This window comes from Actinocorallia aurea (assembly GCF_054783995.1).
On sequence record NZ_BAAGPQ010000015.1, the window covers coordinates 1 to 109,775 of the forward strand.

Genomic DNA, 109,775 nt, shown 5'->3' on the forward strand with positions numbered 1-109,775 from the left:
GAACCGGAAACCGCGGCCATGCTGTGATCAGCCCACCCGAACCAGGGATGAAAAAGGCTCAATGATGCCTTGTCGCGCTGCCTGACGACACAGACGGCCATCACCTACAGCTACCACCGATTACGAGACAGGGCCGCGCCCTCCACATGACTCCACGGGTTGCGCCACGGACCCCTCCGTCTAACAAATGATCTTACGAGCGGGTGGATCCCTGGTGCTAACGACTTTATGAAGGGACTGGTCAGGGCTACAATCCGAGGTCCCTGGAGATGATCATTTTCATGATTTCGTTACTGCCGGCCCAAATGGATCATGGCCTTTTTAGGCTACACGAGAATCCATGAAACAGCAGGTCGAAAGCATGGGAATTGTTGCCCAGTGGAGTCCATACCACTGCTATGGTCTCGCGTGCTCTAACAAATGATCTTACGAGAAGACTACTGCGCGACAGCGACGGCTGCGCAGCTATTGTCGCCCACCTCTCGCGACCAACCACCGTAACGGTCACACAGTGTAAGCAATAAAGACGCCTGAGAGAACGTCCCACAACCTCGGCCAGGTCTCCATTGTGGCCAGCAGAGAAGCCGAACTCGACCTGGGCCATCCACCAGCGATGCCGCCACAGCATCCACTACGACCTCGTCATGCAGGAAGATCCCACCGAGCCCCTCGACCAGCGACCGCTGCTTGACGAACCCCATTGAGACGCCCCTCGTAGCTGGGTATCCCCCTTAATTGCGGCCAGCCGTCAGCACAGGTGCGCCGGGACACCGACAGCGAAGCGCTGTTTAGAATTGTGTCGCAGTGTTCACTACCGCAGACCTTCGCAATCCGTCAGCAGAAATCCCGATTACTCCAGTGAGAATTGCTCCGCATAGATTCGCGGAATAAACGTTAGCGCCGGCCAGGTTCGCTTCAACTAGGTTCGCCTCGACCAGACAGGCGACGCCTAGGTTGGCATCGACCAGTACAGCACGGGCGAGAATGGCACGGCTTAGGTTAGCGTCGCCCGGGTCTGTTTAGCGAATGGTGGGACAGGTTGTTGTTGCTGTTCAGTGATGGTTGCGGGTGAGGCGGCCGTCGAAGGCGAGGTCGAAGGCGCCCAGGGCGGCTTTCCAGCGCCGTCCCCAGCGGGCCTGGCCCGTGCCGGTCGGGTCCAGGCTCATCAGGGCGAGATAGACGCATTTGAGTGCGGCTTGCTCGTTGGGGAAGTGCCCTCGCGCCCGGACGGCCCTGCGGATTCGGGCGTTGACCGATTCGATGGCGTTCGTCGAGCAGATGACCTTCCGGATTTCGACGTCGAAGGCGAGGAACGGCACGAATTCGGACCAGGCGTTGTCCCACAAACGCACGATTGCCGGGTAGCGACCGCCCCAGGTTTCGGCGACTTCGCACCAGCGCTCGAGTGCGGCGGCTTCGGTCGGGGCGGTGTAGACGGGCCGCAGGGCTTCGGCGAGCTTGGGCCAGTGCTGGCGGGGCACGTACCGGAACGTGTTGCGCAGCAGGTGAACGATGCAGACCTGCACGACGGTCTGCGGCCAGGTGCCGTTGATCGCCTCGGGCAGGCCTTTCAGCCCGTCGCAGACGGCCATGAGCACGTCACCGACGCCGCGGTTCTTCAACTCGGTCAGGACGTGCGCCCGGAATTTGGCGCCTTCGCCTCCGTCGCCGGCCCAGATTCCGAGAATGTCCCGGAATCCGTCGGCGGTGACCCCGATGACGAGGTAGATGGGCCGGTTCGCGACTTTGCCGTCCCGGATCTTCACGTGGATCGCGTCGATGAACAGAACGGCGTAAACCGGGTCGAGGGGCCGGTTCTGCCATTCGGTCATGCCTTCAAGAACACGGTCGGTGATCGTCGTGATGGTCGCTTTCGACACTTCCGTCCCATAGATCTCGGCGAGATGAGCGGAGATTTCTCCGTGGGTGAGGCCTTTGGCCGAAAGGGACAGGACCATGTCGTCGACCCCGCCCAGACGCCGCTGCCGCTTGCGGACGATCTTCGGCTCGAACGAGGCGTCGCGGTCCCGCGGCACCTGGATTTCTACCGGTCCGACGTCGGTGACGACCGTTTTGGGCCGGGCTCCGTTGCGGTGGTTGACCGTTTCGCCCGGGTCGGTGATCTCGCCGTGGCCGCGGCCGAGATGGGCGTCCATCTCGCCCTGCAACGCGGTCTCCAGCACGAGCTTCACCAGCCCGGCCAGCATCCCGCCGGGCCCGACGAGCTCCCGGCCTTCGGCTTGCGCCGCCTCGACCAGCCGGCCCACCAGCGCCCGCTGCTCATCCTGCTTCTTCTGCTTGTCCTGCCGTGAACCGGACAGACCGGCCTCCACGATCTCGGGGGAATCCTCGCTCACAGTGTCTCCTCAGATTCTCTGAGTCACACCCTTCGCGGAACAGTCCCTTGTTGCGCGCGGGCCTGCGCGGTCTGGCCGGCACCAGTAGCGTTCTGGCGTGACCATGGAGGCTGAGCCCGCCAACGGCGGCGCGGTGCGTTTATCGGTGGAACTGCGCGTCGCGCTGCGCGCGCTAGGTCCCGCTAGTGAGCGCGTGGCGAACATGCTGGACTCCGCCGCAATCCTGCTCACGTTACCGGAGCTGCTCCCAGGAAGCAGCGAGATTGTCCAGGCCTGTGCACGCAGTGCAGTCGACAGCATTCTGAAGCTGGCTAGTGGCGCGTCACGCAACCTTGCTGGGGTAACTGGTCCAGGAGCGGATCGGGGAGCTGGCGGCGAAGCTGGTCTTGGGCCGGGCGTGCTGGTTGTGCCAGCGGATGTAGGCGGCGATGGCGGTGTTCTGCTCTTCCTGGGTGCGGTGGTCGGTGCCGTTGAGGGCGAAGTAGCGCAGGGGCGGCGAATTCGGATTCGATCCAGTTGAGCCACGATCCGTAGGTCGGCAGGAACACCAGGTCGACGTCATGTGCCCATGCCCTGACCTCGGGGTGCTTGTGCGGCGAGTAGTTGTCGCAGATCACGTGCAGGTGCTCGCCCGGCCATCGTGCGCGCAGGCTCTTGAGGAAGGACAGGAACTCCCGCCACCGCTTCCGGTGCCGGATCCGGTAGTAGATCTTGCCGGTGGCCAGGTCGAGTGCACCGAGCATGTGCCGGACTCCGTCGTTGCGGTTGAACGTGGCCCGCAGCCTGGCAGGGTGCCCGCTCGGCCGCCAGGTCTTGCCCTTGCGCGGCTGGAGGTTGAGGGGGCCGAACTCGTCGACGCAGATCACCCGCCCGCCCTCGGGAAGGGTGTCGTAGAGGGCGAGAACTGCGTGCATCTTGGCGATGAAGTCCGGATCATTCGAGCTCTTCCACGTGGTCGTGGTCTGCCACGACACCCCGCCGGTCTTCAGGATCTGCGCCAGATGCGTGCGGCTGAGCGAGGTGACCAGGCCGACGTTCTCCAGGTGGGCGGCGAGCTTGGCCAGGCTCCAGGTCGAGAACGCGGTGATGCCCCACTCGGCGGGGGTCGTCCGGGCGATCAGGCAGATGCGCTCACGCACCCACTCACCGATCCTCCGCGGACGGCCCCCGCTCCATTTTGGGTCCAAAGCGTCGAACCCCCGCCCATTGAACGCATGGATGACGGTCCGCACGTAGTCGTCGCTGACCTGCATCAACGACCGGATCGCCGACGCCGACTGGCGCTGGGCGGACATCAGCACCACGATCGCCCGCCGCAGCTTCACCGGATCCTTCGCCCGCCGGGTGATGCCCTGGAGCTTCCGGCCTTCCTCCATCGACAACGCCCGCACGAACACCTCGGGTTTGCGTGCCACGACCACCTCCCAGAACGAGCCTGGGACAAGGCTGCCGGGCCTACCCGCCTAGATCAAATAGCCCAGGAACGTTCAGGGACGAGCCACTAGGTTGCCATGGCGAAACTGGAGACATTCAAGACCTGCGAGCGGCACCGCTGACCCAGTGCGCTATTCGTCGGCGGCGAACGGCATGGACCGGCCGAACGCGCAGTCCAGAGCGAATTGGGAGTAGGACCACGCGTTGCAGAGCGCGAGGCTCGCGTCCATGTTCTGGTAACTCCAGGTTCCGGGCCTGGTCTGGTCCTTAATGATCTGGTTGTTCTGCCAGTGGGCGCCTTCATGTACCAAGACCTCGGCCTGCTTAAACGGTCCGAGGCCTGCGTATATCGGCTTGAAAAATATTCCGTCGGGCCACAATGGTCCAGGCTTTGGTTCCTGCTTGGAGCGCTCGCCCCGCAGGGTGAAGGCAATCGTGTCCGAATCAAACCAATCTACCTGCGGGTCGCGGAAAATCGCGTTCGCGTTCGCGTCCGCGAGTGTGTTTTCGGCGCCCCGGTATATGGAGTCGATCGATTCCAGAAAGCTCCGGAGAGTAGTGATCTCCGGGAACAGATCGAACGTGCTGCCGATGGGCATAACCGGTTGTTTGAAGTGGAACCAGACCTTATCGAAGTTACGCAGCACCTTGGGGGGAATCGGCAGGCTTTTGACCCGGAATTCGATCAGCTCGCGGAGCACGGCGCGGGTCTGCGTAACGATAGACCTGGCGCGCGGCAACCCGTCGATGGCTGCATCTCGTGACGACATGAGGACCTCCGTGGAGCCGGGTGGACTCAGGTGTTGGCTTCGTTCTTGCTCCCGCAGTAGTCCCACGGGGCGGTCTCCGCGATCGTCGACTGTTTCTGCGCTAGTTCGGCGTCGAGCGCTGCCACTGTCCGTTTCCCTACGATGTTGTCGGGGCTGGCCTGCCCAGGCCCGAGGATGGTTCGGGCCGTCTTGAAGGCGAGTACTGCGGCTGCGGTCGAAGCTCCATAGTTCTGGGCGTCGATCTCAGCGGGGTCGATCGCGAGTCCATCGGTCATCAGCAACGCGAGCTGGATCTTGGCGACATGGGAGCCGGACGACCCTGTCGTCACATGGTCGCTGTCCTGGACGAGGCACGCGTTAAGGCGCGCGTCGTCCATGAAGAGCGGGGACTGCAGTGGCACGGCGCCTCCTAGGAGTAGTTGTCGAAAGACTTAATACTTTGGCCCAGGCTACGTGACTCAATGTCCCGCCGCCGAATGTATGATTTTCCCTCTCTGGCATGGAAACGGGACCCTCGAGCGACCTGTTACTATTTAAAGCTATCGCGAAGATGGCGTTGCACAAGGGTGTTCCTCCTCTGGCTCCAATCCATACCAATGTGAAAGTAAAAAATTATTATCCGACTTGATCCGCTTGGGTCATGCTTTAATTGAATACATTGTGGGTATTCGATGATACCCCCCTCACCCTCCGGCACCTCCCCTATATCCGGGTCGCCCATGAATTGTATAATATTTTGGCTAGGTCTATTTTTGTCAGCAAGTTGCTTGGGTATTCGTCGATCTAAGTGGTCGGTCGATGGGATGAATGGTGATTGCGCCTGGCGATCGCTGGGATCCATCGGGAAGGACGATGGGGAGTTCGGATGGCCATGAACGTGCTGGATTTTCTGGGAAAGCTGCTGCCCGGTTTCGGCAGGATTGTCTTTCCTGAGGAGATCAGGCAGTTGCTCGGTCATCTGTCGCCGGATGTCGATCTTCCCTCGAAGCCGGTGACCGTGCCGGTGTCGGGGCGGGTGCAGGTGATGGGGGATGACTCTGCGGGCGGGTTCGCGCAGTTGCAGATCGATCCGCTCGGGCCGGAGATCCCGTTCACGCTCCGGCTGACCGGGCCGGAGGCCGCGCCGACCGGGTTTCAGTTCGACATCGAACCGGCGTCGGGGCTGCTGAAGCTTCCTTCGGCGTGTGTGCCTGCGGCGGTCAAGACGGACTCGCAAGGCAAGCGGGCCCTCACCGCTATCCCCGGCGGCGGGCGCGTCGTCCTCACCCTTAATGGTGCGGATCCGCTGGCGATCCGGGTCGAGGGGTCCATCGACAGCCCGGCGCGGCAGGGCATCGTCGCGCTCGACGCCGCAGACCAAGGCGTGCTGACCGTCGGCACGGCTCCTGACGCGTTCCTGCTGGGCGGGCAGGGCTTCGGCATCCGCCTTTCCGGCGGGCTGACCGTCGATTCCTCGGAGACGCACGCGCCTGTTCCGGCCCCTGCGCACACCACGGCGCCCGCCCATGTCACGGCGCCGGGCTGGAAGGGGGTCGCGATCCGTGATGCGGAACTCTTCTTGCCGGAGACAACTCCGCTGATCGGCGCGGGCCCGATCCCCGTCGACTTCTATCTCGGGACTCCGAACGGCCTCTATGGCAGGACCGAGGTCAGCGTTCCCGCGTCGCAATCCCGCCCTGCCTTCGACGCCACGGTCATCTGGGACGATCCGGGCGCCGTCTCGCTCGGCTCGGCACTCCCAACATCGATCGAAGTGCGGACCACCTGGAACCCGACGACGGTGGACGGCCCCAAGAAGGTCGGTGCCATCGAGGTTCTCGGCGGCCGTCCGCTCCGTGTGACCGGGCGGTTCGCCCGCAAGCCCGGGACCGGGGACTTCGACTTCGGTCTCGTCGTCGAGGCCGGTGGGGACGAGGGTCTGCTTGCGGTGAAAGGCGAGGGTCTCGCGGGCAAGGTCGTGGTCACCGCCGCGGCGCTCGCGACCGCGTTCATCGCTGACGCCGACCCGCCCACGCCGGACCAGACTGAGTACGACGGTTTCGGAGCGACCCTGCACATGCTTCTCGTCGCGGCGTCCGGGATCAGCGCGTTCCTAGAGGACGGGCAGGCCGTCGTGCACGCGGTGGAGCTGGACGCGGGCCTCGGCTCAGCAGGCACCAAGCTGACTTTGAGGGTCGACTACAGCGTCGACGTTCAGATCACGAAGATCGATTTCGGCTTCGGGCACATCGGGATGGCGGACGGCGTTCCAATGCGCCTGCGGTATCGCAATGTGCGGCTGCTCGTCGACTTCAGCCAGTCCGGCATGGACCGTTTCCATCTCTCCTTCGGCGAGGCCGACGTCGAGGTCGAGGACCCCGGAGGCTGGCAGGTCCACTCTCCCACGTCGGTGCCGGACCTGTTCGACGTGCTGGGCAGCCGCTCGGGCCACGGCTCCCAGTGGTTCGAGATCGATCTGCGGTTCGCGCTTGACCTCGGCCCGGTGAAGGTCAGCGGCGCGACGATCCGCGTCACGCTCGATGTGGACGGCGGCGCCCTCAATCCGGAACTGCGGGGGCTTGACGCCTCCATCGATATGCCCGGGCTGGTCGAGGGCAGGGGCAAGGCGTCCCTTGGCGAATCCGGGCTCGACCTCGCGCTGGCCGCTGAGATCGTGCCACTGAACGTCGGCGCGCGAGCCTCCCTCAGCTACAAGGATTGCCCCGACGGTCCGCGCAAGCTCGTCTTCTCACTGGCGGCCGACCTGCCCGGGGCGATCCCCCTCGCGAACAGCGGCCTCGGCCTCTACGGGCTCGGAGGCATCTTCGGAGTCAACGCGGCGCTACCCTTCCCGGAGCCAGGCAAGGACCCGGTCAAGGCCCAGCTCGACCTAGATCCGTTCGACACCGCGAGGTACGAATGCGCGGACGGGAGCGTCTTCGGCCTCGGGATCGCCATCGGTACTCTGCCGGACCTGGGGTTCACCTTCAGCGCCAAGGGAGTCGCGGTCATCGCCCTGCCCGACATCGCTGTCAGGGCGAGCCTGCAAGGACGCGTGCTGGCCGACCGGGTCAAGATGACCGAAAAGCTGGAGTCGTCTGAGGCAGGTGGCAGCTTTCTCGGCGCGCTCACCGTCAGTGACAGTGGTGTGATGATCGCGGCGCGGGCGGGCTATACGGTGCCGGTCCTGTTCACGTTCGAGGCGCCCTTCGCTGCTTCGTTTCCCAGCGTCGGCGAGGACTGGTATGTCCGGTTGGGCTCTGATGGTCAGCCTGGTCGAGGGCCTGGTCCCATTAGGGCGACGGTTCTCCCGGACCTGCTGGGTATCGAGGCCTGGGCGTTCATGATGGCTGAAGGCAACGGCATCACCGCGCTCGGCGGAAAGCCGGAACTCTCCACAGGACGGGGTTTCGCGCTCGGTTTCGGCGCGGGCTTCAGTAACCAGTTCGGTGTGCCGCCCATCTACGCCAAGGTGAGTGCCAGAGCCTTGATGCCGCTCGGTACCAACCCGCTCACGCTTGGCGGAAACGGCGATCTTTGCGGCAGGCTGCATCTCGGCCCGGTCTCCATTGGCGTGGGCGCCGTCATCGATTTCCTCGTCGCCGAGTCCCTGGGCGAAAAGTGGGCGCGTTTTGAGGTCAGTGGCGAGGTCGACCTCTTCTTCTTCAGTCTCAAGGGCTCGGTCACCATCGAGATCGGCGAGAAGCCCGAGAAGGAGACGATCCCCGACCCTACGGAGTGGCCGCTCAAATCGGTGGCCCTCTCCGACCACAGCTACACCAAGCTCGGCGACGCCGTCCTCGCCCCGTCGCGTCCGCCGCTGGCGGACCTGTCGGCCGTGTGGCCCGACGCCATCGCGCTCCTTCAGTTCGCCTCCGGCCCGGCGAACGGTCTCGCCTCCGGGCCGTTTGCCGCACGGCTGGCCTGGGCAGAGGCGGTCATCGGTGACGGAGTCGTCGGCAACGACCGTCTCAGCTACACCTACACGCTGGATTCGCTCGACCTCATCGAGGTGGATCCGAAGACCGGCGCCGAAACCCCCTTGGGGGGCCCCTTCGACGCCTCCTGGCAGGTGCCCAGGGAGGGCCGTCACAGTGTGCACGGGGCACAGGAACTCGCGCTCCTGAACTGGCATCCGGCAATGTGGACCCGCAGGCTCACCGACGGCGCAGCCGGCTCCCCGCACGACCCCGTTCCCGAGCTCACGAACCGGTGCAACGCTCAGTACACCGCAGAGGCCGGCTGGGCGCTGGGCGGTGCCGGCCGCCGCGCACCGGGCGGCCCGTGGGTGCTCCCCCCGGAGCCCGCATCCAGCGCCTTCACATCGTCCTTCACGGTGGAGGTCGCAGCGGAATGGTGGGGGATGCCATTCGACGAGAGGACGGCGGGATTCCTCCCCTACATGTTCCCCGTCCGGTTCGGCGCGCCCGTGGCGTTCAGCGAGCCGCTCAGCGGATTCGGGCGTGCCTTCGCCGGGGCTTTCGCCCTGCCGCATATGACGGGCCTGGCACGTGACACCGACTGGAAACGCTTCAAGCTGCAGGCGGCGGGCCATGCGATGACGGACGAGCCCTCCTCCGAGCCCATTTGGGTGTTGCTCACCTTCTCCGAGCCGCTGTTCGAACCAAGCCTCGCCCTGCGCTTGCCGTCCGTCATGGAGGGACTCGCGCAGCAGGTCCTGGCCGCCTACGTGGTCGGAGAGGAATCCACGGTCCCCTTCCCCTTCACGGGCGAAAGGCCCGCTGCGGGGGACTCCGTCATCTGGCAGTACGAGATGAGCGGAGGAGGCCCCTTCACCGCCGTCATCGTCGGGTACGTGGCCGCGGTCGCCGTCGACGTGCTCGGTGTCCGCGGCGTCACCGCGACGGCGCTGGCGGCCGCAGAGAACGCCACCAAGGCCGCCGCGCAGCAAGGCGAGCAATTCACCGAGAAGACGACGTACACAGCCCGGCCGATGCTGACCCCGGGCAGGGTGTACCGCATCGACGTCGGCATGTCCGCCCTGGGGCAGCGTGAGGGGAAGAAGAGCGATAAGCCCGCCACGCGGAAGGACTCGTACTGGTTCCGCACCGTGGACATGCCCCGCCCTGCTCCCAGCGGCGGCAAACAGTACCTGCAGAACACCGACCACGACACCGCTCTCACGCAGTACTCGCTGTACACCGCCGCTCCCTCCGTTTTCCAGGTGAAGGACACCTTCGACCCGGTCTACCTGGAGCGCTACGTCTTGTCCTGGTGCCCTGCCGACCAGTCCGGCCACTGGTTCCTCGACGACGCGGTCGGCGTCCATCTCCTGGTCGACCACGTGGTCGACCTCGCCCACGTCTATCGCCACGGCACGGTCGTCCGGGTGCGCCGCATCGACCCGACCAAGGGGAATCCCGACCCGTTCGAGGTACAGGAGTTCCCGGCCATCACGTGCAAGGCCATCGTCTCGAACCTTCAGCCCCGCGCCGACCTGCGGATCTCCGCAGAGGCGAGTATGCCGGGGGCGTGTCCGTTCCCTCGACCGGGAGGAAACCTCGGTGGCCGCCCGCGCTTGCGGCCACGCTGCGATTACGAATTGTCCCTGGACTTCCCCATGTTCGACGGCAAGGGCGGCCTCCTTGAGGATGGCCCGAGGATCCGCGGTGGTGTCTTCGGCACCTCCCGGTACGCGAACCCGGGGGCGCTGCTGGGCGATCTCGGCTTCGTCCCTACGGGTTCCCCCGGTGGCGGAACGGCTGGTGGCCTGCCGGTCGACCGGATCCCGGTGACGGCCGGGGACTCGGTGTCCGACGGAGCCGTCGAAGCCGCGCTCTCCCGGCTCGGCCTCGGCCGCCTGGGCACGGCCCGCAACGCGCGGACGGTCGCGCTGTGGACGGACGCGGGCGGGCCGTGGGCGCTGCACGGGGTGCTGCTGGAGGCGCCTGAGCCGGTGCACCGTCCTGACACCCTCGGCATCGAGAATTTCGCTGGCCGGATGCGCCTGACCGGGCTGTCGTGCGGCGGCGTGACCTTCGAAACGGTGCTCCGCTCCACGTCGGGGGACCGGCTGCTTTTCCTGACAGGGGCCCCTTTCGTTCCCGCGGCTCCGCTCACGCTCGCGGTCACCCTTCAGGACATCCCCCTGGAGACCGTGACGGTTCCGGTCGACGGGGTCCTGCGGTGCCCGGTCGGACCTGTCCCCGCCTTTGCCGAGGAGATGCCATGACATTCACGATCGCCTCCCCCGCGCTGTTCCGCGCGAGCGCTCTCGCCGCCGCCGCCGACGGCCCGTGGGCTACGCCGGGCTTCCATCTGCGCGTCCAGGTCAGCCCGCTGATCGGGTTCCCGCTGCATCCTTTCGCCGCGTGGCGGATCGACGCGGGCTGGGAGATCGTGGACCTGCAACTCCGGTGGCGGGACGCCGAGAACAATGCGCTCAGCATCCCGTTCGACTTGGAGAAGGTCGGCGGGTACGCCGAGGGGTTCCTGTTCGGAGTGCCTGCGAGCGATCCCTGTGTCTGGCTCGAAGCGGACGTGACCGACCGCGGGCTGCTCCTGGAACTTCTGGGCGGTGGCCAGACCGGGGACGGACCTCAGGTCGTGGCCGCCCGCAGCGCCCATCCGTACCGGTTCGGCCACACCGGAGTGCTCGGGCTGCGGGCGTCTGGAGCCGGGACGATCAGCACGGTGCGCGGCATCTTCCGACCCTCGGTCGTCCCCGATGAGGTGTTCGAGCGAGAGCCAGACCTCACCTTCGGCCTCCCACTTGGCCCCGGTCCGTGGTGGGATGACCCCTGGCAGGGAGACCCGATGGGCGCGGCCAAGGAACGGGTCCGGCTCGGCGCGCCGGTGCGGCTGGCACCGCCGGACAACCCAGGTGGAGCGCTCCCGAACGACACCGACCCCGACATGGAGACGAGGCGGATCATCGAGTCGATCGCTCCCGAGTACATCGCACCGTGGCTCGAGCGCGGCTGGGGGAACCGGAGCATCGCCCCCGTCCACGCCTCCTTCGTCCACGAGGAGGGCACAACTCCTGCCGGCAAACCGGTGAAGGCGGTCGCCCCGGTGACCGGGTCGCTGCTGACCATGGCCGTCGACCCGCAGATCGCGCGTTATCTCGGCCTCGCCACCGTCATCCCTTATCAGGACACCGGTCCCGTCGCACCGGCCAATATCTGGATCATCGCCGGGGGCTGGGTGGTCCAACCGGACCTCATCGTCGGCCGACCGGTCATCCCGCACCGGCCACCGCTGACGCTCGGCCAGCTGCTGGGCAATGACATGGACACGCTCGACCGGTTCAGCCCCAACATGCAGGGGTCAATGAAGAACGTGCCCACCCGCTACCTCTTCGCCGTCGCCGTCGCCGCCGGTGAAGCGCCACCAGACCCGCCCAGCCCCTTGGACCTCGCGGCGTTCCAGCCCGGAGGCTGGAACCCCGACGGCACCTGGCGGCAGGTGATCTCCCTCGGCGCACGGCCCGCACGGGGCATGATCGGTTTCGCCCGGACGGCGCCGGATGGGCCGGTCTGCCTGCATCGCCTCGCGCCCGAACCAGGCAAAGGCCTACCCAGCCGTGCCCTGCCGCTGGTGCCCGGCGTGGTGAGCGGCAACGCCAAGATCCTGGAGGACGACGCAGTCCCCGCCGTTCCGGCCGGTGCCTCCTGGCGGGTCTGGAACGCCGACGAGTTCGGCCAGTGGTCCGGCCCCGCCACCCTCACCCTGCCGCTGCCCACCCGGCCCGCACCGCCGCCCCCGGTCCTGGAGGTGACCTTCCGTGCCCTGCCCGACGACGGCTCGAGCGGCAGCCGGGTACCCGGCGGCGTGGAGCTGCGCTGCATCGTCCCCGGCCCTAGTGGCATCGTTCCCGGAGGCCTTCCCATCGCCGAACTCCAGGTGAGCGTCGACGGGCTGCCGGTACCTCCCCGCAAGGTCGTTCCGGGAGAGACCGTCGTGCTCGCGGCCGCGCCGCGGGCCTTCGCCGTGGGCGAGCAGCGTCCGGTGCCGGTCATCGCGTTCTACAAGGACATGGCGGGGACCCCGTCGGACACGTCCCATACCGACTGCCACGTCTTCGACGCCCGGCCGCCCAGAGCGCTCCACACCGCTCAGGCGCTCGTGTGGACCGGACCCTCGGACTCGACAGGCAAGGCAGAACTCGCGCTCCGCTGGCCACCAGCGCCCGGCGCCGCGCGATACCGGATCTACCTCGGCGACGCCCGGCGCCTCGCCGGAGCCCTGCAACTCCAGAAGACCGATATAAACACCCACGTCCGAGCCAAGCAGGCACAACCGATCTACGAGGCGCGGGAGTGGCTCACCGGCAAGGGACACTTCACCTTCCTCGGAGAGACGGACGGGACCGTCAACGACGGCTTCGTCACCTTCACCACGCGAATCCCCGGCGGGCTGCGCAACGTCCAGTTCGTGCGCATCGTCCCAGCGACCCAAGGCGGCGCCGAAGCCGCCTTCCACACCTGCGGGCTCGTCCCCGTCGCCGTACCCTCCACCGAACGACCGCCACCGCCGCTGCTCGACGCGACGACCGACCCGGTCACAGGGCTCACCCTGACCATCCGCGCACACGGCCTCCGCGCGGAGGTCCTCGCAGCCTCGCCCGGCAGCCCGCCGCAATACCGGGTACGCCGCTGCCGCCCCGGCACCGATCCGCAGTACGCCGGAATCCACGCCGAAGGACAGCTGGCCCCCGGACCGGACGGATCATGGATCGCGTCGGTCCCCGTGCCCGCTGCGGACCTGCATCCCTTCGCCCGCTCCTGCTGGTACGCCGAAATCCGTTACCCGGACGAGCCCGCCCTGCCCGACGGCGTCTCAGCGCTCCCGCCGGACGGCGGAGTCGAACCAGTGTGGGGCGAGCCGGGAACACCCTGCAAACGCCTCTGGAGCGCCCCGTCACTCGCTGCCGAATCCCTGCTCATCCCACCGGAGCCCCCAGCAGCACCCACCACCCCAACCCGGACCGAGAACACCGACGGCTCGGTCACACTCACCTTCACCACCATGCCGACCACCCATCAGGCGGCAGACCCCTACCTCCTGGAAATCTACCGGGCCACACCGGACGAAACCGGACGCCGGGCGGTGCTAACCGTTCTCACCCCCGAGCTCGCCTGGACCGACCCAGCTCCAGCCCCACCGGCGGCCCGCTACGACGTGATGCTCGTCGACCCGCTCGGTCGTCGTGGTCAAGCGGCCCACGTGTAACGGGATCAGGGCGGAGGGACGAAACCATGACAGCCTTTTCCACGCTGGTTGGAGGCGGCCTGTGGGTGCCCTCGGATCGCTGTGAACAGCTCCTGTGCGACAACGGCGCCCCGCGCCGGTACGTCTCGCACCAGCGCCCGGCGTGGACGCCGACAGTCTCGCTCTCTGGCGTTCTACCGTTTGTCCATGGGCAACCACGACCCGTTGTGGGCACGGTGGGCCGCCGACGAAGCCGTGGTCCCCATTCGGGATTGACTGGTTGACAATTCGCGATCCCGAGGCTGGCTTCTGCTACGAGCTAAGAGTCGCGGTAGATATGGCCCACAATAAGAGCGTGTCTTACGTGGATATTGGGGTGATCTGCCGGGATGATCGCTTGCTGTGTTGATGTCGACTTTGGGTTTGCGTCTGGTGCCCGATGGGCTGTGGCAGATGGTGGAGCCGTTGGTGCCGCAGTATCCGGCCAGGCGTCAGGGTGGTGGGACGGCTCCTGCTGATGACCGGGCGGTGTTCACCGCGATCGTGTACGTGTTGACCAGTGGTTGTGCCTGGCGGAATCTGCCGACGGAGTTCGGCGTCTCGCCCGCTACGGTGCATCGCCGGTTCGTGTTCTGGACCCGGCAGGACTTGTGGCAGGCCTTCCACCGGGCGGTACTGGACGAGCTGGGGTCTCGGGCGGAGGTCGACTGGAGCAGCGCGATCGTGGACGCCGCCGCGGTGCGGGCGAAAAAGGGGGCACGCTGACCGGCCCCAATCCGGTCGATCGGGGCAAGAAGGGCAGCAAACTCCACATCGTCTGCGACGGCCAAGGCCTGCCGCTTGCCGTGCTCGTCACCGGCGCCAACGTCCACGACATTCACGGATTCAAGCCGCTCATCGAGGCCATCGGGCCCGTCCGCTCCCGCCGCGGGCCCCGCCGGCGCCGACCCGAGAAGGTCCGGGCCGACAAAGCCTACGAAGCCGCCGAACTGCGCACCTGGCTACGCCGACGGGGCATCGTGCCGCGCATCGCCCGCAAGGGCATCGAAACCAACCAGCGGCTCGGCCGGCACCGCTGGAAGGTCGAGCGGACCTTCGCCTGGATCCTCGGCTACCGCCGCCTGGCCGTCCGCCACGAACGCCACGGCCACCTATTCACCGCCTTCCTCACCCTCGCCGCAGCCCTCATCTGCTACAAGAAACCCACCCGTATCACCACATAAGACACGCTCTAAGATGGGACTACAAGGCCAAGGTCTACTCAGACAGAAGGTGCGGTAAGGATCTTCTTGAAGGATGTGATCACGCCGGACAAAAATTGGCTTCATAATTAACTCAATACGACTATTTTGGGGAGTTGGTTTTGTTTTATTTAACTCTCTTGGAATTTTAATCGGTAAAACTGGCGCATTCCCACTCCACTTCAGGGCGAGAAGATCCAGCCAGTCGTCACAACATAAGGGTGTTGGGATCGTTATTCGGTAGAACATCTGCCGCGGAGTGGGTGCCGGCCCTGCGGGGTTGAAGTTACTGAGAGATGTAGAATCGTCCGTGGATAAGCACCGTCCGCAGCGGGAATGGTTGACGCTGGGACATGAACTCACCGAACGCACGTACCTGGACGAGGTCCCGTTGCCCCTGGTCTGAGGAGGAACGCTATGGATATCACGGAAGAGCTGATTGCTGCTCTTCAAGGTCCAGCCCTCGATCTGACCGCCGTGGAAGGTATCAACGGCGTGGGGCTGGGTATGCGAGAGGAGAACGAGGAGTTCCACGACGAGCTGGCCGTGCGGATTTACGTCGATGATGCCACGGATGTGCCTGAGCTGCCCACAAAGATCGCCGATCTGCCCGTGTGTATCGTCGAGTTCCCTATCGAACCATTGTTCGATCCAGACGATGGGCGACATGACACCCTCGTGGGCGGGGTGCAGATTGAACAAGCCCCGCGGAACGCCGGCACACTCGGGGCGGTGGTCATGCGCAACGACGACAACACCCTCGTGGGCCTGACCTGCCATCACGTCTCCGGAGGTATCGGACTTCGGGTCTTCCAGCCCACCGCGCCGCCAATGCCCATCGGTTCCACCCCCAATCTGGACGACAGCCTGGGTAAGGTGATCGACTTCGACTCCCCAGTGAAACAGACGATCCCGACCCCAGCCAACGGAAAGCTGTTGCTGGGAAGGCAGGTCGACGCCGCCATTTTCGATCTAGACGAAGCCGCTGCCCAGCCAGATCGTGACTTCTCTAACGAGATCGCCGACGGGTTCGGCGCGGTCACTCAAACGCTGGCGCCAAAGGTGGGGATGTTCGTCCGTAAACGCGGCTCCCAGACCGGCCCCACCGGCGGCCAGATTGTCGGTATGGGGCTGTTCATGAAATGGGATTGGGGCGACCCACCGGACGGGCATCTGTACTACATGGTCAACCAATTCGAGATCTCCTATATCCCGGGTGAATGCCCGGACGGGATCTTCGCCCGGGGCGGCGACTCGGGTTCGGTCGTCCTGCAAACCGGTACGAACAACGCCGTTGGCCTGCTGTGGGCCGGCAGACAGGAGGGCGGCGTACGAGCCTTTATGAGCGATATAACCATCGTGGAGCAACGGCTCAACGTGAGCCTCGCCTGGGACCCCACCTGACCGCCGGGCGGTCTATAACGATCAAGTTTGATTACTCAACATTCACGTCCTCGACCACATTGAGTCAGGCCACCGAGGGAATGCGGTCAACAATGCAAGAGACTCGGGTGGCCTCGTAATTCTGTAGACAGAGCTCTTCGTTGGAGGGTGCCATGCAAACCCCAAATGGCAGTGTCGGATTTTTCCCGTGGCTCATGACGATAGGCGATGAGACTGTCGAGTTCGAGTTCTCGGCCTACGATGAGTGGTCCTCACTTAAAGCCCAGTATGTATTCAGGAGCTTCGACCGTGTTTCAACTTCTGAACTTAAACAACGCCTTTCGTCCGTAATCCATGAAGAGGAAACGGTTGACATAGACCACATTTCTGAATCGGCCCTCGACGCCACGCTGTGGACTTTCTCCGAGGCTGAACCGACTTCGGCACTTGCGACTCAGGAAGTGCATCTGGATGTTCTCGGAAGCACCATAGGAGTCTGGGACGTGAAGTTCAGTACCCCCATCCATGAGTTCAAGCTTAACGGGGCATGGATTAAACATTGAGGAGCCGATCCTCAAGGAGCCAACCCCCTTACGGGCCCGTCCCTTCTCTCGACAGCAGTCCCTGCCGCGGCCGTGACGTCGGCGTCCGCCGACGCTGGCCTCCGTCGATTGGCGCTGCGTGTGACGATCAGCCACTTTTGGTACCCGGACCATACCCCGGCCACCACCGCCGATCCGCTCCACTACCTGGTGCTCGAGGTCGAGCCGGTGCCTGAAGCGCTCCGCCATGTCACTGTGCGGCGGACGCTGAACGACAAGGAGACGTTCGCCGAGGGACTGTCGATCCCGCTGAGGCACGGCGACTGCACCGTCTACCTGCCGTCCGAGGATGCCTACCAACTCATCAACGAGGGCTTGCACGCACGCAACACTCCAGCCGCGATCACCGTTCCTCCTACCGGTGGCCTGGCTCAGGAAGCCGCCCAGTGCCTGGACGAGCTGGAGCGCCTGCAGGACTGGGAGGACACGCCACTACTGCTGTGGCAGAGCATCCCGCCACGCTCCGCGCAGATCCTTCCCGGCCTGCACAGCAACGACGGAGTCCGAGGGGCGCTTCGCGACCAGGACGTTCTGCGGGCCGACGGCTTCGACTTCCAGGACACCTATGGCAGGCTCCGCGTCCACGAGGGAGGCTCTATCTGGGGATGAGTCGGCGTGCGGTGTGGGTGCGGCCCGACGGGCTCACCACTGCCGGGGCCATCGCGACCGCCTGCTGTGCTGGGCCATGGACGCCCGCGGCCGTCCCCAGCGCATCACACCTACACGCTGACGGAGATGACTCTGGAGTACTTCCGGCTTCTGCTCGCTGGCTCCCACGACATCCTGCACAGCGACGGAATCTTGCCGGAGGACGTGGCCTCTACGCGTGAGCGAAGGGGAACGTGCGCAACCGGGTATAGCCAGGCTGCGGTGTGTTGCCGCGCATCAGGTCGAGCCCGGCAGGCGTCCACGGGCTGCCCTCGAAGGCAGCGAGCCCGGCGGCCGGGGCCCGCAGGTCTCGGGGCTCATGGTTGCGGACCACGGTCAAGTGCGGCGTGAACACGCGGGACGGCACCGCGAGGCCCACCCTCCGTCCGGCCTCAGCGCACCGGCCGACCAACTCCGCGAGGACGGCAAGGTCACCGTCGACCCCCGCCCACAAGACCTCAGCGCGCTCGGGAACTCCCTCGGGGAACGTACCGGACCGGGCCAGGCCCAGCCGCGGCGCCGGTCTGCTTCGGACGGTTTCGGCGAGCAGGTCCGCCAGCGCGTCGGCTGTCTCGGCGTCGGCGTCCCCGTAGAACGCGAGCGTCAGGTGCCATTGGTCGCGGTCGGTCCAGGGCAGCCCTGGGTGGGCGCTGCGCGGCCCGGCGACGGCCAGTGCCAATGCGTCCAAGGCGGTCGTGGGCGGGTGGATCGCAGCGAACAGGCGCAAGAGAGGGGTCCTCTGCTCGGGGTCAGGACTGGATGTGTCGCGCCACGCGGGCGAGAAGGTCGAGTAGCGCCGCCTCCACTGCGTGAGGCCGGTGGAGATGCAGATAGTGCTCGCCGTAGTCGACGGTGACGTGGACAGCGTCCTCGGCCTGGCTGGCGAGGTCGGTCTGAAGAGCCAGCCATACCGGCCAGACTCTCTTCCGCCGGGCACTGCCTTCCGGTCCCACAGTCAGCACACACAGCGGCAGATCACCCAGAGGGCGGCGGCGGGCGTGGGCGGCGGCGAACCCGCGCAGCATGCCGAGGCGCTCGGCGATCCGGGCGCGTCGCTGCGTAAGCGTCACGTCGAACGCGAAACCCGTCTCCCTCCATTCGGGGGCGAACAGCTGCTCCGCGGTAGTCCGATCCATGCGCCGCCACCCGAGATCGTCCAGGGCCCGCCGCGCCCCGTACCAGGTGAGGCGGCGGCGGGCGGCGATCGCCCACTGCTCCCGCCGCCAGTTCACCTGCCCGAGGTGCGCGCGCATCAGCTCGTGGCTCGAATCGACCAGCAGCAGCCCGGCGACCCGGTCCCGGTAGCGGACGGCGACGTCCCTGGCGATGATCCCGCCCATCGAATGGCCGATGAGCACGACCGGCTCGGCGACAGCGGCGGCGTCCAGGAGCGCTACGAGCTCATCACCCAGAACCTCAACCGAGCGGACCGCACCCCGGGCGGGCCCGCTCCACCCCAGACCGGCCCGGTCGTACAACCACAGCCTCGCCCGGCCGCTCATCCGCTCCTGGAACGGCCGCCATTCCAGGCACGCCGTGCCGAGCGTTCTCTCACCCCGCACAGGGGCCCGTGCGCAGTGTCGTCCCGCCACAGGTGCACCTGGCGGCCGTCGACCTCCAGCATGGTGCCCGGCGGCGGATAGCGGCGCCGATCGTACTGCTCGCGGATGAGTTGATAGGCGGTCTGGCCACACCGGCGGCCGCGACCGCCCCGGCAATGGCCCATGCTGCTGAAGGTTTCGACAATGCCTTGCTCCGAGACGCGATGAGGGAGGTGATTCGCTTATCGGATGTGGTCGCTCGCATCCGAGGGCCGCACGGACAGCATGGTTGTAATCGCTGCGGCGATGAGGCCGAAGGCGAGGTGGCTAGTGGCTCGTCCCTGAACGTTCCTGGGCTATTTGATCTAGGCGGGTAGGCCCGGCAGCCTTGTCCCAGGCTCGTTCTGGGAGGTGGTCGTGGCACGCAAACCCGAGGTGTTCGTGCGGGCGTTGTCGATGGAGGAAGGCCGGAAGCTCCAGGGCATCACCCGGCGGGCGAAGGATCCGGTGAAGCTGCGGCGGGCGATCGTGGTGCTGATGTCCGCCCAGGGCCAGTCGGCGTCGGCGATCCGGTCGTTGATGCAGGTCAGCGACGACTACGTGCGGAGCGTCATCCATGCGTTCAATGAGCGGGGGTTCGACGCGCTGGACCCAAAATGTGCCCCTATGGGTTTCGTCAAGTGATGACGGCGGTCGGGGCTTGGTAGAGGGTGCCGTCGCGGAGCATGGCGAAGAGGACGTCGATGCGGCGTCGGGCGAGGGCGATGATGGCCGCGACGTGGTGCTTGCCTTCACGGCGCTTGCGGTCGTAGTAGGCGCGTGACTCCGGTTGGGCCAGCGAGGCGAACGCTGCCAGGTAGAACGCGCGTTTCAGCTGTTTGTTGCCTCGTTTGGATGGATGTTCCCCTCGGATGGAGGAGCCGGACTTCCGTGTGACCGGTGCGAGGCCGGCGTAGGCGGCCAGGTGCCGGGCGGTGGGGAAGGCCTCGCCGTCTCCGACATCGATCAGGATGCGGGCGGCGGTTCTGATTCCGATACCGGGCATGGAGGTCAGGATCTGGGAGAGGGAATGGGCTTTCAGCAGTTCCTCGATACGTTGGGCAAGGACTTGCCGCTGTTTCAGGAGCGACCCCAGCATGTCGGCGAGGTTGGGGACGATAAGGGCAGCGGCGTCGGTGCCCGGCACGATGACGGTCTGCTCCTCCAGCGCGGTAAAGACCTCGTCGATGAGGCGTTCAGCCATCCGGGGCGCCTTGGGACGGGTCAGGGTGACCAGCCGGCGTCTCCCCGCTTTCCTGATCTGAGCTGGGGAACCGAACCGTCCGAGTAGAGCGAGGACTGCCGGGTGCTCGAGCCGCGGCCCCAGCACCCTCTCCAGGCCGGGGTGGTGAATCGCCCCGGTTTTGTTAGAGACTTCCGGTGGTGGTTGTGAGCTGGGGTTTTGTGGTGGTCAGGTAGTAGTTGGTCTCGTATTCGGCGGGTGGGATGTGGCCGATCTCTCCGTGGAGTCGGCGGTGGTTGTACCAGTCGACCCATTCGGCGGTGGCGAGTTCGACGTGGGAGAGGGTCTTCCAGGGTCCGCGGCGTTTGATGATCTCGGTCTTGAACAGGCCGATGGTGGATTCCATGAGTGCGTTGTCGTAGGCGTCTCCGACCGAGCCGATCGATGCGGCGATCCCGGCGTTCTCCAGGTGTTCGGCCAGCTTGAAGCTGGTGTATTGCTTGAGTTCAACCTGTCGTTGCAACACCGGCCTGGATTGATCGTAGCTGTTCTTCGAATACCTCGGCGGGGGTGCGCCAGCCGAGGGTCTTGCGGGGCCGGTTGTTGAGTGCCAGGGCGACGGCTTCGAGGTCGTCGGCGGTCCATCTCGCCAGGTCGGTGCCTTTGGGGAAGTACTGGCGCAGGAGTCCGTTCGTGTTCTCGTTCGTGGGCCGCTGCCATGGGGAGTGCGGGTCGGCGAAGAACACCTTCGTGCCGGTGGCGAGCGTGAACTGCGCGTGGGCCGACAGTTCCTTGCCCCGGTCCCAGGTGAGGGTCTTGCGCAGATGTTCGGGCAGGTGGGTCATCGATGCGGTCAGGGCGGTGTTCATCGCGGTCGCGCCGTAGCCGCCGAGCGCGGGGCCGTTCTTCACCGGCGGTGCCTCGCCCCACCCGTCCAGCCTGGGCAGGTGCACCAGCAGCGTGGAGCGGCTGGTCCGTTCCACGAGCGTGCCGATCGCCGACCGGCCGGTGCCGATGATCAGGTCGCCTTCCCAGTGCCCGGGAACGGCGCGGTCGTCGGCTTCGGCAGGCCGCTGGGAGATGACGACGTCCGGGGTGATGTGGCCTTGCGGCTTGTTGCGGGACCTGGCGCGCGGCTGGCGCAGCGCGCGTCCGGTGCGCAGGCAGGCGACCAGTTCGCGCTTGAGCGCGCCGCGGCCCTGGATGAACAGGGCCTGGTAGATCGCCTCCTGGCTGATGCGCATCGACTTATCATCGGGGAAGTCGATCCGCAGCCGGTGGGAGATCTGCTCCGGGCTCCAGGCCGTCGCCCATCGCCGGTCCTGCCGATGCGCCTTGTTCAGCCCCTTCCACGCAGGCGGCTCGGGCCCTTCGACAACGGTGCCGTCGGGCCTGCGGACGTTCCCGCTCAGACGTTCCTGCACGTACTCGCGCAGCCGCGGATTCGACGCCAGCTTGGCGGTCTTGGGGCGCTTGGCCGCCTGCTGCGCCTTCCACTGCGCCACCGTGGCCCGATACTCCTGCTTACCGCTCCGCGTCGCGGCGTTGCGGCGCAGCTCACGCGAGATCGTCCCCGCATCGCGTCCGATACTGCGGCCGATCTCCCGCACGCCCTTGCCCTGCGCTCGCAGCAGGGCGATCTCCTCACGCTCGGCGAACGACAGATACCGGCCCGAGGGTTCGTCCAGGTTGATCGGCGGCATCCCGCCAGCGTGGCGAAACCACCGCACCCCGACCGGCGCCGACACGCCGACCTCCAACGCGGCCTCAACGGTGGTGATCCCCGCCGCGATCAGCCGCCAGAACTCCCGCTGCACCGCCCGCGACGGCTCAGGCCGACCCGGCGAACGCATCGCTGGCCGCAGCGCCCGATCCGCCGCCCATTGCCTCCGCGCGCCCTCCGGCACCAGCTCCGACCTCGTGCTTCTGCCCATCGCACACCTCCGCGATCAAGGTGTTGCGACGACCGGTTGAATCCGCCTTGACTGCCGGCGTCCGAGTGATGCACCAGCTCACCCGGCTTGTGGGGGTGGCCGTCGCGGTCGCGCTGCCACAGGCCCATCTCCAGCGCGTCCAGGACGAGCCGCGTCTGCTTGCTCCTCGAGGCCGCCCAGCCGACGATCCGTCGGGAGAAGGTGTCCACCACGAACGCGACATAGACCACCCCGGCCCAGGCCGCGACGTGCGTGAAGTCCGCGACCCAGCAGCGGTTCGGCGCCGAAGCGACGAAGTCGCGGTCCAGGAGGTCCGGAGCACGTGCCGCGGACGGATCCGGGATCGTCGTGACGACCTTCTTGCCGCGGACGACGCCGCTGATCCCGATCTCGCGCATCAGCCGCTCGACCGTGCAGCGCGCCACCTGGTGGCCCTGGCGGTGGAGTTCGCGCCAGATCTTCCTAGCTCCGTAGACCTGGTAGTTGTCGTCGTAGATCTCCTTGATCAGCGCCTTGAGCTCGCCGTCGCGCAGGGTCCGCGCGCAGGGTGCGGCCTGCCGCTGGTGGAAGGCGTAGTAGGTGGAAGGGGCGATCTTGCAGTCGTGCATGGTCAGCACGCGGCAGATCGGCTCGACACCGCCGAAGCGGTCCCGGAACTCGTCGATGAACGCTACGAGCGCTGATGTGGCCGGTCGAGCTCGGCCGCGAAGAAACTTGCCGCGGCCTTGAGGATCTCGTTCGCCCGCCGCAGCTCGGCGATCTCCTTCTTCAGTGCCTTGACCTGCGCTGCCTCTTCGGTCGTGGTGCCCGGCCTCCGACCGGTATCGACCTCGGCCTGACGCACCCAGTTCCGCAGGGTCTCCCGCGACCCGATCCCCAGCTTCTGCGCTACGGCCGCCATCGCCGCGGACTCGGTCGGGTAATCAGAGCGGACCTCGGCGACCATGCGGACCGCTCGCTGCCGCAACTCGGGAGGGTACTGGGACGGACGCGCCATGACTCAATCCTTACAAGTGATCAAGTCTCCAGGCAAACCGGGGCGATTCAGTGGCCAGCAGGGAGCGGGAGATGGCCGGGGCGATGTCGCGTGGCGGGCCGTCGGCTGCGAGGACGTGCTGGAAGCGGGACGTGTCCTTGCTCAGGCGTGGGTCGGCCAGCGCCTCCCGGGCTTCGGCGTAGCCGGTGATCAGCCAGAACGGGAACCTGCCGCCGTCCACTCGCTGAACCGGGCACTTCTCGCGCATCCGGGCGTAGAGGGGGTACGGGTCGCGGAAGAACGCGTCATCGAACATGGGTCGCCTTCTGGAGGGTGAGGGCTGTCGGTAGCGCGGCGGCGATGTCGGCGAGCCAGACGGCCTCGCCCGTCAGATCGGCCGGGTCGCCGTCCGGAGGCACGAGTTCGTCTCGTCGCTCCGCGGGGTTGTTCTTGCGGTGCTCCGCCAACGACAGGGCGATCAAGGTCGCCTCGATGACGGCGGCACGCCGTGTCGCCCCGACCTGAGCGGTGTCCGCCTCCGCGTCCGCCGCTTCCCGCGCGCCGGATTCCCGGTAGGGGGACAGCGCGGTCAGACCGTCGCGGATCTCGATGACCCTTCGCTGGAGCCTCCAGCGGGCACCGAGGTGCGCGGTCCCCGGCATGACGATCTGGGGGAACGCCTCGTACAGCAACCGCCATAGCGGCTCTAGGCGGGTGTGGAGTCGGCGGTCGGTCCACCAGCGCAAGGGGGCCGCCAGCGCCGGACCCCAGGCCGGGACCGTCATACCCACCACGATGAGCAGTACCGCGACCGCCGGGAACGCCACGGAGAACAGGCAGCCGACAGGCTGCACCGCCGACGGGCACGGTGCCTCGTGCCCGGCCAAGGGCAGCTCGATATCGAGGAGCTTCGACTGGACGAAAACGAACTTCTCCGCGAGGTATGCCAACGCGGCCACGGCTCCCCCTGCCACGCTCCGATCACCGAAGTCTCCGACTCGCGCAGGCACCGGGCTGCTCAGGAAACTCACCGCCATGACCGCGATGGCGATCGCATATCCGACCGACAGCCGGCGGATCGCGGCCCTCGCCCGCGACGCGGGGTAGCTGACGCTCAGCAGATGGGCGACGATGCCCAAGGCCGCCAGAAGCGTGCAGATGTTCGAGAGCAGCCTGCCCAGATTCGGGAAGATGCGGCTCTCGACGGCTTGGGCGGTGTCCGACAGCACCACGAACGCCGACCCCAGCGTCACCAGCAGCAGACACAGCGCGCGCTGGCCTGCGCGCTCAGGGCCTCGTCTGAGGTCACGTCCCTTGACCATGGCCGCCGCGAAAGCCGCCGCAGCGACCGAGAAGAACACCGCATCGATCACGACAACTCACGCTCCCGCCATGGCGACCGGCCCCAGGTGCTCTCCAGTCGCGTCAGCACTTCCGCCGCGACTCGATCCCGGATGGGCGCGGCCATCCGGCGCTCACGAACCCGCGCGAGCACCAGACTCGCGAAATACTCAGCCTGCTCTTCCTGATGATCGCTATAGGCACTGCGGCCCAAGACCTTCCGCACAAGCGCCGGGTCCAGCGACGGCAGCAGGAGTGACGCCAACTCTTCGACGCCCATCCCGGAATCTTTGTGCTCGAAGAGCAGGTGGCCTATCTCATGCAACGCAATATGCTCACGGTGGTACCGGGTACTCCCCTCCACCGTGAAGACATGGTCGGCGCCATCAGTCGAGATATACAGGCCATAAGGCGAGCCGACCCCGGTCGGCAAAGTCGCCAGAACCCGAAGAGGACGACCTCGTCTCTTCTGCAGGAGCGAACAGAAGACCTCGAAGTCCCACGGATCCGGGACCTCCAACTCTCGGACCAACTCCCGGCATTCTTTCCGACGGGCGCGGCCTAGCAAACGAACCTGCCCCGCAGATTCCGCGTTTCAGACCGCACACCGGGCCCCGGCGCGCTTCCTCCCACGAACTCCTTTTCGCTGACCGGTATGCGAAACACCGCCGGCCATCACCTCTTCCCCTCGGAATCCACAGACCTCAACAGAGCGATCTCGCAGCGCTGGGACCGCGGATCACTCTCCACAGAGGCATTGTTCCGCACGCGTGATCACGACCGCCGAGAATTCAATGAGAATGAGATACGCGCGGAATGATCACAATCGGGAGAGATATCTGCATTGCCTGAGGCTAAGAAGAAGACAAACACCCCGGAAACCGGGCACCGAGCTTTACCATGTAGATTTTTTTTGGAGCGGGCAGGCGACTACGGGTCATGGGGCCTCTAGATTAGGGACCGCCGAAATCCCCGGCGTGGTCGAACAGCCAGCGTGCAAACACGAAAAGTATGGACCCGACCCACATAGGGGGCCGGGCCCACATTCACTGCGCACCACCGGCATGACAAACCCCGCCGACTCCAACCCGGGACAATTCGGAGAAAAGGGGCATCTCTGACACTTCTTCGCCGCAGTTTTCAGGGTGGCCAGCGCGAGCGCCCGCCGGTGCGCCGAGCGTTCGGGGGGCGGCCAGCCGGACAGGGCGAGAGGAGCTGCCACAGGGTGCGCGTGGTGGCCATGGGGTGACAGCTACGTCACTCTGCTAACTTTTTCGCTAACTTTCTGCTAGCGTCCGACTTCAACGGGTTCATGAAGCTGGGCGGAGCCGCAGGTCAGGCTATAGGCCGAGGTCGCGGCTGATGATCATCTTCATGATCTCGTTGGACCCGGCCCAGATCTTGGTGACGCGGGCGTCGGTCCAGGCTTGGGCGGTGCGGTATTCGGTCATGTAGCCGTAGCCGCCGTGGAGTTGGACGCAGGCGTCGATGATCTGGTTCTGGATTTCGGCGGACCACCATTTGGCCTTGGCGGCGTCGACGGGGGTCATTTCGCCGGTGAGGTGGTTGGTGAGGCAGGCGTCGATGAAGGCTTGGGTGACGTCGGCCTTGGTGGCCAGTTCGGCGAGGAGGAAGGCGTTGTGCTGGAATTTGCCGATGGGCTGGCCGAAGGCTTCGCGGGTCTTCACGTAGTCCAGGGTTTCGGCCAGGACCTGGGTGGCGTGGGCGAGGTTCGTCACGGCGGAGCCGATGCGTTCCTGGGAGAGGAATTTCATCATGGAGATGAAGCCCATGCCTTCTTCGCCGATCAGGTTCTCGGCGGGGACGCGGACGTCGGTGAAGAAGAGCTCGGCGGTGTCGGATTCGGGCTGGCCGACCTTGTGGAGTTTGCGGCCGCGTTCGAAGCCGGGGGTGCCGGCTTCGACGGCGAAGAGGCTGATGCCCTTGGCGCCCTTGGCGGGGTCGGTACGGGCGGCGACGATGACGAGGTCGGCGCTGTAGCCGTTGGTGATGAAGGTCTTGCCGCCGTTGATGATCCAGTCGGAGCCGTCCTTGACGGCGACGGTCTTCAGGGCGGCGAGGTCGGAGCCGCCGGAGGGCTCGGTCATGCCGATGGCCGTCCAGAGCTCGCCCGTGCAGAAGCGCGGGAGCCAGCGCTGCCGCTGCTCCTCGGTCGTCAGCTTGACGAGGTAGGGGGCGACGATGTCGGCGTGGATGCCGAGGCAGGAGGCGTAGCCCATGCTGACCTTGGCGAATTCCTCGTTGGCGACGACGTTGAAGCGGAAGTCCTCGGCACCGGAGCCGCCGTACTGCTCGGGGACCTCCAGGCCGAGGATGCCGAGGTCGCCGGCCTCGCGCCAGACGTCGCGGTCGATGGAGCGCTGCTCGACGAACTTGGGGTAGTTCGGCTTGAGGACGCGGTCGGCGAAGCCGCGGACGGTCTCCCTGAAGGCGTCGTGGTCCTCGTTGAACAGTGTGCGGCGCATCGGCTGCCTCCCGGTTCGTCCTGATTAAGCGCTTGCTTAATGTAGCCCACGCCGTCAGCGGCCCGGCCTGGCGGGGGCGGCGGCACAGCGGCCGGCTGCGCCCGCACAGGGAGACCTGGGTCACCTTTTCTTTCCTGACACCCTTGCTCAAGAGCTATGGCCCCCGACATCCTGGGAGGAATCCCACCCCGGATCATGAGGAGCTGCGCTGCCGTTGGACGGATTGACCCTCGGCTCCTTGGGCGCGGCCCTGCTCGGGACCGGCGTTTACTACGTCGCCTTCGTGCTCTTCCGGCACGCCGCCCTGCGGATGCCGCCCTTGCGCGGAGGCAGGCCCTTCCAGACGGCCTGGTCCATGCTCTCGGACGGCGTCTGGTTCATGGGCGGGCTCATGCTGTTCGTCGGGCTCGTGTACCAGGTGATCGCCTTCTCCTGGTTGCCTCTGGGAGTCGCCCAGCCGGCCTTCGCGGCGAGCCTCCTTGTGCTGATCGCCTATAGCTCGGCGTATCTCGGGGAGAGGCTGAGCGGCCGGGAGTGGGTCAGTGTTGGGCTGTTCGGGGTGGCGATCGTCTTCCTGGGGTTGTCCGGGGGGCTCAAGGCCGACGAGCTGGACGCGTCGGCGCCTTCGCTCCCCCTTCTCGCTCTCGTCGTGGTGCCGCCGCTCATGATCGCGGGCCTCGTGTGGCTCGTGGGCGACCGGCGTACGGGCGGACGGCATGCGAAGCCCCTTGCGGGGGTCGCCTACGGGATCGGGGCCGGAGTCTGCGCGGGCGTCGCAGAGACGGGCATCCGCGGGATCGCCGCCGTGTGGGCCGCGCAGGACAGCGTCTGGGCCGTGCTGATGTCGCCGTACCCCTACCTGACGCTCGGGATGGCCGGGCTCTCCCTCCTCCAGCTCCAGGTCGCGCTGCAGAGGTGCCGCCTCGTCATCGTCGCGGTGATCCTCACCGTGACCGGGCGGGCGATGCTCGTCCTGTGCAGCACCGTCCTGTTCGGTGAGCCGTGGCCGTCCGACGCCGCGTCTCTGGTGCTGCGCTACGGCGGCTTCGCCGTGCTCCTCGTCGGGATCGTCCTCTTTCCGCACCATGAGGCGCCGCGCTCGACGGTGCCCGCGCTGCGGCCGCTGCGCAGGATCGCCGAGAACAGGTCCTGATGGCATCGCCTTCTACCGCCGCCCCTGGCCACCACCGCTGCCTGAGTCACACGCCGCCCTCCACGGCGGAGAATCTCTGCTTGACCGCGGTTTCGCCCAGGCGCGAAGATCGTCCGTGTTGAGGCGGTGCGGGTGATCGGGGAGAGATGCGAGCGAGGTATGCGGTCGTCGCGGCGGCGGTCGCCGTCGCGAGTGTGGTCGGCGGGTCGGCGGCCGTCGGGCGGCAGGAGAACGGCGGGCCTGAGGCGTTGCGGATGGCGACGGTCGCGCGACCCGTCGCCGCGGCGGCGCGGTTCGGGCTTGAGCGGATCGCCCTCGCGGACAAGAAGGTGTACGGCGGGTATCGGACCCGGGGAACGGTGTACTTCACGAAGGCCGCGGGCTCAGAGCTGCGGGTGGCGATCGCGGCGCCGGGCCTGAAGGCGCCCCGGACGGTGAAGGTGCCGAAGGGGGCCCGGTCCGCGTCGTTCTGGGTCGGCACGCGGCCCACCGGGAAGAAGGCCACCCGAACCGTCAAGGCCTCCTTCGCGAAGAAGACGCTGAAGGCCTCGCTCACGGTGCTGCCGTTGCCGTCGCTGAGCGGTCTCGCGCTCTCGGTGCCGAAGGTGACGGCCGGCGGTTCGCTGACCGGGACTGTGCGGCTCTCCGGCCCGGCACAGCCCGGCGGCAGCCGGATCGCGCTGTCGAGCGACGTGCCGTCGGTGCGGGTGCCAGGCTCGGTCAAGGTCAGGGAGGGCGCGCGGACCGCGACGTTCAGGGTGTCCTCGGCGACGAAAGGTCCCGCGGGGAAGGCGACGATCACCGCTCGGCGCGGCTCGGTCGAGCGCACGGCGTCGGTGCGGGTTCTCGCCGCTCCGGTCGCCTCGCCCCCGACCGCGCCGGGGCCCGCGCACCCTTCGCCGTCGCCCGCTCCGACGCAGACGCCCACGCAGCAGCCCACCCAGCAGCCCGAACCGGCCGGGCCGAAGGTCAGCGGCCTCCTGGTCGACCCCGGGGTCATCGCCACCGGCGAGACCGGCACGGGCACCGTCACGCTTGACGGCCCCGCCCCCGCGCACGGCACGAAGGTGACTCTGGCGGTCACTCACGGGGAGGCATATGTGCGGATCCCTGAGACGGTGACCGTGCCTGCGGGCCAAGGCTCCGCCGACTTCGCCGTCACCGGGGTCGAGCCCGCGGACGCCGTCCACACTGATGTCCGGATCTCGGCCTCCGCCGGAGGGAGCACGGAGTTCAGGCTGTTCAACGTCGCCCCGCCTCTCCGGCTGCGCTCCTTCACCGCCGACAAGGTCGTCTACGACCAGATGACCGGGTACGCGGTTCTCGAGCTCAACGGCCCCGCCACGCCTGGGCTGTCCGTCGAGGTCACCGGTGATGCGCCGCTGCGCGTCGAATCGTCCCCCGTCTCCTTCGGCTTCGGAACCCGGGAGCAGACGGTCGCCTTCCAGGTGGGTCAGGCCTTCACGCCCGGCACGATCACCCGGGCCGTGCCCGTGACGCTGAAGGCCGCGGGGCTCGGCACGACGCTCACCTGGGGTCTGACGGCCGCGCCCGGCCTGGTCTCGATGACCGCGGACCTCCCCGGCGGCTGGGACATCCCCGACGAGTTCACCACCCGTGTCACCCTCGGTGGCCCGGCGAACGAGGCGATGCGCATCACCACCCGTCCCGCGCCCAACGACGACACCCTGGGCCTCGTGGACTCCCCCGTGATCCCCGCGGGCGCGACCACCTACGAGTTCCGGATGAGACTCACCGGTGAGTACAGACGCGTCGCCGACGTCATCCTGTTCGTCGCCGGGCGCAAGGTGAAGTTCGGCATCAACTTCGGCAACGTGTACCTCATCTGACGACGCCGCCCGTGCCATCGGTGCCCAGGAGGGTCTTCCGGGCTCGGGATCAGGGCGGAGGGGCTGCGGGCCGAGGAGAAGCCCGTCGCCCTGACGCCGTTGGTGTGGCCCGCGCCGATCAGGGTGGACGTGCCGGGGAGGTGGGCCGTGGCGCGCTCGGCGGGTCCGCCGCCGGGCCCGGGCTCGGCCTTCCGGGGGTGGGGCAGGAGGCCGAGCAGGGGCGTCACTTGACCTGGAAGATGGCGGTGGAGGCCTGGCCCTCGCCGAACTCCCAGGCGGCGACGGTCTCGTGGCCGGGGCGGGCGCCGATCCGGTCGAGGTCATAGGGGCAGCGGGTGCCGGCGTAGTAGGCGCCATCGCTGCGGGCCCACTGGGCGGTCAGGCAGAGCATGCGCAGGTGGTCGCGCAGGGCGGGGTGGGAGACGGCGCGCAGGGCCTCTTCCCACGCGGGTTCGACCTCGGCGCCGCCGAAGAAGGGGACGAGGCCGCCGGGTCCGGCCGCGGTCCAGGTGGCGGTGCGCAGGGCGTCGAGGAGGGTGCCGTCGGTGCGGACGCGCTGGAGCCACTGGACGCGGCCCATCAGGTCGGCGCCGTCGGCCTCACCGAGGTCGGCGCGGTGCTCTTCGAGGACGCGCAGGAGGTCGGCGCCGGAGACCGTCCGCTGGAAGCCGGCTCCGGTCGCGACCCGCTCCAGGGCCGGGCCTATCCGCTCGCCGAGGCCGCCGTCCGGCGCGAGGAGGTCCTCTTCGATCAGCCACAGTGAACCGGGGTGGTCGGACGGCCAGCCGGCCCAGCTGAACGGCGGGGCGTCGTAGTCGTCCTCGTCATCGGGCGCACCCGCCTCGCCGCGGGCGAACGCGGCGAGGTCGAGGTCGCCGCTGAGGAGGTCTTCGAGCATCAGGAACGACAGCTCGTCGTTCCAGGTGTAGAGCTCGTACCGCGCGTCGGCGGGGAACGCGTCGAGCGGCCGGCCCAGCAGCACCGCGAAAGCGTGCGCGAGGTCGCGGTGCCACCCATCGGGGGCGGAGGTCATAGGGGCTCCTTCACGCATGTTCCGGACGCCCCTGTTCTAGCGGTCGGGGAGCCGCCGCCGCCGGGAAAACGGCGATCACGCGTCGTCGGCCGGTGTCGTCGCTCAGGAGCGGGCGGCGCCCTTCCAGAGGGGGCCGGCGAAGGTCGCGAGGGCGTGGACGACCTGGGTCTGCGGAGCGCCGAACGCGGTGAGGGGGCAGACGATGATCCAGCCGGTCGCGTCGTCGACGTAAGGGCGCAGGCCGCGGGGGTGGCGGTGGCGGGGAAGGGGGGCGCTGAAGGTGGGATGGAGGCGCAGGAGGGGCGGCCCCTGCGGTGGGGTGTGCACGCCCGCGTCCGTCGTGTCCGCCCAGGCGAAGGTGTAGGCGGTGGCGCCGACCTTGAGCTCCAGGCCCGCGTCGTCCACGCGGAGGCTGTGGTGCTCACGTCGGCGGCGGTAGGGGATCGCGGTCGCGCCGACCGCCGCCGCCAGGGTCGTGAAGCAGGCGCCGACCGCGGTGAACGCCTTCACCTCGTGGTAGTCCGCGTCGCAGGCGAAGATCTCGTTCCCCGTCCGCAGCGAGTCCCGGCAGGAGCGGACGTCCTCGCTCAGGCCCAGGGCCACGGAGAAGGCTCCCGCGGCGACGGCGAGGACCGCGCAGACCCAGAAGACGGCCTTCCAGGTCGGTCCGGTGCTGCGGTGCGCGAAGGTCACGCCCGCGCGGGCCGGTGCGGGGGCGGCGGAGTCCTGCGGCGAGGAGGGCTCCGGGACGGCCGGGGGCTCCTCTCCCAGGGAGAGGGCACGGAGCGAGGCGCCGACGGCGCCGGCGTCGGCCGGGCGGTCGGCAGGGTCCTTGGCGAGCATGCGGCGAACGAGCCGATCGAGGTCGGGCGGGGTGTCCGGGCGCAGATCGCGCGGCGGCGCCGGCTCCTCGGTGAGGTGCCGGTGCCCGAGCGCCATCCCGTTGCCCTGGAAGGGCGGAGCGCCGGTGAGCAGGGCGTGGACGGTGCAGCCGAGCGCGTAGACGTCGGTGCGCGCGTCGACGGGCTCGGCCCGCCACTGCTCGGGCGCCATGTACGCGGGGGTCCCGAGGATCCTTCCCTCGACGGTGAGCGCGGTGGCCTCGGCGAGCCGGGAGATCCCGAAGTCGCAGAGCTTCACCGAACCGTCGGCGAGCAGGAGGACGTTCGAGGGTTTCACGTCGCGGTGCACCACGCCGCGGCTGTGGGCGTGCGCCAGGGCGTCCGCGAGCCGCACCGCGATGTCGACCACTCGGTCCATCGCCATGCGCCGCCCGTTCTGCAAGACGCCGTTCAGGTCGGTGGCGTCGAGCAGCTCCATGACGAAGAAGGGGCTGCCTCCGTGCCGTCCCACGTCGTGCACGACGGTGATGCCGGGATGCTGGAGCGACGCGGCGTTCCGCGCCTCGCGCAGGAGGCGGGCGGCGACCTGCGCGTTCTCCCGGAGCCCCGCGTCGACGATCTTCACCGCCACGTCGCGGTCGAGGTCGAGGTCCCGGGCCGCCCAGACCTCCCCCATGCCGCCCCGGCCGATCCTGCGGTCGAGGCGGTACCGCCCGGCCAGGACGGATGCGGGCTCCATCGCCACCTCCACCGCTCACCGCGAGAGCCCGTCCGGCCCGCCCGGGCGGCGCCTGCCGGACAGGATCCGGACCCACGGGATCGCCGACGGATCCCTCAACCGGCAGCGTAGGCGCGCGGGATCAAGATCGGGCCGGAACGCCCGTGCGGGGCTCCTGCGGACCGGTTCCGGTCCGCAGGCGGAGCGGTGGCACCGGTCTCGGACGCGCGCGGCCCGCGGACCGCCTCACTCGGCGACGCCGGAGTGCCCGGTGATCCGTTCGATGCGCAGCCGACACAGGAGGGCGGTGGGGCCCGCGTTGCGGCGGCCGAAGTCGGCGACGACGAACCAGACGGGCGCGACGTGCGAGGCGCCGTCCGGCGAGGCCGTCGCCAGCCTGCCGGTGCGGGTGCCGACGGCGAGGAACTCGATCGCCTGCGGCCTGGTCATGGTCTCCATGCCGCCGACCTTCCCCGTTACGGCGCACCGCCCGCGCCTCGGGACGGGCGTGTCGTCGACTGGGCCCGGCATGCCCCGGCCATCCGGGCGGAGATCCATCGCGGCATCGACGACGCGGACTACGTGATCGCCCTCAAGGTGCTCCGGCAGCTGATCCGCAACACCGGCGGCGAGGTCTGAGGACGCCGCCGACGAGGTCACAAGTCGCGGAGAAGGCGGGCGGTCAGGGAGTCGAGGCGCAGGGCGAGGTCGGGGTCGAAGTCCTTGCCTTCGAGGGGGACGGGCTTGGCCCGCATGAACGCCGACAGCGGGGCCTTGGGCGGGTTGTCGAGATGGGCCGCGATGGGACCGATCGCCTTGTCGACGGACTGGGCCGCGACCAGGCCCAGCGCCTTCGTGAGGAGCTTGAAGGGCAGGGGCAGGGGGTCGGCCATGCCGGTGCGGACGAAGCCCGGGTTGTAAAGGACGTACCGGGTGCGGGCGTCGGGGTGGCGCAGGGGGAAGGCGGTGCCCAGAAGGTCGACGAGCCGGGAGGCCTGCATGGCGGCGGCCTTGCCCGAGTAGCCGGAGGTGAGCTGGAGGTCGTCCCAGGAGATGACGCCGGGAAGGCCGCCCGGTCCGGCGAGGTTCATGACGACGGGCCCGTCCGCCTTCTCCAGGGCGGGCAGCAGCCCATGGCCGATGAAGTACCTGCTCAGGTAGAAGAGCGCGAAGGTGAACTCCAGGCCGTCCTGGGTCTCGGTCCTCTTCGCGGCGAACCTCTGCGCGCCGAAGACGACGCCGTCCACGACGTCGGCCTGGGCGGTCACCTCGTCCACCGCCTCGCGCATCCCCGTGACCGTCGAGAGGTCCGCGCGCACGAACACCGCGCGCTCGGCCGCCCCCAACCGCGCCGCCTCCGCGAGCAGAGCGCGCCCCTTGGCTTCCCCGCTCGCCAGCGCGAGCACCCTGTCCCCGCGTGCGAGGAGCCTCAAGGCGAGCCCCTTGCCCATCCCGTCGGTCCCGCCGGTGATCACGTAGGTCCGCACAGCCGATCTCCTTTGAAGTCATCGCTCGATGACTTGAAGGCTAGGAAGATCGCGGAAGTCAAGTCAACAATTGGTGACTTGTGTTGACGCGGGGCGCGCCCGGCCGCCGCGGAGTCAACGGCCGGTGACTTAAGCTGGCGCGATGAGCGAGGGCACCAGTACCGCAGAGGGCGCGCGACCGCCCGCAGGCCGTCGGCGGGACAGGGCCGCGACGCGGGCCGCGCTGCTGGACGCGGCACGGCGGCGGTTCGCGCGGCATGGGTTCGAGGGGACGGGTCTGCGGGAGGTCGCCGCCGATGTCGGCGTCGATCCTGCGCTCATTCCCCGCTATTTCGGGAGCAAGCAGGCGCTATACGCCGAGGCTGTGCAGATCGAGGTTCCGGCGGGGCTGGCCGCGGACGTCAACGCGCCTCTGCCGCATGTCGCGGACGCGCTGCTACGCGATGTGGTGTTCGGGGACTGGCCCGACGGGGAGCATCCGCTCGTGTCGATGCTGCGGTCGGCGGGCCACGCCGGAGTCCGCGACCTGCTGCGCGAGCGCCTGTGCGACGGCTATCTGGCGGCGCTCTCCGACCGGTTGGAAGGGCCCGACGCCGCCCTGCGCGCCGAGCTCGTCGGCGCGCTGCTCGTGGGCATGGGCGTCATGCGCTCGGTGATCGGCTCCCCCGCGCTCGGCACCGCCGCCCACGAGCAGGTGCGCCCGCACGTGGCCCGCATGACGGCGGCGCTCACCGCGGTGCCGCGCAGGGATCAGCCGAGTTCCAGCGGCAGCGACGGGTCGGCGGACCACTCGGCGAGGGAGCCGTCGTAGAGGCGGACGTCGGTGCGGCCCAGGAGGGCGAGGGCGAAGACCGGGACGGTGGCGGAGATGCCGCCGCCGCAGTAGACGACGACGGAAGGCTCCGTGAGAAGGCCAGCAAGGCGGTCGGTCAGTTCCGGAGCCGGGAGGAAGGCGCCGTCGGCGTCGAGAAGGCTCTTCGCCGGAGTGCTGACGCTTCCGGGGATGCGGCCGGGCCTGCTGTAGGAGGTGGTGCCTTCACCGCGGAAGACCTCCGGCGCCAGCGCGTTGGCGAGGCACGTCGTTCCCTCGGCGACGATCCTCTCCACGTCGGCTCGGCAGGCGAGGAGCTCCGGCCGGGGGCGGGCCGTGAAAGAAGCCTCCGGGTAGGCGGACTCGCCCGTCTCCAGGGGGAGGCCCGCCGCGCGCCACGCGGGCAGCCCGCCGTCCAGGACGCTGACGGAGTCGAATCCGAAGTGGCGCAGCAGCCACCACATCCGGGTGGCCCACATGGGCGTCTCCTGGGCGTAGACGACCACGTGGGTGTCCGGGCCTATACCGAGGCGTCCCGCGGCCTCGGCGAAGCGCTCGGGAGTCGGGAGGGCGAACGGGAGCGGGCCGGGCTCGGCGAGGGCGCCGACGAGGTCGGCGAAGCCCGCGCCGGGCACGTGCCCCCGCCGGTAGACGTCGTGCCCGGACTCGGGCGTGTACGGGCCGCCGCCGGGCGGGCGCGGCAGACGCACCGTGGTGTCGAAGACGCGCAGGCCGGGGTCGCCGAGCCGGGCGGCCAGCTCGGCGGGGGTGATCAGCGCGCTCACACCGTCCACCTGTGGGCGTGGGCCGGGTGGTCTTCGCGGACGCGGGCGGAGCCGGTGAAGCGCTCGCGCAGCGTCTCGCCCTCGTACCGCTCCCAGACGCGGCCGCGGCGGCGCAGCTCGGGCACCACGAGGTCGACGAAGTCCCGGTGGCCGGCGGGCGCGACGGGGTCGGCGATGTTGAAGCCGTCCACGTCGGCGTCGTCCATCCAGCGCTCCAGCTCGTCGGCGACGGTCGCGGGCGAGCCCACGAGGACGGGGCCTCCCCCGCCGACGCCGACGAACTCCCCGATGGCCCGCGGGGTCCACGTCCGGGTGGGGTCCAAGGTGGTGAACAGCTCGACCATGCCGCGGATGCCGTCGGTCTCGACGTACTCCAGGGGCTTGTCGGGGTCGAGGGCCGACAGGTCGATCTGCATGAGGGCGCTCCAGCGGGCGAGGCTGCCCTCCCAGCTCGCGTAGGAGGCGTAGTCGGCGTACTTGGCGCGCGCCTCCGCGTCGGTGTCGGCGACGACCACGGTGGCGATGGGGAAGAACTTCAGCGACTCGGGGTCACGCCCCGCCGCTCGGGCCGCGTCCTTCACCTGCGTGACGAGGCGGCGTGCCCCGGCCGTCTCATACGTGGACAGGAAGACGCCCTCCGCGTGGCGTCCGGCGAACGCGCTGCCTGCGCGCGACGTACCGGCCTGGAAGAGGACCGGCGTGCGCTGCGCCGAAGGCTCCGAGAGCGCTATGTCGCGCACCTTGTAGTACTCGCCCTCGTGCCGTACGGGACGCACCCTTGACGGGTCCACGAACACCCCGTCCTCAACGGACCGCACGACGGCGTCGTCCCGCCAGCTCCCCTCCCAGAGCTTGTAGACGACCTCCATGAACTCCTCGGCCTGCGCGTACCGCTGGTCGTGCGGGATCTGCCGGTCGAGGCCGAGGTTGCGCGCGGCGCTCTCCAGCGCCGACGTCACGATGTTCCAGCCGATCCGGCCCTTGGTGAGGTGGTCGAGGGTCGTCATCTTGCGCGCGAAGCTGTAGGGCTGCTCGTAGGTCGTGGAGACGGTGACGGCGAAGCCCAGGTGCTCGGTGACGGCGGCCATCGCGCTGATCGGCAGCAGCGGGTCGTCGGTCGGGGTCTGGACTCCGTCGCGCAGCGCGACGTCCACCTTGCCCTGGTAGGTGTCGAGCGGGCCGAGCGCGTCGGCGACGAAGAGCGTGTCGAACGTGCCGCGCTCCAGGATCCGGGCGACCTCGGTCCAGTGGGACAGCTCGCGGTATTCGTGGGCCCGGCTGTCCGGGTGCCGCCACAGGCCGATCGCGGTGTGCCCGACGGTCGACTGGCGGAGCCCGTTCAGGCGGATGCGCTTGCTCATTTCTCCTCTTCCAGCAGGGTCTTCAACAGGTCGCCCTCGATCCGGCTGAAGGCCGGATCGGCGTAGGCCAGGGCGGTGCGGGGCCGCGGCAGGTCTACCTCGACGCAGGAGACGACGGTCGCGGGCCGCGGCGAGAACACGTACACGCGGTCGGACAGGAAGACCGCCTCCCGGACGTCGTGGGTGATGAGGAGGACCGTCCAGCCGTACTCCTGGCGCACCTTCTCCAGCCACTGCTGCATGCGGGCCCTGGTGAGCGCGTCGAGGGCGCCGAAGGGCTCGTCCAAGAGAAGTACTTCCCTGTCCTGGACGACCGTGCGCAGCAGGGCCGCGCGCTGCCTCATGCCGCCGGACAGCTGCGCCGGATGCGAATGCTCGTATCCGGCGAGCCCGAACGTCTCCAGCAGCGGCTCCACCTTGCGGCGGGCCTCCTTGCGGCGCATACCGGCGACTTCAAGGCCGAGGGTGAGGTTGTCGAGCACCTTGCGCCACGGCAGGAGGGCGTCCTTCTGCGGCATGTAGGCGAACCGCCCGGGGCGCTCGGAGAGCTGAGCCCCGTCCACGCGCACCTCCCCTGACGTCGGGGCCAGCGCGCCCGTCAGGACGAAGAAGGTGGTGGACTTGCCGCTGCCGCTGGGGCCGAGGATGGAGACGAACTCGCCTTCGGCCACGTCCAGGGAGAGGTCCTTCAGCACGGGCACGCCGTCGAAGGAGCGGTTCAGCCCGCGGATCTCCAGTTTGCTCGTCATGTCCTGTCCCCCTTGCGGGCCCACGGCGTGACCGCCCTCTCGACCGCGAAGGTCAGGGCGAAGAGCGCGAGCGTCAGTACGGCGCTCACCCCTACCGCGGCGAGCACGAGATCGGTGCGGAAGGAGTTCTTCGCGGTCTGCATGTAGATGCCGAGCCCTTCGGTCGCGCCCGCGTACTCGGCGAAGATCGCGCCGACGACGGCATAGGTGATGGCGATGCGCAGGCCCGCGAAGAAGAACGGCAGGGCGGTCGGCACGCGCAGTGTCCGGAAGATCCGCCACCGGCCCGCGCCCATGCTGCGCAGGAGCGCGGTGGCGTCCTTGTCGGTCGCGCCGTAGCCCTCGACGAGCCCGACGGTGATCGGGAAGAACGTCACGAACGCCACGAGCAGGACCTTCGGCAGCAGGTCGAAGCCGAACCACAGCACGACCAGCGGCGCGATCGCGATGAGCGGCAGCGTCTGGCTGACGACGAGCAGCGGCATCAGCGCGCGCCTCAGCACGCCCGAGAGGTCGATGAGGACCGAGAGGGCGAACCCGACCGTGAGCGACAGCGCGAAGCCCGCGAGCGTGGCGCGCAGCGTCGGCAGCGCGTTGTCCAGGAGGTCCTGGCGGTGCTCCCAGCCCTGGTCGAGCACGCGCGTCGGGCTGGGCAGCACGTCGGAGCCGAGCCCGCCGGAGGTCGAGTAGAGCTGCCAGGCGGCCACGAGCAGCGCCACCAGCGCGAGGGAAGGCAGCCACTTGCCTGGGGACAGCCTGGAGCCGGGCTTCTTGACGTCGCTCATGGCCGCACCACCACGTCGGCGCGTTCGGGAGTGTGCTCGCGGGCGAGCATGGCGTCCTCCTGGGCGGCCCACACATCCCAGTAGGGCGCGTAGGTCTCTCCGTCACGCTCCAGGGCCCGCGCCTTGCGGACTTCGTCGGGGACCTCTATCCAGACGAGCACGCCGACGTACCGGGCGGCCCGTTCCGCGCCCGCCCCGACGCCTTCGACGATGAGGTGCTCGGGCGGATCGAGGACGACCGGCGCCTTCCAGGCGTCCTCGTACCAGTCGTACTGCGGGACGAGGGCGCGGCGCCCGGCGGCGAGCGGGGCGAGCACGTGGGCGACGAGCCTGTCCACGCCGGCTTCCAGCCCGTCCCAGCCGCCGTACAGGTCCTCAAGGCTCACCACGGGAGCGCCGAGTTCGGCGGCGACCCGCGCCGCGAGCGTGGACTTGCCCGAGCCGGACCGCCCGTCGACGGCCAGGACGCGGGTGCGTCCTGCGGTCGGAGGGGCGGCACGCAGCAGGACCGCGAGATCGCTCATCGGGCACCTCCGTAGACGGAGACCTTCTCGGGGGTGATGCGCAGGACGACCCGGGACGCCTCCTGCGCCGGATCGGCGACGACGTGCGGGGCGCCCGTGTACGCGAGCGCCAGCCGGTCCATAAGGGCGGCCGCGCCCTCGGTCTCCACCCTTGCGAGGCCCTCGATCCGTGCGTAGTGCTGCGGCCTGGCCCGCGCGTACAGCACGACGCTGACGCGCGGGTCGGCCGCGACGTCGCGGGCCTGGCGGCGGAAGTCCTTGGTGACCATGAACAGCTCGTCGCCGTCGCGGCCCACCCACATGACGCACTGGTGCCGCTCCCCCGTCGCGAGGACGGCGAACTCGGGGGCGTCGACCAGGGCCCGCACGGCGGCGGGGAGCGCCGCCTCGGGGAGCGCGGTCACGCCGGCTCCAGGAAGGCGTTCGTGGTGGCCTCGCGCCAGACCTCACCGTCGGGCAGGACGCCGTTGGCGGCGAGCCAGGCGGCGTAGGGCGCGTGCAGCTCCTCGCGCTGGACGCCCCAGACCCCGTCGTGGGTCCACGTGCCTGAGATCAGCGTGAGGGACCGTTCCAGCAGCTCCTTCGGGAAGTACGGGATGTACCGCTCGAAGGCCGCCAGGGCCAGCTCGGGCTTGTCCACGGCAGCGAGGTAGCCGCGCCGGGCCGCGGCGAGGAACGCCCGGACCAGGGCCGGGTCGCGCTCCAGGGTCGCGTCCGCCGCGCCCAGCACGTAGCTGTGGAAGCTCGGCGCGCCGATCGTGTCGACCGGCCAGTAGACGCCGGGCTCGCCGAACAGCACGTCCCACGCCCAGTAGTTGCCGAAGCTCGCGTCGGCCACCCCTGCCGCGAGGTCCGCGACGCTCAGCTCGCGCAGGCCGCTGTCCACGACGCGGACGGCGTCGGGGTCTCCCCCGTCGGCGGCCACGAGGTGCCGGACCATGGCGGTGCCGCGCGGCGTCGGGTTGTAGGCGATGCTGCGGCCTTCGAGGTCGCGGGGGCGCTCGATCCCCGAGCCCGTGTACGTGCGGATCGTCTCCATCGCCCGGTGGTTGATCGCGGCGAGGCCCGTGAGGCGCTCGCCCTGGGAACGCCGGACGAACAGGCGGTTCACGGGGAACACCGCGAAGGTCGCCTCTCCCCGGGAGAGGTAGGCCAGGGAGTCGCCGCGTGACGCGTCCGCCGAGGTGAGCTCGACGTCCAGGCCCGCGTCGGCGAACCAGCCTTGGGCGGCCGCCACGAACAGCCCTCCCGAGTTCGTCCAAGGGTGCAGGTATTCGAGGGCCACTCTGACGTGCGTGCTCACTGGGCGGCCTTCGGGAGGTAGTCGTTGGTGTAGTAGGTGGACCAGTCGGGCTTGGCGCTGAGGGGCTTGCCGTCGGCGTCGCTCAGAAGGCCGTTCTCGTAGAGGAAGTCGCCGTACGCCTCCCAGAAGTCGGCGCTCTGGTAACCGACGTTGCCTTCGGCGTCGCGCAGGTAGTTCCCGTCGGCGAGGGCCTGCTGGCTCTTCTCGACGAGCGACGGGTCGGGGAAGGCCGACTTCTCGGCCTCGACGAGGATGTCCGCGGCCTCCTTCGGGTGGTCGGCCGCGTAGGCGTAGCCCTTCTGGACCGCGGCGAGGAACCCGCGCGCCTCGTCGCCGTTGGCCTCCAGATACTTGCGGCTGCTGGCCAGCAGGTTGGAGTACTGGTCGGGGAAGCCGTAGTCGGTCAGCTCGAAGGTCTTGACGGGCTTGCCGGCGAGCTCGGCCTGGACGACCTCCCAGGTCTTCACCGAGATGGTGAAGTCTGCGCGGCCGTTGTAGACGGCCTCGTAGGCGGAGGTGCTGAGGCTGACGTTCTTGAACTCGCCCTTGCCGCCGTCGTTCTTGATGATGTGCTTGAGCTCGGGGCCCTCGTCGGGGGTGCCGAAGCCCGCGTAGGTCTTGCCGTCGAGGTCCTTGGGCGAAGCGATGTCGGCGCGGTCGGCGCGGACGGCGATCGCGTAGGTGCCCTTCTGGTTGGGCGCGAAGGTGGCGACGACGTCGTGGCCCGCGGCCCGCGCGTAGGCGACGCCGGCCTGGTAGGAGTAGCCGAAGTCGGCGGTGCCCTGCTCGACGAGGGTCTCGGGGGCCGTCGAGGCATAGGGGATGATCTTGAGGCTGACGCCCTCATCGGCGAGGTAGCCGAGCTTGTCGGCGACGTAGAGGCCGGTGTAGTCGGTGTTGGGCGACCAGCTGAGCGCGACGGTCACCTCGCTCGTGCCCTTGGCCTCGGCGCCGCCTTCGGCCTCGCCGTCCGAGCCGCCGCAGGCGGACACCGCCAGCAGGACCGTCGCCGCCAGCGCGGCCGCTCGCGCGGTTCGTCTCATCTCGAACATCCTTCCACCAGGGCATACGTGACTTCGTAGGCCGGATGGGGCGGAATACTATGCAGACTTAGTAGGAAAAGTCGAATTCATCGGTATCCGCGTGTATACGCTAGTGTTCACGGGTGATCTACGAACGGTTGCGGGAGGACGTCCTGGCCGGACGCTTCCCTTCGGGCGCACCCCTTCTGGAGACCGTCCTGGCCGCGCAGTACGGCGTCTCCAGGACCCCCGTGCGCGAAGCCCTGACGCGCCTCGCCCAAGACGGCCTCCTCAGGCGCGCGTCACGCGGCTACGAAGTCCGCGCGGGCACCCCGGAAGACGTCCTGGAGATCTACGAGGCCCGCATCGCCCTCGAAGGCCAGGCCGCGGCTTCGGCCGCCGAACGCCGCACCGACCTCGACCTCGTCCGGCTGCGCCACCTCCACGAGGAGGCCTCCGACCCCGCCACTGCCCGCGAAGCCAACTCCCGCTGGCACCGCGCCCTCTGGCAGGCCGCCCACAACACCACCATCGAGGCCCTCCTCACGCGCCTCACCGCCCAGCTCCGCATCTACGACCGCACCCCCCACGAAACCCCCGAAGACCTCACCCTCACCCGCGAAGAACACACAGCCCTCCTGGACGCCATCGCCGCCCGCGACCCCTCCGCCGCCCGCACCGCCGCCACCCACCACCTCACCCGCTCCCGAGACCTCCGCCTCCAAACCTTCGCCCGCACCCCCGACTGACCCCCGGCCCCCACCCCGTCAAGGGCAGACGCGGGGGGTACCTGTGCTAGAGACTTCTCCGGTGGTTCATGGCGGGAGCGTAGGAAAGACGTTCTTCTCGGATCGCCGCAATCCGGTTCTGGGTCAGGCGAGGGGGAGGTGGATGTCGATTCGGGTGCCGGTGGGGGTGTCGGCTACGGAGGCGGTGCCGGCGTGGGCGTGGGCTATCTCGCGGACGATGGCGAGGCCCAGGCCGCTGCCGCCGGTGTCCTTGGTGCGGGAGGCGTCCAGGCGGGTGAAGCGTTCGAAGACGGCTTCGCGCATCTCGGGGGGGATGGCGTCGCCGTCGTTCTCGACCTCGAGGACCGCCCCGGAGGTCGAAGGGTAGACGCGGACGGTGACGCGTTCGACGGCATGGCGAAGGGCGTTGTCGAGGAGGTTGGTGAACAGGCGGGCCAGGTTGAGGCGGTTGCCCTGGACGAAGGTGGGGCGGGTGTCGAGGAGGACGCGGCCGTCGAGCCGGCGGCGGTCCAGTTCGTCGCGGACGAGGAGGGCGAGGTCCAGGCGTTCCCTTTCGCCGGAGGCGCCGGAGTCGAGGCGGCTGAGGACCAGGAGGTCCTCGATGATCTCCTGGAGGCGGTCGACGCTCGCCGTCAGGCGCTCGGCGGTGGCGGGCCAGTCGGTGTCGTCGGGGTCCAGGAGGGCGCCGTCGAGTTCGGCGCGCATGGCCGTGACGGGGGTCCGCAGGTCGTGGGAGGTGTTGGAGGTGAACTCGCGCTCCCGGCGGAACGAGGACTCCAGCCGGTCGAGCATCTCGTTCGCGGTGACCGCCAGCGCGCGCAGCTCGTCGTGGTGGGCGGGCAGGGCTATCCGGCTGCCTAGCGCGCGGCCGCCCGCGACGGACGCGCCGATGTCCCGCGCGGCCCGGCGGATGTGCTCGACGGGCCGCAGCGCCCGCCCGACGACGAGGGCCGTGCCGAGCGCGGTGAGACAGAGCAGGAGCAGGCTCCCGATGGCGAGCTGGCCGAGGAACCCCTCGCTGATGTACCAGGGGACGGGCTCGTCGAACGAGTAGACGTACCAGTCACCGTCGGGCTCGTACACCCGGAACACCACGACGATCTTGCAGCCGGGTATGCCGGGCATCTGGCAGTCGACGCCGGTGCCGGTGGTGTCGTCGGCCGGGGGGACGAGGTCGGAGAGGCGCTCGCGCGCGGTAAGGGTGCCGGTGCCCGCGGCGACCTTTCCGTTGGCGTCGATGACCTGGAGGGTGCCGCCCTCGGAGGCGCCCGGCGGGATCACCCTCGGCAGTTCGGCCCGTTTGATCAGGTGGACCGCCTTGAGCGCGACGCCCTGCGCCCGCTCAATGCGATGGGTGACGGCCTGGCCGTGGTTGGCCAGCATGAGCAGCACCGACGCGACGACGCAGAGGAGCGCCATGACGGCGGTGGCGATGACGGTGAGCCGCATCCGGATCGACCACGTGTTCACGGCGTCCTCCGGCCGGGCGCGTGCCGCCGCCCGCGCTGGCGGAGCCGTCGGCGGACCGCGGTATCCGGCACCTTCCCCCTCCACGACGTGAGCGATGCGCTCCCCGTCGCGGCATCTGCCCTGCTGAGGGGGTATTGCCACAGATGGCTCCACACGAAGACCACGACGGGTCAAATTCCGGGCAACTCTCCTTGTGGACCTCGCTTCGGGTGCCGCCTTACACTTCCCGGCGACGAGGCCGGAGGTGGTGGTGGACGACCCCGAGGGTTGGCGGGCCGAGCGGATGGCGGCCGGGGGCGAGGACCGCGAGCCGCCCCCGTGGCTGCGCCGCGCGAGGGCGCTCGCCGGGTCGCGCGGCCTTCGGGCGGCCGGTGCGGCGATGGCGCTCGCGGTCGTCGCCGGGCTGGCCTTCAAGGCGTTCGACGCCCCGAAGACCGCGGACGGCGAGCGTGCGGAGCCGATCGCGCGGCTCGGCGTCGGTGTCGGGAAGCTGTGGCTCGGCGACGAGTGGTTCGCGTCCGATCTCGTCGTCCCCGATCTCGACGCGATCCCGATGCGGTCCAATCCCCTGTCGGACGCCCTGCTGGTCCTGAGCGACGCCGCCGTGGGCCCGCGGACGGCGAGCGTGTTCTCGGTGCACTCGCTGGAGGTGCCCATCCGGGTGGAGGGCGTCGCCGTCGACCGCCTGGAGTGCCGGGCGCCCTCCGCAGGGACGTTCGTCTCCGCGGGCGCCTGGGGCGGCTCCGCGGGGACCGGCGAGTCCGTCGTCAGCCTCGCCGTCGACGTGGACGCGCCCGAGCCCGCGGCGACCGTGCTGGGCGGCGCGGGCGGCCCGTTTCCCGGTTTCGCCATGAAGCCCCGCGATCTGCAGCGCTTCGAGGTCGTGTTCACCTCGGCCCGGCACTGCACGTTCACCGCCCGGCTCGTCGTGTCCGCCGGGGCCGTCCGGTCGTCGTTCGAGCTGTCGAGCGCGACGCACCCCGAGGCGGCGGGCCCGATCGGCTTCGAGGTCACCGGGCCCGCGGCGCGCTACGCCCAGGCCTACGCGGCGACCTGGGACGGGGGCTCCGGAGGGATCGAACGCCTCGACCCGCGCGAGTTCACCGTCGTGGACGGCCGCCTGACGTACCCGCCGGGCTAGCCTGCCTGGGCCGCGGCGAGGGCCCGGACCGCCTCGACGACGGCGGCGCGGCGGCGCGCGAGGGCGGCGGCCTCGTCGTCCTCGTCGAGGATGAGCCGGCAGAGCTGGGGCGCGGCGAAACTCCAGGCGATGAGGCCGAGGAAGGTGAACATCCAGTCCTGGGCGGCGCGGGTGCGGGCCTCGCCTTCCGGGACTGACGCGGCGACGCCGCCTTCGACGAGGCCGCAGACGATGTCGCGGTAGCCCTCGCGTCGCTCGGCCTCGCCCGCGACGGGTCCGGGACCGTTCTCCAGCGCCTCCCAGAGCACGAGGCGGACGAGTTCGGGGTGCTCGCGGTACCAGTCGAACAGGGCGCCGACGCTCTCCTCGGCGTCCGCGGGATCGGGCAGCCCGGCGTGGCAGACCTCGTCGACCTTGGCGCGGACGACGCTGCCGAACAGCGCCTCCTTGTTGCCGAAGTACAGGTAGATCGCCTGCTTGTTGGCCTTCGCGGTCTTCGCGATGCGTTCGACGCGCGCGCCGGCGAGGCCGAACTCCGCGAACTCCGCCGAGGCGGCCTCGAAGATGCGGCGGCGGGTCTCCTCGGCGTCGTAGCTCATGCGCCAAGAATAAACCAGACGGTTGACTTTTGGGCCTTCCGGGTCCAGGGTTAAACCAACCAGATGGTTTATTTGAGGAGAGACCCGCCATGACGATCACCACCGCCCCCGCCCCCGTTCGTCTTCCCCTACCCGAGGGGCTGGCCGGCTCGACCGTCGTCGTCCTCGGCGGCTCCTCCGGCATCGGCCTCGCCGCCGGACGCCTCCTGCACGGGGTCGGCGCCCGCGTCGTCCTCGTCGGCCGCGACAAGGACCGGGTGAACACCGCGGTCGCCACGCTCGCCGACGGCGGAGCGGAAGTGCTCGGCGCGACCGCCGACGCCGCGGACGAGGACGCCGTCCGCGCCGTCTTCGACCTCGCCGGAGACGTCGACCACGTCCTGGTCACCGCGGGCGGCCTCGCCGGAGGCGGCCCGCTCGAAGCGCTCACGGCCGAGGACGTCCGCGCCGCGTTCGACGGCCGGGTCTGGGCGGCGCTGGCCATCGCCCGGATCGCGGCCGAGCGGCTGCCCGCGGGCGGCTCGCTCACGCTGACCTCGGGCAGCTTCACCGTCCGGCCGATCCCCGGCGTCAGCGGCGCCGTCGCCGTGATCGGCGGCGTGGAGTCGATGACGCCGGCGCTCGCGGTGGAGCTGGCGCCGCGCCGCCTGCGCGTCAACGCCGTCCGCTACGGCGCGATCGACACCCCGCTGATGCGGACCCTGGGCGGCCTGCCGGACGACGACGCGATCGCCGCCGCCGGATCCGGGATGCCGCTCGGCCGCTTCGGCACCGCCGAGGAGGCCGGGGCGGCGGCGGTCTTCCTGATGGCCAACACCTACATCACCGGCCAGGTCCTCACCGTCGACGGCGCCCAGACCCTCGCCTGACCGCCTCGGGCCGAGCCGCCCCCACGGCTCGGCCTACTCGACGGTGACGCTCTTGGCCAGGTTGCGCGGCTTGTCGATGTCGTGGCCGAGGGCCAGAGCCGCGTGGTAGGCGAGGAGCTGGAGCGGGATGGTGAGCAGGATCGGGTCGAGTTCCGGCTCGTTCTTGGGCACGAGCACGACGTCCTCGGTGAGCCCCGCGCCAGGCGGCGTGTGGGCGACGGCGAAGATGCGGCCGTGGCGGGCGCGGATCTCGCCCAGGGTCGTGAGGTTTTTGGCCAGCAGCTCGTCGTCGGGGACGATCGCGACGGTCGGGCGCTCGGGGCAGATCAGGGCGAGCGGGCCGTGCTTGAGCTCGCTGCCCGGGTAGGCCTCGGCGTGGATGTAGGAGATCTCCTTGAGCTTCTGGGCGCCTTCGCGGGCGGCCGGGTAGCCGCGCACACGGCCGACGAAGAAGGCGCTCGGGTACTCGGCGAGCGCCTCGGCGACCCGCTTGATCTCCTCCTCCTGCGCGAGGATCTGCTCGATCTGCTCGGGCAGGGCCTTCAGTCCGGCGGCGATGCGGCGGCCTGCGTCGGGCGAGAGGTCGCGGATGCGGCCGAGGTAAAGGGCGAGCAGCGCGAACGCCACGGTCATCGAGGTGTAGGCCTTGGTGGAGGCGACCGACTGCTCGGGGCCCGCGTGCAGGTAGATGCCGCCGTCGCACTGGCGGGCGATGGCGCTGCCGACCACGTTGACCAGGCCGAGCACCCGGCCGCCCTTGCGCTGGAGCTCCTGGACCGCGGCGAGCGTGTCGTAGGTCTCGCCCGACTGGCTGACCGCGACGTACAGGGTGTCGGCGGAGACGACCGCGTTGCGGTAGCGGAACTCCGAGGCGGGCTCGGCGTCGGCCGGGATCCGGGCCAGCTCCTCGATGAGCTGCGCGCCGATCTGCCCGGCGTAGTAGGCGGAACCGCAGCCGATGATCTTCACCCGGCTGAAGGCGCGGGCCTCGCGCGGGTCGAGGTTCAGCCCGCCCAGGTGCGCGGTGTGGAAGCGCGGGTCGAGCCTGCCGCTGAGCGCGCGGGCGACCGCCGCGGGCTGCTCCCGGATCTCCTTGATCATGAAGTGCCGGTGGTCGCCGCGGTCGTAGGACACCTCGTCGAGTTCGACGTCGCTGGGCAGCTTGGCCGTCGCCAGCTTCTCCAGCGTGAACGTGCGGAACCCCCCGGCCTCCAGGACGGCGAGCTCCCCGTCGTCGAGGTGGACGACCTGACGGGCGTGGCCGACGAGCGCGGCCACGTCGGAGGCGGCGAACATCTCCTTCTCGCCGATCCCCAGCACCACGGGGCTGCCGTTGCGGGCGAGCACGATCCGGTCGGGCCTGGCCGCGTCGATCACCGCGATCCCGTAGGTGCCGACGACCTCGTGCAGCGCCTGGCGGACCGCCTCCTCCAGCTCGGGCGCCTGGGAGCGGGCGATGAGGTGCGCCAGGACCTCGCTGTCGGTCTCCGAGGCGAACACCGCGCCGTCGGCCTCCAGCTTGGCGCGCAGCTCGTCGGCGTTCTCGATGATCCCGTTGTGCACGACCGCGACGGTGCCCGCCACGTGCGGGTGGGCGTTGGCGTCGCTCGGCTCGCCGTGGGTGGCCCAGCGGGTGTGCCCGATGCCGGGCGCGCCCTTGAACCGGGCGGGCAGGCCCGCGAAGACCTCGCCGACCCTGCCCTTGGCCTTGCGGACCTTCAGCTCACCGCCCTTGCCCGCCACGGCGACGCCCGCCGAGTCGTAGCCCCGGTACTCCAGCCGCTGGAGCCCTTCGACCAGCACCGGCACCGCGTCCCTGCGCCCGATGTACGCGACGATCCCGCACATGTCCCCGCCTCTCTCTTCACCCGTAGACGATCCGCCGGAGCTGCCGCACCGACAGCTCCGGCGGCAGCACGCGCCGCTCGGGAAGCTCCCGTGCGATCCGCTCGAAGATCTGCTCGTTGCGCACCCCCTGATCGCGCAGCTCCGCGTGCCGTCTGCGGACGTACTCCTCCACCGGCTCGCCGAAGTGGAACAGCACCTCGCCGACGATCCGGGCCGCCTCCCCCGGCTCCAGCCCGCCCGTCCGGCACAGATGCGCGATCAGTTCCTCATGCGCCACACCCGCAATACTGCCCGACGATCCACAAAAATCGAAATCCCTGCCCGAAATCGGGCAGGGATCGGCGAATTCTCGCCTCGGCAGGGCACGAGAAGATCGGCGGGGGTCAGGCGGGCTCTTTCGCGGGGGTCGACGGGTCGGGGAAGCGGTCGCGGAAGGTGAAGGCCTCGGGGGAAGGGCCTTGCGCGCGCAGGACCTCAAGGCGGGAGACGGCCTCCTCGGGGGTGGGGCGGTGCCCGTCGGGGACCCACCACAGGACCACGGCGGGGGCGCCTAGGTGCTCGAACCACTCCCTGCGGCGGCGGAGGTACTCCAGGTGGACGGTCCGGTAGGTGAAGTCGAAAAGGGACTCCACGGACTCCCACGTGGCGAGGTTGATCATCAGGCGGTCGTCGTCGTAGGGGCGGATGGCGGTCGCGTCGGAGCCGCTCTCGTCGACGAGGCGCCAGACGAAGCCGGGGGCCGCGTCGGCGAGTGCGTTGATCGGTTCCAGGCCCGCCATGAAGGCGGCGAGGACGGGGGAATCGGTCGGGGCGAGGGCACGGGCGACGTTGACGACGGCGATCTGCATGCGCCCCAGTATGTCAAAGTTCGTTGTTTTTAGAAAACGTGACGCAGCAGCGGCCCGCTCCCGGGGCCATCCGGGGCGTCCAGGGGGCCCCATCGGCGAGGCCTTCGAGCAGGGCGAGGTTCATCGCGCAGACCAGGGGCGGGAACTCCTCGGCGAGGGCGTGGAAGGGGCAGTTCAGGAGCTTGAGCTCGCCGTCCTTCTCCAGCGGGACATAGCCGCGGGCCCGCAGCGCCTCCGGCAAAGGCTCCCGCTCCCCCGCCCGGCCCGCCTCCCGCGCCGCCTCGACGGCCTGCTCGTCCAGCCCCGCCTCGGCGACCGTCTCGGCGAGCAGGGACGCCACGCCCCGGTAGTCCCGGGGCGGCACGCTGGCGGCGAACTCGCCTTCGGCCCGCCGGTAGTACTTCGCCGGGCGGCCCGCCCCGGGGCCCGTCCTGCCCTCCGGCCTGCGGAAGACGGCGTCGAGGAGCCCGCCCTCGACCAGTTTGTCGAGATGGAAGGCGGCGAGGGTGCGGGAGATCCCCGCCGTCGTCGAGGCCTCGTTCCGGCCCACGTCGGCCCCCGCGCCGGCGACGAGTTCGTAGAGACGGCGGCGCACGGGGTCCTGGAGAAGGGCGATCGCTTCGATGTCCACGGAGGGAATTCTAAAACCAATCGATCCTGACCCAGCGTTGTGGCGACCCTACAAACGCCCATGGGTCAGCTTCGTCGATGATCTGTAAGGCCACCCGGCCTCTTCCCTGGCAGACTCGGTTCCCAGGATGGAACACCGTTCGCCAGCGAGTGGCCGGTGTTTGTGCGATCTATACGGGAGCCAGCATGCGTGAAGCGGTCGTCACCGGCCTGGGCGCGACCACCCCCTTGGGCGGTGACCTGCCCTCGACGTGGGCCGGCCTGCTCGCGGGCAAGTCGGGCGTGACCCTCATCGAGGACGAGTGGGCCGCCGAGCTGCCCTCCAAGATCGCCGGGCGGCTCCTCGTCGAGCCCACCGAGTCGATCCCCCGGCACGAGGCCCGCCGCCTCGACCGGGTCGAGCAGATGGCCCTGGTCGCCTCCCGCGAGGCCTGGAAGGACGCGGGCGAGCCCGAGGTCGACCCCGTGCGCCTCGCCGTCGTGATCGGCACCGGCATCGGCGGCGCGATCACCATGCTGCAGCAGTACGAGATGATCCTCGACGGCAACGCCCGCCGCGTCTCGCCCAACACGATCCCGATGCTCATGCCGAACGGGCCCTCCGCCTACGTCAGCATGGAGCTCGGCGCCAAGGGCGGCGCCCGCACCCCGGTCAGCGCCTGCGCGGCGGGGGCCGAGGCGATCGCGTTCGCCACCGACCTCATCCGGCTGAACAAGGCCGACGTCGTCGTCGCCGGCGGTGCCGAGGCGTGCGTCCACCACCTGACGATGACGGCGTTCGCCCAGATGCGCGCCCTGTCGACCCGCAACGACTCCCCCGCGACGGCCTCCCGCCCCTTCGACGTGACCCGCGACGGGTTCGTCATGGGCGAGGGCGCGGCGATCATGGTGCTGGAGAGCGAGGAGTTCGCCAAGGCGCGCGGCGCCCGCATCCACGGCCGGGTCGCCGGATCGGGCATCACCTCCAGCGCGGCGCACATCACCGCGTCCGACCCCGAGGGCCAGACCCGCGCGATCGGCATCGCCCTCGCCGACGCCGGCCTCACCCCGCTGGACGTCGACCACGTCCACGCGCACGCCACGTCCACCCCGCAGGGCGACGTCGCCGAGGCCGACGCGATCGCCACGGCGCTCGGCACCCACCCGGTCGTCACCGCCACCAAGTCGATGACGGGCCACCTCATCGGCGCGTCCGGCGCGCTCGGCGCGATGAGCGCCATGCTGTCGGTCCGCGACGGCATCATCCCGGCCGTCGCCAACCTCACCGACATCGACCCGGAGATCAAGGTCGAGATCGCCGTCGGCGCGCCCCGCGAGATGGCGGTCCGCGCGGCCGTCGCCAACAGCTTCGGCTTCGGCGGCCACAACGTCTCCCTCGTCTTCACGCCCTGACCCCGGCCTCCCGGGCCACCGCACGGCCCGGGAATCCACGTCCCAGGCCCGCCGCCTCCGTCGCGGCGGGCCTTCGCCGTTTCCCCGCCCCCGTGGTCCGGGGGTCAGAACGCCTGGATGCGGCCGGAGCTGCTCGCGCGGCGCTCCGCCGCCTCCACGGACAGCTTCTTGAGGAACTGGAAGGTGGGGCTGGCCTGGGCGTTCTGGAGGGCCAGGTAGACCAGGAGCTCGAACAGGACGGTGTCGTAGTGGACGTTGGGGAGGGCGAGGGCGTAGGTGAAGCGGGCGTTCAGGTGGGCGCGGGTGGCGTCGGTGATGAGCCTGCCGCGGTCGGCTTCGAGGGCCTTGCCGGCTTTGCCGATGTTCGCGTTGACCGTCAGCCGCTGGCCCTTGAGCTCGTCGATGATCGCCTGGTCGGTGACGGGACCGGCGAGCACGACATGGAAGTTGCAGAAGTCGAGGTCCTGGATGTCCGGCGTGACGTAGGAGCGGTCGCAGGAGGCGTGCAGGATCTCGTGCAGCAGCGCCGAGGTGCGGAAGGCCCTTGCCTCCCCGGTGGCGGACGCGTACTCCGGGTCGTAGGTGGAGCTGTATCCGGGGCGTTCTGCGGTGATCTGGGCGGGCTGGCCGTTCGTCGCCTCGGCGAACTCGATCCCGGACAGGACGGTGGCGGCCTCGTCGAGGAGGCCGCGGAGGTGCTCGTCCAGGAGGTCGTCGTCGGGCAGCGGTGCGCCCTTGCAGGCGGCGATCCGACGGTCGAGGGCCGTCCGCCGCAGCGGCACGTCGTTGTTCGCTATCACGGGTGTCTCCCTGGTGGGGTGCGGGTCCCGCGGGCTGCCGGGACGCCCGCGAGACCCACTACACCGCCCGAAGGGGTGGCCACACAAGGTGACAATCACGTCACTTAGTGCATGACAGACATGACCGTCATACCGGTAACGCTGGCTACTTGCGGGCCCTCGGGCGGTCCCAGCCCTCGGGCAGCCCGCCCGGCAGCGTCCAGGACGGGTCCGGGCGGAAGTCGCACCAGGTGCCGTCGAAGGGGAAGGCGCCCTTCTCGATCAGTTCGGCCACGCGCAGGCCCTCGGCGCGGACGGCGTCGGCGTCCTTGACCCAGTAGTGGTCGGGGAAGTCGAGGCGCTCGGCGAGTTCGTGCTCGTCCTTCCAGGACCAGGAGCGGTCCCGGTTGACCCACATGTCCAGGTCCTGGTCGGTGATGTCGATGCCGGCGGCGTGCTCGTCCTGCCAGAGGACGCCCGGTTCCTCCAGGTTCACGTACCAGCCGAAGAACTGGTCGCGCGGGTACCAGAAGAACATCACCGAATGGCCGGAGTCGGGCGGGGTGAACATGAAGATGTCGGGTCCGGTCCACCGCATCGGCGTCAGCTCGCGCTCCACGTGGACCCACTCGGCGAAGGGCATGTCCCGCAGACCGCGCCCATCGGCCGTCATCGTCGCCGACATCGGCGTGTTCCGCGGGATCCACAGCCTGAGGCCCAAGTCGTCGTGCTCGACTACCCGCACCGACCGCAGGTAGACGAGCCGGTCCCCCGTGAACTGCCGATGCAAGATCTCCTGTCCCGGGGTAAACCGCACCGTCGCCGGGTCCTGCTGCATCGTCATGAACGGATTGAACCAGATCCGCGCCCGAACATTCCCGCCCCGACCCCGCCCGGCCGCCCGACCCCTCCCGGATCATCCCCTGTGACCGCTGATTTCCGTGGAATGAGCAGCCTTCCCGGTCGCCTACCCTCTGCGGGTGATCCCCGGCCACTCCCCCAGCAGCCCATGACGCCGCTCCCGATCCTGTCCGGGATCACCTCGGTCGCGGTGGTGGCGCTGGGGTTCACGTCCATGGCCCGCGCGCTCGCCGTCGCGATCCGGCACCGCCGCCTGGGCCTCGCCGCCCACACGAGCGCCTACTCCCACGCCTGGGAGATCCTCCTCCCCCACGTAGCGGTCGCCGTGATCGCCGCGGGCACGGTCCTGTCGCTCCGCTCCGCCTTCTCCTTCGTCGGCGCCGTGAGCATGACGACGCCGCCGCTGGTGATCCTCTCCCTGCTGGTCTATCCGCGTGCGCTGCGGCGTCCTCGCCGTCCTCCGCCGCGCCGCGCCCTCGCCGCCTTCCTCTACCTCGGCACCGCAGCGTCCCTTCTCATGGAGCTGGTCGAGCCTGCGTTCTGAGCGCGTACGGGCTGGCCGTGGCCTTTCTGACGTCTCTGACGTCCGGATCGGCGTCCCGCAGCAACCGCGTCCGGCGAGGGGATCGGCGTCCATGCCCGGCATCCTGCCGGACGCCACCGACAGAACCCCGGCGCAGGAAACCGCGTCCGAGACAGCGGGGCGTGCCGCCTTCCGGCGGCTGGTGACAGAGGGGATGCGCTGTGGACGACTTCGCCGAGCGGTTCCGGCAGAAGCTGCGGGCGGCGCAGACGCGGCCTGGGAGCGAACGGCTCTACGGGGTGGAGGAGCACGGGTTCCAGGTGAACGCGCCGCTCGCCGAAGAGACGGTCGCCGCCTTCGAGCGCGCGCATGGCGTGCGGCTGCCGGAGGCGTACCGGGCGTTCGTGACGCGGTTCGGAGACGGCGGGGCGGGGCCGGATCACGGCGTGCGCGCGCTGACGGAGGCGGGAACCGGGTGCGCCCTCGCGGAGCCGAGCCCGTTCGAGGCCGGCCACCGGTACGGCGACGAATGGTGGGAGGCGTACGAGGAGCGGCGGGGCGAGACGCACTGCCGAGGCGCGCTCCCGCTGATCCGCTCCTACGGCGAGGTGTGCACCCTGCTGGTCGTCACCGGGCCCGCGCGCGGGCGGCTGGTCCGCGTCGACCGCGACGGGCGGCGGCCTCCCTTCGTGGCGCCCGACGCGGACTTCCTCGCCTACTACGAGCGGTGGCTGGACGAGCTGCTCTCCGGCTACGACCTGCGTTACTTCCACGACAGGCTCATCGGCGGAGAGACGGAGTTCCTCGCCGGAGCGCGCGACGCCGACCCGGAGGTGCGCCGCCGGGCCGTCCGCTCCTTCAACGCGCTGCCACGGAGCTCCGGCGCGGTGGCCGAAGCCGTCTCCGCCGCGGTGGCCGACCCGTCGCCCGAGGTGCGCGCCGAGGCGATCGCCGCCGCACGCGAGCTGCGCGTCGCTGGACCCGCGCTCCGCGCGGTCATGGCCGACCTCGATCCGAGCATGCGCTCGGCCGCCTTCCAGGCGCTCCGCGCGCAGGAACCGCCCGACCTCGTCGACCTCGCCCGCCCCGCCCTGCGCGACCCCTCCCCCGAGGTCGCCTCCCAGGCCGTCGCCGTGCTGCACCGAGCGGGCGCCCTACGCCTCGCCGACCTGGAGCACCTCGCGGCCTCCCCCGACCCCGGCCTCCGCCACCTCGCCCTCTGGTGGCTCGGCGACTGGCCCGCCCCCGAGGAACGCCCCGCCTTCCCCGACGTCACCGGCATCGTCACCCGGGCCCTCACCGACCCCAGCCCCCGTGTACGCGCCGCCGCCCTCCACGCCGCCGTAGCCCGCGCCCTCACCTCCCTGCGCCCCCTCCTCACCCGCCTGCAAACCACCGAACCCGACGAGCGCGTCCGCCTGAACCTGACCTGGGCCCTCACCGAACTAGGCAAGCCCACCCGGAACCACCCGGACTGATCAGCACCGCGAGAGGCGGCCGAAGGCCGGCCTCTCGGACGTATTCGGTCGTTAAACGGACGAATGTGGTGGGAGGACGGACGGGCGGTGGGGAGTGGTGTTCAAATGGGCGCGGTCGGATGAGGAGGTCGGGGTGCGGGTGCTGGCGGGGCGGTACGGGCTGGAGGAGGAGCTGGGGCGCGGGGGGATGGGGGTGGTGCACAAGGGGGTCGATCTGGAGTTGGGGCGGGCGGTCGCAGTGAAGGTGCTGCCGGAGCAGTTCACGCGGCAGCCGGGGTTCCTCGCGCGGTTCCAGCGGGAGGCGCGGGTGGCGGCGGGGGTGTCGCACCCGCACGTGGCGATGGTGCACGACATCGGGACCGAGGGCGAGACGCCGTACCTCGTCATGGAGTACATCCAGGGTCCGACGCTCGCCGACGTCGCCGCCGCGGGGCCGCTCGACCCGGCCCGGATCGCGGCGCTCGCGGCCCAGGTGCTGGAGGCCCTGGAGCACTGCCACGCGCTCGGGATCGTGCACCGCGACATCAAGCCGTCGAACATCATGATCGACGAGTCCGGCAGCCGGACCCGCGCCAAGGTGATGGACTTCGGCATCGCGCGGCTCATGTCGGACACCGCCACGCGGCTCACCGCCACCGGAGCCGTCATCGGCACCCTCGCCTACCTCTCCCCTGAGCAGGCCGACGGCCGCGAGGCCGCCCCCGCCTCCGACCTCTACTCCCTCGGCTGCGTCCTTTACGAGCTGCTCACCGGACGTCCGCCGTTCACGGGAGACTCCCCGGCGGTCGTCCTGGTCGGGCACCTGCAGCGCACGCCGGACGTCGTCCTGCGGGCCCTCGCCAAGCCGCTCGACGAGCGGTACCCGTCGGCCACGGCCATGCTCGCCGACGTCCAGGAACTCGCCGACGCCCGCACCACGGCGCCGCGGGCCGGCACCGTTGCGCCCGGCGGGCCGTCCGGTCCCACGACGCTCGATCCCGCCCCTGCGCGGCACGGGGCCGGGCAGTACACCGCCCCCACGTTCGGCCTCGGCGTGCCCTTGCGGCATCCGGCCGGGTTCGCCGCCCCCGTCCCCGCCGGGCCTGCCGCCATCACGCCCGCGCTGATCGCGGCGGGCGCGCTCACGGCGTTCGCGGTGACCGCGTGCCTCGCGTTCGTGTTCAGCGCGCGCAGTTCGGCCGAGCCGTTCGTCTACCTGGGCTTCCTCCTCCTCGCCGTCCTCGCCGCGGCGACGCTCCTGCCCCAGGCCCGCGTGCCCGCCGCCGCGGCCCTGGGCGGGACGCTCCCGGCCTGGCCGATCTGGATCGCGCTCAATCCCGACAGCGATTTCGGCCTGCTCTTCTCCTTCCTCTGCGCCCTGGTCATGGCGCTGACGGCGGGCGGCATCGCCGTCTCCGGCGGCCTCGACCGCAGCGTGGGCCGCCTCGCCCTGACGGTCTCCGCAGGCTGCGTCGCACTCGCCCTCTACTGGGCGACGGTCGACTTCGAGGTCCTCGCCCGCTTCCTCGACTGGACCGTGGCGAGCATCTGGGTGATCCAGCTGGGCTTCCTCGTCACCAACGTGCCGGTCCTCGCCCTGGCCGGCTTCCTCCGCGACGGCCGCGCCGCGGCCCTGGCCTACCTCGGCTGGGCCATCGCCGTCCCCCTCTACTCCTACCTGCTCTTCTGACCCGCGACGGGCACGGTACCCGCGAAAACCCGTGGTGCGCGCGGACCTCGGTCTGCACGATGGGGCCATGGACGAGGTGTTCGCGCGGTTGCGGGAGAAGATGGGGACCGCCGGGGCGAAGCCCGGGAGCGGAGAGCTGTTCGGGGCGCGCACGCACGGGTTCCGGATGAACGCGCCGCTCCCCGAGGCGGACGTCATGGGGTTCGAGCGAGCGCACGACGTGCGGCTGCCCAAGGCTTACCGGGAGTTCGTGACGCGGTTCGGCGACGGCGGCGCCGGGCCGGACTACGGGGTGCTGCCGCTGGCCGAAGCGGCGGCCGCCATCGTGGACGATCCGGGCGCGGCGCTGAGTATGGACAGCCCGTTCGAGGACGCGGTCTACGGGCCCGAGTGGTGGGACGGCTTCTTCGACAGCGAGGAGGACCACGACGCCGAGCACTGCCGGGGCGCCCTGGCGGTGGTGCACGGCGGATGCACGACCTACACGCTGCTCGTCGTGACGGGGCCGCTGCGGGGGCGGCTGGTCAGGGTGGATCTCAACGGGGTGCCCGCACCGGTGGTGCTGCCGGACGCGGACTTCCTCGCCTGGTACGAGCGGTGGCTGGACGACGTGATCGAGGGCCGGGACCTCACGTTCTTCCACGACAGGCTGCTCGGCGGGGAGGCGGAGTTCCGCGCGGCCGCGCGGGACGCCGACCCGGACGTTCGGCTGCGGGCGGTGCGGTCGTTCAACGCGCTGCCCGGGCTCTCGGCCGCGGCGCGGACGGCCGTCGTCGCGGCCGTGGCCGATCCGTCGTGGCCGGTGCGCTCGGCCGCGGTGTGGACGGCGGGGCGCCTTCGGATCGCCGAGGCCGCCGACGCAGTGCGGGTCGCGCTGGCCGACCCCGCGAAGACGGTCCGCCTCCACGCGGTCGACGCCCTGCGGGCGCTGGAGGCGCCCGGCCTGGTCGAACTGGCCCGCGCCGCGCTGGCCGATCCGTCGCCCGAGGTCCGGTCCCGGGCCGTCTTCGCCCTCCAGGACCGGAACGCGCTCACGCTCGCCGACCTGGCGCCGCTCGCGGCCTCCCCCGACGCGCGGACGCGCAGACTCGCCGCGTACGGTCTGCGCGAGGCGGCGGGAGACCCCACCGCCCTCGTGCGCACCGCCCTCGCCGACCCGGTGCCCGACGTCCGCTGGACCGCCGTCCAGGCCGCCGGGCACCGCCGCCTGACGGTCCTGCTGCCGGTCCTGGCCCGCATGCTCGCCGAGGAGACCTATCCGACGGTCCTGGTCAACCTGCGCAGGGTCGTTCCCGCCTTCCGCGAAGACGCTTCGGCGGACTGAGCGGATGACCCGGGCCGAAAGCGGGCAAAAGCCCGTCATGGGGGATGAGGACGACGTCGTCGAGTTCGCGACGAAGGTGTTCGGGCTGGCGCGGGCCGGGGAGACGGAGCTGCTGAGGGCCTATGTGGAGGCCGGGGTGCCGGTGGATCTGGCGAACCAGGCCGGGGACACGCTGCTGATGCTGGCGGCCTACCACGGACATGCGGGAACGGTGCGGATGCTGGTGGCGCGGGGGGCCGATCCGGGGCGGGAGAACGACCGGGGGCAGAGTCCGCTGGCGGGGGCGGTGTTCAAGAAGGAGCCGGAGGTCGTGCGGGCGCTGCTGGAGGCGGGGGCGTCGCCGGACGCGGGCGCGCCCACTGCGCGGGAGGCGGCCGAGATGTTCGGCAACACCGAGTTCCTCGCCTGGTTCGACGCCCGCTGAGGCGTCAGTCGAGGAGGCGGGCGCGCAGGCGGTCGGGATCGGCGCCGAGGACGTCGGTGAGGTAGGCCTCGACGGAGCCGTGCTCCTGCTCGGCCTGGTCGAAGGCGGCCTCCAGGTAGGGGGCGCGGACGTCGAGGAGGGGGGCGAGGAGCGCCGGGTCGATCGGGCTGCCGGAGCCCTTGAAGAGGTCGGCGAGGCTGCGCTGGCGCTCGTTGGTGAGCAGGTAGTCGGCGACGATCGTCTCGCGCGGGACGTCGAGGGCCGTCAGGAGCAGGGCGGCGAGCCAGCCGGTGCGGTCCTTGCCCGCGGTGCAGTGGAACAGGACGGGTTTCTCGGCCCGCTCGATGAGGTGCAGGGCGCGGGCGAACGGCTCGCGGGCCTCGGCGTCGCGGACGAACCAGCGGTAGAGGTCCACCATGATCGCCTCGGCCCGGCCGTCGCCGAGCACCCGGTGCTGGACGGCGGGGTCGGGGTCGGTGACGAGCGGGCCGATGAGCGTGTAGATGTCGTGGTCTTCGGCGACGACGGGCAGGTGGTGGTAGGTGACGCCGTCGGGCAGGAGGTCCTCGCCGCTCATGGCGATCTCCGGGGCGCCCCGGAAGTCCACCACGTCGCGGACGCCGAGGACCCGCAGCCGGGCGAGGTCGGCGTCGGTGAGCTGGTGCAGGGCCTCGGTCCGCAGGACGAGGCCGGGCCGGACGGAGCGCCCGTCGGCGGCCTTGTAGCCGCCGAGGTCGCGCCCGTTCGGCGCGCTCTCCAGGCCCAGGCTCAGGCCCCCGTTGTCCGCCATGCCCGACTCCTCTCCTCGTGATCGTCGCAGGCAGACTAAACCACTGCGAAACGGACCCATCACCCGCCCAAGCCGAGCAGCTCCGGCACGTCGGCGACGCCCGCCAGGAGGTGGGTGTGCCGTTCACGCCCCAGTCGCGCGGCGTTCATCGAACCGGTGAGCACCCCGACGACCCAGGCCGCGCCCGCGTTCGTGCCGGCACGCAGGTCGTTCACGGTGTCACCGGCGGTGAGCACCGACGACACCGACCGGACGCGTGTGAGTTCCATCGCACGGAAGACCATGTACGGGGCGGGGCGGCCCGCCGCGACGTCGTCGGCGCACACGACGGCGTCGACGACGGAGGAGTCCCAGCCGAGCAGGCCGAGGAGGAGGTCGGTGATGGACCTGTCGAAGCCCGTGGTGAGCGCGACCTTCACCCCCGAATCCCGCAGCACGGTGAAGGTCTTCTCCACCCCGGGGAGCGGCTCGGGCCGACGGGCCCCATAGGCGGCCGTCAACCTTGCGTGGAAGTCGGCGAAGACCTCCTCGATGGTCTCCGGCGAAGGACCCTTGAGGAGCGCGTGGATGGCCTCCCTCTTGTCCCTGCCCATGGCCGCGTCCATGTCGGCCGCGCTCGGCGCGGCCCCCGCGGCTTCGACGGCCTCCTGGAGCGCGACGTACACGGCCCCGTACTCCTGCACGGTCGTGCCCGCGACGTCGAAGGCGGCGAGTTCGATCATGGGGTTCTTCCTTCGCTAGGACTGCTGCCAGCTCCGCAGCAGCGCGGGTTGCGCGGCCTGGGAGTTCTCGATGGTGAAGCCGACCCTGTCGGGGCGGTAGCGGTCGTCGGAGTACTCGACGGGGTGGCCGTCGGCGCTGCGCGCGATGCGGCTCTCGCGCAGCAGCGGGAAGCCCTCGGCCACGCCGAGGAGACGGCTGTCGGTGGCGTCGGCGGCGACCGCGTCGATGTGGTGGCGGGCCAGCGACATGTCGACGCCTTCGTCGGCGAGGTGGGCGTACAGGGAACCGGAGTCGCAGTCGAAGTCGAGCAGGAGGCGGCCGACCGGTTCGATGTAGGTGGTCCGCTCCAGCATCGTCGGGGCGTCGTCGATGAGGCGCAGGCGCAGGAGCTGGACGACCTGGGTGCCTTCCTCGATGTCGAGCGCGTCGGCGACGTCGGCGGTGGCCGGGCGCAGCGCGATCTCCTGCGTGCGCTGCCCGGGGACGCGGCCGAGCCCGTGCACCCAGCGCGAGAACGACATGAACGTCGCGAACGGCTGGCCGAGGGACTGCCGCAGTACGACGGGCGGCTTGCCGCGCCCGCCGCCGATCATGCCCTCGCTGCGCAGCGCGGCCAGCGCCTGGCGGACGGGACCGCGCGAGGCGCCCCACTGCGCGCACAGCTGCGCCTCGGACGGGACGGGTTCGCCGACGCCCAGCTCGCCGGTGGCGATGAGGCGCCGGAGCTCGACCGCGATCCGCTCGTGCATGGGAAGCTCCATGTACTTGACTATACAGGTTGACCGGTCTTCGCACGGGGAGCTTCTCGCGCCCTGAGGTCAGCTTTATTAAGACGAAGTGAACGTCAGCCGTATTCGGCCGCCGACTGTTGACGACAGCGCGGCGGGCTCGCCACGCTTCTTGTCATGACAAGTTTGCGCACTCCTCTGGACCAGGTCGACCTCGTGGTCGTCGGGGCCGGTGTCGTCGGCCTCGCCCACGCCCTGGCGGCCGTCGAGCGCGGCCTCAAGGTCGCCGTCGTCGAACGGGACGCCCGCCCGCTCGGCGCGTCCGTGCGCAACTTCGGCCACGGCTGCGCCACCGCTCAGGACGGCGCCGCGCTCCACTACGCGATGCGGGCCAGGGACATCTGGCTCGGCCTCGCCGCCGAGGGCGTCTGGGCGCGGCAGGCCGGCACCGTCGTCGTCGCGCGGGCCGAAGACGAACTCGCCGTCCTGCGCGAGTTCGCGGAGCTGCGCGGCCCCGAGCAGGTCGTCCTGCTCGACGCCGACGAGACCCGCGCCCGCGTCGCCCTCGGCGAAGGCGTCCTCGGCGGCGCGTTCCTGCCGCTGGACGTCCGGGTGAACCCGCGCCAGGCCGCGCCCGCCCTCGCCGCCGCCCTCGCCGCCCGCGGCGTCCGGTTCCACTGGTCGACCTCGGTCCACACGATCGGGCCCGGCGAGGTCGGCACGTCGCGCGGAACGGTCCGGGCCGAGCACGTCGTCGTCGCCGTCGGCCACGACGTGGACCGCCACTTCCCGGCGCTGGCCGCCGAGGCGGGCGTGCGGCGCTGCTCCCTGCACATGCTGCGGGTCGCCGCCCCCGACGGCCGGACCATCGACCCCGCCGTCCTCACCGGCCTGTCCCTGCTGCGCTACGACGGCTTCGCGGCCTGCCCGTCCCTCGCCGACGTCGCCGCCCGGTTCGACCGCGAGAGCCCCCGCCTCCTGGAGGCCGGCGTGAACCTCATGCTCACCCAGCTCCCCGACGGCGACCTCACCATCGGCGACACGCACGCCTACGCCACCGACGTCGACCCCTACCGCGCCGAGGAGCTCGACGAGATCGTCCTCGCCGAGACCGCCCGGCTGCTCGGCGCGCCGTCCCTGCCGGTCCGGGAGCGCTGGCGCGGCGTGTACGCGTCGGCGCCCTCCCCCTTCCTGATCGCCGCACCCGCCGACGGCGTCCGCGTCGTCTCGGTGACGTCCGGCATCGGCATGACCACCGCTCTCGGGCTCGCGCCCGAAGTGCTGGACGACCTCATCCCCTGACCCGCATCCCTCGCAGCCCCCGCGAAATCCGCTCGACATCCCCACGGAGAACCCTGAGATGAAATCCCTCATCCGCCTCACCGCCGTGACGGCCCTGGCCGTCCTGCCCCTCCTCGCCGCGTGCGGCGGCGGGGACGACACCGCCGGCAAGGCCGCCGCGAGCGCCTGCCCGGACGGCGGGATCCGCTTCGGCGTCGAGCCCTACGAGGACCCGGCCAAGCTGGAGCCCGCCTACAAGGTGCTCGCCGGGGCCCTGGAGAAGAAGCTCGGCTGCACCGTCGAGCTCCAGGTCGTCGAGGACTACTCGGCCGAGGTGCTCGCGATGCGCAACGGGCAGCTGGAGCTGGCCCAGTTCGGCCCGCTCGGCTTCGTGTTCGCCAGCGAGAAGGCGGGCGCCGAGCCGCTGGCCTCCTTCGCCGACGGCACCGGCGCGCTCACCACCTACACCGCGGGCATCTGGGTGCCCAAGGACTCGCCGGTCCAGGGCATCGCCGACCTGAAGGGCAAGTCGCTGGCCCTGTCCAGCGCGGGCTCCACCTCCGGCGACGCGCTCCCCCGCTACGCGCTCGCGCAGGAGGGCATCGCCGAGGCCGACGTCAAGATCAACTACGCGGGCGGCCACCCCGAGGCCCTCCTCGCCCTGACCAACGGCAAGGTCGACGCCGCCGAGATCAACAGCCAGCAGCTCGCGAGCGCCAAGGCCGAGGGCCAGTTCGACGAGGCGAAGTTCCGCCAGGTCTGGACCTCCGACCCGATCCCGAACGACCCGATCACCGTCGCCTCCTCGGTCGACCCCGCCCTCAAGAAGAAGATCACCGACGCGCTCCTCGGCCTGGAGCCCGCCGACGTCGCGCAGGTCGGCGCGTTCCTGGACGTCGACCCTCCCGGCCCGCTCGTCGCCGTCACCAAGGACACCTACCGGCCCCTGTTCGACCTCGCCGCCGAGCTCGGCCTGACCGAGAAGGACGTCTAGGAGATGACGCTCCGCGTCCGGGGGCTGCGCAAGGAGTTCGGCGCCCGCACCGTCCTGGCCGGCATCGACCTCGATGTCGCGGCCGGGGAGTTCCTCGCGGTGCTCGGCGCCAACGGCTCGGGCAAGTCGACCGCGCTGCGCTGCATCGTCGGCCTGGAGACGCCCACCGCGGGCGAGATCCGGGTCGGCGGCGACGGCCGGGCCGCGATGGTCTTCCAGAAGATCCATCTGGTGGCCCGCCGCAACGCGCTCGACAACGTCTGCGCCGGGGCGCTCGGCAGGCTCCCCCTGCGCCGCTCGCTCGCTCCCGCGCTGTTCCCCCGGACGCTGCGCGAGGAGGCGATGGCCTGCCTCGACCGGGTGGGCCTCGCCGACCGTGCCGCCGAACCCGCCGCCCGCCTGTCGGGCGGCCAGCAGCAGCGCGTCGCGATCGCGCGGGCGCTGTGCCAGCGCTCGGCCCTCCTGCTGGCCGACGAACCCGTGTCGGCCCTCGACCCCAAGGCCGCCGAGCAGGTCGTCGCGCTGCTCGCCGAACTGGCCCGCGACGGCCTCGCCGTCGCCGCCGTGCTGCACCAGCCCGCGCTGGCCCGCGCGCACGCCGACCGGATCGTCGGGCTGCTGGACGGCCGGATCGACCTCGACGCAGCCTCCCGCGAGGTCTCCGACCACGACATCGACCGGCTCTACGCCCCCGACCGTGCCGAGGAGACCAAATGACCGCGCCCCTCACCAAGACGCCCACCGCCCTGGCCCCGCCGCGGCGCCGCCTCCCCTCCCCCACCGTGTGGGCGGTCGCGGCGGTCCTGGTCGTCCTGCACGTCCTGGCCTGGCGGGGCACCGGGTTCTCGCTGACGGCGCTCGTCGAGGGCTGGCGCGGGATGGCGTCCTTCGTCTCCGACGCGCTCCCGCCCGACTTCGACTGGGCGACCGTCCTGAAGAAGAGCCTGGACGGCGCGGCCGTCACCCTCTGGATCGGGCTGCTCGGCACGACCCTGTCGATCCCGTTCACGCTGGTCCTCGCGCTGCTCGCCTCGCGCGTCACGTCCTACGGGACGGCGTCCTACCAGGCGGCCCGGTCGGTGCTGTCGTTCCTGCGCTCGGTGCCCGACGTGGTGTTCGCGCTGATCTTCGTCACCGCCGTCGGGCTCGGCCCGTTCGCGGGCGTGCTCGCGCTGATCGCGCACAACACCGGCGTCATGGGCAAGCTGTGGGCCGAGGCGATGGAGGAGAGCGACGCGGGGCCGCGCGAGGCCATGCGCGTCCTCGGCGCCACCCGCCTCCAGACCGCACTGCACGCCGTCCTGCCGACCGTCCTGCCGCAGCTCGTCGGGCTGCTGCTGTACCGGTTCGACGTGAACGTGCGCGCCTCCCTCGTGCTCGGCCTCGTCGGGGCGGGCGGCATCGGCTTCCTCATCAACCAGTCGATCAAGCTCTTCCGCTTCGACGAGATGGCCACCCACATCCTCGTCGTCCTCGTCCTCGTCATCGCCGTGGACCAGCTGTCCGCCCTGGTCAGGAAGCGCATCGCCGCCTGACCTCCGCAGATCCCCCGGCCCAGCCAGGGCCGGGCCTCCGGGAACGCCTCCGGATCCCCCCATCCGCAAGCCCTACCGAAGGAACCCCATGAAGCACCGCCTGCTCGCCGCCACCTCGGCCCTCGCCCTGGGCGCGGCGACGCTCGCCTCGCTCTCCGCCCCCGCCCACGCCGCCGTCCCCGCGGGCCGCCACGTCGTCGTCTTCGGCATCGACGGGGCGCGCTGGGACAAGGTCCAGTCGCTGAACCTGCCGACCCTCGACGGCCTCGTCGCGACAGGCTACTCCTCGCCCACCTGGCTGTACTCCAGCCCCCTCGCCCAGACGCTGTCCGGCCCCGGCTGGTCGACGAACCTCACCGGCACCTGGCCCGACAAGCACAAGGTCACCGACAACTCGTTCCTGCTGAACTCGCTCGGCTCCACGCCGAGCTTCCTGAACATCGTCGAGTCCCACAACAGCGCCTTCACCACCTACGCGGGCGTCGACTGGAAGCCGGTCGGCGACAACATCATCGGCCCCGGCCTCGACCGCGAGTACGTCCTCAACGGCGACAGCAACGGCTACCCGGCGGAGGACACCAAGATCCAGGCGGACGCGGCGTCGTACCTGAAGAACAGCGGGCCCGAGGCGTCGTTCGTCTACTTCGGCGAGGTCGACATCGCCGGGCACGACTCGGGCGGGGCCAGCACCGCGTACGCGCAGGCGATGCAGTCGACCGACGCGCGCATCGGGGCCGTCATCGACGCGGTGAAGAGCCGCCCGACCTACGCCCAGGAGGAGTGGCTGTTCGTCGTCACCACCGACCACGGCCACACCGACGCGGGCGGCCACGGCGGCAACTCCAAGGTGGAGCGCGGCTCCTTCGTCATCGCCAACGGTCCCGGCATCCCGGTGTCGTCGCCGTCGGTGAAGGCCAAGAACGTCGACGTCGCCGCGACCGCCCTCGACTGGCTGGGCGTCCCCCGCCCCGCCAACCTCGACGGGCGGCCGATCACCCAGGCCTCCACCGACCCGTTCGACGCCCAGTGGCCGCTCCTCGCCGCCCGCCAGGACGAGACCGGCATCCCGGCCACGACCCTCGGCTGGACCAAGACGTCCCCGAGCGGCTGGAGCGTCGACAACAGCGCCATGGGCACCGGCGGCATGGCCGAGTGGCGCGGCTGGACCCTCACGAACGACGAGTTCTGGACGGCCACCCAGACCGGCCAGGACCGCGAGAACAACGTCAGGGCGCGCGGCGTCTTCGCCGTCGCCGAGTCCGACGAGTGGGCCGACAAGACCTTCTCCGGCACCTACACCACCACCCTGGTCTCGCCGAACGTGAACGTCGCCGGCAAGACCACCCTCCCCATCTCCTTCGTCTCCCACTACCTGCAGGAGGGCGACCAGCGCGCGACCGTCCTCGTGTCCTTCGACGGCGGCGCCGACCAGCAGCTCCTCCAGTACAGCGCCAACGCCAAGTCCCGCCTGGTGAACCTCACCGCGACCGTCCCCGCCGGCGCCCAGAACGCCAAGATCAAGTTCCGCCTCTCCAACGCCGACAACAACTGGTACTGGGTCGTCGACGCCCCCTCCTTCGGCTGACCCACCCCCGGCCCCGGCCCCGCCCGTCAGGGAGCGCCGCCGGGCCTGCCCCGGCCCGCCCGCCTCTGCCGCGCGCGGGCCGGGGCGCATCACCCGGAACGCCCTGGGGAGGAGCGCTCGGAGGAGGGCTCCGCGCAGCCCCATCAGGGCACTCGCCCGACCGTTCCGCCCGGCTTCGAGATCCCGCTGCGGAAGGACCGGCTTCCGGCTCGGATGAGCTCAGCGGATGCGGAATCCGTCGTCATGGCGATGAGCCCGTCGCCGATGTACCGGAGAACGATCGCCTCCGCTGAGCGGTCACCGCTCGGCACACTCTCTTGCATGCTCAGCTGAGTGGAATCGGCGGCGGCCGGGACCAGGTCTAGGACGCATGCGGCGGCGGGTTGGGGCGGGATAGGGGTCAGGCGGTTGGGTGGGCGCGGGGGGCCGGGGTGACCAGGCCTGATTCGTAGGCGTAGACGACGAGCTGGGCTCGGTCGCGAGCGTGGAGTTTGGTCATGGCGCGGTTGAGGTGGGTCTTGGCGGTGGTCGGGCTGATCACCATGCGGCGGGCTATCTCGTCGTTCGAGAGGCCGCGGGCGGCCAGGGCGACGGCCTCGCGCTCGCGGTTGGTGAGGTGCTCCAGGCCCAGCACCGGGACGGGCTCGTGCGCGATGAACCGGTCGATGAGGGCGCGGGTGATGGAAGGGGCGAGCAGCGCCTCGCCGCGGGCGGCGACCCGGACGGCATGCAGGAAGTCCTCGGCCGCGATGTCCTTCACCAGGAATCCCGCCGCGCCCGCGCGCAGCGCGTTGAACACGTGCTCGTCGAGGCCGTAGTTGGTGAGGATCACGACGTGCACCTCGTCGAGCGCGGGGTCGGCCGCGATGCGCCGGGTCGCCTCGATCCCGTCCATCACCGGCATCCGGATGTCGAACAGCGCGACGTCCGGGAGCTTGTCCCGTACGAGGGCGAGTCCTTCCGATCCGTCGCCGGCCTCGCCGACCACCTCTATGTCGTCCTCGAGGTCCAGGAGGGCGCGGAACCCGCTGCGCAGGAGCGGCTGGTCGTCCACGAGCACGACCCGGATCATGAGGCCGGGTCCAGGGGGAACTCGGCGTGCACGGTGAATCCGCCCTCCTCGCGTGGCCCGGCGTGCAGGCGCCCGCCGAGCGCGCCGACCCGCTCCCGCATGCCGAGCAGCCCGATCCCCGGTGGGGAGGCCGACTTGGCCGGGGCCCGCCCATCGTCGTCGACGCGCACCGACAGGGCTGCCGGACCGCCCGCGATCCGCACCGTCGCGGTGGACGCGCGGGCGTGGCGCGCGGTGTTGGTGAGCGACTCCTGGACGATGCGGTACACCGTCCGGCCGAGGGCGGCGGGCACGTCTGGGCGCACGCCTTCGACCGTGAGGGTCGCGTCGAGGCCGATCGAGCGCGCGCCCTCCACCAGTTCCGGCACATGGTCGAGGCCCTTGGGCGGAACCGTCCCGTCGTCGCGCAGCGCGGAGAGGGTCGCCCGCAGCTCGCGGGCCGCCTCGCCGCCCGCCTGCCGAATCGCCAGCAGCGCCTCGGGCACCGGCTCGCCGCGCTTGTGCGCCGCCCGGACGGCAGCCTCGGCCTGCACCTTGACCACCGAGATCTGATGGGTGAGCGAGTCGTGCAACTCCCGTGCGATGCGCAGCCGCTCCTCGTCGGCACGGCGCCGCGCCGTCTCCTCCCGGGTGCGCTCGGCCTCATCGGCCCGGCGTTCGGCCTGCCGCAGCGCCTCCCCCGCCGCCGCGGCGGCGACCAGCCAGGCCAGCTCCAGCACCGCACGCGACTGCTCGAACACCGACCCGCCGTCCGCGACCGCCAGGGAGGCCAGTGGCAGCGCGGCCAGGAGCCCCAGTGACACCACGGCGGTGGCGACGCGGTGCCCCGCCCGCATGGCCGCGTACACCGCGAACAGATAGGCGATGGCCGGCACCTGGAACCCCGCGGCCTGGCACCCCGCCGCGCACACCGCCGTGAAGACCAGCACCTGGACCGGCGCGCGTCTGCGCAGGGCCAAGGACAGGCCCCCGGCCGCCAGCAGGAAGCAGCCGACGTACGCGGCGGGCTTCGCGGATCCGGCCTCGGACACCCCCGCGAACAGCAGCACACCCGCCACGCAGACGGCCGTCACCCCGTCCACGACTCGCGCCCGCACCGGTCTCATGGCCGCACCCTAACCCGGCCGGGATCACCGGCGAATCCCGCCGCAGGGTGATCATTCGACTACCGCAGATGCGGTAGCGGACACGGAGTACTGCCGCGCACGCGGTAGCGGGCTGCGGCGTCTGCCTCAGCCGAAGAGTCCGCAGCCGCCAGACGACGAGGCAAGGGCCTGCGGGGGACGCTGGCGGCACTTCAGCATCGAAGGTGAGGAGCATCCCATGTCGGTTCACGCCCTGCGGTTCGTCTCGGCGGTCCTCGACGCCGTCCCCGTCGACTCCACCACGCTGACCGCCGACCGGGTCACCGCGACCGCGGCCGCCGTGGTCGCGCTCATCGGCGCCGCCGCCGGTGCCGCCGCGCTCGTTCGCTCGAGCCGCGGCAAAGCGATGCTGGCCTTGATCGCGGGCGCGGTCGGCGGCATCGTCGGCACCGTCGTCGTCGCCACCGCGGACGGCGGCCTCGGCACCGGCAACGGCATCGCCGGCGGCTACGTCGCCGCCGCCCTCGGCCTCGCGGCCATCACCGCCGCCGCCTTCGCCCTGACGCGCTCCCGCTCCGCCACCCGCTCCCCGCAACCCTGACCCACCACCTGAACCGCACCCCTGCACCCGCCCCTGGGAGGGCCCGAGCCGACGTGCGGCCTTCCCTGCCCGAACCGGCCCCCGCCGCCCCCTTGATCGGGGTGCCCGGCGCGCCGACTAAACGAGCGGGCAGATCGTCTCCTTGATGACGGAGGCAAGCCGGCGCGCCTCGGCGAGGGAGGCTTCGCCGAGGCTGTCGATGAACACGAACCCGGCCGAAGCCGCCGCGGCGGTCGCCCTCTGCGCGCCCGGGTGCGGCCGGGGACGATCGAAAGCCCGGACAAGGACGCCTCGGTGTGGTCCTGGCCCTACTCGGGGACACGGTCGGTGGAATCGTCGGCGCTGCCGTCATCGCCGCCGACGGCGGGCTGGGCGCGGGCAAGGGGATCGCGGGGAGGCTACATCGCCGTGGTCCTCGGCCTGGTCGCCGTCGGGTCCGGAAGCCTTTCCTGGCCGGATTCCGCTCGGCCGCCCGGACGTCGCGCCCCCTGAAACAGCCGGCGGAGCGCCGTTCGGGCCACGCCCGGAGGCGGCACGCTCGCGGGCGTGGCAAGCTGGGGGCATGGCTGATTCAGAGCAGGACGAGCAGATCACCGCTGAGACCGCCGCGGCGGGCGGCGAGGAGGCGGTCGAGGAGACTCCCGAAGAGGCCGCCAAGCGCCAGTTCCGCGAGGCGCTGGAGCGCAAGCGCGGAGCCCAGCACGGCGCCGCGGGCGGTGGGCGCGGCGGGTCGAAGATCCACGGCACCCAGGCCCAGGCGGGCGGCAAGCGCACCTTCCGCCGCAAGGCGGGCGGCTGACCCACCCGCTCGGACCCCGGCCCTGCCGGGGTCCGGCGAACCCCCGCACGGCCCGCCCCTCCCGAACCCCCGCACGCGCCCCTCTCTTGAGCCCTTGCGCACGCCACCCTCCTGAACCGCCGCACGGCCCGCCTTCCCGAGCCGCAGCGCGCTCCCCCTCCCGAACCGCCGCGCCCCGAACCGCAGCGCGCGCCGCCGCTCTCGAACCGCCACTCGGCCCGCGCATCCCAAGCCGCCGCGCCCGCGAACCGCAGCCCGCGCCGCTCCTGAACCGCCGCGCGGCCCGCCTCTCCCGAGCCACCGCGCGCCGAACCGCAGCGCGCGCCGCCCCTTCGGTCTGCCCCTGGGCGGCTCTGCCCGTCTGGCCCGCAGGGCGCGCGGGACCCGGCCGGCCTGTGCGGCTCGCGCCGCCCCGGAACGACTCGTGAGAACCATCCGGGCCACCCGGACCGGCTCGCTTTGATGGATCCGCCCGGAGCGACCTCGGCTGTGGTCGGCGCGGGTGTCGGGCGGGAGCGGGGGGCGGGGGCGTCGGGCGGGGTCAGTTCGTGAGGACTGAGTGGACGGTTTTCGTGATCACGTCGATGACTTCCTCGGTGGCGAGGGTTCCGGCGCGGACCTGGTCGGCGGCGCCGTGCAGAATGTAGTGGACGACGTTGACCAGCCAGGCGGTGGGCAGGTCGGTGCGGAAGACGCCCTGGTCCTGGCCTCGGCGGATGAGTTCGGCGACGCGCTCGGCGGGGTCGCCGTGCAGTTCCCGCACCCGGCCCGCGGGCAGGACGTCCTCGGCCGCGGTGAGCAGCGCGGCGGACTCGGCGACCAGGCGCCAGCTCGGCGCCAGCAGGCGGCTCATCGCCTCCCGGGCGTCCCCGCCCAGGTCGACCGAGCCCAGGATCTCCTCGCCGTCGCGCAGCGCGGCGCCGAGCGCGGCCTCGACGAGATCGGCCCGCGTGCGGAAGTGCCCGTACAGGGTCATCCTTCCCACGCCCGCGGCCTTGGCGATCTCGTCGGTCGTGGCGCCCGGGTCTGCGCCGAGCAGTTCCCGAGCCGCGGCCACGATGCGGGCGATGCTGCGTTCGGCGTCGGCGCGGCGGCGGGGCCGGGCGGTCGATGCGTCCATGCCCGCACCCTATCTCGTATGCCCGAGTACGGGTTATAGTCGGCCCATGAACTCGTACATGAGCGTACGAGTTAACTGCCTTCGAGAGGCTCCGATGACCCGGCACCCAGCACAGGCACCTCCGCCGCATCCGACCCCGCACCCGGCTCGGTGGCGCATCCTCGGCTTCCTGGGCGTCGCCCAGCTCATGCTGATCCTCGACGTCACGGTGGTGGCGATCGCGCTTCCGCACATCGGGACCGACCTCGGCCTCGGCCGCCAGGCGCTGACGTGGACGGTCAGCGCCTACACCCTCGCCTTCGGCGGGCTGATGCTGCTGGGCGGGCGGATCACCGACCTGCTGGGCGCCAGGAGCGTGGTGCTCGCCGGGCTCGTGCTCTTCGCCGCGGCGTCGCTGGCGACGGGCCTCGCCGGGTCGGCGGCCCTGCTGATCGGCGGGCGCGTCGCCCAGGGGGTCGCGGCGGCGCTGCTGTCGCCCGCGGCGCTCTCCCTGGTCGTCGCCCTGTTCGACGGGGACGAGCGCACCAGGGCGCTCGGTGTGTGGTCCGCGCTGGGCGGGGGCGGCGCCGCCCTCGGCGTCCTACTCGGCGGGCTGCTCACCGCCGGACCCGGCTGGTCCTGGGTCTTCCACGTCAACGTGCCCATCGGCCTGGCGGTCGCGGCGATCCTCGCCGCCCTCCTGCCGGCGCGGGAGGCCCACGCCGGGCGGATCCGGCTCGACCTCCCGGGCGCCCTGCTGGTGACGGCCTCCTCGGCTGCGCTGATCTACGCCCTCATCGCCGCCGGGGAGAGCGGCTGGATCACCGCGCGCACCGGGGTGCTCGTCCTCGCTTCCGCGGCCGGATACGCGCTGTTCGCGTGGTGGCAGCGCCGGGCCGCCTCCCCGCTGATGGACGTGCGCCTGCTCGTCCGGCGGCCCGTGGCGACCGGCGCGTTCCTCATCGCGATGGCGACCGCGCTGATGATCGCCGTGTTCTTCCTCGGCACCTTCTACTTCCAGCAGGCCCGCGGCTACGGCGCGCTGCGCACGGGCCTGCTGTTCCTGCCGGTGGCGGTGGCGACGATGGCCGGCGCGAACCTGACCGGGCGGTTGATCGGCAGGTGGGGCGGGCGGATCCCCGCCGTCGCGGGCCTGGCCCTCGCGGCGACCGGCCTGGCGGTGCCCGCCCTCTCCGCGCATCCGGCGGCCGTCACCGCCGGGGTGGCCGTCGCCGCAGCCGGCACCGGCGCCCTCTTCGTCGTCGCCTCGGCGACCGCCCTCGGCCAGGTGGCCCCGCACGAGGCCGGGATCGCCTCGGGCATCGTCAGCACCTTCCACGAGTTCGGCGCCTCCCTGGGCGCCGCCGTCGTCTCCAGCGTCGCCGCCGCGAGCCTCGCCGGCACCACGCTCGACGGGTTCGCCGACGGGTTCGCCGTCGCCGCGGCGGCCGCGGCGACGGCCGCCCTCGCCGCGGCCCTGATCACCCCGGGACGGCCCGGCGGCGCGCCCTCGCACCAGGACGGGACGGTCGCCTGACACGGATGAGCCCCCTCGTGGACCCGGCGGGCGCATACCGCCGGGTCCTGCCTCATTTGCGGGGTCTGCGTTCGTCGTCGGGGGCGCCGGCGATGAGGTTCTGGAGCCATCTGGCCACATCGTCGATGCGCATGTAGCGCTGCTCGCGGCGAGCCGAGCGGATCATCTTGCGCGAGCCGTTGGGGTAGAAGCGGTGGGCCCACGGGGAGTGGGGGCGGGCCAGGCGCAGCGCGCCGAAGAAGGCGAAGACGCCGATGAAGAGGCCGATGAGGCCCAGCCAGGTCTTGCCCTTCATCACCGAGACGATGGAGAAGCCGAGGTTCGCCAGGAGGTATCCGGCGAAGAGCCACATGCTCTCCTCCTCGCCCTTGTTGTCGGCGATGCCCAGCGGTGTGAAGCCCATGAGCGCCAGGCCGCACAGGGAGATCGCGATGAACACGACCTCGACCGAGAGCCTGCCCTCCTCGCTCCAGTAGACGTCCTGGAGATGGAAGACCAGAGCGAACTCGTCGAGGACCAGCGCGGTGCCGACGCCGAAGACCGCGGCGCACACCGCGGCCCCCACCGACTCCGCGTCGGAGATCGCCAGGCCGGTGACCCCGCCGACGCACATGAACGCCAGCCCGAACACCACGTGGTGGATGTGCTGCCCGCCGGGCGTGACGTTGCCGAACCACCACTTGACGTCGGCGCGGATCAGCCGGACGCTCACCCGGATGAACAGGAAGCCGCAGATGAAGGCGACGAAGAAGCAGAAGAGGCGCAGTTTGCCCGAGTCGAGGATGTCCTGCGAGAACCAGTGCGCCATGACGCCCTGATCCTAGGATCACCCGGCGTGACGGGGCGTCACGACACGCGTGCGGCACTCCTGCGCAGCCAGAGCAGGCCGAGGATCGGCAGCAGCACCGGGACGTAGCCGTAGCCGGAGCCGAAGTGCGACCAGACGGTGGGCTCGGGGAACAGGTCGGGGTCCAGGAAGCTGAACAGGCCGACGCCGAGGACGCCGACGAGTTCGACCGCGATCGCGCCGAGCGCGACCGACCGCTTGGAGCTCCACAGCGCGACCGTGGCCAGCAGGTAGATCACCGCGGCCAGCGCCGACAGCAGGTAGGCGACGGGGGCGTCGTCGAAGCGCAGGGCGAGCTGGACGCCCGAGCGGGCGCCCGCGGCGAGGGTGAAGACCGCGTAGACGGCGACGAGCGCGCGGCCCGGCCCGGAGGCCAGCTCCCGCTCGCCCGCTCCGGCGGGGGCCGCGACTGATTCAGACACCGGTGACGCTCCACAGGTCCTGCATGCGCAGGATGACGACGGGGACGGTGAGGCAGGCGACCGCCGCGGCGACCGAGCCCCACTTGCTGCGCTCCCCTACGGCGAGGAAGGCGCCGACGGGCAGCACCACCAGCGAGCCGATCAGGTAGCCGATGAAGGTGGCCTGCTCGGCGGGCTCGTGCCCGCCCGCGAGCCGCACCGCGGCGACGACGAGCTGGGCCAGCAGCCCGATCTCCACGACGCCCATCGCCACCAGGTGGACCGCCTGGATCATCCTGTCCGCCCGGGACAGCAGCAGGAACCACACCGCGACGGCCAGGGACACCGCGATGAGTGTCCCCGCGAGCCAGCCGACCATGCTCCCTGCTCCCTCCTGGTGACCTCGCCGGAGGGCGAGGCGGCGGACTCACCGTACCGCCGCTCTCCGAAAGGTCGCGCCCGGGTCAGACGTAGGCGGGCAGCGGGCCGTCCGGGATGGGGCCCGACGCTTCGGCGCCCTCATAGGCTGCGGCCAGTCTTTCGACGGCTTCGCGGATCTGGTCGGGCGGCAGCACGAACGGAATCCTGAGGTAGTCCTCCAGGAGGCCTTCGGCGCCGAAGCGCGGTCCGGGGACGACCCGGACGCCGTGCCGCATCGCGGTCCCGCTCACCCAGGAGGCGACGGGGACGGGCAGCCGCGCCCACAGGCACATCCCGCCTTCCGGGACGGTGAAGCACCATTCCGGCAGGCGGGCGCGCAGGGCCGCGACGAGGGCGTCGCGGGACTCGCGCAGCATGGTCCGCCGCTCGGCCCGCACCTCCTCGATCCGGCCGAACAGCTCGGCGGCGATCAGCTGCTCCAGGACGGGCGGGGCGATGTCCATCGGCTCGCGGATCAGGGACAGCCGCTGGGCCAGCGGGATCGTGGTGCGGATCCAGCCGATGCGCAGACCTCCCCAGAAGACCTTCGAGGCCGAGCCGAGGGAGATCACCCGGCCTCCCGTGTCGAAGGAGGCCGTGGGCGACATCTCCTCGGGCGCGTCGATCGACAGTTCGGCGAAGGTCTCGTCGACGACGACCTGGGCCTTGGCCACCCGGGCCGCCTCGGCCAGGGCGGCGCGGTCGGCGGCGCCCATGAGGTGGCCGGTGGGGTTCTGGAAGTCGGGGATCAGGTAGGCGAGGCGGACACCGGCCTGGCGCATGCCGTCGGCGAGCAGTTCGGTGTCCCAGCCCTCGCCGACGCCCACCGTGGACAGGACCGCCCCGCGGTTGCGCAGCGCGGTGAGCGCGTGAGGGTAGGTGGGCCGCTCGACCATCACCGGGTCGCCCGGCCCGACCAGGGCGTGCACGAGGAGGTTCCACGCCTGCTGTCCGCCGTTGGTGACGACGATCTCCTCGGGCCGGGTGGGCAGGCCGCGGAGGGTGTAGCGGTCGGCGATCGCCTCGCGCAGCCGCAGCAGGCCCGACGGCTCGTAGCCGGGGCCGCGGGTGTAGCGCGGCAGGTGCAGGAGGGCGGCCTCGGCCGCCTGGCCGAAGACCGACGGCGCGGGCAGGGAGGCGCAGCCGAGGTCGAGTGTTCCGGGGGCGTCCTGGTTGGTGGCCGTGAAGATCGCGCCCGCGTACAGGTTGGCCGGGGGAAGCGCGGTCCAGCTCCCGGCGCCCTGCCTGCTGGAGACGAAGCCGTCCTCGCGCAGGGCGTCGTAGGCGGAGGTGACGGTGGTCCGGCTGACGGAGAGGGCGGCGGCGAGATCGCGTTCGGCGGGCAGCCTGACGCCGATCGGGAGCCGTCCGTCCTGGATCAGGGTCCTGATGCGCCGGTTCAAGGCCAGATATAGGGGCCGCTCGTGCGGAAGCGGGCCAAGAAGGCGGGCCAATTGGACCCCGCCGAAGTACCGGACTTCACCCATGCAGTCCACTTTGCCCGGTTGGCCTTCGGCAGACAAGCCATTGGCCTCCTCCACCGGAAACCTGCCCGGCGCACCGGCCTCGGCCAGGCGATCCGGCGGGCGATCCGGCAGGCCTTCGGGCCCCCGGACGGAACCGGCGGGGCGATCCGGGTGACGTCCACGCCGCGGAGCCGGAAGAATACGCACATGAGCGTGAGCGTGCCGGGCATTCACCGGCGTATTGCTGAGGAACTGGGCGTCCGGGAGCGGCAGGTCGAGGTGACGGTCGAGCTGCTCGACGGCGGCTCGACCGTGCCCTTCATCGCCCGGTACCGCAAGGAGGTGACCGGAGCCCTCGACGACACCCAGCTGCGCACGCTGGAAGAGCGCCTGCGCTACCTGCGCGAGCTGGAGGAGCGCCGCGCCGCGGTCCTGGAGTCGATCGAGGGCCAGGGCAAGCTGGACGACGCGCTGAAGGACCAGATCCTCCAGGCCGACTCCAAGGCGCGGCTGGAGGACCTCTACCTGCCCTACAAGCCCAAGCGCCGCACCAAGGCCCAGATCGCCCGCGAGAACGGCCTGGAGCCGCTCGCGCTGACCCTCCTGGAAGACCCGTCGCAGGACCCGAAGGCCCTCGCCGAGTCCTACACCGGCGAGAACGTCGCCGACGCCGCCGCCGCGCTGGAGGGCGCCCGCGCGATCCTCGTGGAGAAGTTCGCCGAGGACGGCGACCTCATCGGCGAGCTGCGCGAGCGCATGTGGGGGCGGGGCCGCCTGATCTCCCGCGTCCGCGAGGGCAAGGAGGAGGCCGGAGCCAAGTTCTCCGACTACTTCTCGTTCGACGAGCCGTTCACCAAGCTGCCGTCGCACCGGATCCTCGCCCTGTTCCGCGGCGAGAAGGAGGAGGTACTCGACCTCGTCCTGGAGCCGGAGGAGCCCGTCGAGAGCGGCCCGAGCACCTTCGAGCAGAGCATCGCCCGGCGCTTCGGGGTGAACGACCGGGGCCGCCCCGCCGACAAGTGGCTCCAGGACGCCGTCCGGTGGGCCTGGCGGACCCGCATCCAGGTGCACATCGGCATCGATGTGCGGACCCGGCTGTGGCAGGCCGCCGAGGACGAGGGCGTGCGGGTGTTCGCCGCGAACCTCCGCGACCTCCTGCTGGCCGCCCCCGCGGGCACCCGCGCGACCATGGGCCTCGACCCGGGCCTGCGCACCGGCGTGAAGGTCGCCATCGTGGACGGCACCGGCAAGGTCGTCGCCACCGACACGATCTACCCGCACGAGCCGCGCCGCCAGTGGGACGCCTCCCTCGCGGTGCTGGCCAAGCTGGTCGAGGAGCACAAGGTCGATCTCGTCGCGATCGGCAACGGCACCGCCTCCCGGGAGACCGACAAGCTCGCGGGCGAGCTGGCCAAGCTGATGCCGGGGATCACCAAGATCATGGTGTCCGAGGCGGGCGCGTCGGTGTACTCCGCGTCGGCCTACGCCGCCGCCGAGCTGCCCGGCCTCGACGTGACCCTGCGCGGGGCCGTCTCGATCGCGCGCCGCCTCCAGGACCCGCTGGCCGAGCTCGTCAAGATCGACCCGAAGTCGATCGGCGTCGGCCAGTACCAGCACGACCTGTCGGAGACCAAGCTCTCGCGGTCTCTGGACGCCGTGGTCGAGGACTGCGTGAACGCGGTCGGCGTGGACGTCAACACCGCATCGGTGCCGCTGCTCACCCGGGTCTCCGGCATCGGGCAGGGCCTCGCCGACAGCATCGTCGCCCACCGCGACGCCAACGGGCCGTTCCGCACCCGCAAGGCGCTCAAGGACGTCGCGCGGCTCGGGCCGAAGGCGTTCGAGCAGTGCGCGGGCTTCCTGCGCATCCCCGGCGGCGACGACCCCCTGGACTCCTCGGCCGTCCACCCCGAGGCATACCCGGTCGTCCGGCGCATCCTGGAGGGCACCGGCACCGACCTGAAGTCCCTCATCGGCAGCGCCGCGCTCAAGGGCGTGCGGCCGCAGGACTACGTGGACGACAAGTTCGGCCTCCCGACCGTCACCGACATCCTCAGCGAGCTGGAGAAGCCGGGCCGCGACCCGCGTCCGGCGTTCAAGACCGCGGCGTTCAAGGACGGCGTGGAGAAGCTCACCGACCTCCAGCCGGGGATGCTGCTGGAGGGCGTCGTCACCAACGTGGCGGCCTTCGGCGCCTTCATCGACGTCGGCGTCCACCAGGACGGGCTCGCGCACGTCAGCCAGCTCGCGAACACCTTCGTGAGCGACCCGCGCGACGTCGTCAAGCCCGGCGACGTGGTGCGCGTCAAGGTCCTGGAGGTCGACCTCCAGCGCAAGCGGATCTCGCTGACCCTGCGCCTCGACGAGGACGCCCCGCGGCCCCGGCAGGGCGGCCAGGAGGGCCGTGGCGACCAGCGCGGCGGCGGGCGGCCCCGCGGCGGCGGCCAGGGCGGTCAAGGCGGCAAGGGCGGTCAGGGCGGCCAGAAGGGCAAGGGCGGGGGCGGCGGCGGACGCCGCGAGCAGCCCGCAGCGGGCGGCGCGCTCGCCGACGCGCTGCGCCGCGCCGGCCTCGCCTAGCGCGCAAACGAGACGAAAGAGGGCCGGGGCTCGAAGCCCCGGCCCTTCTTCGTACCCGCAGATCACGGCCCGGCCCCCGCCGGGCCCTGGTCTCAGGCGGTCTCGGGGGCGAGCGCGCCGCCCGCGGGCGCGGCCCGCCACAGCGGGACGGCGACGCCGACGAGCAGCAGCCCGACCGCACCGGCGAGGACGAAGCCCCAGGCGGAGCCCGCCTCGTCGATCACCCAGCCGGTGAGCGGGCCGCCGAACGCCAGGCCGAGGGTCAGCGCCGTCGACTGCAGGCCCATCGCCTCGCCCCGGATCGACTCCGGCACCCGGTGGCTCACCCCCTCGACGACCGAGGCCATCGACGGGGCGCACAGCATGCCCGCCGGGATCAGCGCGAAGGCCAGGAAGCGCCAGTCGCCCACGAGCCCGACCGGGAGCGTCGTGAGCGCCATCAGCCCGACGACCACGAGCGGCGACCGCTCCTTCTTGAGGACGCCGTAGACGAGGCCGCCGATGAGCGACCACAGGCACCAGACGCCGATCACCAGGCCCGACCAGGCGGTCGCGCCGTCGGCCTCAAGGATCGCGACCATCGACAGTTCGCTCGCGACGACGATGAAGGTGCCGGCGGCGGAGGCGAGGAGCAGGGCGAGGATCGGCGGGGTCAGCCACGCGCGGCGGTTCGGCGGGGCCGGGACGCGCTCGACCGGGCCCGCCGCCGGGTCCCGGGTGGGCGGGTTCAGCAGGTACAGCGCCGAACCGGAGCCGACCAGGCCGACGGCGACGACGGCCATCGTCCAGTGGCTGCCGATGGCCGCGCTCGCGGCCGCGGCGAAGGCCGGGCCGACCATGTAGGAGATCTCCCCGAGCACGGAGTCGAGGGAGTAGGCGGGGCGCCTCTCCTCGGCCGGGACCATCACCGAGACGCACTGGCGGATAAGGCCCATGACCGGGATCGCGAAGAGACCCGAGACGAGGGCGCCGACGAGGAGCGCGGCGTAGGGCAGGTAGGAGGCGGACAGCCAGAAGACGAGTTGGACGATCGTCGTGATCCCGACGACGGGCCGCAGCCCGTAGCGGTCGATGAGCCGCCCCGCGATCGGGGCGCCGACCGCGACTCCCAGGGTCGCCCCCGCGCCGACGATGCCCGCCTGGAGGAATCCGAGGGCGAGTTCCTCTCGGACGTACAGGGTCAGGGTGAGGCCCGTGGCGGTCACGGGGATGCGGGCGACGACCCCGACGAGCATGAGGGCGCGGACCCCCGGCAGGGACAGCACCCGCCGGTAAGGCTCTACGGACATCTGGTTCATTACCTCCGACGTCACAGTGTGCCACTTGTGTCACACGTGTTACGCCACAGGTCCGAAATTTTCCGACTGTCGGCTTGACCAGGGGAAAGCGAAGATGTGACCACTCCGCAACCGACTGTTTCCACGCACACGGATCTCGCGGTTTCGCTTGCCCCGACGCGTTACCGCCACTACATTCTTCCGAGATCGACCCGTGATCAACCCCCGAGGTTGCGGCAATGCCGAGGAGTACTACGTGGATGCGGTAGGCCAGAAGCTCCTGGACCTCGCTCAGAGCGAGCTGGGCTACAGCGAAGGCGCGGGCGGTTACACCAAGTTCGGCGACTGGTGGACCAAGAACGTCGACTCCGAGGCGTACTACAAGACCGCCCCCTGGTGCGACATGTTCCTCGCCTGGGCCGCGGACAAGGCCGGCGTCACCGAGTGGGTCGGCCAGTTCGCCGCCACCCGCGACCACGCCCAGTGGTTCGCCGAGCAGGACGCCTGGGGCACCACCCCCGAGCCCGGCGCGATCGTGTTCTTCAACTGGTCGGGCGCCAAGAACCTCGAGTCGATCCAGCACGTCGGCCTCGTCAAGGAGGTCAAGAACGGCAAGATCATCACGATCGAGGCCAACACCCACGACGTCATCGCCGTCCGCGAACGCGAGCCCTCGGACATCGTCGGCTACGGCTACCCGTCCAAGGTCGAGATCAACGGCCTGACCTTCGCCGAGACCGTCGCCCAGGCCGAGGCCAAGGCGAACGCCGTCGACGCGACCGCGGGCTACACGCCCAAGCACGCCGCCCCCGCCCCCACCGTCGCCGAACTCGCCGCCCCCGACGCCGCGGCCGCCGCCCTCACCGGGCAGGCCCCCGCCGACGGCATCGGCGCCCACGACCTCCCCATCAAGGAGGCCGCGATGACGGGCGTCGTCGGCATCGCGATCCTGTCCGTCCTCGCGATCGGCGTCGCCAAGGTGGCCGCCGCCCGCGTCCCGGCCGCCGTCGCCGCCACCCCCAAGCCCCAGGTCCGCAAGCGCGGCCGCCACCACCGCACCTCCGGTGCCGCCCCCGTCGCGCTGCCCGCCGAGATGACGCACTACGACCTCGACGACGCCGAGTCCGGCACCCTGCTGATGCCGGCGATCTCCGCCGAGGTCGCCCAGCAGGCCGAGGACCGCGAGTTCTGGGGCCGCATCGCGCACCTCAAGGAGGACGAGGAGCTCAACTTCTGGAACGACCTGCACTCCGCGGTCGCCCCGGAAGCAGCCCCCACACACGCCGGACGCTGACAGCGTCCGGAGCAGATCCCTGGGGATGAGGGAACAGAAGGGGTGCGGACCCACCGGTCCGCACCCCTTCGTCTGTACTGATGGCCGATGAGCGGACTGTCGGCCTGAGGATCAGCCGGCCGAGGACATCGCCAGTTTGGCGGCGAAGCCCAGGAACACGACGCCGACGGCGCTCGTGGCCGTCGCGGAGACCTTCCTGCGGCGCCGGAACGCCTCGGCGAGGCGGGTCCCGCCGAAGATCAGCACGCTCAGGTAGGCGGCGCTGAACACCTGGAGGATCACCGCGAGGACGGCGAAGGTCAGCGCGGGCACCGGGTAGTCCGGATCCACGTACAGGACGAAGAACGACAGGAAGAACAGGATCGCCTTCGGGTTGAGCAGGCTGATCAGCAGCGCCTTGCGGAACGGGTGCCGCTCCGGGACCGCCGCCTCCTTCGGCTCGGCCGCGACGGGCGCGTGCCGCTCCCGCCACATCCGCACGCCCGAGCGGAGCATCCCGTAGGCCATCCACGCCAGGTACGCGCCGCCGAAGTACTTCACCACCGAGAACGCCACGGGGTTGGTCTTGACCAGCGAGGCAGCCCCGGCCGCCGTCGCGACCATGAGGACCGTGTCGCCCAGGAACACCCCGGCCGCCGCCCGGTAGCCGCCGCGTACGCCGTCCCGGGCCGCCACGCTCAGCGTGAACAGCGAGTTGGGGCCGGGCAGCAGCACGATCAGGAACGCCCCGAGCGTGTAGGCGGTGAGGTCAGTTACGCCGAACATGCCCACGAGTGTGCCACTACGTCCAGCTTGCTCCGCGCGGAACGGACGGCGCCGTCCCGCGCGGAGCCGGCGATCAGCGCCGCATGAGGGCGAAGACCCCCCAGCCGAGGTGCTCACGCAGGTAGCGCGCGTAGCGGGCGGGCTCGGTGGTGAGCTCCTCCCGCACCTCGGGGGCCATCTCGTCGTCGGGGTTCCGGTCGAGCCAGCGGCGCATGCTGAGCCACTGGGCCGCGGTGTAGCGGTCCCAGCTGTCCTGGTCGGCCAGGGTCATCTCCACGACGTCGTAGCCGAGGTCGCCGAACTGCCCGAGCAGCCCGTGCAGGGGCAGGAAGTCGGCCACGCCGGTGGCGTGGCAGGCCCGCGCGGTCTCCTCGTCCGGCGGGACCTGTCGCCAGTAGGGCTCGCCGATCAGCATCATGCCTCCGGGGCGGAGGCTGCGGCCGAGCAGCTCGGCCGTTCCGGCCACGCCGTCGCCGATCCAGGCGGCCCCGACGCAGCAGGCCAGGTCGACCGGCTCCTCGGCGACGTACCCGGCGGCGTCGCCGTGGCGGAACTCGACCCGGTCGGCGACGCCGAGTTCGACGGCGCGGGCCCGGGCCTGCTCGGTGAAGAGCGTGCTGATGTCCACGCCGGTCCCGGTGAAGCCCAGGTCGCGGGCCCAGGTGCACAGCATCTCGCCCGACCCGCTGGCCAGGTCGAGCACCCGGGTCCCGGGCGCGAGGCGGAGCGACGCGCCCAGCACGGCCAGCTTCTCGGGCGTCAGCGGGTCGTGGATGCGGTGGCCGCTCTCGCGGATGGTGAAGATACGGGGAAGGTCCATGATCGATTCCTGTCCGTCAGAGCTTGCGGTGGGCGGAGCGCTTGATCTCGCGCACCAGGCGCGCGATCTCCTTCTTGGGCCGCTCCTGCTCGGCGCGCAGCCGCGCGTCGGCACGCGACGCGGTGTAGGCGTTCTCGCGCTGCAGCCGGTGGTAGCTGTCCAGGCGCCTCCGCGTGAGGCGGCCGTCCTCGACGGCGGCCAGGACCGCGCAGCCCGGCTCGGTGGCGTGGGCGCAGTCGCCGAAGCGGCAGTCCTCGGCCAGCCCGGTGATCTCGGCGAAGGTCCGGTCGAGCCCTTCGCCCGCGTCGTGCAGGCCCACGCCGCGCAGGCCGGGGGTGTCCAGGAGGACCCCTCCGTCCGGCAGCGGCAGCAGTTCCCGCCAGGCGGTGGTGTGCCGGCCCTTGCCGTCGCCGTCGCGCACCGCACCGGTGGCCAGGCGGTCCTCGCCCAGCAGCCGGTTGCCGAGGCTGGACTTGCCCGCGCCCGAGGGCCCGAGCAGGACGACCGTGCCCGTCAGGATGGCGGCGAGGACGTCCATGCCCTCGCCGGTGGCGGCGCTGGTGACCAGCACCTCCGCGCCCGGCGCGACCTCGGCCACTTCGGCGGCCGTCCGTCGGGCGTCCGCGCAGCGGTCGGCCTTGGTGAGCACCACCACCGGGGTAGCGCCGCTCTCCCAGGCCAGGGCGAGCATCCGCTCGATCCGTCCGGGCCGGACCGGATCGGCGAGGGAGACCGCCACGACCACGGTGTCGACGTTCGCGGCGAGGACCTGGCCGCGGGAGGCGCGCGAGGAGGTGGCGCGGACCACGGAGGTCCGGCGCCGCAGAATCCGCACGACGGAGGCGGCCGCGGTGGCCGGGCGCAGCGCCACCCAGTCGCCGGTGCACGGCGTCAGCCGGTCGGCCGCCCCCGGAGGGACCACCGCCTGGACGGGACCGGTCTCGGCGACGACGTCGCACCGGCCCCGCTCGGCCCGCACCACGCGGCCGGGAACGAGTCCACCGGCCCGCGACGGGGTGAAGGAGCGCTCGCGTTCGGTGTCCCAGCCGTAGTCGGCCAGGGTCAGAGCGCGCGCTGAAGAGGGAAGGGAAATGGAAGGTTGATGAAGCACTGTGGAGACCCTCGGAAAGGGGCCCCGCCGGACGGCAGGCGTGCCGGATCTACTCCTGTGACGGAGGAGGGCAGGCGAAGGTCAGGACGAGGCCCGGGAAGTAAGGATGGTCCGGGCACCGCGCACGGCGGTGGTCTCCACGACAGTCATCAACTCACCTCCCTCGGGTTCCGGCAGCCGACACGGTCGTCGCTGCTCGGTTTCAGGCTAACACGACCGCTCCCGTGCCTCCGCACCCTGATCGGCCGTCCCCGCCGTGGTCACCGAGAGTGGGCGAAGGCCGGATGGCCTGCGGGTTTCGCGGGAAGAACCGGCTCATGGAGATGCGTCAGCTCGGTGGTGAAGGCCTCGTCTCGTCGGCGATCGGCTACGGGTCCATGGGGATCTCGGCGTTCTACGGGGCGGCGGACGCCGAAGGGGGCGCCGCGGCCATCCGGCGGGCGCACGAGCTCGGGGTCACCCTGTTCGACACGGCCGAGATGTACGGCTGGGGCGAGAACGAGAGGGTCGTCGGGCAGGCCGTGCAGGGGTTCCGGGACAAGGTCGCCATAGCGACGAAGTTCGGGATCACCCGGGACTTCGGGACGGACAGCCGGCCCGAGCACATCCGGGAGGTCTGCGACAACAGCCTCCGCAACCTCGGCGTCGACCACATCGACCTCTTCTACCAGCACCGGGTCGATCCGAACGTGCCGATCGAGGACGTCGCGGGGACCGTCGGGGAGCTGGTCGGGGCCGGGAAGGTGAAGTACTTCGGGCTCAGCGAGGCGGGGCCGGAGACGGTGCGCAAGGCGCACGCCGTCCATCCGGTGTCGGCGCTGCAGACCGAGTACTCGCTGTTCGAGCGGGACGCCGAACGCCTCTTCCCGACTTTGCGTGAGCTCGGCGTCGGGTTCGTCGCCTACTCGCCGCTCGGCCGCGGCTTCCTCACCGGCACGGCCAGACCCGCCGCCGACTACGACGCCTCCGACATGCGCTCGTTCGATCCGCGCTGGCAGCCGGGGAACTTCGAGAAGAACGTCGAGGCCACCCGCGCGCTGGCCGAACTCGCCGCAGGCAAGGGCGCCACCGTCTCCCAGCTCGCCCTGGCCTGGCTGCTCACCCGCGGCCCGCACATCGTGCCGATCCCCGGCAGCCGCAGGCCCGACCGCGTCGCCGAGAACATCGCAGCCGCCGACCTCCACCTCACCGACGACGACCTGGAGCGCATCGACCAGATCCTCCCCCGCGGCGGCTTCGGCGCCCGCTACGTCGACTCCATGCTCCCCACCTGGACCTGACGCGTCGGCGACAGACTCATCCCGTCTTCAACCACGCAGAGGCCCGGTCGCTCGCAGCCTGACCGGGCCCCGCGTGTCTCGGATGATCAGTGGCGGTGGCGGCAGCCCCACGCGAAGCCGTCGTTGTAGCCGCGCACCCAGCCGCGGGTGTAGGCGCTCTTCTTGTCGGACGAGTAGCTGCGCCGCTCACTGCTCTTCTTGCAGTACCTGCGGCCGTCCCTGACGCCCTGGCGGTAGCCGTCGCGGTAGCCCCTGTTGTATTGCCGGTTGTTCCTGGGCTTTACCTTTCCTACCGTTTCGACGCTCGCCGCCACCGTGGTCCGCTGCGCCTGGGTCTGGACGGCGGCGGCCGTGGCGGCGTGCGCGGGCGCGAAAGCGAGTCCGGCGATCAGAGCGCCGCTCACCAGCAGTTTCTTCGGGTTCATCCATATCCCCCATCGAGTACTCGCGCCGGGGACTACCGGCGACGAGGGCCTCCGGTGCGCGCAGAAAGCATCAGATACAGGCCCGGACGGCATATTTCCCACTAAATGGCCTAATGTGCGCCGCGTCAAAGGGTGCAGCAGTAAATAAATCCTGGCAAATCACCACCGATTACCAGGTGGCAGAGACAGAATCCCTGGGATAACTGCACCTTTCATCGTGTGAGCCACGTCATATCGGCTCCATGTCACAGGGACGGCCCCCGCTTCATCTAGTGGGCGTCGGAACCACCCAGGGAGGCAGAAGATGGACGTGCGGAGCGGACACAGGATCGTCGTCCTCGGCGCCGGGTACGCGGGCATGGCGGCGGCGGTGCAACTCGCGACCCGGGTCCGGGGCCGGGACGGGGTGCGGGTCACCGTCGTCAACGGCAGCGAGGCGTTCACCGAGCGGATGCGGCTGCACGAGGTCGGCGCGGGGACGGAGCCGACCGGGCCGAGCATCCCGGAAGTGCTCGCGGGCACCGGGGCTGAGTTCGTCAGGGGCCTCGTCACCGCCGTCGACGCGGCAGCCCGCACCGTCGTCCTCGACGGCCGAAGGACGCTGCACTACGACTCGCTCGTCTACGCCCTCGGATCCGTCGCGGACACCGCCGACGCGTCCGGCGCGGCCGAGCACGCCCTCACCCTCGACGGCGCGGACGCGGCGGCGCGGCTCGCGGCCAGGCTCGGGGGTATGGCGGCGGGGTCCGTCGTCGTCGCGGGCACCGGCCTCACCGGGGTCGAGACCGCCGCCGAGATCGCCGAACGCCTCCCCGGGCTCAGCGTCACCCTTCTCGGCAGGAGGGAGCCCGGCGCGGGCCTCCACCCGCGCGCCGGAAGGCACCTTCGCGAAGCCCTCGCCCGCCTCGGCGTCCGGACCGTCATGGACGAGGTCGTGAAGGTGCTTCCCGACCACGTCGCCCTCGCGAGCGGGGATTCGGTGCCCGCCGACGTCGTCGTCTGGACGGCCGGGACGCGGATCTCCCCGCTCGCCGAAGCGGCCGGGCTCGCCGTCGACGAGCGCGGCAGGATCGTCACCGACGCCTCGCTCCGCTCGGTGTCCCACCCTGACGTCTACGCCGTCGGAGACGCCGCGGCGATCCGCCAGACTTACGGCGTGATGCACGGAACCTGCCAGGGCGGCATGCCGAGCGGCGTGCACGCCGCGCTCTCCCTCCTCCGGAACCTCGACGGCAAGGCGCCGGAACCCTTCCGTTTCGGGTACTTCCACACACCGGTGAGCCTCGGTCGCGCTGACGCCGTCGTCCAGTTCACCCGGCCCGACGGCGCCCCGCGCGGGCTGGTCCTGACGGGCAGGGCCGCCGTGAAGTACAAGGAGACGGTCACCGCCGCCCCCTGGCCGACGTTCCTGCGGATGCGGCGGATACCCGCCTCCGGGGCTTTCTGGACCAAGGGCGGCCGCGCCACCAAGGGCGCGCGGTGAGCGCCGCGGGGCAGGAGGTGTTCGAGGAGCACCGGGCGCTGCTGTTCTCCGTCGCCTACCGGGTGCTCGGCTCGGCCGCCGACGCCGATGACGCCGTGCAGGACGCGTGGCTGCGGTGGTCGGCGGCCGACCGGTCCGGCGTCGCCGACGCCAAGGCCTACCTCGCGCGCACCACGGCGAACCTCGCGCTGGAGCGGCTGCGTTCGGCGCGGTCCCAGCGGGAGGCCTACGTCGGACCGTGGCTGCCCGAACCCGTCCCGACCGGTGACGACGCGCCCGATCCCGACACCGTCTCGATCGCCCTGCTCGTCGTCCTGGAGACGCTGAGCCCCCTGGAGCGGGCGGTGTTCGTGCTGCGGGAGGCCTTCGCGTTCGACTACGCGGAGATCGCCCTGGCCGTCGACCGGTCCGAGGCGGCGGTGCGCCAGGCGGCGCACCGGGCCCGTCAGCACGTCCAGGCCCGCAGGCCGCGCTTCACCGCCGACCGGGCGGTGCGCCGGGACGTCACCGAGCGGTTCCTCGCTGCGGCCGGCGGCGGCGACCTCAACCCGCTCATGGACCTGCTGTCCCCGGACGTCGCCCTGTGGACGGACGGCGGCGGCAAGGTCCGCCAGGCGCTCAAGCCGATCATCGGGGCGGAGCGGGTGGCCGCCTGGTTCGCGCAGATGGGCAGGCACCCGTACGAGGGCGTCAAGCCCGAGCAGATGGGCGTCTCCCTCGTGGCGCTGAACGGGTCGCCCGCGCTCGTCTTCCGCGCGGCCGGCCGGGTGCTGTCGACCGTGTGCCTCGACATCGGGCCCGACGGGCTGATCACCGCTCTGCACAACCTCGCGAACCCCGACAAGCTCGCCGCCGTCGCCGAAGGCACCGTCCGCGACCTCTGACCCAGCGGCGGGCGTAGGCCGAGGCCGTCCGCGATCAGGACGGCCGCGGCCTCGGGGGTGCGCCGGAGTTCTGCGACGCTCCGCGGAAACCGATCTCGCCGCCGATGTAGAGGACCGCTTCTCCGCTCCGACCTCCTGGGGAGTCATCGAGAGAGAAGAGGTGCCGAAGATGCGCTACCGGCTGGGGTTCCTGCTGCTCCTGCTGCCGACCTTCCTGGTCGCACTGGACACCACGGCGCTGCTGCTCGCGCTGCCGCGGCTGAGCGCCGATCTGGGCGCGGACGGCGTCGCGCAGCTGTGGATCAGCGACGGCTACGGGTTCATGGTCGCCGGGCTCGTCATCACCATGGGGACGCTCGGCGACCGGATCGGGCGCAGACGCCTGCTCCTGGCGGGCGCGGCCGGGTTCGCGGTCCTCTCGGTCGCGGCGGCGTTCGCGACCGGGCCGCTGGCGCTGATCGTCGTGCGGGCGCTGCTGGGCGTCGCCGGGGCCACCCTCGCGCCCTCGACGCTGGCGCTCATCACTGACATGTTCCGCGACGAGCGGGAGCGGGGCAGGGCGATCGCGATCTGGGCGACGTGCCAGTTCGCGGGCGGCGCGCTCGGGCCCGTGCTCGCCGGGTTCCTGCTCCAGTACTTCTGGTGGGGCTCGGTGTTCCTGGTCGCGGTGCCCGCCATGGCACTGCTGCTGGTCGCCGGGCCGTTCCTGCTGCCGGAGTCACGCGGCGAGCGCGCGGGGCGGCTGGATCCCGGCAGCGTCGTGCTGTCGCTCGCGGCGGTCCTGCCGGTCGTCTACGGGGTCAAGCAGCTCGCGGTAGGCGGCGCCGCGCTCCTTCCCGCGGGCGCGGTCGTCGCCGGATCGGTGCTCGGCGCGGTGTTCGTGCGGCGGCAGCTGCGGCTGGAGCGGCCGCTGCTCGACCTGCGCCTGCTGCGCTCCCGTCCGGTCGCCGCGGTGCTCGTCGCGCTGGTCCTCGCGGGGATCGCCATGGCCGGGACGGGCCTGCTGGTGACCCAGTACCTCCAGAACGTGCTGGGGCACTCCCCCGGGGTGTCGGCGCTGCTGTTCGCGCCGATGGGACTGGGCGTGGCGGTCGGCACCCTCGCCTCGCCCGCGCTGGCCGGGCGGATGAGCGCGCCGACGGCGATCGCCGGGGGCCTCGCGGTGTCGGCGGTGGGCTGCCTGCTGCTCGTCGGCGCCGACGGGGCGCGGGCCCTGCCGCTGGTGGTCGCGGGCATCTCGATCCTGGCGCTGGGCACGGGCCCGCTGTTCGCGCTGGGCACCGGGCTGGTCGTCGGCTCGGTCCGGCCGGAGCGGGCCGGGTCGGCGGCGTCGCTGTCGGAGACCGCCAGCTACCTCGGCGGCTCGCTCGGCTTCGCGCTGCTGGGCGTGCTCGCCGCGGCGGTCTACCGCGGCGAGATGGACGGCGCGTCCGACTCGCTGGCCGAAGCGGTCTCCGCGAGCTCCGGCGCCGGTCAGGGCGCGGAGCTGCTGGCGCAGGCCCGAGCCGCGTTCACCGCGAGCCTGCACGTCAACGCGGCGGTCTCCGCGGTCCTGTTCGCCGCCCTCGCCGTCCTGTTCGGCGCGCTCCGCCGAGCCTCGCGCACCGTCCCGGAGCCGGTGCCCGAGCCGGAGACGACCCGTGCGTAGCCCCGCTCACCGGGAGGTGTCGGCCTTGAGCCAGTCGGCGAAGGAGACGCGGCCCAACTCCGCGGGGCCTTCGGGGACGAGGCTGCCCTCCTGAAGGGTGGAGCCGAAGTAGCGCGCGGCGGGATCGGCGACGACCTCTCGGGCGTCGCCGCGGGCCCGGAGCGCGGTGCGGACCACCTCGTCGAAGCGGAGGCGGTCCGGTCCGGCGACCTCCACGAACCCGTCGCGGGGCGGGGCCGCCGCGGCGCGGGCGACGGCCTCGGCGACGTCCGCGGCGGCCATCGGCTGGAACGCCACGGGCGGGATGGGCACCGTGTCGCCGCCCTCGGCCGCGGTGTCGGCGATGCCGCCGAGGAACTCGAAGAACTGGGTGGCCTGCACGATCGTGTACGGGATCGCGGACGCCTCGATCAGCTCCTCCTGCGCCCGCTTGGCCCGGAAATATCCGTTGTCGGGCAGCCGGGACGTCCCCACGATCGACAGGGCGACGTGATGGCCCACCCCGGCTTCGGCCTCGGCCGCCAGCAGGTTGCGGGTCGAGGCGGTGAAGAACCCCATGACGTCGTCCGGGGCGAACGACGGCGAGTTCGCCACGTCGACCACCACGTCCGCGCCGCGCAGCGCCTCGGCCAGCCCCTCTCCCGTGACGGCGTCGACACCGCTCGACGGCGAGGCCGCGACCGCCTCGTGCCCCTGCTCGGCGAGCCGCGCGACGACCTGCCGTCCGATCAGCCCGCTGCCCCCGATGACCACGATCTTCATGGCGTCCCCCTTCCCACCGGCCTTCCGGCCAACCCCCGGGTCAGACGGCGGCGGGGGTCCGGTCGGTGGCCATGCGGACGGCGAAGACGGCGAGGACGGAGCCGGTGACGCGGCGCTGGAGGCCCAGCCAGAACGGGCGGGCCGCGAGGAAGGCCGACAGCGACCCGGCGAGGAGGACGAACAGGCCGTTGAAGGTGACGGCCACGGCGATCTGCACCAGGGCGAGCAGAAGGCTCTGGAGCGCGACGTGGCCGCGCGCGGGATCGACGAACTGGGGCAGCAGCGACACGTAGAGGATCGCGATCTTCGGGTTGAGCAGCGACGTCAGGAAGCCCATCGCCAGCAGGCGGCGCGGCCGGTCCGGCGCGAGGTCGCGCGGCGTGAACGCGGACCTGCCTCCGGGGCGCAGCGCCTGCCAGGCGAGCCAGCCCAGGTAGGCGGCCCCGGCCAGCTTGAGCGCAAGGTAGAGCGCCGGCACGAGCGCGAAGACGGCGACGAGCCCCGCGGTCACCGCCGCCGCGTACACCGCGAACGCCGCGGCCACGCCCGCGAGCGACACCAAGCCCGCCCGCCTCCCCTGCGCGACCGACCGCGACACCAGGTACACCATGTTCGGCCCGGGGGTCAGCACCATGCCGAGGGCCACCGCCGCGATCCCCAGGACCGCTCCACTGTTCACCACACCCTCACCCTGGCCCGGGACCCGCTCCGGGCTCCAGTGCCAATCCGAACAAGTGGCCCGATCAGGCGCGCCGCGAGCGCCCGGCCGCGCCCCGCGTGAGACGCCGCGCCATCCGTCAGGGGATGAGGAGGACCTTGCCGCGGACGCCTCCTCGCTCGCTGCGGGCATGGACGTCCGGGAGGGAGGCGAGCGGGAGGGTCTCGGAGACGTCCACGGCCAGAGCCCCCGCGTCGACGAGGGAGACGAGCCGGGCGAGGTCGGCCGGGTCGTTGCGGGCGGCGAAGTGGGGGTGGCCCGGGATCGGAGCTGCGGCCGAGACCGCGCGGCCGCCCGGCCGGAGCAGCGCCGGGAGCGCGGCGGCCTCCTCCGGGCCGAGCGGGACCAGGTTGATCAGGACGTCGGCCCCGCCGGGCAGCGGCCGGGAGGTGTAGTCCACGACCCGGTCCGCGCCCTGCCCCCGGACCGCGGCGGCGCTGCGCGGGCCGGCCGTGGCGGTGACGAACGCCCCTCGGAGCTTGGCCAGCTGGACGGCGAAGCCGCCGATCCCGCCGCCCGCCCCGTTGACGAGGACGTGGTCGCCCTCGCGCACGGCGGCGTGCTCGACGATGGCCTGCCACGCCGTCAGGCCCGCCACCGGGAGCGCCGCGGCGTGCGCCAGGGGCAGCGCGTCCGGAGCCGCTACAAGCGTCTCCGCCTCGGCGACCGCGTAGCGGGCGGCGCCTCCGCCCGCGTCGACCCGGCCCACCACCCGGTCGCCCGCCGACCACGGCCCGGCCCCGCGCACGACGGTGCCCGCGACGTCCCAGCCCGGTGTGTGCGGCAGGGCGAGCGGGAGCACCGCTCGCAGCAGCCCCGCGCGCAGGGCAGCCTCGGTCGGGTTGAAGGAGGTGGCCGCGACCTCGATGAGCACCTCGCCGGGCCCCGGCTCCGGGACGGGGACGCGCTCGATCCCGATGACCTCGGGCGGACCGTAGCTGTGGAACCTCGCGGCATGCATCATGTGTCGGACCCTAGGTACATCGGACGAGATGATGAATGCCGAGAAGTCCTGATCTTTTGCGCGATCGTCTCTTGCGCAATCCTGGCCGATTCCCCCGACCGGCCGCTGGCCCCAGCACCGGTCCTCGGCCCCGCTTCGGACGCGCCGCTGCTCGTCTCCGACACCGCGGGCGGCACCGGGCCCCGTACCGTGACCCTCTGCGGCGGGTACCGGCTGGCCTCCGGACGCGTCCACCCGCTCCTGCTCGGCATGCCCGACACGGTCCGGCTGGAGTCGAGACGGCACCGGCGGCTGGGCGCGGCGATCGAGCTGCTCCGGGCCGAGTCCGAAGACCCGGCGCAGGGCTCCTGGGCTGCCGTCCCGGCCCTGCTGGACCTGCTTCTGGTCTACGTCCTGCGCGCCTGGTCGGCCGAGCAGCCGGACGGAGCCGGGTGGGCCGCCGCGCTCCGCGACCCGGCCGTCGCCGCTGCCCTGTCCGCGCTGCACGCCGACCCTGCGCGCCCCTGGACCGTCCGGTCCCTGGCCGACGCGGCGGGCCTGTCCCGGGCCGCGTTCGCCCGCCGCTTCACGACCCTTGTGGGCCGCCCTCCCCTGGCCTACCTGACCTGGTGGCGGATGGTCCTCGCGGTCCGCCTCCTGCGCGAGACCGACGCCCCGCTCTCCGCCGTCGCCTCCCGCACGGGCTATGCCTCCGAGTTCTCCCTGTCCCACGCCTTCAAGCGCGCGCACGGCACCTCCCCGGGAGCCTACCGGCGCACCCGCTGACGCGCCGAAAACCCGTCGGACGCCGGGACGGGCGCACGTAGGGTCCTCGACATGGCGATGGCGAAGAAGAACGCGCGGCTGATCGACGTCGGCGAACCTGCGTTCCGGTGGAGGATCCCGCGGCGGCCGACCTACGCCCAGGGGCTCGGGAAATCCCCGCTGACCTTCGTGCTGGAGCGGGGCCGGCAGCCGGGCCAGGGCAGGCCGGCGTTCGCGCTCTCCCTGGACGACAGGGCGCTCCCCCGGTGAGCGTGCGGGAGGCTGAGGCGCGGGACCTGCCGGAACTGCCCGGCATCGAGGCAAGCGGCGACGCGCTGTTCGCCGCGGTCGGCATCGTGTTCGCGGCCGCGCCCACCGTGATCGAGGGGCTCGCGGGGAGGGCGCGCGTCCTGGTCGTCGGGGAGCCCGTCGCCGGGTTCGCGGCGGTGACGGAGGTCGACGGACTGCCCTACCTTGAGCAGATATCGGTGCGCGCCGACCAGGTCGGGCGGGGGCTCGGGAGCGAGCTGCTGCGGGCCGTCATCGCGGAGGCGGAAGGCGGCCTCACCCTGCTCACCTTCCGCGACGTGCCCTGGAACGGCCCCTGGTACCGCCGCTTCGGATTCGTGGAGCTGCCCCCGGAGGAGTTCGGGCCGGAACTGCGCGAACACTGGCGGGCCGAGATCACCGCGGGCCTGCACGCCCTCGGCCCCCGGCTGGCCATGCGCCTGCCCTGAGCCGACGAGGGCGGGATCAGGGCGGGGACGCGGCTCCGGCGAGCAGGAGCAGCACGGCGTTGCGAAGCTCCGCACGGGCGGTGCGTTCCAGATAGGTGCCCTCCTCGGGCAGAGGGGTCGAGCGCGGGGCGGCGCCCAAGGCAGCCGACAGGGGGAAGCGGCTGACGAAGTCGGGGGCCGCCTCCTGGAAGGCCGCCGAATGGGCCGCCCACCAGACGGCCTCGGGTGAGGTCTCCTCGGCGTGGCGAGCGTCGCCGACGAGCCGACCGGTGCTGCGGCACAGGGCGAAGAGGCCCGAGACGACGGCGCGGACGCGGTCGGCCCGCAGGGACAGCGGCACGAGCCTGCCGAGCAGCGATTCCAGGACGCCCTGCTCGTGCGGACCGAGCACCGGACGGGCCCAGGACACCTCGGTGAGCCACCCGTGCCGGGCGTAGAGATCGGCCAGCGCGTCGGCCCAGGCGAGCACGGCGGCGGCCGGATCCGGGGCATCGTCGGCAGCGAACTCCGCGTGCGCCCGGTCGTACATCAGGCGCACCAGGAACCCCTTGTTCGCGACGTGCGAGTACAGCGCCATCGGCGTACAGCCGAGGCGGTCGGCCACGAGCCGCATCGACAGGGGCGGGGAGCCCCGGTCGTCGGCGAGCGCGATCCCGGCGTCGAGGATCGCGCCGAGCGTCAGCGAGGGCCTGCGGCCGGGGCCGCGCGGCGCCTCCGCGCCCGGACGGCGCCAGAGCAGCCTGAGCAGTTCCGCGTCGTCGGCGGTGCCGGACCGGGTCGCCATGCAATTCCCTACGGTGTACGGTCATTATTTCTCTACACCGTATACCAATCCCGCACGCGCGAGGGGGACCCATGCCGGAAGTGCCGGTACCGCTGTCCGACGGCTCCACGCTCACCGCCGACGTCCGGGGCGCAGGGCCCGCCCTCCTGCTCCCGGTGCGCACCGCGCCGCACGACCCCGCGACCGCGGCCGCGATGCGCGCCTGGGGCGCCGAACCCGACCTCGGCGAGGTCCTCGCCGACGCGCTCGCCGCCGACTTCACCGTCATCACCGCCGACTACGAGGGCCACCGGATGAGCGTCCCCGGCGCCCTCACTCCCGACCGCCTCTCGGCCGACCTCCTCGCCGTCGCCGACGCCGCGGGAGCCGACCGGTTCGCTTACTACGGCTACTCGTGGCTCGCCTTGGCCGGTCTCCAGCTCGCCGTACGGACCGACCGCCTCTGGGCGCTGGCCATGGGCGGCTACCCGCCCGCCGAAGGCCCCTACGCCGCCATGCTCGCCGTCACCCGCGCCGCCCACGCCAAGGCGGTGAACCCGCCGGAGGTGGTGCCCGAAGCCGTTCCCGGAGACTGGGACACCGTCCAGGCCGTCCCCGACCCCGCCGTCACCGGCCAGTTCGTCACCCTCTACGAGGCGCTCCAGGGCTTCGACGACACCGCGGCGGCCGCCGCTCTCACCGTCCCGCGCCTCGCCTTCGCCGGATCCGACGACGACATCGTCTACGGCCCCGGCTGGGGCGACACGACGGTCCGCATCGCCACCGCCCTGGCCGCCCGCCGCGCCGACCTCACCGCCCAGGGCTGGACCGTCGACCTCCTGCCCGGCCTCGACCACATGACGGCGATGCTCAGCGGCCCCGTCCTGTCCCTGCTGCACCCGTGGCTGAAGGCGCACGCGCCGCTCAGCCGGTGACGAGCGACCAGGCGAGGACAAAAGGCGTTCCGACGGGCGCGTTCATCGCGGAACGCCGAAGGAGGCGCCCCGGGGCGCGGGCATCTCCTTCGGGGTTCTTCGAGGGCTCGGTCAGGCGTCGGCGGCGGACTTCGCCAGGTCGTCGCGGATGAGGTGCTTGGTGAGCTTTCCCGACGGGTTGCGCGGCAGCGACGCGACGGTGACGGCCTCGCGCGGCAGCTTGTAGCGGGCGATCCGGTCGGCGAGGAAGTCGCGGACCTCCTCGATCGAGATGTCCTCGCCGTCGGACGTCACGCAGACGGCGACGACGGTCTCGCCCCACTCGGGGTGCGGGCGGCCCACAACGGCCACGTCGGTGATCCTCGTGTGGCCGCGCAGCGCCTCCTCGACCTCCTGGGAGTGCACGTTCTCGCCGCCGACGATGATCACGTCCTTCAGCCGGTCGACGATGAACAGGAACCCGTCCTCGTCGATCCGCGCGACGTCGCCGGTGCGGAACCAGGGGCCGGCGAACGCTTCGGCGGTCGCGGCGGGGTTGCCGTGGTAGCCGGTCATGCGGGTGTCGGCCCGCAGCCAGATCTCTCCGGTTCCGCCCGGACCGGCGTCCTCGCCGTCCGCGCTCACGACGCGCAGGTCGACGCCCGGCATGCCGCCGCGCCCGATCGAGCCCGCCTTGGTGAGCTGCTCCTGCGGGTAGAGGGCGGTGCCGACGGGGCCCATCTCGCTCATCCCGTAGACCTGGAAGAACCTGTCCGTCCCGTACGCCGCGACAAGCGAGCGGGCCACCTGCTCGCCCAAGGGCGCGCCCCCGTACAGCCACTTGTCGACGCTCGACAGATCGAAGTCCGAGAGCGAGAGCCTGCCCGCGCGCGCGAGCTGCACAGGTGCGAGGTAGGCGATGGGCGCGCCGAAGAACGCCGTCGCCTTGTGCTCCTCGACCGAGCGCAGGAAGCCGACGGGGTCGTACTCGCGCTGCAGGATGGTGGTCGCGCCGAGGAACACCATCGTGAGCAGCCAGTCGTTGAGCGGCGCGGCGTGCCAGATCGGCATCGCCAGCAGGAACCGCTCGTCGCGGGTGAACCCGAGGGTGCTGGTGATGAGCGGCCCCACCGCCGAGATCGTCCGGTGGGTGTGCACGCAGCCCTTGGGCGAGCTGGTCGTGCCGGAGGTGTAGAGGAACTGCGCGGGGGCGTCCTCATTCTCGGAGACGGCCCCGGCGATGGGCGTCGCGGCCCTGGTCAGCGCGTCGAAGTCCGGCAGTCCCTCGGCGGCCGTCTCAGTGGTGAGCCAGGCGGTGCCCGGGCCCGCCGCGACGGCGGTCCCGGCCAGCTCACCGGCGACGACGCCGACGACCGCGCCGCTGTGCTCGACCGCGTAACGCGTCTCGGGCACGGTCAGCTTGTGGTTGACCGGCACGAGGACGCCCCCCGCGAACCAGGCCCCGAACGCCGCGACGACGAAGCCCGGGGTGTTGAACGTCATCACCGCGACCCGGTCGCCCGGCCGCACTCCGGCGTCGCGGAACACCGTCGCGGCCCTGCGGGCCAGGTCGAGCAGTTCGGCGTAGGTGACGGTCTGGTCGTGGGCGACCAGCGCCGCCTTGGCGGGGGCGCGGCGCGCGGCGCGCTCCAGGACTGCGGTGAGGTGCATGGCGGGGTCCTTCGATCGGGGTGGAACCGGCGCGCGCCGCGCGGGGACGGGCGCGGGCGGCGTCAGGCGCGGGCTGCGATGGCGGCGAGGTCGAGCGAGGTGTCGAGGGCGCCGTACTCGAGGCTGCGGTCCTCACCGAGGCGGGCCGAGACGAACCCGTCGGCGACCGCCGCGGGCGCCTCCTTGATCAGCACGGCGCCCTGGAGCCCGAGGGCGAGCGCCTCGCAGACGCGGCGGGCCAGCGCGGGCGCGGCGGCCGGGTCCTTGGCGACGCGGCCGAGCAGCGCCCGGGTCGCCGCGACGTGCGCGTCGTACACCGGGTACTGGCCGAGCGCGGAGGCGAGTTCGCGGTCCACCGCCGCGACGGAATCGGGCTCGCGCGACATCGCGCGCAGCACGTCGAGGGCGATGACGTTGCCGGAGCCCTCCCACACGGCCATGACGGGCTGCTCGCGGTAGCGGCGGGCGAGGGGGAACTGCTCGGTGTAGCCGTTGCCGCCCAGGCACTCCAGCGCCTCGTAGGCGTGGTTCGGGCCGCGCTTGCAGATCCAGTACTTGGCGACGGCGGTGGCCAGTCGGCGAAACGCGGCGGACTCGGCGTCGTCGCGGTCGTAGGCGGCGGACAGGCGCAGCGCCGTCCAGGTGGCGGCCTCGGCCTCCAGCTGGAGGTCGGCGATCACCGCGGTCATCGCCGGCTGGTCGATGAGGGTCGCGCCGAACGCGGCGCGGCCCCGGGTGTGCCAGGCGGCCTCGGCGACGGCCTGGCGCATCCCCGCGGCGCTGCCGAGCACGCAGTCCAGGCGGGTCTGGCCGACCATCTCGATGATGGTCCGCACGCCCCGCCCCTCCTCGCCGACGAGCCAGCCGTGGGTGCCGTCGAGCTCGATCTCGGAGGAGGCGTTGGACTTGTTGCCGAGCTTGTCCTTCAGCCGCTGGATGCGGAACACGTTGCGCTCGCCGCCGGGCAGGACGCGCGGGACGAGGAAGCACGAGAGGCCGCCCGGAGCCTGGGCGAGCACCAGGAAGGCGTCGGACTGCGGCGCGGAGCAGAACCACTTGTGGCCGGTGAGCCGGAAGGTGCCGTCGCCGGCGTCGACCGCCCGGGTGGTGTTGGCGCGGACGTCGGAGCCGCCCTGCTTCTCCGTCATGGCCATGCCGAAGACGGCGCCCTGCTTCGTCGCCGGGTCGCGCAGCTCCGGGTCGTAGACGCGCGAGTACACGCGCGGGATCCACTGCTCGGCCAGCTCCGGCGCGAGCTCCAGGGACGGCACGACCGCGTGCGTCATCGACACCGGGCAGGCGTGGCCCGGCTCGATCTGCGCGAACAGCATGAACGTCGCCGCGCGGGCGACGTGCGCGCCGGGGCGCGGGTCCGACCAGCAGGACGTGTGCGCGCCGTGCTCGATCGCGGCGCCGATGATCCGGTGGTAGGCCGGGTGGAAGTCGACGGCGTCGACGCGGTGGCCCCAGCGGTCGTGGCTGTTGAAGACGGGAGTGATCGTATTGGCGAGTTCGGCGTCGCGCTGGAAGTCGGCCCGGCCCACGAGCGCGCCCACGGCGTCGAGGCCGCCCGCCGCCCACTGCGCGTCGTACCGCTTGACGGCCTCGACCAGCGCCTGGTTCGTCAGGAACTCGTTGACGTCGACGCGCGGCGGCGCCTGGTTGAAGACCTCATGGGTGGTGGTCACAGCGTCTCCTCAGCTCGAAGGGCCCGGAAGCAGAACAGGCGGATGCCTTCGACGATCGCGGCGTCAGGGGTGGGTGCGGACGGGCCGGGCTCGTTCCCGTCCGCGGGGCGCAGGCCGCCGATGAGCGCCTCGGAGATCGCGCCCATCACCGCGGAGGCGGCGAGGGACGCGTCCTGGGCGGCGAAGGCGCGGGCGGCGACGCCGTCGCGGAGGATCTCGGCGAGCAGCTCGGTGTAGGACCTGCGGTAGACGAGCCTTTCGGCTTCCACGGCGGGCGTCACCGGCTCGAACAGCAGCGCCCAGGCCATCCGGCGGCCTTGCAGGGCGCGCCCGGCGAAAGTGCTGATGACCGCGTCGAGCCGTGCTCGTGGGTCCGTCCCGGCTTCGGCGACGGCTCTGCGGACGGCCTCCAGCTCGTGGCCCGCCGCGCTGCGGAACACCTCGGCGAGCAGGTCCTCCCGCCCGTCGAAGTACGAGTAGACCGACCCGACGCTGGTCCCGGACGCGGCGGCGATCGCGGCGACCGTCGCCGCGCCGAATCCCCGGTCGGCCATCAGCTCCCGCGCCGCGCGCAGGAACCCCGCCCGCTTCGCCTCGGCGTTGCGCCGCGTCGCCTCCGTAGCCCGATAGGCCACCGGGCCCCCCAAGATCTGAATCCACCTTCAATCCTTACCCGAAGAATTGAACCTCAGTTCAACCCACGGCGCAAGGGGTCACCGACCACCTTCTTCCTGATCACCGCCCCGCCCGAGCGGTCCCAGCGGCCGGAGGCGCTGACGGGCTCAGCGCCTCCGGCCAAAGGGCGAGCCCTGCGCTTCCCGTGAACTTCACCGGCCTTCCCAGCCGCCACCCCGCCCCGGAAGGCGCCCTACGCGGCGAAGCGGGCGCCGCCGTCGACATGGACCGTGGTGCCGGTGACGTAGGAGTTGCCGATGGCGAAGAGGACCGCCTGGACGAGGTCGTCGACCGAGCCGGCGCGGCCGACGGTCGTGCGGGACGCCGCGGCGGACAGGAAGTCCGACTTCCGGTCGGCGAGACCGTCCCAGGCTCCGGAGTCGACGATGCCGGGCGAGACCGCGTTGACGCGCAGCGGGGCCAGTTCGACGGCGAGCGCCTGGACGAGGAACGCCAGCGCCCCGTTCGCGGTGGCCATGACGGTCCGCTCGGGAGCCGGCCGCCAGGCGGCGAATCCCGAGAAGAAGGTGAAGGATCCGCCGGGACGGGCCGAGGCCGCGAGGTGCTTGGCGAGCAGGAGCGGGCCGAAGACCTTCGCCGCGAACGCCCGCTGCACCGCGGCGAGGTCGAGCGCGGCGACCGGTCCGTTCGCGGGCATCGCCGCGGTCGAGACGAGGTGGTCGAAGGGCCCCGCGGCCGCGGCGAGCGCGGCGATCGACGCCTCGTCCGCGAGGTCCACCCGGACGGTCTCGCCGCCCCCGGCCAGCGCGGCGGTCTCCGCCAGCCGGTCGGGGTCCGGGCCGGCCAGCACAAGGGCGGCCTCGGCCTTCGCCGCGGCCACGGCCAGTGCCCTTCCGGTGTGGGACCCGGCCCCGACGATGATCAGTCTCTTGCCGTGCAGCGCGTCCATGGCGCTTCCTTTCACTGGAGGTTCTCCGACTCGTCGATGCTGGCCCGGAGGCCGAGATAAGTCCAAGGCATGTTTTTCACCGGATCGATAAACTCTGCTCATGACCACGCTGCGCCAGCTCGAGTACCTCGTCACGGTCGTCGAGACCGGCTCGTTCACGCGGGCGGCCGAGCTGCTCCACGTCACGCAGCCGGCCCTGTCGCACCAGATCCGCGCGCTGGAGACGTCCCTGGGCGGTCCGCTGCTGGAGCGGCTGCCGCGCGCGACCCGGCCTACGCCGATGGGCCGGGCGATGCTCCCGCACGCGCGCGCGGCGCTGGCCGCGGCGGGCCTCGCGGGGACCGCCGCACGGCACGCGGGCGGTCTGGAGCCCGCGGAACTGCGGGTGGCCACGGTCTACTCGATCACGCTCGGCGTGCTGCCCCCGGTGCTGCGGGCCTGGCGGGAGGCGCGCCCGAACGCGGCGCTGCGCCTCTTCGAACACCGGCACGCCGACGAACTGGCCGCCGCCATGCGCGAGGGGCAGGCCGACGCGGCGGTCGGGCCGCGCCCCGCGTCCTGGGACGGCCCGGTGCGCGACCTCGGCGAGGAGGAGTTCGTCCTCGTCCTGCCGCCGGACGACCCCCTGCCGGACGGCCCCGAGGCAGGTCTCGCCGCGCTCGCCGACCGCGCGTGGGTGCACTACGCCCCGGGCAACGGCCTCGCCGACTTCCTCGACGCCGCGTGCGCCGCCGCGGGCTTCCGGCCGAGGGTCGCGCTGCGCGCCGAGCAGACCGCCGCCGTGCCCCTCCTGGCCGCCGCGGGCCTCGGGCCCGCCCTCGTCCCGTCCACGATCGTGCCCTCCGGCGTCACCGCCCGGGTGCTGCGCCCGTCCCCACCCGTCACCCGCCCCCTCACCGCCTACACCCGCGCCGCCCCCGACCCGCTCACCACGGCGTTCCTCGACCTCCTCGCGATACACGCGCCCCTGACCCGCGCCTGAACGCGCCGTGCCGCGCCCACGGGCGGGAGCGCGGCGCGGCGAAGGGGTCAGCTGTAGAAGAAGCGGTCCGCCCGGGTGACGGTGGTGCCGCGCTCGCCCCAGTAGGTGCGGATGTCGGCGCGGTAGTAAGTGTCCTCGTAGGCGGTGGCCAGGCTGCGGCAGGTGCTGCCGGAGTCGCCGTAGTAGCTGTTGTAGTCGGTCCACGTGAGGGTGGGGCCGGCCTGGCTGATCGGCACGAGGGTCACCTGGACCCAGCGGGCGCCCTCGGTGTTGTAGGCCGCCGCGCAGAAGGAGTCGGTGCCGTCGTTGTAGCCGACGGTCCCGTCGCCGACGGAGACGGGGCCGAACGAGGCGGCGGACGCGGGCTGGGCGAGCGCGAGGACCGCGGCGGCCCCCAGGCCCACCGCGGCGCCTTTGACGAGCTTGTGCATAGCTTCCCCCTTTTCGGAGCCTGCCATTTCCAAACGCCACGATCTTGACCCGGCTCGCCCATTCACGAAAGGCCGCGCGCACATCATTCACCACACGGCCATTCCGCATTCACCGGGGCGGCCCTTCGAGAACAGGGCCTCCACCTGCGTCTTCATCGGAACGCCGATACCCTGACCAGGGACGATGCGAAACCATCGTCAGGCAGGGGCGAACGGAGGAGCATTGAAAGGTGAACCATCTTGGCGGCGAACGCGGAAAAGGAACCGGAACTCGGAGCCGGATGACGAATCCGCACGCCACCGCGACCGCAGATCACGAAAGATGAGCGAATGTGCAGGAACGGGCGATGATCCGTGTCTCCGCGGTGCCCGCCGCGGCGTCAGGTCCGCGGCGCGCCGGGCTGGATGAGACCCGTCTCGTAGGCGGCGATGACGGCCTGGACCCGGTCGCGCAGGGCGAGTTTCGCGAGCACGTTGCTGACATGGGACTTCACCGTGTGCTCGCTGACGACGAGGGCGGCCGCGATCTCGGCGTTGGAGAGCCCCGTACCGAGAAAGCGAAGGATCTCGGTCTCCCGGGCCGTCAAGGAGTCGAGCCGTGACGTCTGGGGAGGCAGGGTCGCCATCCCGGAGGCGAAGGCGGCGATCAGAGTACGGGTGACGGACGGGGCCAGAAGGGAGTCCCCCGAGGCGACGGCGCGTACGGCGTGGACAAGGTCGTCACGGCGCACGTCCTTGAGGAGGAAGCCGCTCGCTCCGGCGCGCAGGGCGTCGAAGAGGTAGTCGTCCTGCCCGAACGTCGTGAGGATCACGACCCGCGAGGACGTCTCCGCACAGATGACGCGGGCGGCCTCGATACCGTCCATGCCGGGCATCCGTATGTCGAGCAGGACGACGTCGGGCACATGCTCCCGGGTCGCGCCTATCGCCGCGAATCCGTCGCCCACCTCGGCGACCACCTCGATGTCCGGCTGGGTGTCGAGGATCATCGCGAACCCCGCCCGGACCAGCTCCTGGTCGTCGGCCACCACCACGCGGATCACCGTGCCACCGTCCTGTCGTCCCGCGCGGCGGGCAGCCGCGCGCTCACCTCGAATCCCGCGAGGCCGTCACCGCGTGGCCCGGCCGTGGCCGTGCCGCCGCAGGCCGCGGCGCGTTCCCGGACGCCGATCAGCCCGTGCCCGCCCGAGGGCAGCGTGCTGGACACGCCCCTGCCGTCGTCGCGCACGCGCAGTTCCAGCGCGTCGTCGCGCCAGGTCAGCAGCACCTCGGCGCGGGCGGCCCCCGAATGCTTGACGACGTTCGTCAGCGCCTCCTGGACGATCCGGTAGGCGGCTACCCCGCAGTCGGCGGGCAGGGCGCGCGGCTCGCCCTCGACCGCGCACACGGCCTCCAGCCCTGCGCCCCGGACCCGTTCGGCGAGCGCGGGCACGTCCCCGACGGTCGGCTGCGGGGTGCGGGCGTCGTCGCTGTCCTTGAGGACCGACAGCATCCGGCGGAGCTGCTCCAGAGCGTCCCTGCCGGTGCCGGCGATGGCCTCGAACGCGCCCGCCGCCCTTCCGGGCGCCGCCTCGACCACGGCCGCGCCCGCCTCGGCCTGCACGACCATGAGGCTGATCGAGTGGGCGAGCACGTCGTGCATGTCGCGGGCTATGCGCGCGCGCTCGCGCTCGGCGGCCCGCTCGGCGTCCATGCGGCGCTCCCGTTCGAGCCTCGCGGCACGCTCCTCCGCCGCCTCGGCTTGCGCGCGGTTCCCCGCCGCCGCCCTTCCGAGCGCGTAGGCCGCGAAGTACATGACGATGCCTCGGGCCGCCGTGTCGGCGGAGCCCACGGTGAGGAGGCCCAGACCGCAGATGACCCCGAAGATCGTCAGCCGCACCTTCGGCGGGCACTCGGCGGCGATCCCGTACAGCGCGACGAGCACGCCATACCAGAGGGGCTGCGACGCGAGCGGCTCCGCGAGGTCGTACAGCGAGGAGACGAGGCCGCACACGAGCAGCACGGTCACGGGAGCCCGCTTGCGCGCCGCGATAGGCAGCGACGCGCCTATCGCGGTCGCATAACCCCACCAATGCCAGGGCTCCCCTGTCTCGCTGCTCTTGGACAGCAGCGGCGCGGTCTGCGCGGCGGCCAGGACGAGCGCGAGCGCCGCGTCCGCCCACGGCGACCCCGCCAGACGGCGCGCCCGGACAAGAGCCGTCGAAGCGAACACGGCGCTGGATTCTGCCACAGTCTTCACGGATCGGTCGGGTCAGGCGGCGAGGGTGACGGAGGCCTGCTCGCCCCGGGCGAGCGGGGCCAGCCCGGCGGCCATGAGCAGGCCCGCGACCGGGATCATGTCCTTGCTCGCGAACGCCGCAAGGACGCTGAGCACGACGAGCCCCGCGGCCCACGCGGGCAGTTCCCCGACGGCCGTGAGGTGGCAGGCCGCGACCATCAGCCCGGCGTAGAAGAGGATCGGCCCCACGACGTAGACGATGAGTTCGACCCCGGGGGCGGACGTGACCTTGTCGGTCAACTCCCCCATCTCCGCGTGGTCGGAGGCGAGCGCCCCGGCGACGAGGTCGATCCCGAACTGGACGGCGGCGCAGACCGCGCCGGCGAGCGCCACGACGACCGTCCCGGTGGCGAAGGGGCCGCGCCCCGCCCGCCTGCGCATCTCCCACAGCGCGACGGCGAAGAGCGCCAGCGCGGCGAGGAAGGCGAGGTGCCCGGACGTCCAGGCGAGGCCGGGGCCGCGCTCGCCGTCCCGTCCGTCGAGGACGCGGATGAGCCCGTAGGCGGTGGTGAGCAGGGGCGCCGCGACGAAGACCAGGTTCTTGTTCATGCCGTTGATCCTCGCCGCTGGACCCGTCCCGGGGCATCGCCGGAGCGAGCCATCTCCGGCCTCCCCCGCTCGGCTGAGAAGCCGGGCGGGCCTTGCCCCGGATGAGAACACGTTCTAGTTTGCCGTCCATGGACGCGACAGCAGCCCGCCTGGCGGCGGTGGAGGACATCCAGAGGCTCAAGTACCGGTACCTGCGAACGCTCGACCTGAAGCTGTGGGACGAGTTCGCCGACACCCTCGCCCCCGACGCCACCGCCGACTACGGCTCCCACGTCGGCGAGGGCCCGCTGCGCTTCTCCGGCCGGGCCGCGATCGTCGAGTACCTCAGCGGCGCCCTCGCCCCCGGCATCACGACGGTCCACGTCTGCCACCACCCGGAGATCACCGTCGACGGCGACACGGCTGAGGCCACCTGGTGCCTGGAGGACACCGTCCTGGCCACCCCCTTCAAGACCCTGGTCCGCGGCGCCGCCTACTACGCCGACCGCTACCGCCGCGACGACGGCGTCTGGCGCATCACCCACACCGGATACACCCGCCTCTACGAAGCCATGCTCCCCTTCGACTCCCTCGCAGGCCTCCACCTCACCACTCCGCCCGCCCCCTGACCCCGCGGCCCCGAGACGGCAGGGCGCGCAGGCGCGGAGCGCGGGCCGAGAGCCCGGTGTCCGGGCGAGGAGCGCGGTGCCGGCTCGGGCGGCGCGAGCGAAGAGCGCGGTGTCAGCGTGGCAGGAGGGCCGGAAGGGCTTCCTGCAGGGCCGGGAGCGTCGGGGCGACGTGCGCGGCGCCCGCGTGGCGCAGCGCCGCCTCGGCGATGCCCCCGGTGAGGACGGCGACGGGCGTGACCCCGGCGCGCACGGCCGCCTGCATGTCCCACTCGCTGTCGCCGACGAAGAAGGCCTCCGAAGGAGACGCGTCGGCGAGCGCGAGCGCCCGGTGCACGAGGTCGGGAGCGGGTTTGCCTTCCGAGACGTCCTGGGTCGAGGTGACCTCGTCGACGGCGTCCAGCGCGCCCTCCGCGTCGAGGGCCGCGCGCAGCACACCGAGCTCGCGCGGATCCGCCGAGGTCGCGAGAACCACCGTCAGACCGCGCTCCTTGCACGCGTGCAGCAACTCCGCCGCCCCGGCCAAGGCCGTCACCCGCTGCCGGTAGGCCCCGAACAGCGCCCCGTGCGCGCCGAGCAGAACCTCGTCCTCATCCCGATCGCGTTCGGGCGCCAGCCGGTCCAGCAGCTTCTCCGACGGCAACCCGATCGCCCGATGGATGTCGGCGGCGGCGACCCGGCGCCCCACCTGTCCGAAGGCCTCCCACCACGCCAGCACGTGATGGTAGGTCGTGTCCGTCAGCGTCCCATCGACATCGAACAGTGCCGCTCCCATCCACCCAGCGTATCCGGAGCGCGCCCCGTCGTGGCGGGAACCCCTGTGGAGCCGCTGGTCACCGACGCGTTCGCGCCCGGGATCCTTCGACGGGAGATCCCTCGGTCTCGAGGCATCCGACAGCCGTTTCGGGCCCCTTGTCGACACCCGGGTCCGCCTCGTGCGGCGCGTGCCGGCCTGTGAAGAACCGACCGCGAACAAGGGTGCGGGCGCCTCCGATCGCGGCTCATCAACGGCGTTTCGGGCAAGGTGCTTTTCGATGGGGGTGGGTGGGGCTACGGTTCCGGGAACGTCGGAACGGAGGAGTCGCTCATGGCCGTGGTGGTGGACAAGATCGCGTGGATTCATCTGGAGGATGGGCGCGTCCTCAGTACGCGGTCGCGCGGGAAGGACGTGTACTACCTGCCCGGGGGCAAGCGGGAGCCCGGAGAGAGCGACCTCGACACGCTCGTCCGCGAGATCGAGGAGGAGCTGTCGATCTCGGTCCTTCCGGTGACGGCTTCGCTGCTCGGGGTCTTCGAGGCGCAGGCACACGGGCACGCCCCCGGAACCGTGGTGCGGATGACCTGCTACACCGCCGAACACCGCGGCACCCCTGCCGCCGGCAACGAGGTCGAGGAACTCCTCTGGCTCTCCTACGAGGACCGTCCCCGGGTCTCGCCGGTCGACCAGCTCATCTTCGACCATCTCCACCACGCCGACCTCCTCCGCTGACCCCGCACCGGACCCGAGCGCCTCACCGCTCCGCCGGATCCCCGCCACACAGCGAGCACCTGACCGCGACGATCACGGCTACTCCGCCGATACCGGCACCGGCGCAGCAGCCACGCTCGCCGCACCGCCGACCGCCTCGGCCCCCGTCCACAGCGCCTGGGCCGCCGCTGTCCCACCCCGTCCCCGCCCGCATTCCTCTGGCCTGAGGGCCGGGACGATGCGGGCGCGACAGGCTCCGGCTTCTGTGATCGACCCATCCCCGAGCCTCGGTGGCGAGGACGGCCGCCTGCCCCACCGTTGTCCGGTCAGGCCCGGCCGCTCGGGGACGGGCGGCGGCCGCGGGGCCTTTCGCTGATGCCGCCGATGAGCTGCGTCGCAGGTTTTGGCCCATCTGCGTCGCTGGGTCCCTGCTCGAGAGCAGCGCGGCGTTACAGCTTGGGAGCAGAGCGAGCAAGCGGCAGGGGCGCAGCGCGGCGTTCCAGCTGAGAGCGACCCAATGTCCCAGCTTGGGGGCTGGGCGGAGTGCTGGCTTGGGGGCTGGGCGGAGTGCTGGCTTGGGAGCGGGCCGGGGTGCTGGCTTGGGAGCAGGGTGGGGTGGGCGGGGTCATGGGTGGGGGTGAGGGACTGCTCGAAGGAGCCAGGTGGAGAGGGTGTGGGCGATGGCTTCGGGCTGGTCTTCGGTGGCGTGGTGGCCGGCGGGGCCGCAGTGGTGGATGTCGAGGGCGGCGATGGCGTCCTTGCACCAGGCGGCGACTTCCGGGGTGATGAGGAGGGTCGGGGAGGAGTCGAAGGTGAGCAGGAGTTTGGGGATCTCCGGGGTGGTGCGGAGCCATGCGACGCCGGCGCTCAGGCGGGTCGCGACGTCGGCGGGGTCTCCGTCGACGGGGATGGAGCGGGCCCAGGTGAGAAGGGGGCGGCGGGTCTCGGGGGTCGGGTAGGGCGCGCGGTAGGGGGCGATCTCCTCTTCGGTGAGCGGGGTGAGGACTCCGCCGGTGTAGGCGGTGTCGATGAGGAAGGTCGAGCCGAGGGCGCGGGCCTCACCTTCGGGGGAGCGCAGCATCGCGCTGCGGGCGCGGGCCCCCTCGGAGAGCTCCGCAGAGGCGAAGGGGCGGACGATCGTCTCGAAGAAGGCCGCGGCGCGGACACGGCCCGGGTGGCGGGCCGCCCAGTCGAAGGCGAGCGTGCCTCCCCAGTCGTGGCCGACGAGGATGACCTCCTCCAGGCCGAGGGCTTCGAGGAAGGCGTCCAGGTAGCGCGCGTGGTCGGCGAAGCGGTAGGCGATGTCGGGCTTGCCGGAGCCGCCCATGCCGATCAGGTCCGGCGCGATCCGCCGGTACCCGGCGAGGCCGGGCATCACCTTGCGCCAGGTGTGCGAAGAGGACGGGTTGCCGTGCAGGAAGACGACGGGCGCGCCTTCTCCCTGTTCGACGTAGTGCATGGTCGAGTCGAGGACGTCGATGACGGGCATGGCGGGGCTCCTTGCCGTGCTCAGGACAGGACGGTGTCGGCGCGGGCGAGGACGGTGGCGAGGACGCGTTGGGCGACGGCGAGGTCCTCGGGTGGGAGGTCGCCCCACAGGCGTTCGCCGACCGCGCCCAGTTCGGTGCGGATGCCGCTCCAGCGGGCCGTGCCCTCGGTGGTGACACTGACCCGGTCCTCGGCATCGGCGGCGAGGAAGCCCGCGGCGGTCAGCTCCGAAAGGCGGGCGGCGACGGCCGGCTCGGGGAACCGGGTGGCGCGGCCGACGCGGGCGATCAGCTCCGCACGGTCCGCTGCGGCGGGCCCCGTGGCGGCGAGGGTCAGGGTGACCCACTGCGGCTCCGTGAGCCCGGTGCCGGCGAGCCCTCGGGCGAGCAGGGCGTTGAGCGCCTTCTCGGTCTGGCCGATGAGGGCGCTGCCGAAGGGCGGGGCGACGATGGCGTTCATGACGGCTCCGATCCTCTGTTCCAGCGGCTAACGTTTCAAACTCTAACGTTGATTTGACTAACGTTCAAGCCACGAACGAACTTACATCGTTAGTCCAACTAACACAAATCCGGCTACACTCTCCGCATGGCCAGCTCGGACGAGAACGCGGAACCCACCCCAGCCGGGTCGACGAAGACCCCCGAGAGGCTGCGAAGGCTGCCGAGCAGGCTGCTCGCGATGGCCGCGGCGGACGCCGAGCGCGTCGTCGGCGCGGGGCTCGCGGCGGCGGACTCGCGCAAGTGGCACTACGCGGTGCTCGCCTCCCTGCGGGAGTTCGGCCCGGCCAGCCAGGCCGATCTCAGCCGGCGCACCGGGATCTACCGCAGCGACATGGTGGGCCTGCTCAACGAGCTGGCCGAGCGCGGATTCGTCGAGCGCACGCCCGATCCGCAGGACAAGCGCCGCAACGTCATCTCGCTCACCGCGCAGGGCGGTCGACGCCTCGGCCGCCTCGACGAGCTCCAGAACGAGCTGCAGGACCAGGTCCTCACCCCGCTCTCCCCCGCGGAACGGGAACTGCTCGTGGAGCTGCTGCTGCGGCTGCGCGAGCACCATCAGCAGAGCGCCCAGAACTCCTGGGACGCCTGACGGGGCCCCAGACCGGGACCTTTCAGTGGCAGAACTTCACACCCGAAGCCTGGAGGTTTGACGGCATACGGTGTAAACAGTCGTACGGTGTACCAGTCTGAGGGGGACCGTATGAAAGTGCGGATCGATGCCGGGCTCTGCCAAGGGCACGGCAGGTGCTACGACCTCGCGCCGGAGGTGTTCGGCGAGGACGACGAAGGCTACGGAACCGTCCTGCTTCCCGGCGGCGTGGTCCCGCCCGAGGCGTCGCCCGTCGCGCGGCGGGCCGCGGTGAACTGCCCCGAGCGGGCCGTCGTGCTCACCGAGGAGGGCTGAGATGGCCGACGCCGAGCGGTTCTCCAAGCAGGGCCGGCCCACCGGCCAGGGGACGATGGCGGAGATCGTCACCGGGCCGGTCGAGGACTGGGCGACGGACTTCTCCCACCTTGAACAGGAGTGGGCCGCCGACCCGTACCGCATCCAGGACGACCTTCGCGGCCGCTGCCCGGTCGCGCGGACCGAGCGTTTCGGCGGCGCGTGGCTGCCGACGCGCTACGAGGACGTCGCCGAGATCGCCTACGACACCGAGCGGTTCAGCTCGCGGGCGATCGTCGTAGGCAGCTACCGGCCTTCGCGCGGGCTCGCACCCGTCGGCGCGATCCCGCCGATCTCCTCGGACCCGCCGTTCCACCAGGGCGCGCGCAAGCTGCTGCTCCCGGCGTTCACCAAGTCCGCGGTGGCCCGCCGCGAGGAGGCGACGCGGGCGTTCTGCCACGCGCTCATCGACGGCCTGGCCGGGCACGACGTCGTGGACGCGGCCACCGAGTACGCACAGCACATCCCGATGCGGGTCATCGCCGACATGCTGGGCTTCCCGCCCGAGGACGGGCCGAAGTTCCGGGCGTTCGTCGAGGACGTCCTGGAAGGGGTGAACCTTCCGCCGGAGAAGCGCGGCGCGAAGATCTCCGTGCTGTTCGACTACCTGTACGCGCAGATCCAGGACCACGTCGAGAACCCACGCGACGACCTGACGAGCTACCTCATCGACGTGGAACTCGGCGGACAGCCGCTCAGCCCCGCGCACGTCGCCGGGACGATCGGCCTTCTGCTCATCGCGGGCATCGACACCACGTGGAGCGCCATCGGCGCGTCCCTCTGGCACCTGGCCAAGACCCCCGCCGACCGGGCCCGCCTCGTCGCCGAGCCTTCGCTGCTCCCGACGGCGATGGAGGAGTTCCTGCGCGCCTACGCCCCCGTCACGATGGCCCGGCTGGTCAAGGAGGACATGACCTGGCACGGGCTGGAGATGAAGGCCGAGGACTGGATCCTGCTGTCGTTCCCGGCCGCCAACCGGGACCCTGCCCAGTTCGAGAGGGCCGCCGAGGTCGTCATCGACCGGGAGGTGAACCGGCACGCGGCGTTCGGCCTCGGCATCCACCGGTGCGTCGGCTCGCATCTGGCGCGGATGGAGCTGAGGGTGGCGTTGGAGGTGTGGCTGGAGCGGATCCCGGCGTTCTCGCTCGCCGATCCCGCCGCCGTCAGGTGGGCGACGGGGCAGGTGCGCGGGCCGCGGTCGCTGCCCGTGCGGATCGGCTGACGGGCGCCCCCGGGCCCGGTCTTGCCAGGACCGGGCCCGGGATGATCCCATGGCAAAGCTGGTTCTCCCTTTACGAGAGCGAGGTTCTACCATGGGTACGGACACCGTTCGGTCCCTGTGG

At 71.3% G+C, this 109,775-nt stretch carries 108 protein-coding genes and 2 pseudogenes (1 of these 110 running past the window's edge); 44 read left to right on the forward strand and 66 right to left on the reverse strand.

Going from position 1 to position 109,775, the window contains the following annotated elements:
• Positions 1–788: 788 nt before the first annotated feature.
• The 5 genes from ACYVOM_RS19650 to ACYVOM_RS19670 all read right to left on the reverse strand — a co-directional run bounded on the left by ACYVOM_RS19650 (position 789) and on the right by ACYVOM_RS19670 (position 4,962).
• Positions 789–986: a pentapeptide repeat-containing protein gene (locus ACYVOM_RS19650; RefSeq protein ID WP_460305316.1), complete on the reverse strand. Its 198-nt coding sequence runs from the start codon at positions 984–986 to the stop codon at positions 789–791.
• Between the two features lie 66 nt (positions 987–1,052).
• Positions 1,053–2,321, reverse strand: a complete 1,269-nt coding sequence (locus ACYVOM_RS19655; protein ID WP_460305317.1) for an IS256 family transposase — start codon at positions 2,319–2,321, stop codon at positions 1,053–1,055.
• A 347-nt stretch (positions 2,322–2,668) separates the two neighbouring features.
• On the reverse strand, positions 2,669–3,772 hold the full coding sequence (locus ACYVOM_RS19660) for an IS630 family transposase (protein WP_460304870.1): 1,104 nt from the start codon (positions 3,770–3,772) through the stop codon (positions 2,669–2,671).
• 150 nt (positions 3,773–3,922) lie between these two features.
• A complete protein-coding gene (locus ACYVOM_RS19665; protein ID WP_460304871.1) occupies positions 3,923–4,561 on the reverse strand; it encodes a hypothetical protein in 639 nt (212 codons plus the stop codon).
• 26 nt (positions 4,562–4,587) lie between these two features.
• Positions 4,588–4,962, reverse strand: coding sequence for a peptidoglycan-binding domain-containing protein (locus ACYVOM_RS19670; RefSeq protein WP_460304872.1), 375 nt, complete (start codon positions 4,960–4,962; stop codon positions 4,588–4,590).
• A 464-nt stretch (positions 4,963–5,426) separates the two neighbouring features.
• On the opposite strand from ACYVOM_RS19670, the gene ACYVOM_RS19675 reads away from it, so the two are divergent.
• The 6 genes from ACYVOM_RS19675 (at position 5,427) to ACYVOM_RS19700 (ending at position 17,549) form a co-directional block, all read left to right on the forward strand.
• Positions 5,427–10,733, forward strand: a complete 5,307-nt coding sequence (locus ACYVOM_RS19675; RefSeq protein ID WP_460304873.1) for a hypothetical protein — start codon at positions 5,427–5,429, stop codon at positions 10,731–10,733.
• Complete coding sequence (locus ACYVOM_RS19680) at positions 10,730–13,735, forward strand: hypothetical protein (RefSeq protein WP_460304874.1); 3,006 nt, start codon at positions 10,730–10,732, stop codon at positions 13,733–13,735. Before ACYVOM_RS19675 ends, ACYVOM_RS19680 begins: the two co-directional genes overlap by 4 nt.
• Positions 13,736–14,122: 387 nt before the next feature.
• Positions 14,123–14,937 (forward strand): IS5 family transposase gene (locus tag ACYVOM_RS19685; RefSeq protein ID WP_460305318.1). Its coding sequence is split into 2 segments (ribosomal slippage): positions 14,123–14,467 and positions 14,470–14,937, totalling 813 coding nucleotides; the frame shifts between segments, so codons are not numbered across the junction.
• 435 nt (positions 14,938–15,372) lie between these two features.
• Positions 15,373–16,359 (forward strand): chymotrypsin family serine protease, encoded by a 987-nt coding sequence (locus ACYVOM_RS19690; protein WP_460304875.1) that lies wholly within the window; start codon positions 15,373–15,375, stop codon positions 16,357–16,359.
• 152 nt (positions 16,360–16,511) lie between these two features.
• A complete protein-coding gene (locus ACYVOM_RS19695; protein ID WP_460304876.1) occupies positions 16,512–16,901 on the forward strand; it encodes a hypothetical protein in 390 nt (129 codons plus the stop codon).
• A 108-nt stretch (positions 16,902–17,009) separates the two neighbouring features.
• Positions 17,010–17,549, forward strand: a complete 540-nt coding sequence (locus tag ACYVOM_RS19700; protein ID WP_460304877.1) for a hypothetical protein — start codon at positions 17,010–17,012, stop codon at positions 17,547–17,549.
• A 211-nt stretch (positions 17,550–17,760) separates the two neighbouring features.
• On the opposite strand, the gene thpR is transcribed toward ACYVOM_RS19700, so the two are convergent.
• Complete coding sequence (thpR, locus tag ACYVOM_RS19705) at positions 17,761–18,315, reverse strand: RNA 2',3'-cyclic phosphodiesterase (protein ID WP_460304878.1); 555 nt, start codon at positions 18,313–18,315, stop codon at positions 17,761–17,763.
• Between the two features lie 22 nt (positions 18,316–18,337).
• Positions 18,338–19,150, reverse strand: a complete 813-nt coding sequence (locus tag ACYVOM_RS19710; protein WP_460304879.1) for an alpha/beta fold hydrolase — start codon at positions 19,148–19,150, stop codon at positions 18,338–18,340.
• 396 nt (positions 19,151–19,546) lie between these two features.
• On the opposite strand from ACYVOM_RS19710, the gene ACYVOM_RS19715 reads away from it, so the two are divergent.
• A complete protein-coding gene (locus ACYVOM_RS19715; protein WP_460304880.1) occupies positions 19,547–19,813 on the forward strand; it encodes a helix-turn-helix domain-containing protein in 267 nt (88 codons plus the stop codon).
• Here the strand turns inward: ACYVOM_RS19715 and ACYVOM_RS19720 are convergent.
• The 9 genes and pseudogenes from ACYVOM_RS19720 to ACYVOM_RS19760 all read right to left on the reverse strand — a co-directional run.
• Positions 19,806–20,516 (reverse strand): annotated as a pseudogene (locus ACYVOM_RS19720) (IS110 family RNA-guided transposase); the annotation flags it as partial. The gene ACYVOM_RS19715 and the pseudogene ACYVOM_RS19720 overlap by 8 nt on opposite strands.
• 19 nt (positions 20,517–20,535) lie before the next feature.
• Positions 20,536–20,850 (reverse strand): annotated as a pseudogene (locus ACYVOM_RS19725) (integrase core domain-containing protein); the annotation flags it as partial.
• A 7-nt stretch (positions 20,851–20,857) separates the two neighbouring features.
• Positions 20,858–22,204, reverse strand: a complete 1,347-nt coding sequence (locus ACYVOM_RS19730; RefSeq protein WP_460304881.1) for an IS30 family transposase — start codon at positions 22,202–22,204, stop codon at positions 20,858–20,860.
• Entirely contained in the window at positions 22,144–22,950 is an 807-nt protein-coding gene (locus ACYVOM_RS19735) for an IS3 family transposase (RefSeq protein WP_460305319.1), read from the reverse strand. Before ACYVOM_RS19735 ends, ACYVOM_RS19730 begins: the two co-directional genes overlap by 61 nt.
• Positions 22,951–22,955: 5 nt before the next feature.
• Positions 22,956–23,282, reverse strand: a complete 327-nt coding sequence (locus tag ACYVOM_RS19740; RefSeq protein WP_460304882.1) for a transposase — start codon at positions 23,280–23,282, stop codon at positions 22,956–22,958.
• Between the two features lie 10 nt (positions 23,283–23,292).
• Positions 23,293–23,577, reverse strand: coding sequence for a hypothetical protein (locus tag ACYVOM_RS19745; RefSeq protein WP_460304883.1), 285 nt, complete (start codon positions 23,575–23,577; stop codon positions 23,293–23,295).
• On the reverse strand, positions 23,567–24,634 hold the full coding sequence (locus ACYVOM_RS19750; protein ID WP_460304884.1) for an MAB_1171c family putative transporter: 1,068 nt from the start codon (positions 24,632–24,634) through the stop codon (positions 23,567–23,569). The genes ACYVOM_RS19745 and ACYVOM_RS19750 overlap by 11 nt, the downstream gene beginning before the upstream one ends.
• On the reverse strand, positions 24,631–25,122 hold the full coding sequence (locus ACYVOM_RS19755) for a hypothetical protein (RefSeq protein WP_460304885.1): 492 nt from the start codon (positions 25,120–25,122) through the stop codon (positions 24,631–24,633). The genes ACYVOM_RS19750 and ACYVOM_RS19755 overlap by 4 nt, the downstream gene beginning before the upstream one ends.
• 820 nt (positions 25,123–25,942) lie before the next feature.
• Positions 25,943–27,088: an acyl-CoA dehydrogenase family protein gene (locus ACYVOM_RS19760; protein ID WP_460304886.1), complete on the reverse strand. Its 1,146-nt coding sequence runs from the start codon at positions 27,086–27,088 to the stop codon at positions 25,943–25,945.
• A 214-nt stretch (positions 27,089–27,302) separates the two neighbouring features.
• Here ACYVOM_RS19760 and ACYVOM_RS19765 point away from each other — a divergent pair, with 214 nt between their 5' ends.
• Positions 27,303–28,241, forward strand: coding sequence for a hypothetical protein (locus ACYVOM_RS19765; protein WP_460304887.1), 939 nt, complete (start codon positions 27,303–27,305; stop codon positions 28,239–28,241).
• 146 nt (positions 28,242–28,387) lie between these two features.
• Positions 28,388–30,091 carry a hypothetical protein gene (locus ACYVOM_RS19770; RefSeq protein ID WP_460304888.1) on the forward strand — a complete coding sequence of 568 codons (1,704 nt, stop codon included), beginning with the start codon at positions 28,388–28,390 and terminating at the stop codon, positions 30,089–30,091.
• Positions 30,092–30,314: 223 nt separating this feature from the next.
• On the opposite strand, the gene ACYVOM_RS19775 is transcribed toward ACYVOM_RS19770, so the two are convergent.
• The 4 genes from ACYVOM_RS19775 to ACYVOM_RS19790 form a co-directional block, all read right to left on the reverse strand.
• Complete coding sequence (locus ACYVOM_RS19775) at positions 30,315–31,124, reverse strand: hypothetical protein (RefSeq protein WP_460304889.1); 810 nt, start codon at positions 31,122–31,124, stop codon at positions 30,315–30,317.
• Positions 31,125–31,226: 102 nt separating this feature from the next.
• Positions 31,227–32,705, reverse strand: a complete 1,479-nt coding sequence (locus ACYVOM_RS19780) for a serine/threonine-protein kinase (RefSeq protein WP_460304890.1) — start codon at positions 32,703–32,705, stop codon at positions 31,227–31,229.
• Positions 32,706–32,930: 225 nt separating this feature from the next.
• A complete protein-coding gene (locus ACYVOM_RS19785; RefSeq protein ID WP_460304891.1) occupies positions 32,931–33,143 on the reverse strand; it encodes a hypothetical protein in 213 nt (70 codons plus the stop codon).
• Positions 33,144–33,340: 197 nt separating this feature from the next.
• Complete coding sequence (locus ACYVOM_RS19790) at positions 33,341–34,171, reverse strand: SDR family NAD(P)-dependent oxidoreductase (protein ID WP_460304892.1); 831 nt, start codon at positions 34,169–34,171, stop codon at positions 33,341–33,343.
• A gap of 142 nt (positions 34,172–34,313) precedes the next feature.
• Here ACYVOM_RS19790 and ACYVOM_RS19795 point away from each other — a divergent pair, with 142 nt between their 5' ends.
• A complete protein-coding gene (locus ACYVOM_RS19795) occupies positions 34,314–34,982 on the forward strand; it encodes a TetR/AcrR family transcriptional regulator (protein ID WP_460304893.1) in 669 nt (222 codons plus the stop codon).
• Here ACYVOM_RS19795 and ACYVOM_RS19800 read toward each other — a convergent pair.
• The 8 genes from ACYVOM_RS19800 to ACYVOM_RS19835 are packed head-to-tail and all read right to left on the reverse strand — an operon-like array spanning position 34,922 to position 41,532.
• A complete protein-coding gene (locus ACYVOM_RS19800) occupies positions 34,922–35,767 on the reverse strand; it encodes a sulfurtransferase (RefSeq protein WP_460304894.1) in 846 nt (281 codons plus the stop codon). The two genes, ACYVOM_RS19795 and ACYVOM_RS19800, sit on opposite strands and share 61 nt — an antisense overlap.
• Positions 35,764–37,128: an LLM class flavin-dependent oxidoreductase gene (locus ACYVOM_RS19805; protein ID WP_460304895.1), complete on the reverse strand. Its 1,365-nt coding sequence runs from the start codon at positions 37,126–37,128 to the stop codon at positions 35,764–35,766. Before ACYVOM_RS19805 ends, ACYVOM_RS19800 begins: the two co-directional genes overlap by 4 nt.
• Entirely contained in the window at positions 37,125–37,877 is a 753-nt protein-coding gene (locus tag ACYVOM_RS19810) for an ABC transporter ATP-binding protein (protein ID WP_460304896.1), read from the reverse strand. Before ACYVOM_RS19810 ends, ACYVOM_RS19805 begins: the two co-directional genes overlap by 4 nt.
• Positions 37,874–38,662 carry an ABC transporter permease gene (locus tag ACYVOM_RS19815; protein WP_460304897.1) on the reverse strand — a complete coding sequence of 263 codons (789 nt, stop codon included), beginning with the start codon at positions 38,660–38,662 and terminating at the stop codon, positions 37,874–37,876. Before ACYVOM_RS19815 ends, ACYVOM_RS19810 begins: the two co-directional genes overlap by 4 nt.
• Complete coding sequence (locus ACYVOM_RS19820) at positions 38,659–39,186, reverse strand: AAA family ATPase (RefSeq protein ID WP_460304898.1); 528 nt, start codon at positions 39,184–39,186, stop codon at positions 38,659–38,661. Before ACYVOM_RS19820 ends, ACYVOM_RS19815 begins: the two co-directional genes overlap by 4 nt.
• A complete protein-coding gene (locus ACYVOM_RS19825) occupies positions 39,183–39,590 on the reverse strand; it encodes a pyridoxamine 5'-phosphate oxidase family protein (RefSeq protein WP_460304899.1) in 408 nt (135 codons plus the stop codon). The genes ACYVOM_RS19820 and ACYVOM_RS19825 overlap by 4 nt, the downstream gene beginning before the upstream one ends.
• Positions 39,587–40,489 carry an ABC transporter substrate-binding protein gene (locus tag ACYVOM_RS19830; protein ID WP_460304900.1) on the reverse strand — a complete coding sequence of 301 codons (903 nt, stop codon included), beginning with the start codon at positions 40,487–40,489 and terminating at the stop codon, positions 39,587–39,589. Before ACYVOM_RS19830 ends, ACYVOM_RS19825 begins: the two co-directional genes overlap by 4 nt.
• On the reverse strand, positions 40,486–41,532 hold the full coding sequence (locus tag ACYVOM_RS19835) for an ABC transporter substrate-binding protein (protein WP_460304901.1): 1,047 nt from the start codon (positions 41,530–41,532) through the stop codon (positions 40,486–40,488). Before ACYVOM_RS19835 ends, ACYVOM_RS19830 begins: the two co-directional genes overlap by 4 nt.
• A 122-nt stretch (positions 41,533–41,654) precedes the next feature.
• Here ACYVOM_RS19835 and ACYVOM_RS19840 point away from each other — a divergent pair, with 122 nt between their 5' ends.
• A complete protein-coding gene (locus ACYVOM_RS19840) occupies positions 41,655–42,260 on the forward strand; it encodes a GntR family transcriptional regulator (RefSeq protein ID WP_460304902.1) in 606 nt (201 codons plus the stop codon).
• 123 nt (positions 42,261–42,383) lie between these two features.
• On the opposite strand, the gene ACYVOM_RS19845 is transcribed toward ACYVOM_RS19840, so the two are convergent.
• Positions 42,384–43,730: a sensor histidine kinase gene (locus tag ACYVOM_RS19845; RefSeq protein WP_460304903.1), complete on the reverse strand. Its 1,347-nt coding sequence runs from the start codon at positions 43,728–43,730 to the stop codon at positions 42,384–42,386.
• Positions 43,731–43,980: 250 nt separating this feature from the next.
• On the opposite strand from ACYVOM_RS19845, the gene ACYVOM_RS19850 reads away from it, so the two are divergent.
• Positions 43,981–44,871 (forward strand): hypothetical protein, encoded by an 891-nt coding sequence (locus ACYVOM_RS19850; RefSeq protein WP_460304904.1) that lies wholly within the window; start codon positions 43,981–43,983, stop codon positions 44,869–44,871.
• Here ACYVOM_RS19850 and ACYVOM_RS19855 read toward each other — a convergent pair.
• Positions 44,868–45,470: a TetR/AcrR family transcriptional regulator gene (locus ACYVOM_RS19855; RefSeq protein ID WP_460304905.1), complete on the reverse strand. Its 603-nt coding sequence runs from the start codon at positions 45,468–45,470 to the stop codon at positions 44,868–44,870. The genes ACYVOM_RS19850 and ACYVOM_RS19855 overlap by 4 nt on opposite strands.
• Before the next feature lie 89 nt (positions 45,471–45,559).
• On the opposite strand from ACYVOM_RS19855, the gene ACYVOM_RS19860 reads away from it, so the two are divergent.
• Positions 45,560–46,339 carry an SDR family oxidoreductase gene (locus ACYVOM_RS19860; protein ID WP_460304906.1) on the forward strand — a complete coding sequence of 260 codons (780 nt, stop codon included), beginning with the start codon at positions 45,560–45,562 and terminating at the stop codon, positions 46,337–46,339.
• Positions 46,340–46,372: 33 nt separating this feature from the next.
• On the opposite strand, the gene glmS is transcribed toward ACYVOM_RS19860, so the two are convergent.
• From glmS to ACYVOM_RS19880, 4 genes are all read right to left on the reverse strand, one after another.
• Entirely contained in the window at positions 46,373–48,187 is a 1,815-nt protein-coding gene (gene glmS, locus ACYVOM_RS19865; RefSeq protein WP_460304907.1) for a glutamine--fructose-6-phosphate transaminase (isomerizing), read from the reverse strand.
• Positions 48,188–48,203: 16 nt separating this feature from the next.
• Positions 48,204–48,464 (reverse strand): hypothetical protein, encoded by a 261-nt coding sequence (locus ACYVOM_RS19870; protein ID WP_460304908.1) that lies wholly within the window; start codon positions 48,462–48,464, stop codon positions 48,204–48,206.
• A gap of 106 nt (positions 48,465–48,570) precedes the next feature.
• A complete protein-coding gene (locus tag ACYVOM_RS19875; protein WP_460304909.1) occupies positions 48,571–49,035 on the reverse strand; it encodes a DUF3291 domain-containing protein in 465 nt (154 codons plus the stop codon).
• A gap of 13 nt (positions 49,036–49,048) precedes the next feature.
• Positions 49,049–49,666 carry a helix-turn-helix transcriptional regulator gene (locus tag ACYVOM_RS19880; protein ID WP_460304910.1) on the reverse strand — a complete coding sequence of 206 codons (618 nt, stop codon included), beginning with the start codon at positions 49,664–49,666 and terminating at the stop codon, positions 49,049–49,051.
• 185 nt (positions 49,667–49,851) lie between these two features.
• On the opposite strand from ACYVOM_RS19880, the gene ACYVOM_RS19885 reads away from it, so the two are divergent.
• Positions 49,852–51,057, forward strand: coding sequence for a beta-ketoacyl-[acyl-carrier-protein] synthase family protein (locus ACYVOM_RS19885; protein WP_460304911.1), 1,206 nt, complete (start codon positions 49,852–49,854; stop codon positions 51,055–51,057).
• A 104-nt stretch (positions 51,058–51,161) separates the two neighbouring features.
• On the opposite strand, the gene ACYVOM_RS19890 is transcribed toward ACYVOM_RS19885, so the two are convergent.
• Together ACYVOM_RS19890 and ACYVOM_RS19895 are read right to left on the reverse strand one after the other, a co-directional pair.
• Positions 51,162–51,857: a hypothetical protein gene (locus ACYVOM_RS19890; RefSeq protein ID WP_460304912.1), complete on the reverse strand. Its 696-nt coding sequence runs from the start codon at positions 51,855–51,857 to the stop codon at positions 51,162–51,164.
• Between the two features lie 145 nt (positions 51,858–52,002).
• Positions 52,003–52,680, reverse strand: a complete 678-nt coding sequence (locus ACYVOM_RS19895) for a DUF402 domain-containing protein (protein WP_460304913.1) — start codon at positions 52,678–52,680, stop codon at positions 52,003–52,005.
• Between the two features lie 165 nt (positions 52,681–52,845).
• On the opposite strand from ACYVOM_RS19895, the gene ACYVOM_RS19900 reads away from it, so the two are divergent.
• The 5 genes from ACYVOM_RS19900 to ACYVOM_RS19920 all read left to right on the forward strand — a co-directional run bounded on the left by ACYVOM_RS19900 (position 52,846) and on the right by ACYVOM_RS19920 (position 58,115).
• Complete coding sequence (locus tag ACYVOM_RS19900; RefSeq protein ID WP_460304914.1) at positions 52,846–53,241, forward strand: hypothetical protein; 396 nt, start codon at positions 52,846–52,848, stop codon at positions 53,239–53,241.
• A 200-nt stretch (positions 53,242–53,441) separates the two neighbouring features.
• Complete coding sequence (locus ACYVOM_RS19905) at positions 53,442–54,698, forward strand: HEAT repeat domain-containing protein (RefSeq protein ID WP_460304915.1); 1,257 nt, start codon at positions 53,442–53,444, stop codon at positions 54,696–54,698.
• Between the two features lie 133 nt (positions 54,699–54,831).
• Positions 54,832–56,367 (forward strand): protein kinase domain-containing protein, encoded by a 1,536-nt coding sequence (locus ACYVOM_RS19910; protein ID WP_460304916.1) that lies wholly within the window; start codon positions 54,832–54,834, stop codon positions 56,365–56,367.
• 67 nt (positions 56,368–56,434) lie between these two features.
• Entirely contained in the window at positions 56,435–57,691 is a 1,257-nt protein-coding gene (locus tag ACYVOM_RS19915) for a HEAT repeat domain-containing protein (protein WP_460304917.1), read from the forward strand.
• A gap of 37 nt (positions 57,692–57,728) precedes the next feature.
• Positions 57,729–58,115, forward strand: a complete 387-nt coding sequence (locus ACYVOM_RS19920; RefSeq protein WP_460304918.1) for an ankyrin repeat domain-containing protein — start codon at positions 57,729–57,731, stop codon at positions 58,113–58,115.
• 4 nt (positions 58,116–58,119) lie between these two features.
• Here the strand turns inward: ACYVOM_RS19920 and ACYVOM_RS19925 are convergent, their stop codons facing one another.
• From ACYVOM_RS19925 to ACYVOM_RS19935, 3 genes are read right to left on the reverse strand one after another with little or no spacing between them, the layout of a single operon-like run.
• Positions 58,120–58,905, reverse strand: coding sequence for a tyrosine-protein phosphatase (locus tag ACYVOM_RS19925; RefSeq protein WP_460304919.1), 786 nt, complete (start codon positions 58,903–58,905; stop codon positions 58,120–58,122).
• A gap of 59 nt (positions 58,906–58,964) precedes the next feature.
• The gene (locus tag ACYVOM_RS19930; RefSeq protein ID WP_460304920.1) at positions 58,965–59,627 is read right to left on the reverse strand and encodes a phosphonatase-like hydrolase; all 663 of its coding nucleotides are present in this window, start codon (positions 59,625–59,627) and stop codon (positions 58,965–58,967) included.
• Positions 59,628–59,642: 15 nt separating this feature from the next.
• A complete protein-coding gene (locus tag ACYVOM_RS19935; RefSeq protein WP_460304921.1) occupies positions 59,643–60,389 on the reverse strand; it encodes a GntR family transcriptional regulator in 747 nt (248 codons plus the stop codon).
• Positions 60,390–60,533: 144 nt separating this feature from the next.
• Between ACYVOM_RS19935 and ACYVOM_RS19940 the strand changes: the two genes are divergently transcribed.
• From ACYVOM_RS19940 to ACYVOM_RS19960, 5 genes are all read left to right on the forward strand, one after another.
• On the forward strand, positions 60,534–61,658 hold the full coding sequence (locus tag ACYVOM_RS19940; protein WP_460304922.1) for a TIGR03364 family FAD-dependent oxidoreductase: 1,125 nt from the start codon (positions 60,534–60,536) through the stop codon (positions 61,656–61,658).
• Between the two features lie 58 nt (positions 61,659–61,716).
• Entirely contained in the window at positions 61,717–62,631 is a 915-nt protein-coding gene (locus tag ACYVOM_RS19945) for a phosphate/phosphite/phosphonate ABC transporter substrate-binding protein (RefSeq protein ID WP_460304923.1), read from the forward strand.
• A gap of 3 nt (positions 62,632–62,634) precedes the next feature.
• Complete coding sequence (locus tag ACYVOM_RS19950; protein ID WP_460304924.1) at positions 62,635–63,348, forward strand: phosphonate ABC transporter ATP-binding protein; 714 nt, start codon at positions 62,635–62,637, stop codon at positions 63,346–63,348.
• Positions 63,345–64,166, forward strand: a complete 822-nt coding sequence (phnE, locus tag ACYVOM_RS19955) for a phosphonate ABC transporter, permease protein PhnE (RefSeq protein WP_460304925.1) — start codon at positions 63,345–63,347, stop codon at positions 64,164–64,166. Before ACYVOM_RS19950 ends, phnE begins: the two co-directional genes overlap by 4 nt.
• 88 nt (positions 64,167–64,254) lie before the next feature.
• Positions 64,255–65,751: an alkaline phosphatase family protein gene (locus ACYVOM_RS19960; RefSeq protein WP_460304926.1), complete on the forward strand. Its 1,497-nt coding sequence runs from the start codon at positions 64,255–64,257 to the stop codon at positions 65,749–65,751.
• A 400-nt stretch (positions 65,752–66,151) separates the two neighbouring features.
• Here ACYVOM_RS19960 and ACYVOM_RS19965 read toward each other — a convergent pair whose 3' ends face one another.
• Together ACYVOM_RS19965 and ACYVOM_RS19970 are read right to left on the reverse strand one after the other, a co-directional pair.
• The gene (locus ACYVOM_RS19965) at positions 66,152–66,823 is read right to left on the reverse strand and encodes a response regulator (RefSeq protein ID WP_460304927.1); all 672 of its coding nucleotides are present in this window, start codon (positions 66,821–66,823) and stop codon (positions 66,152–66,154) included.
• The gene (locus ACYVOM_RS19970; protein ID WP_460304928.1) at positions 66,820–67,929 is read right to left on the reverse strand and encodes a sensor histidine kinase; all 1,110 of its coding nucleotides are present in this window, start codon (positions 67,927–67,929) and stop codon (positions 66,820–66,822) included. The genes ACYVOM_RS19965 and ACYVOM_RS19970 overlap by 4 nt, the downstream gene beginning before the upstream one ends.
• A gap of 217 nt (positions 67,930–68,146) precedes the next feature.
• On the opposite strand from ACYVOM_RS19970, the gene ACYVOM_RS19975 reads away from it, so the two are divergent.
• Both ACYVOM_RS19975 and ACYVOM_RS19980 read left to right on the forward strand, forming a co-directional pair.
• Complete coding sequence (locus ACYVOM_RS19975; RefSeq protein WP_460304929.1) at positions 68,147–68,509, forward strand: DUF6223 family protein; 363 nt, start codon at positions 68,147–68,149, stop codon at positions 68,507–68,509.
• Positions 68,510–69,071: 562 nt separating this feature from the next.
• Positions 69,072–69,308, forward strand: a complete 237-nt coding sequence (locus tag ACYVOM_RS19980; protein ID WP_460304930.1) for a DUF5302 domain-containing protein — start codon at positions 69,072–69,074, stop codon at positions 69,306–69,308.
• A 541-nt stretch (positions 69,309–69,849) separates the two neighbouring features.
• On the opposite strand, the gene ACYVOM_RS19985 is transcribed toward ACYVOM_RS19980, so the two are convergent.
• The gene (locus ACYVOM_RS19985) at positions 69,850–70,428 is read right to left on the reverse strand and encodes a TetR/AcrR family transcriptional regulator (RefSeq protein ID WP_460304931.1); all 579 of its coding nucleotides are present in this window, start codon (positions 70,426–70,428) and stop codon (positions 69,850–69,852) included.
• A gap of 58 nt (positions 70,429–70,486) precedes the next feature.
• On the opposite strand from ACYVOM_RS19985, the gene ACYVOM_RS19990 reads away from it, so the two are divergent.
• The gene (locus ACYVOM_RS19990) at positions 70,487–71,944 is read left to right on the forward strand and encodes an MFS transporter (RefSeq protein WP_460304932.1); all 1,458 of its coding nucleotides are present in this window, start codon (positions 70,487–70,489) and stop codon (positions 71,942–71,944) included.
• A 52-nt stretch (positions 71,945–71,996) separates the two neighbouring features.
• Here ACYVOM_RS19990 and ACYVOM_RS19995 read toward each other — a convergent pair whose 3' ends face one another.
• The 4 genes from ACYVOM_RS19995 to yczR form a co-directional block, all read right to left on the reverse strand.
• Complete coding sequence (locus ACYVOM_RS19995) at positions 71,997–72,752, reverse strand: hypothetical protein (RefSeq protein WP_460304933.1); 756 nt, start codon at positions 72,750–72,752, stop codon at positions 71,997–71,999.
• A 38-nt stretch (positions 72,753–72,790) separates the two neighbouring features.
• Positions 72,791–73,213 (reverse strand): hypothetical protein, encoded by a 423-nt coding sequence (locus ACYVOM_RS20000; RefSeq protein WP_460304934.1) that lies wholly within the window; start codon positions 73,211–73,213, stop codon positions 72,791–72,793.
• Positions 73,206–73,571, reverse strand: coding sequence for a hypothetical protein (locus tag ACYVOM_RS20005; RefSeq protein ID WP_460304935.1), 366 nt, complete (start codon positions 73,569–73,571; stop codon positions 73,206–73,208). The genes ACYVOM_RS20000 and ACYVOM_RS20005 overlap by 8 nt, the downstream gene beginning before the upstream one ends.
• An 85-nt stretch (positions 73,572–73,656) precedes the next feature.
• On the reverse strand, positions 73,657–75,099 hold the full coding sequence (gene yczR, locus ACYVOM_RS20010) for a MocR-like transcription factor YczR (protein ID WP_460305320.1): 1,443 nt from the start codon (positions 75,097–75,099) through the stop codon (positions 73,657–73,659).
• Between the two features lie 186 nt (positions 75,100–75,285).
• Between yczR and ACYVOM_RS20015 the strand changes: the two genes are divergently transcribed.
• Positions 75,286–77,655 carry a Tex family protein gene (locus ACYVOM_RS20015; protein ID WP_460304936.1) on the forward strand — a complete coding sequence of 790 codons (2,370 nt, stop codon included), beginning with the start codon at positions 75,286–75,288 and terminating at the stop codon, positions 77,653–77,655.
• A gap of 92 nt (positions 77,656–77,747) precedes the next feature.
• Here the strand turns inward: ACYVOM_RS20015 and ACYVOM_RS20020 are convergent, their stop codons facing one another.
• Entirely contained in the window at positions 77,748–78,944 is a 1,197-nt protein-coding gene (locus tag ACYVOM_RS20020) for an MFS transporter (protein ID WP_460304937.1), read from the reverse strand.
• Positions 78,945–79,188: 244 nt separating this feature from the next.
• Here ACYVOM_RS20020 and ACYVOM_RS20025 point away from each other — a divergent pair, with 244 nt between their 5' ends.
• Positions 79,189–80,226: a CHAP domain-containing protein gene (locus tag ACYVOM_RS20025; protein ID WP_460304938.1), complete on the forward strand. Its 1,038-nt coding sequence runs from the start codon at positions 79,189–79,191 to the stop codon at positions 80,224–80,226.
• Positions 80,227–80,337: 111 nt separating this feature from the next.
• Here the strand turns inward: ACYVOM_RS20025 and leuE are convergent, their stop codons facing one another.
• The 3 genes from leuE to rsgA all read right to left on the reverse strand — a co-directional run bounded on the left by leuE (position 80,338) and on the right by rsgA (position 82,922).
• The gene (gene leuE / locus ACYVOM_RS20030; protein WP_460304939.1) at positions 80,338–80,991 is read right to left on the reverse strand and encodes a leucine efflux protein LeuE; all 654 of its coding nucleotides are present in this window, start codon (positions 80,989–80,991) and stop codon (positions 80,338–80,340) included.
• Positions 80,992–81,064: 73 nt separating this feature from the next.
• Positions 81,065–81,811: an SAM-dependent methyltransferase gene (locus ACYVOM_RS20035; protein WP_460304940.1), complete on the reverse strand. Its 747-nt coding sequence runs from the start codon at positions 81,809–81,811 to the stop codon at positions 81,065–81,067.
• 16 nt (positions 81,812–81,827) lie between these two features.
• On the reverse strand, positions 81,828–82,922 hold the full coding sequence (rsgA, locus tag ACYVOM_RS20040) for a ribosome small subunit-dependent GTPase A (protein WP_460304941.1): 1,095 nt from the start codon (positions 82,920–82,922) through the stop codon (positions 81,828–81,830).
• Positions 82,923–83,239: 317 nt separating this feature from the next.
• Between rsgA and ACYVOM_RS20045 the strand changes: the two genes are divergently transcribed.
• The gene (locus tag ACYVOM_RS20045) at positions 83,240–84,202 is read left to right on the forward strand and encodes an aldo/keto reductase (protein WP_460304942.1); all 963 of its coding nucleotides are present in this window, start codon (positions 83,240–83,242) and stop codon (positions 84,200–84,202) included.
• A gap of 86 nt (positions 84,203–84,288) precedes the next feature.
• Here the strand turns inward: ACYVOM_RS20045 and ACYVOM_RS20050 are convergent, their stop codons facing one another.
• Positions 84,289–84,627 carry a hypothetical protein gene (locus tag ACYVOM_RS20050; RefSeq protein ID WP_460304943.1) on the reverse strand — a complete coding sequence of 113 codons (339 nt, stop codon included), beginning with the start codon at positions 84,625–84,627 and terminating at the stop codon, positions 84,289–84,291.
• A 304-nt stretch (positions 84,628–84,931) separates the two neighbouring features.
• Here ACYVOM_RS20050 and ACYVOM_RS20055 point away from each other — a divergent pair, with 304 nt between their 5' ends.
• The 3 genes from ACYVOM_RS20055 (at position 84,932) to ACYVOM_RS20065 (ending at position 88,642) form a co-directional block, all read left to right on the forward strand.
• Entirely contained in the window at positions 84,932–86,110 is a 1,179-nt protein-coding gene (locus ACYVOM_RS20055) for an NAD(P)/FAD-dependent oxidoreductase (protein ID WP_460304944.1), read from the forward strand.
• Positions 86,107–86,994 carry an RNA polymerase sigma factor SigJ gene (sigJ, locus tag ACYVOM_RS20060; RefSeq protein WP_460304945.1) on the forward strand — a complete coding sequence of 296 codons (888 nt, stop codon included), beginning with the start codon at positions 86,107–86,109 and terminating at the stop codon, positions 86,992–86,994. The genes ACYVOM_RS20055 and sigJ overlap by 4 nt, the downstream gene beginning before the upstream one ends.
• A gap of 169 nt (positions 86,995–87,163) precedes the next feature.
• Positions 87,164–88,642, forward strand: a complete 1,479-nt coding sequence (locus tag ACYVOM_RS20065) for an MFS transporter (RefSeq protein WP_460304946.1) — start codon at positions 87,164–87,166, stop codon at positions 88,640–88,642.
• A gap of 6 nt (positions 88,643–88,648) precedes the next feature.
• Here the strand turns inward: ACYVOM_RS20065 and ACYVOM_RS20070 are convergent, their stop codons facing one another.
• The 3 genes from ACYVOM_RS20070 to ACYVOM_RS20080 form a co-directional block, all read right to left on the reverse strand.
• Positions 88,649–89,404, reverse strand: coding sequence for an SDR family oxidoreductase (locus tag ACYVOM_RS20070; protein ID WP_460304947.1), 756 nt, complete (start codon positions 89,402–89,404; stop codon positions 88,649–88,651).
• Between the two features lie 40 nt (positions 89,405–89,444).
• The gene (locus ACYVOM_RS20075; protein WP_460304948.1) at positions 89,445–90,083 is read right to left on the reverse strand and encodes a LysE family translocator; all 639 of its coding nucleotides are present in this window, start codon (positions 90,081–90,083) and stop codon (positions 89,445–89,447) included.
• A gap of 118 nt (positions 90,084–90,201) precedes the next feature.
• A complete protein-coding gene (locus tag ACYVOM_RS20080) occupies positions 90,202–91,086 on the reverse strand; it encodes an NADP-dependent oxidoreductase (protein ID WP_460304949.1) in 885 nt (294 codons plus the stop codon).
• Here ACYVOM_RS20080 and ACYVOM_RS20085 point away from each other — a divergent pair.
• Genes ACYVOM_RS20085 through ACYVOM_RS20095 form a run of 3 tightly spaced genes read left to right on the forward strand, consistent with a single transcriptional unit; the run spans position 91,078 to position 92,567 of the window.
• A complete protein-coding gene (locus ACYVOM_RS20085; protein WP_460304950.1) occupies positions 91,078–91,851 on the forward strand; it encodes a helix-turn-helix transcriptional regulator in 774 nt (257 codons plus the stop codon). The two genes, ACYVOM_RS20080 and ACYVOM_RS20085, sit on opposite strands and share 9 nt — an antisense overlap.
• Before the next feature lie 51 nt (positions 91,852–91,902).
• Complete coding sequence (locus ACYVOM_RS20090; RefSeq protein ID WP_460304951.1) at positions 91,903–92,100, forward strand: hypothetical protein; 198 nt, start codon at positions 91,903–91,905, stop codon at positions 92,098–92,100.
• Positions 92,097–92,567, forward strand: a complete 471-nt coding sequence (locus tag ACYVOM_RS20095) for a GNAT family N-acetyltransferase (protein ID WP_460304952.1) — start codon at positions 92,097–92,099, stop codon at positions 92,565–92,567. The genes ACYVOM_RS20090 and ACYVOM_RS20095 overlap by 4 nt, the downstream gene beginning before the upstream one ends.
• A 16-nt stretch (positions 92,568–92,583) precedes the next feature.
• On the opposite strand, the gene ACYVOM_RS20100 is transcribed toward ACYVOM_RS20095, so the two are convergent.
• Positions 92,584–93,351: a TetR/AcrR family transcriptional regulator gene (locus ACYVOM_RS20100; protein WP_460304953.1), complete on the reverse strand. Its 768-nt coding sequence runs from the start codon at positions 93,349–93,351 to the stop codon at positions 92,584–92,586.
• A 71-nt stretch (positions 93,352–93,422) separates the two neighbouring features.
• On the opposite strand from ACYVOM_RS20100, the gene ACYVOM_RS20105 reads away from it, so the two are divergent.
• The gene (locus ACYVOM_RS20105) at positions 93,423–94,265 is read left to right on the forward strand and encodes an alpha/beta fold hydrolase (RefSeq protein WP_460304954.1); all 843 of its coding nucleotides are present in this window, start codon (positions 93,423–93,425) and stop codon (positions 94,263–94,265) included.
• Positions 94,266–94,376: 111 nt separating this feature from the next.
• On the opposite strand, the gene ACYVOM_RS20110 is transcribed toward ACYVOM_RS20105, so the two are convergent.
• The 4 genes from ACYVOM_RS20110 to ACYVOM_RS20125 form a co-directional block, all read right to left on the reverse strand.
• Positions 94,377–95,915, reverse strand: a complete 1,539-nt coding sequence (locus ACYVOM_RS20110) for a class I adenylate-forming enzyme family protein (protein WP_460304955.1) — start codon at positions 95,913–95,915, stop codon at positions 94,377–94,379.
• A 62-nt stretch (positions 95,916–95,977) separates the two neighbouring features.
• Positions 95,978–97,603 (reverse strand): acyl-CoA dehydrogenase family protein, encoded by a 1,626-nt coding sequence (locus tag ACYVOM_RS20115; RefSeq protein ID WP_460304956.1) that lies wholly within the window; start codon positions 97,601–97,603, stop codon positions 95,978–95,980.
• The gene (locus ACYVOM_RS20120; RefSeq protein ID WP_460304957.1) at positions 97,600–98,238 is read right to left on the reverse strand and encodes a TetR/AcrR family transcriptional regulator; all 639 of its coding nucleotides are present in this window, start codon (positions 98,236–98,238) and stop codon (positions 97,600–97,602) included. Before ACYVOM_RS20120 ends, ACYVOM_RS20115 begins: the two co-directional genes overlap by 4 nt.
• 233 nt (positions 98,239–98,471) lie before the next feature.
• Positions 98,472–99,188 carry an SDR family oxidoreductase gene (locus ACYVOM_RS20125; protein WP_460304958.1) on the reverse strand — a complete coding sequence of 239 codons (717 nt, stop codon included), beginning with the start codon at positions 99,186–99,188 and terminating at the stop codon, positions 98,472–98,474.
• A 100-nt stretch (positions 99,189–99,288) separates the two neighbouring features.
• Between ACYVOM_RS20125 and ACYVOM_RS20130 the strand changes: the two genes are divergently transcribed.
• Positions 99,289–100,170 (forward strand): LysR family transcriptional regulator, encoded by an 882-nt coding sequence (locus tag ACYVOM_RS20130; RefSeq protein ID WP_460304959.1) that lies wholly within the window; start codon positions 99,289–99,291, stop codon positions 100,168–100,170.
• 47 nt (positions 100,171–100,217) lie between these two features.
• On the opposite strand, the gene ACYVOM_RS20135 is transcribed toward ACYVOM_RS20130, so the two are convergent.
• The 4 genes from ACYVOM_RS20135 to ACYVOM_RS20150 form a co-directional block, all read right to left on the reverse strand.
• A complete protein-coding gene (locus tag ACYVOM_RS20135) occupies positions 100,218–100,601 on the reverse strand; it encodes a hypothetical protein (RefSeq protein WP_460304960.1) in 384 nt (127 codons plus the stop codon).
• 380 nt (positions 100,602–100,981) lie between these two features.
• On the reverse strand, positions 100,982–101,644 hold the full coding sequence (locus ACYVOM_RS20140) for a response regulator (RefSeq protein WP_460304961.1): 663 nt from the start codon (positions 101,642–101,644) through the stop codon (positions 100,982–100,984).
• Positions 101,641–102,813, reverse strand: coding sequence for a sensor histidine kinase (locus ACYVOM_RS20145; RefSeq protein ID WP_460304962.1), 1,173 nt, complete (start codon positions 102,811–102,813; stop codon positions 101,641–101,643). The genes ACYVOM_RS20140 and ACYVOM_RS20145 overlap by 4 nt, the downstream gene beginning before the upstream one ends.
• Positions 102,814–102,852: 39 nt before the next feature.
• On the reverse strand, positions 102,853–103,428 hold the full coding sequence (locus tag ACYVOM_RS20150) for a hypothetical protein (RefSeq protein WP_460304963.1): 576 nt from the start codon (positions 103,426–103,428) through the stop codon (positions 102,853–102,855).
• Positions 103,429–103,556: 128 nt separating this feature from the next.
• On the opposite strand from ACYVOM_RS20150, the gene ACYVOM_RS20155 reads away from it, so the two are divergent.
• Positions 103,557–104,036, forward strand: a complete 480-nt coding sequence (locus ACYVOM_RS20155; protein ID WP_460304964.1) for a nuclear transport factor 2 family protein — start codon at positions 103,557–103,559, stop codon at positions 104,034–104,036.
• Between the two features lie 112 nt (positions 104,037–104,148).
• On the opposite strand, the gene ACYVOM_RS20160 is transcribed toward ACYVOM_RS20155, so the two are convergent.
• Positions 104,149–104,808 carry an HAD family hydrolase gene (locus ACYVOM_RS20160; RefSeq protein WP_460304965.1) on the reverse strand — a complete coding sequence of 220 codons (660 nt, stop codon included), beginning with the start codon at positions 104,806–104,808 and terminating at the stop codon, positions 104,149–104,151.
• Between the two features lie 312 nt (positions 104,809–105,120).
• Between ACYVOM_RS20160 and ACYVOM_RS20165 the strand changes: the two genes are divergently transcribed.
• Positions 105,121–105,522 carry an NUDIX hydrolase gene (locus tag ACYVOM_RS20165; protein WP_460304966.1) on the forward strand — a complete coding sequence of 134 codons (402 nt, stop codon included), beginning with the start codon at positions 105,121–105,123 and terminating at the stop codon, positions 105,520–105,522.
• Positions 105,523–106,126: 604 nt separating this feature from the next.
• Here the strand turns inward: ACYVOM_RS20165 and ACYVOM_RS20170 are convergent.
• Complete coding sequence (locus tag ACYVOM_RS20170; RefSeq protein ID WP_460304967.1) at positions 106,127–106,990, reverse strand: haloalkane dehalogenase; 864 nt, start codon at positions 106,988–106,990, stop codon at positions 106,127–106,129.
• A 20-nt stretch (positions 106,991–107,010) separates the two neighbouring features.
• Positions 107,011–107,448 carry a MarR family winged helix-turn-helix transcriptional regulator gene (locus ACYVOM_RS20175; RefSeq protein WP_460304968.1) on the reverse strand — a complete coding sequence of 146 codons (438 nt, stop codon included), beginning with the start codon at positions 107,446–107,448 and terminating at the stop codon, positions 107,011–107,013.
• A 126-nt stretch (positions 107,449–107,574) separates the two neighbouring features.
• Here ACYVOM_RS20175 and ACYVOM_RS20180 point away from each other — a divergent pair, with 126 nt between their 5' ends.
• From ACYVOM_RS20180 to ACYVOM_RS20195, 4 genes are all read left to right on the forward strand, one after another.
• On the forward strand, positions 107,575–108,078 hold the full coding sequence (locus ACYVOM_RS20180; RefSeq protein ID WP_460304969.1) for a MarR family winged helix-turn-helix transcriptional regulator: 504 nt from the start codon (positions 107,575–107,577) through the stop codon (positions 108,076–108,078).
• A gap of 111 nt (positions 108,079–108,189) precedes the next feature.
• On the forward strand, positions 108,190–108,393 hold the full coding sequence (locus ACYVOM_RS20185; protein WP_460304970.1) for a ferredoxin: 204 nt from the start codon (positions 108,190–108,192) through the stop codon (positions 108,391–108,393).
• Position 108,394: 1 nt separating this feature from the next.
• Positions 108,395–109,654 (forward strand): cytochrome P450, encoded by a 1,260-nt coding sequence (locus tag ACYVOM_RS20190; protein ID WP_460304971.1) that lies wholly within the window; start codon positions 108,395–108,397, stop codon positions 109,652–109,654.
• A gap of 91 nt (positions 109,655–109,745) precedes the next feature.
• On the forward strand, positions 109,746–109,775 hold the 5' end (the start) of the coding sequence (locus tag ACYVOM_RS20195) for a DUF427 domain-containing protein (protein WP_460304972.1). Its footprint extends 372 nt past the window's final position; only the first 30 of its 402 coding nucleotides appear in the window; it begins with the start codon at positions 109,746–109,748; the stop codon falls past the right edge of the window.

What these genes read in the sequence shown, in the direction of transcription:
- ACYVOM_RS19965 (WP_460304927.1), bottom strand. Translation starts at nt 66,823, where the DNA reads ATGATCCGGGTCGTGCTCGTGGACGACCAGCCGCTCCTGCGCAGCGGG.
- ACYVOM_RS19970 (WP_460304928.1), bottom strand. Translation starts at nt 67,929, where the DNA reads ATGAGACCGGTGCGGGCGCGAGTCGTGGACGGGGTGACGGCCGTCTGC.
- ACYVOM_RS20125 (WP_460304958.1), bottom strand. Translation starts at nt 99,188, where the DNA reads ATGGACGCGCTGCACGGCAAGAGACTGATCATCGTCGGGGCCGGGTCC.
- ACYVOM_RS19815 (WP_460304897.1), bottom strand. Translation starts at nt 38,662, where the DNA reads ATGAGCGACGTCAAGAAGCCCGGCTCCAGGCTGTCCCCAGGCAAGTGG.
- leuE (WP_460304939.1), bottom strand. Translation starts at nt 80,991, where the DNA reads ATGTTCGGCGTAACTGACCTCACCGCCTACACGCTCGGGGCGTTCCTG.
- ACYVOM_RS19995 (WP_460304933.1), bottom strand. Translation starts at nt 72,752, where the DNA reads ATGGCGCACTGGTTCTCGCAGGACATCCTCGACTCGGGCAAACTGCGC.
- ACYVOM_RS20065 (WP_460304946.1), top strand. Translation starts at nt 87,164, where the DNA reads ATGCGCTACCGGCTGGGGTTCCTGCTGCTCCTGCTGCCGACCTTCCTG.
- glmS (WP_460304907.1), bottom strand. Translation starts at nt 48,187, where the DNA reads ATGTGCGGGATCGTCGCGTACATCGGGCGCAGGGACGCGGTGCCGGTG.
- ACYVOM_RS19770 (WP_460304888.1), top strand. Translation starts at nt 28,388, where the DNA reads ATGCGAGCGAGGTATGCGGTCGTCGCGGCGGCGGTCGCCGTCGCGAGT.
- ACYVOM_RS20180 (WP_460304969.1), top strand. Translation starts at nt 107,575, where the DNA reads ATGGCCAGCTCGGACGAGAACGCGGAACCCACCCCAGCCGGGTCGACG.
- ACYVOM_RS20130 (WP_460304959.1), top strand. Translation starts at nt 99,289, where the DNA reads ATGACCACGCTGCGCCAGCTCGAGTACCTCGTCACGGTCGTCGAGACC.
- ACYVOM_RS19920 (WP_460304918.1), top strand. Translation starts at nt 57,729, where the DNA reads ATGGGGGATGAGGACGACGTCGTCGAGTTCGCGACGAAGGTGTTCGGG.
- ACYVOM_RS20070 (WP_460304947.1), bottom strand. Translation starts at nt 89,404, where the DNA reads ATGAAGATCGTGGTCATCGGGGGCAGCGGGCTGATCGGACGGCAGGTC.
- ACYVOM_RS19795 (WP_460304893.1), top strand. Translation starts at nt 34,314, where the DNA reads ATGAGCGAGGGCACCAGTACCGCAGAGGGCGCGCGACCGCCCGCAGGC.
- ACYVOM_RS20170 (WP_460304967.1), bottom strand. Translation starts at nt 106,990, where the DNA reads ATGCCCGTCATCGACGTCCTCGACTCGACCATGCACTACGTCGAACAG.
- ACYVOM_RS20020 (WP_460304937.1), bottom strand. Translation starts at nt 78,944, where the DNA reads ATGTCCGTAGAGCCTTACCGGCGGGTGCTGTCCCTGCCGGGGGTCCGC.
- ACYVOM_RS19745 (WP_460304883.1), bottom strand. Translation starts at nt 23,577, where the DNA reads ATGTTCGATGACGCGTTCTTCCGCGACCCGTACCCCCTCTACGCCCGG.
- ACYVOM_RS19895 (WP_460304913.1), bottom strand. Translation starts at nt 52,680, where the DNA reads ATGACGATGCAGCAGGACCCGGCGACGGTGCGGTTTACCCCGGGACAG.
- ACYVOM_RS19805 (WP_460304895.1), bottom strand. Translation starts at nt 37,128, where the DNA reads ATGAGCAAGCGCATCCGCCTGAACGGGCTCCGCCAGTCGACCGTCGGG.
- ACYVOM_RS19695 (WP_460304876.1), top strand. Translation starts at nt 16,512, where the DNA reads ATGCAAACCCCAAATGGCAGTGTCGGATTTTTCCCGTGGCTCATGACG.
- ACYVOM_RS19945 (WP_460304923.1), top strand. Translation starts at nt 61,717, where the DNA reads ATGAAATCCCTCATCCGCCTCACCGCCGTGACGGCCCTGGCCGTCCTG.
- ACYVOM_RS20160 (WP_460304965.1), bottom strand. Translation starts at nt 104,808, where the DNA reads ATGGGAGCGGCACTGTTCGATGTCGATGGGACGCTGACGGACACGACC.
- ACYVOM_RS19875 (WP_460304909.1), bottom strand. Translation starts at nt 49,035, where the DNA reads ATGCAGATCGCCGTCGTCAACGTCGCCCGTGCCCTCGCCCCGACCGAT.
- ACYVOM_RS20105 (WP_460304954.1), top strand. Translation starts at nt 93,423, where the DNA reads ATGCCGGAAGTGCCGGTACCGCTGTCCGACGGCTCCACGCTCACCGCC.
- ACYVOM_RS19730 (WP_460304881.1), bottom strand. Translation starts at nt 22,204, where the DNA reads ATGCGTTCGCCGGGTCGGCCTGAGCCGTCGCGGGCGGTGCAGCGGGAG.
- ACYVOM_RS19675 (WP_460304873.1), top strand. Translation starts at nt 5,427, where the DNA reads ATGGCCATGAACGTGCTGGATTTTCTGGGAAAGCTGCTGCCCGGTTTC.
- ACYVOM_RS20045 (WP_460304942.1), top strand. Translation starts at nt 83,240, where the DNA reads ATGGAGATGCGTCAGCTCGGTGGTGAAGGCCTCGTCTCGTCGGCGATC.
- ACYVOM_RS20110 (WP_460304955.1), bottom strand. Translation starts at nt 95,915, where the DNA reads ATGCACCTCACCGCAGTCCTGGAGCGCGCCGCGCGCCGCGCCCCCGCC.
- ACYVOM_RS19760 (WP_460304886.1), bottom strand. Translation starts at nt 27,088, where the DNA reads ATGCGCCGCACACTGTTCAACGAGGACCACGACGCCTTCAGGGAGACC.
- ACYVOM_RS20165 (WP_460304966.1), top strand. Translation starts at nt 105,121, where the DNA reads ATGGCCGTGGTGGTGGACAAGATCGCGTGGATTCATCTGGAGGATGGG.
- ACYVOM_RS20055 (WP_460304944.1), top strand. Translation starts at nt 84,932, where the DNA reads ATGGACGTGCGGAGCGGACACAGGATCGTCGTCCTCGGCGCCGGGTAC.
- ACYVOM_RS19740 (WP_460304882.1), bottom strand. Translation starts at nt 23,282, where the DNA reads ATGGCGCGTCCGTCCCAGTACCCTCCCGAGTTGCGGCAGCGAGCGGTC.
- ACYVOM_RS20090 (WP_460304951.1), top strand. Translation starts at nt 91,903, where the DNA reads ATGGCGATGGCGAAGAAGAACGCGCGGCTGATCGACGTCGGCGAACCT.
- ACYVOM_RS19980 (WP_460304930.1), top strand. Translation starts at nt 69,072, where the DNA reads ATGGCTGATTCAGAGCAGGACGAGCAGATCACCGCTGAGACCGCCGCG.
- ACYVOM_RS19940 (WP_460304922.1), top strand. Translation starts at nt 60,534, where the DNA reads ATGACAAGTTTGCGCACTCCTCTGGACCAGGTCGACCTCGTGGTCGTC.
- ACYVOM_RS20150 (WP_460304963.1), bottom strand. Translation starts at nt 103,428, where the DNA reads ATGAACAAGAACCTGGTCTTCGTCGCGGCGCCCCTGCTCACCACCGCC.
- ACYVOM_RS19900 (WP_460304914.1), top strand. Translation starts at nt 52,846, where the DNA reads ATGACGCCGCTCCCGATCCTGTCCGGGATCACCTCGGTCGCGGTGGTG.
- ACYVOM_RS20005 (WP_460304935.1), bottom strand. Translation starts at nt 73,571, where the DNA reads ATGGTCGGCTGGCTCGCGGGGACACTCATCGCGGTGTCCCTGGCCGTC.
- ACYVOM_RS19780 (WP_460304890.1), bottom strand. Translation starts at nt 32,705, where the DNA reads ATGGAGCCCGCATCCGTCCTGGCCGGGCGGTACCGCCTCGACCGCAGG.
- ACYVOM_RS19835 (WP_460304901.1), bottom strand. Translation starts at nt 41,532, where the DNA reads ATGAGACGAACCGCGCGAGCGGCCGCGCTGGCGGCGACGGTCCTGCTG.
- ACYVOM_RS19665 (WP_460304871.1), bottom strand. Translation starts at nt 4,561, where the DNA reads ATGTCGTCACGAGATGCAGCCATCGACGGGTTGCCGCGCGCCAGGTCT.
- ACYVOM_RS20100 (WP_460304953.1), bottom strand. Translation starts at nt 93,351, where the DNA reads ATGGCGACCCGGTCCGGCACCGCCGACGACGCGGAACTGCTCAGGCTG.
- ACYVOM_RS19975 (WP_460304929.1), top strand. Translation starts at nt 68,147, where the DNA reads ATGTCGGTTCACGCCCTGCGGTTCGTCTCGGCGGTCCTCGACGCCGTC.
- ACYVOM_RS20050 (WP_460304943.1), bottom strand. Translation starts at nt 84,627, where the DNA reads ATGAACCCGAAGAAACTGCTGGTGAGCGGCGCTCTGATCGCCGGACTC.
- ACYVOM_RS20085 (WP_460304950.1), top strand. Translation starts at nt 91,078, where the DNA reads ATGCATCATGTGTCGGACCCTAGGTACATCGGACGAGATGATGAATGC.
- ACYVOM_RS19915 (WP_460304917.1), top strand. Translation starts at nt 56,435, where the DNA reads ATGGACGAGGTGTTCGCGCGGTTGCGGGAGAAGATGGGGACCGCCGGG.
- ACYVOM_RS19950 (WP_460304924.1), top strand. Translation starts at nt 62,635, where the DNA reads ATGACGCTCCGCGTCCGGGGGCTGCGCAAGGAGTTCGGCGCCCGCACC.
- ACYVOM_RS19985 (WP_460304931.1), bottom strand. Translation starts at nt 70,428, where the DNA reads ATGGACGCATCGACCGCCCGGCCCCGCCGCCGCGCCGACGCCGAACGC.
- ACYVOM_RS19785 (WP_460304891.1), bottom strand. Translation starts at nt 33,143, where the DNA reads ATGGAGACCATGACCAGGCCGCAGGCGATCGAGTTCCTCGCCGTCGGC.
- ACYVOM_RS19960 (WP_460304926.1), top strand. Translation starts at nt 64,255, where the DNA reads ATGAAGCACCGCCTGCTCGCCGCCACCTCGGCCCTCGCCCTGGGCGCG.
- ACYVOM_RS20135 (WP_460304960.1), bottom strand. Translation starts at nt 100,601, where the DNA reads ATGCACAAGCTCGTCAAAGGCGCCGCGGTGGGCCTGGGGGCCGCCGCG.
- ACYVOM_RS20015 (WP_460304936.1), top strand. Translation starts at nt 75,286, where the DNA reads ATGAGCGTGAGCGTGCCGGGCATTCACCGGCGTATTGCTGAGGAACTG.
- ACYVOM_RS19820 (WP_460304898.1), bottom strand. Translation starts at nt 39,186, where the DNA reads ATGAGCGATCTCGCGGTCCTGCTGCGTGCCGCCCCTCCGACCGCAGGA.
- ACYVOM_RS19680 (WP_460304874.1), top strand. Translation starts at nt 10,730, where the DNA reads ATGACATTCACGATCGCCTCCCCCGCGCTGTTCCGCGCGAGCGCTCTC.
- ACYVOM_RS19990 (WP_460304932.1), top strand. Translation starts at nt 70,487, where the DNA reads ATGAGCGTACGAGTTAACTGCCTTCGAGAGGCTCCGATGACCCGGCAC.
- phnE (WP_460304925.1), top strand. Translation starts at nt 63,345, where the DNA reads ATGACCGCGCCCCTCACCAAGACGCCCACCGCCCTGGCCCCGCCGCGG.
- ACYVOM_RS20190 (WP_460304971.1), top strand. Translation starts at nt 108,395, where the DNA reads ATGGCCGACGCCGAGCGGTTCTCCAAGCAGGGCCGGCCCACCGGCCAG.
- ACYVOM_RS19775 (WP_460304889.1), bottom strand. Translation starts at nt 31,124, where the DNA reads ATGACCTCCGCCCCCGATGGGTGGCACCGCGACCTCGCGCACGCTTTC.
- ACYVOM_RS20155 (WP_460304964.1), top strand. Translation starts at nt 103,557, where the DNA reads ATGGACGCGACAGCAGCCCGCCTGGCGGCGGTGGAGGACATCCAGAGG.
- ACYVOM_RS20080 (WP_460304949.1), bottom strand. Translation starts at nt 91,086, where the DNA reads ATGATGCATGCCGCGAGGTTCCACAGCTACGGTCCGCCCGAGGTCATC.
- ACYVOM_RS19885 (WP_460304911.1), top strand. Translation starts at nt 49,852, where the DNA reads ATGCGTGAAGCGGTCGTCACCGGCCTGGGCGCGACCACCCCCTTGGGC.
- ACYVOM_RS19860 (WP_460304906.1), top strand. Translation starts at nt 45,560, where the DNA reads ATGACGATCACCACCGCCCCCGCCCCCGTTCGTCTTCCCCTACCCGAG.
- ACYVOM_RS19810 (WP_460304896.1), bottom strand. Translation starts at nt 37,877, where the DNA reads ATGACGAGCAAACTGGAGATCCGCGGGCTGAACCGCTCCTTCGACGGC.
- ACYVOM_RS20175 (WP_460304968.1), bottom strand. Translation starts at nt 107,448, where the DNA reads ATGAACGCCATCGTCGCCCCGCCCTTCGGCAGCGCCCTCATCGGCCAG.
- ACYVOM_RS19930 (WP_460304920.1), bottom strand. Translation starts at nt 59,627, where the DNA reads ATGATCGAACTCGCCGCCTTCGACGTCGCGGGCACGACCGTGCAGGAG.
- ACYVOM_RS19925 (WP_460304919.1), bottom strand. Translation starts at nt 58,905, where the DNA reads ATGGCGGACAACGGGGGCCTGAGCCTGGGCCTGGAGAGCGCGCCGAAC.
- ACYVOM_RS20035 (WP_460304940.1), bottom strand. Translation starts at nt 81,811, where the DNA reads ATGGACCTTCCCCGTATCTTCACCATCCGCGAGAGCGGCCACCGCATC.
- ACYVOM_RS19690 (WP_460304875.1), top strand. Translation starts at nt 15,373, where the DNA reads ATGGATATCACGGAAGAGCTGATTGCTGCTCTTCAAGGTCCAGCCCTC.
- ACYVOM_RS19935 (WP_460304921.1), bottom strand. Translation starts at nt 60,389, where the DNA reads ATGGAGCTTCCCATGCACGAGCGGATCGCGGTCGAGCTCCGGCGCCTC.
- ACYVOM_RS19855 (WP_460304905.1), bottom strand. Translation starts at nt 45,470, where the DNA reads ATGAGCTACGACGCCGAGGAGACCCGCCGCCGCATCTTCGAGGCCGCC.
- ACYVOM_RS20185 (WP_460304970.1), top strand. Translation starts at nt 108,190, where the DNA reads ATGAAAGTGCGGATCGATGCCGGGCTCTGCCAAGGGCACGGCAGGTGC.
- yczR (WP_460305320.1), bottom strand. Translation starts at nt 75,099, where the DNA reads ATGGGTGAAGTCCGGTACTTCGGCGGGGTCCAATTGGCCCGCCTTCTT.